Raw genomic sequence first — 113,615 nt, forward strand, 5'->3', positions numbered from 1 at the left:
GAATAGAACGCGACCGGGCGACCGTGTTTGTGCAGATAGCTTTCCAAAGCTTCAAAGTAGCTGAACGTGCTCTCTGACTTCACAAACCGCAGTTCCATGAGCGTGCTGGTCGCGTCATCGATGAACACAAGCAGGGTGCAAGGTGGTGCGCGGTCTTCAAACCAGCGATGGTCCGAGCCGTCGATCTGGATCAGCTCACCGAAGCATTCCCGGCGCAGGCGAGGTTGATGAAACTGGCGGCGCTGCTTGCGAGACAGCCAGATGCCATCTTCAACCATCCACTTGCGCACCGTCTCACGCGAGACCTTTAACCCATGATGTTCGGCCAACATCTCAGCCGCAAGCGTCGGCCCGAAGTCCGGATAATGTTCCTTGATGACGGTCAGCGCATAATCGCGTTTGGCTGAGTGGATTTGGTTGTTCGGCGCGCGCCCACGCGACTTATGCCGGATCGCTGAGGCGCCGTCCTGGCGGTATCGCTTTAAAAGCCGAAACACTTGCCGCCGTGTCAGATCCAACATGTTCGCCGCATTAGCTACCGTCAGCCGACCATCGTCGACCTGCGCCAAAACCTCAACGCGGTTCAACTCGCGCTCACTCATCGTCACCCATCCCATGTCCACTAATCCTCGCTACCGTATGCAAGGAGAGTGACACTTCTGCTTTGCCGATGGGTGACATTACTGCTTTGCGGTACAGAAAGCATTCGCATAACGCGTCTTATGTTAATTTCCAGACTCCGCCATCTTGTACCACCCGCGACTCAGACAACAGCTTCTCCAGATGCGCCGCAACGTTTCGTTCTGCGGCCATTGCGATATGTGGGTCGGTTTTCTGGTAGACGGAAGCGGCGATATTCTGGACCGAACCCGGGGTGTTTGAGAGGTGGGCGAGGATCTCCGCCTCGCGACGCATGCGGTTGGAAAGCAACCGTTTGACGTAAGGTTGCGGATCCCGGAGTATAGGTCCGTGCCCCGGACAGTAGATCCTATCGTCGCGCTCAATCAGCCGCTGTAGCTGCGCGCAGTAGTCGTGCATGTTTCCGTCAGGGGGGCTGACGATCGAACTGTTCCAGCTCATAACGTGGTCGCCCGTGAAGAGCACTCCGTCAGGTCTCGCGAAACAAAGGTGGTCGCTCGCGTGACCAGGTGTGTGCAGGACGGTAAGACCGGCAATGACCTGTCCGTCCTCCAGAAACCGGTCAGGTCGAAATGCATCGTCAGGGAATGCCCGTGAGGCATAAACAGGTGCGTCTGTCCGTGCTCGCAGGGCTGGGACGACTCCAAAATGATCAGAATGGTGGTGTGTGAGCAGAATCCCGGATGGTTTGGCCCCCAAATTTTCGATGATTGCCTCGAAATGTGTACTGTCTTCTGCTGGGCCGGGGTCGATTATGAACCGACCATCAGGCGTATCAATGATGTAGCTATTTGTCCCGTGGTAGGTCATCTTTCCGGGATTGTTCGCGACGATCCTCAGAATTCCAGGGGCCAATTCGACTCCCTTCGCGCGGCAAGGCTCCGGCTCTGAGAAAAACATGCTGCTTCTTTTCATTGTGTGCGACCAGTTATTGATTGCGAACAATCCGGTTCGCACAGTTTTGTGCGTTGCTCTCGCATGGCGCCGGAAACCTCAGGCTGGCGTCCGGTGCCTACCAAATCTGGCATCGGACCATTTCAACTTATATCGGACTAAGACCGTATGAGACTAAAACAGTCTGATACGGTCTTGGGCTGGCAGTCACACAGCGCGGCGATTATGGTAAGCAGAATACAGAACTACAGCAATTGTCGCCTTCGTCAGATCCCCGATCAGGAATGGGTAAAGCCCGGCGTTCAGCAATTCCTCGCCATAACCGACAAAGCCACCCAACCAGAACAGCCCTGCGCAATACATGAGTATCGAGCCCGAAAAGACCGCGACAGATGCTCTGAATGAAGGCCAAAGTCCTTGCAGTGCTTGAACAACCCAACCGGCAGCCGCCGCTGCAAGTGCGAAGCCTACCAGGTATCCGCCTGTGGGACCCGCGATATATGCCAGTCCTGCCGGAGCCGGAGGCGTGCCTGCGAAGACCGGCAGGCCAAGCAGACCTTCAAAAAGGTATGTCACAACAACAAGACTACTACGCACCGGCCCCAGGAAAAGACCCAGACCCAAGACAACCAAGGTCTGTGTAGACATAGGTACGGGGTAGAACGGCACCACGATTTTGGCGGATATTGTCAGAAGAATTGTGCCGACGAGTATTATCGAGATCTCTCGGGTCAGTCTTGCGACTGATCGGCTTTGAGTGGTTTCCAGATTCATCTTTTTCGTCCTTGTTTCTGTAGATTGTTACTTTTTTGGATAGTAAGCTCACATGCGCTTGGCGACTTCTTCCAACATGACTTCGCTCGCCCCGCCGCCGATGGCCTGCACACGGGCATCGCGTGACATGCGTTCCACCGGTGTTTCGCGCATATAGCCCATACCGCCATGAAACTGGACGCAGTCATAGAGCACGCTGTTCACCAGTTCGCCGCAATAGGCTTTGACCATCGAGACCTCTTTCACGCAGTCACGGCCCGCGGCATCCAAACCGGCGGCGTGATAGACCAGCTGACGCCCTGCCACGATCCGCGTCTGACAGTCGGCCAGTCGCTGGCGCACGGCCTGCTTGTCCCAAAGAGCGCCGCCAAAGGCCTTGCGCTGCTTGACGTAATCCACAGTTATGTCCAGCGCGGTTTGCGCCTCGGCACAGGCCATCGCACCCAGCACGATGCGTTCGTTCTGGAAGTTCTTCATTACCGAATAGAAGCCGTGGTTGACCTCGCCCAAAACGTTTTCGGTCGGGATGCGGACTTCTTCGAAGATCAGTTCGGCAGTGTCCGAGCACAGCCAGCCGGTCTTATTCAACGCCCGGCCCACCGAAAAGCCCGGCGTGCCCTTTCCGACCGCGAACATGGTGATCCCGCGCGACCCCTTGGCATCGGGATCGGTCTTGGCACCGACAAAGTAGAGATCGCCATGCACGCCGTTGGTGATGAACATCTTGGTGCCGTTCAGCACCCAGTCCGACCCGTCCCGCACCGCGCGGGTGCGCATGCCGGCCACGTCCGAGCCCGCGCCCGGTTCAGTCACAGCAACGGCGGTGATCATTTCGCCCGAGACGATCGACGGCATCCAGCGCGCCTTCTGTTCGGGCGTGCCGGCGTTTTCCAGATGCGGCGAGGCCATGTCGGTGTGGACCAGAACCGTGGCCGAGAACCCGCCGAAAGTGGATCGCCCGACCTCTTCGGCCAAAACCACGCTGGACATCACGTCCAGCCCCGCGCCGCCATACTGTTCGTCATAGCGCATCCCCAGCACGCCGAGATCACCCATCCGGCGCAGCACGTCGCGGGGTACCTTGCCCTCCTCCTCCCAAGGCTCGGCCTTGGCGATCACCTCGGCTTCAATGAACCGGCGCAACTGGTTGCGGATCAACTCGAGGTCTTCGTTGAACGGGCCGGTGACCTGAGTAATGCTGTCTTGTCTGGTCATGTGTTTTCCTCTGGATCGAGTTTGATAAGTGGGGCGTGCCCGGCGACCGTATCGCCGGGTGCACAATAGATTTCAGTCACCACGCCCGCGACCGGCGCGGGCAGGCTTTGCAACAGCTTCATGGCCTCAAGCACCACCAGGGTGTCACCGGCTTTGACGCGGTCGCCGAGTGCGACGCGCACCTCGGCCACGGCGCCGGGCATGGGTGCGGACAACAGGTCAGCGACGCCAGACCCGCCGGTGGCACGTTGCAGATGCTGGTCTTCCAGCGTACGCAGGTCTGTCGCGGTCATTCCAGCAGGGGTTTGCAGGTGCACTCGCCAGTGACTCGGCGCGCGCACGACGTAAGCGATGCGCGAAAACGGAACCCCATCGATGCGTCCGCTCAGTCGGCATCCTGTTAAAGCGGCACTCTCGACCGTGATGGTCTGGCCGTCCGGCTGAATGGCAGTCAACCCCGACCCGGAGCCGTTCATGCGGATCGGTTCGTCTTTGGTTGTGTCCCAATAGAAGGCCGCGCCGGACTGTCTCGCAGGGGCTGTGAGTCGCCATGACCCCAGGCTTTCCCAGGGCGACGCGCCCGCCGGCACGAGACGCAGATGCAGCGCCATCGCGGCAAAGGCCATGTCCCGGGGATCAGCGGACGGTTCAGTCCAGCCGCCTGGAAACATCTCGGGCAGGCCCGAGGTATGGTGACGGAACGCCTCAAAATCCGGGTGTGTCAGCAACGCGCGCTGATAGGCCAGGTTCAGACCGACGCCACCGACGGCAAAGGCATCCATTGCGACGACCGCCTGACGGATCGCACCGGCCCGGTCCGGCGCGTGGACGATCAGCTTGGCAATCATCGAATCGTAATGGTGGCTGACGACCGAGCCTGCCTCGACCCCGGTATCGAGCCGCACGCCGGCGGGCGGAGCCCAAAGGCTGATCTCGCCCGTTTCGGGGCGGAAATTCTCGGCCGGGTTTTCGGCGGCGATGCGGATTTCAATCGCGTGCCCGTCGAATTTCACATCCGATTGCGCCAGTGTCAGCGGCTCGCCCCGCGCGATGCGCAACTGCCATTCAACAAGGTCGATGCCGGTGATTGCCTCAGTCACGGGGTGTTCGACCTGCAAGCGGGTGTTCATTTCCAGAAAGTAGTATTCACCGCGCCCGGGGTCATAGAGGTATTCCACCGTCCCGGCGGAGCGATAGCCGATCGCCAGCGCCAACCGCACCGCTGCAGCACGCATGCGGTCGCGCACAGCCTCGGGAAGATCGGCGGCGGGGGCTTCTTCGATCAGCTTTTGGTGGTTGCGTTGCAGCGAACAATCGCGGTCGCCCAGATGCAGCACGGTGCCGTGAGTGTCGCCCAGAACCTGCACTTCGACGTGGCGGGCACGGGGCGCATAGCGTTCGAGGAACACCGCCGGATCGCCGAAGGCGCTCTGCGCTTCGGCCCGGGCAGATGCAATCGCTTCGGGTGCGTCGCCCAGATCGGAGACAAGCCGCATCCCGCGTCCGCCGCCGCCGGCGCTGGCCTTGACCAGAAAGGGGGTGCCAAGCGCCTCGGCCTCTTGCAGCAGGCGCGCGTCGGACTGATCCTCGCCGCGATAGCCGGGCAGGACGGGCACGCCTGCGGCTTCGGCGGCAGCCTTGGCCTCGATCTTGGAGCCCATCCGCGCGATAGCGTCGGGTTCCGGCCCGATGAACACAAGGCCCGCCGCCTCGACCGCCGCCGCGAAACCGGCATTCTCAGACAGAAAACCATAGCCCGGGTGTACCGCATCCGCGCCCGTCGCCCGCGCGGCCTCAAGGATGGCCGCGACGTTCAAATAGCTGTCCGACGGGGCGGCCCCGCCGATGCAGACGGCATGATCGGCCTCGGCCACGAAGGGCGCGTCGCGGTCCGCGTCCGAAAACACCGCTACGCTTTCCAGCCCCAGTTTGCGGCACCCGCGCTGGATGCGCCGGGCAATCTCGCCCCGGTTGGCGATCAGAACGCGGGTGAAGCTCATTTCACCCGCCATGACGGAACGCCCTTGTTGATGAAACTGTTGATGCCTTCGATACCTTCCTCCGTCTCCCACGCATCGGCCAGCCGGTCGGCGGTGTAGATCATGTTGGTCTCCAGATCGTGGGACGCGACATAGGCGATCAGCGCCTTGGTATCGGCCACCGCACCCGGCGCGGCCTGAAGGTGATCATGCACCACCCGGTTCACCGTGGCGTCCAGGTCGCCCGGCGCGACAACCTCGGTCAACAGACCGATCCGCTCGGCGCGGGCGGTGTCGAACAACGCCCCCGACAGCATGGTCTCACGCGAATGCACCTTGCCGATGCGGGCCACCACGTAAGGCGATATATTCGCGGGCAGAAGGCCCAGTTTGACCTCGGTCAGACCGAAGCGCGCGCCTTCGGCGCCGATGGTGTAGTCGCAGACGGAGATCATGCCGACACCGCCACCGTAAGCCGGGCCGTTGATCCTCCCGATCAAGGGTTTGGGCAGCGTGTCAAGACGGCGCAACAGCCGCGCCAGCGTGGCGCTTTGTGCGACCCTTTCACTACGGGTTTTCTCGACATTAGAGGCGAACCAGTTGAAATCGCCGCCCGCGCAGAAGCTCTTGCCCGCGCCGGTCAGGACCACAATACGCACATCGTCATCTGCAGCCAGCTTTTCGGCGGCATCGTATAGCTCTGCGATCAATTCGCCATTCAGCGCATTGTGTTTGTCGGGGCGGTTGAGCGTCAGCGTGGCGACGCCGCGCGCATCGGTTTCGACAAGGATCGTGTTGTAGGTATTGGTCAACTTGAAGCCTCACATTCTGAATACAGGCGTATGGCGACCGGCTTCGGGCACCGATGTCACGATGGCCAGGCACAGGCCAAGGATATCGCGGGTTTGCGCGGGTTCGATCAGCCCGTCATCCCAAAGCCGCGAGGTGGCATAATAGGGATCGGACTGTTCACCGTACTGGGCCCGAACCTGCTCCTCGATCAGCTTCATGTCGGCCTCCATCTTGCCCGGGTCGCCCCCTTTCTGGCGGCGCAGTTCCAGCATCACATTTGTGGCGATGTCGGCAGACATGGTGGCCAGTTCCGCAGTGGGCCAGGCAAAGAGAAAATTCGGGGCGAAGCCACGTCCGCACATGCCGTAGTTGCCCGCCCCGTAAGAGCCACCCAGCAGCACCGACAGGCGCGGCACCTTGGCCACCGACATGGCATAGACCAGCTTGGCGCTGTCCTTGGCTATGCCGCCGCGTTCAGCGTCGGTGCCAACCATGAAGCCCGAGATGTTGTGCAGGAACAAAAGCGGGATGTTGCGTTGATCGCACATCGACACGAATTGCGCGCCCTTCAGCGAACTTGCGGACAAAAGCGCACCGTTGTTGGCCAGAATGCCAACCCGGTATCCATGGATGCACGCTGTGCCACAGACCAGCGTCTCACCCCATCCGGGCTTGAATTCGCGGAATTCGCCGGCGTCGATCATGCGCAGCAGAACCTCGCGCATGTCATAGGGCTGTTTGCGATCGGCGCTGATGACGCCAAGCAGTTCCTGGGGATCATGCGCGGGCGGCTGTGGTACCTTGTCGGGCTGCATCGCGCGCGACTGGCCCAGCTCGGCCACGATGTCGCGCATGAGTGCCAATGCGTGGTACTCGTCCTCGGCCAGATGGTCGGACACCCCCGAAACACGCGAATGCATCTCGGCCCCGCCCAGCGTTTCGCCATCGACCTCTTCGTTGATCGCCACCTTGACGATCGACGGCCCGCCCAGATGGATGCGCGCGTTGCCGCGCACCATGATGACCTCGTCCGACAGGGCCGGGATATAGGCCCCACCGGCCGTGCAGCCTCCAAAGACCGCCGAGATCTGCGGCAGACCGCTCGCCGACATGTTGGTCTGGCGATAAAAGGAATTGCCGAAATGCCGGGCATCGGGGAAGACCCTGTCCTGCTCTGGCAGATAGGCACCGCCGCAATCCACCAGATAGAGGCAGGGCAGCCGGTTCTCGGCTGCGATTTCCTGGGCGCGGATGTGTTTCTGCACGGTTTCGTGATAGAAGGAACCACCCTTCACTGTCGCATCGTTGGCGATCACAACGCAGGGCAGCCCGTGGACGATCCCGATACCGGTCACGATCCCCGCACCGGGCACCTCGCCTCCATATTGACCGTAGGCGGCAAGCGACGACAACTCAAGAAATGCAGTGCCCGGATCCACCAGCAGGTCGATCCGTTCGCGGACCAGCAGCTTGCCGCGCTTGCGATGCCGCGCGACCATGTCGGGGCGGCCGCCAGCCGTTGCTTCGGCGATCCGCGCACGCAGCGTTTCGACGCGCTCGCTTTGTGCGGCGTGGTTGCGGGTGTAGGTCTCTGATGCGGTCAGCACCGCTGTTTCAAGACGTGCCATGTAGTCAGGTATCCTGTCTTTGGAGTATCCCGTTGAGGAACACATCGGCATAGGTGCGTGACAACGCATCGGCGCTACCGCGGTCCGGGTCGAACCAATCGAGCGTGGCGTTCAATGTACCGATCAGCATCAGGCGCAGGCGACGGATATCGACGTCTTGCTTCAGCGTGCCATCTTTCTTAAGCTGGGACAGAAGACTGTCCCACTCTGCCTCATAGGCCCTTCGCGTGGGCAAGTTGGCATCCCGGACGGATTGCGGCACCTGCCCGAAAATACGCACATTCGCCGATGTATAATCGCTCACATCAAGAAGCGCGCGCAGATGCGCCCGGATCGCGGCGCGCAGTACCGTTTCGCCGTCGGTATCGGCCCGCAGGTCGGTGATGGCGTCTCTCATGCTCGCGTGAACGACTCGAATCCCTGCATCAAGAACGGCCGCGACGATCTCGTCCTTGGAACCGAAATGATAGTATATGCTACCCGCCTTGATCCCGGCGGCCTCGGCAATTTTTCGGAGCGAAACGGACCCGTAGCCTTGTTCGCGGAAAAGCCGCGCGGCAATGTCCAGCACCCCGTCCCGTCCAACCGCGCTGCGCGATGTCTCGTTGGCTTTGATTGCCGTGTTCTGTGCCATAGACCTTCGTATCGCTCCAACGCCTAACTAACGCCTGTTAGGTTAACAACGCAAGTGAGTCAATCGTCGTGATCGTGCCAGACTAGAGTTTGCGGAAAATTCCGCATTGGCGACCGCCAAGAGGCCGTCCAGACATTAATGTGCTTGCCCGGACCCCGTCATCGGGTCCGGGCAAATGCCTTAGATCACGAAACCGCCACCGCAGATGACGTGCTGGCCTGAAATGAAGTTCGATTCCGGCGCACAGAACAGATAGACGGCACCGGCAGCTTCTTCCGGAGTGCCGACCCGGCCCAGCGGGATCATGCGCTCCATCTGGGACAGGAGATCGGGGTTCACGCCGACCTTGATCTCTTTTTCTTCGACCTTGATCGTGCTGTCGCCATCCGCGCTGCCTTCGGTCAGGCGGGTGCGGATCGGGCCGAAGGCGACGGCGTTGACGTTGACCTTGTAGCGGCCCCATTCCTTGGCCATCGTCCGGGTGACCCCTAGGATACCGGCCTTGGCGGCGGAATAGTTGATCTGGCCAGCATTGCCGCCGGTCCCTGCGATGGACGAGATGTTGACTACCTTGCGGAACACCTCTTGCCCGGCGGCGGCCTCTTCCTTGGCCTTGGCGCTGATCACCGGCTGGGCAGCGCGCAGGATCTTGAAAGGTGCCGTCAGGTGGACGTCGATGATCGCCTGCCACTGTTCGTCGGACATCTTCTGAACGACGCTATCCCAAGTGTAGCCTGCGTTGTTCACGATGATGTCTAACCCGCCAAAGCTGTCCACGCCGGTCTTGATGAACCGTTCGGCAAAACCGTCTTCGGTAACGCTGCCGGCACAGACCACGGCCTCAGCACCCATTGCGCGCACCGCCTCGGCGGTTTCATTGGCCGGATCGGCGTCCAGATCGTTGATCACCAGCCGGGCCCCTTCCGAGGCCAGTTTGAGAGCGATTTCGCGGCCAATGCCCCGGCCCGAGCCCGAGACCAGCGCCACGCGCCCGTCGAGTTTTCCAGTCATATTGATTCCTCCCGAAAGGCGCTATCAGGCTTTTTCATAAAGCGTGGTGACGCAGGCCCCGCCGAGGCCCAGATTGTGCTGAAGCGCCAGACGTGCGCCATCAACCTGGCGCGCATCTGCCTGGCCGCGAAGCTGCTGAACGAGCTCGGTACATTGCGCTAGGCCGGTCGCCCCAAGCGGATGGCCTTTGGACAAAAGACCGCCCGACGGGTTGGTCACGTATTTTCCGCCGTAGGTGTTGTCGCCATCATCAACGAATTTCGCCGCTTCGCCGCGACTGCAAAGGCCAAGCGCCTCATAGGTGATAAGCTCGTTGTGGGCGAAACAGTCGTGCAGTTCGACCACATCCACGTCCTCGGGCCCGATGCCCGCGTCCTCGTAAACCTGATCGGCGGCGCGCTTGGCCATCGAAAAGCCGACCACTTCGCGCATGTCATGGGCTTCGAAAGTTTCCGGGCCGTCCGTCGTCATGGCCTGCGCCGCGATCCGAACCGAACTGTCCAGTCCGTGCTTGTCGGCGAATTCCTTGGAACAAATGATCGCGGCGGCCGCGCCACAGGTTGGCGGACAGGCCATGAGCTTGGTCATGACGCCGGGCCAGACGACCTGGGCGGCCATGACGTCTTCCGCCGTCACCTCCTGCCGGAACAGGGCAACCGGATTCTTCGCAGCATGTCGGCTGGCCTTGGCGCGGATTTTTGCGAAGGTTTCCAGGGGGGTGCCGAACTCGTCCATATGCGCCTTGCCCGCACCGCCGAAGTACCGCAGCGCCAGCGGGATCTCGGCACTGCCAACCAGTTCGTCGGTTTCTCTGTCGAATGCCGCAAACGGGCTGACCCGGTCATGGAACATCGCACCGATTGCGCCGGGCTGCATCTGTTCGAACCCAAGTGCCAGAGCACATTCGACCGCGCCGCTTTCAACTGCCTGCCTGGCCAGGAACAGGGCGGACGATCCGGTCGAGCAGTTGTTGTTCACATTCAGAACCGGGATGCCTGTCATTCCGACATGGTACAGGGCGCGCTGACCGCAGGTGCTGTCGCCATAGACATAGCCAACATAGGCCTGTTGGACTTTATCATAATCCAACCCTGCGTCTGCCAGAGCGGACCGGGTCGCAGCGGTCGCCATCACATCGTAGCTTTCGGATTTTCCCGGCTTCTGGAACGGGACCATCCCAACGCCTGCAACATAGGCTTTGTCTGTCATTTCTCTCTCTCCCAAGTTCGGTCAGGCCACCCTAATCGGTCCGCCAGCCTATTTTCTACCATTTGTTAGATTTTAAATCCCAACCTTGGGAAGTGTCAATATTGCCAAGCTGTGACGTAGGGAGCTTGCGCTATTTTCTAACTTGTGTTTGTTTTCGGGCCACACGCCCTGATCGGCGGCACAATTGAGGGATTCTGGTCCCGGCGCAACCGCTGACAAGCGTTTAGCACTCAGCTTACGAAAGGTGGTCGGAATGGCATACTGTTATGAGTTCAAGGGTTTTATACCCGTCGTGCCCGAGGATACATATGTCCACCCCCAGGCCGTTCTGATCGGAAATGTCATCTTGGGTCATGGATGCTACATCGGCCCCGGAGCAAGCTTGCGGGGCGATTTCGGCAGGATCGTGATCGGGGATGGAGCCAATGTTCAGGACAATTGCATCATCCATTCCTTTCCCGGCCGCGACGCCGTGGTGGAAAGCGACGGCCACATCGGCCATGGCGCGATCCTGCACGGTTGCACAGTGGGCCGGAACGCTCTGGTCGGAATGAATTCCGTCATTATGGATGGTGTAGAGCTTGGGGCGGAATCGATTGTCGGCGCGCAGGCGTTTGTGCGTGGCGAAACCGTGATTCCGCCGCGTTCGATGGTGGTGGGATCGCCGGCAAAGGTGATCCGCGAGGTCAGCGAGAAAGAAGTCGCGTGGAAAACGCGCGGCACCGCGGAATACCAGCAACTTGCGCGCGACTGTCTGGCCGGATTGACGCCGGTCGAACCGCTGAAGGCGGTCGAGGCAGACCGGCCCGGCATGGCGGCCTCTGACGTCGTCTCCATTCAGGAGGCGCGGCGGACATCGTCCTGACCTGTCCGGGAACCGGACCGGTCAGGACTACTTCAGATTCCGAAAGCGCCAGATGGAAGCGCCTTGACGCGGAACGGCACTCCCCGACCCGGTGTGCCGTCCCTCAAGCCTTTACAGACGGAAGATCCCGTAGTGCGGATCGTCGATCGGTGCATTGAGCGAGGCAGAAATCGACATGCCAAGCGCGTTGCGTGTGTCCGCCGGATCGAGGATGCCGTCATCCCACAGTTCCGAGGTGGAGGTATAGGCTTCGACATCGCGCTTGTATTTTTCCAGCACCGGTTCGCGGATCGCGGCGATTTCTTCTTCGGTCAGCTCTTTGCCTTCGCGCTGAAGCTGCCGAATCTTGACGTCCGCCATGGTATTAGCGGCCTGATCCGCCCCCATCACGCCGATCTCGGCTTGCGGCCACATAAACAGCGTGCGCGCATCCCAGGCCCGCCCGCACATGCCGTAATTGCCTGCCCCGTACGAGGCATTGGCGATCACTGTGAACTTCGGCACGACCGAACCGCCCTGCGCCATCAGCATCTTGGCACCGTCCTTGGCGATGCCGCGTTCTTCGTATTCGCGGCCCACCATATAGCCAGTGATGTTCTGAAAGAAGACCAGAGGTGTGCGGTTCTGATTGCAAAGCTGCATGAAATGCGCCGCCTTCAGCGAGCTGTCGTTGAACAACACCCCGTTGTTGGCAAGGATGCCAACCTTGTAACCCCAGATATGGGCAAAGCCGCAAACCATCGTGGTGCCATAGTCGGGCTGGTATTCGTGAAAGCGCGAGCCATCGACGATCCGCGCCAGAACCTCGCGCATATCAAACTGGGTTTTCCGGTCCTTGGGGATGATCCCATAAAGCTCCTTGGGGTCGTAGTATGGCTCTTCAAAAGCGGCGGTTTCGATGATCGTTTTCGGGGTGCGCTTCCATTGGCTGACAATCTCGCGCGCCAGTGAAAAGGCGTGCTGTTCAGTGGCGGCTCGGTAGTCGCCGGTTCCCGAAACCGAGGTATGCATAACCGCCCCACCAAGTTCCTGAACACCGACCTCTTCGCCGGTGGCCGCCTTGACCAGCGGGGGACCGCCAAGGAAAATCGCGCCTGTGCCTTCGATGATGATGTTGTAGTCGCTCAGCGTCGGCACATAGGCACCGCCAGCCGTGCAGTGTCCGCCGACCACGGCAATCTGCGGGATATTGGCCTGGCTCAGCTTGACCTGGTTGCGGAACACCCGCCCGCCCAGATACCGGTCGGGAAACACCCCGTGCTGCAGCGGCAGGAAACCGCCCGCGCTGTCGCAGATATGGATGACCGGCAGGCGGTTTTCCAGCGCGACATCCAGAAGACGCACGACCTTTTTGACCGTATGTGGATACCAAGCCCCGCCCTTGACGCTAGCGTCGTTGGCGTGGATGGCGACCTCGCGACCCTGCACAATACCGATGCCCGTCACCACAGCGGCGCCAGGCACGGTGCCATCGTATTCGCGACAGGCGGCAAGTGTGGAAAACTCCAAAAACGGAGTGCCGGGGTCCAGCAGCAGTTTCAACCGCTCGCGCACGCCCAGTTTGTTCTGGCGGGCAAGGCGGTCGATATCGCGTTGCGGACGTTCGAAACGCGCCGCGTGCTGGCGGGCGTGGAATTCCTTCAGCCGTTCAGACATGGCGGCGAAATTTGCCTTGTAGTCGGCGGCATTGGTGTCGATCTGACTTTCAATCCTGCGCATTGTCACTCCTCCTCCGGGGCCAATTGGGCCAGGATGTCTTTCAGACCAAAACTGTCGCCTTCGGCGAATGGCATTTCGGCAACGACCCCGCCGCGCGGCGCCGTCAGTGTGGTTTCCAACTTCATGCTTTCGATCACCAGAAGCGGCTGGCCTTCTTCAACCGCATCGCCGGGTTTAACCGCAACCGACACCACGACACCCGGCATGGGCGCCACCAATCGGTCGTCGCTCGCGCCACCGTCGCTTCCGGCCAGGCGTTCGGCGGGATCAACCCGCCCGACTTCGTAGGTTCGCCCGTCCATGTGCACAAAAGTTGCTTCCGGCCCCACGGCCAGTCGCAATTCGCGCACAACACCCTTGGCCCGCAGCTTGTAACCGCCCGGCAGACCCGTCGGGTCCAATTGGCAGGTAACAGCGCCAGTGGGGGTATTGAGCACGAACCGGCTGCCATCATGACCCAACCAGCAATCAGTCTCTTCTCCGTCGATCTGAAAAATCCGTTGCATCAGTTTCTCCACCCGCCCATCTTGCGGTACATTTCCGGTATCTGCATTACGTCACTCACCAGGCGCTCGTCCGATAGGGCCGCCGCCGCTATCAGCAAGTCAGAGACATCTTCGCCCGGCGCGGTCAGCGTTTCGGATTGTTCAGCCAGGAAGCCAGTTGAAACGTCACCAGAGGCGAAATCCGGATGTGCAAGGATTGCATCCAGGTAACCAGTGTTGGTCGTTACCCCGAGAATCACATAGCTTTGCACCGCGCTCCGGGCACGGGCGATGGCCTGCGCGCGATCCGGGCCATGTACGATCAGCTTGGACAACATCGGGTCGAAGTCGGTTGTCACCTTGCCGCCATCCAGAATGCCGCTGTCCACGCGGATCCCCTCGCCCTGGGGTTCGTCCAGCAGCAGGATATCGCCGATCGCGGGCCGGAAATCGGCCGTCGCGTCCTCGGCGCAGATGCGCAGTTCGATCGAGTGTCCGGTTTGGGGAATATCCGCCTGCACGGCGCTCAGCCCGTCGCCCGCCGCGACACGCAGCTGCTCGGCAACCAGATCGAAGCCGGTCACCAGTTCGGTCACCGGATGTTCGACCTGAAGGCGGGTGTTCATTTCCAGGAAATAAAAGGCCCCGTCCTGCGCATAGATGAATTCAACGGTCCCTGCCCCGCGGTATTTGACGGCACGGGCAATTCCGGCAGCGGTCTCGCAGATCTCATCCCGTTGCTCGGGGGTCAGCGCCGGTGACGGCGTTTCCTCGATAATCTTCTGGAACCGGCGCTGGATCGAACATTCACGTTCCCAGAAATGGACCACGTTGCCCTGTCCGTCGCCCATCACCTGCACCTCGATATGGCGCGGGCGTTCGATATAGCGTTCGACGAAAAGCCGCCCGTCGCCGAAATATCGTTCGCCTTCGCGGCGCGCGGTTTCGATTTCGGTTTCCAGCGTGCTGTCCTCGCGCACAACGCGCATGCCCTTGCCGCCACCGCCGGCCGAGGGTTTGATCAGCAGCGGATAGCCCACGGCGCGGGCGCGTTCGACAAAGCTCGCCGGATCATCATCCTCGATCGCCGAGGGGGCGACGGGAAACCCGTGTTCCTCGACAAAGGCGCGGGCGCGGACCTTGTCCCCCATCAGGTCGATGACCTCGGACGTCGGGCCGACAAAGGTCACTCCGGCTTTTTCCAGCGCCGCGACAAAACCGGCATTCTCTGACAGAAAGCCATAGCCGGGATGCACCGCATCCGCGCCGATCTTTGTTGCCGCCGCGACGATCTGCGGAATATCGAGATAGGCGGCCACGGGCGTCGGGCCGTCGATCATCACGACCTCATCTGCGATCAGATGCGCCGGCCCCTCTTGCTCGGCGACATGACGCAACACGGCCGTCGCAAGCCCGCGGGCCTTGGCGGTGCGCAACACGCGCGCCGCGATCTCGCCCCGATTGGCGACCAGGAGTTTCGAAATGGTCATGGTGTCGTCCTCTTAGTTCCGGGCCGCGGCATTCAGTCCGTCACGTGCAGCCAGATCGGCTGGCACGGGAATTTCGATATCAAGCAGCATCTGCGCGAACCCTTTGCCCTGCGGGTCTATGCGAACCGAGGCGATGCCGCCACCGCCAAGCGATTCATGCAACAGGAAATTCAGCGAATGGCTTCCAGGCAAGTCGAACCGTTCTACCCTGCCGTCGCAGACATGGGCGAAATAGTCCTTCACCACCTCTTCGCTGAGAGCCGAGCGGATATATGGCAGGTAGTCCGGCTTGCGCGCGAGGATGCCGATATTGGCGATGTCCCCCTTGTCGCCCGAGCGGCCCCAGGCCAGATCGACGAGGCGGACCTTGACAGCGTCCGGGCCGGGCTCGCGGCTATCTGCGGGCGGTGCGGCAGGTGGATCAAGGTGGACTGGCGTAGTGGCCACGCTCACGGGCACATCCTTGCCGTCGACCTCGACCGCGACGGGGGTCTCGGCCTTGCTCTGAAGGAAGGAGAACAGGCGGACCACCGGTTGCACCTTGGGCCGTCCGGCGAAGAACCCGGTCAGACCCTGCGCGGTCGAAATCGCCATCGGTGCTATTTCGCCGGCAAAGATGTTCAGCGCGGCGCGATCGTCATGGACCGCGCCGATCTTGAGCACCACCTCGCGGGTTCGGGCGCGCGCATTTGCGCCATAGGCCGCCTCGGCCCCCAGCACCTCGACGCTGACCTGCCGAAAATCGCCCATGTTGCGGTCGCGGAAAATCCGGCGACAGCGGGTCAGGATCGCCTCGGCCACACGTTCGGCCTTGGCGGGTGCATCAATCGCGGCCAGTGTCAGGGTAGAGACCGCGCGCCAGCCATCGGCATGGGTCGCCGACACCTTGTAGCTGTCGGTGCGCCCAAGCCCCCTGCCGCCCTTGACCAGCACCTGATCGGGTCCGACCTGCTCCAGGGTGACCCCGGACCAGTCGCAGATCACGTCGGGCAACAGGTAGGCGCGCGGATCCCCGATTTCATAGAGCATCTGCTCTCCGACTGACCCGGGCACGACCAGCCCGCCGGTGTCAGGCGTCTTGGTCATGATGAAACTGCCGTCTTCGGACGCCTCGACGATGGGCATGCCCATATTGTCCCAACCCGGCACGTCCTGCCAGTCGGTGAAGTTGCCGCCGGTTCCCTGGGGGCCGCATTCGATCAGGTGGCCGGCCAGCGATCCCTGGCTGAGCTTGTCCCAGTCATCGTCGCCCCAGCCGTATTCATGCATCAGGGGACCAAGCGCGACCGCGCTGTCGGCGCAGCGTCCGGTGATCACGATGTCGGCCCCGGCATCCAGCGCGGCAGCGATGGGGCGGGCACCCAGATAGGCATTCATGCTCCAGATATCATCTGGAAATGCGACACCCGAGAACATTTCCGTCTGACCGTTTTTGCGAATTTCATCGGCCCTGGGCAACAGGTCATCGCCTAGCACGACTCCGATGGACAGATCGATCCCGGCCTGGGCGGCGGCTTTGGCAAGCGCATCGCTGCAGCCACGCGGGTTCACGCCCCCTGCATTGGCAACGACCTTGATCCCTTTTGCCTTGATATCCGGCAACCAGGGTGCCAGCGCCTTGACGAAGTCCGGCGCATAGCCCGTCTCGGGCGCTTTGGCGCGGGCCCGCGCCATCAGCGACATTGTCACCTCTGCCAGATAGTCAAACACCAGATAGTCGATCTCGCCCTTTGAGACCAGTTGACCGATCGCTTCCGGCGTATCGCCCCAGAAGCCCGACGCGCATCCGATGCGCAGCTTGCGTTCCGACATATTCCTCTCCTCCCCGTTTGATCAGCGGCCCGTCCATTCAGGTTTGCGCTTCGAGATGAAGGCATCAAAGCCTTCGCGCGCGTCTTCGGTCTGCGCCACACGCGGTAAAAGTGTTTCTGCAAACCGCATCTGCTGCGGATAGGTCATATCCTCCATCGCGTGACAGGCGTATTTTCCCAGCCGGATCGCGCTCGGCGACTGCGCGGCGATCTGGGCAACCAGTTCTGCAACCTTGTCGTCCAGCCCCGCGGCATCGGTCACATAGTTGACCAGATTGAACTGCAGGGCTTCCTCGGCCGTCAGAGGAACGCCGGTGATGAACATCTCCATCAGCCTCCGCCGGGGCAGCACGCGCATCATGGGTGGCACGATCGTCATGGGAAACAGACCCACCTTCACTTCCGGCGTTCCGACGCGGGCATGATCCGCCATCACAGCCAGATCGCAGGCACAGATGATGCCCGCTCCCGCCCCCATCGCGACGCCATTGATGCGCGCGATCGTTGGCTTTCGGCACGCCTGTATCGTCTCGAACAACCTTCCGGCAAAATGATCCGGGTCCGCCGGATCCTGAACAAACGGGCCGCCATCCGCCCCCGCCTTGATGTCGCCCCCGGCACAGAAGGCGCGCTCGCCCTCGCCGGTCAGAACGATCACGCGGCAATCGCTGTCCCTCTCGGCAGCACATATGGCGGCCATGATCCCGTCTGCGACCTCACGGTTGAGGGCATTTCGATTATCAGGACGTCGAATCGTGATACGCACTTCTTTGCCGAGCACCTGCGATTGAACAACGCTCTCAGTCATTTCCGAAGTTCCCCCCTGCATTCAGGACGCCGCGCTTTCTTACGTCAGGTCGTCAAAAGCTTGGCTTGATCTATTTTCTAACATGTGTTTGATTTTGGTCAACAACGCAAACAACATTTTTCGGGAGGACGATATGACCGCTCAAAGTGAGGCCATCTCGGCTGATCTGGAAGCCATCAGGGCGAACTATTCTTTGACTGATGAGCAACGCCAGATCGTCGATCACGTGGATCGGGTATCGCGCGAGGTGCTGCACCCGCTGCAGGCGCGCATGGATGACGAGGAATGGTGGCCCGATGATCTGTTCAAGCAGATGGGCGAGCTGGGCCTGCTGGGGATTACCGCGCCGGAGGAGCTGGGCGGATCGGGGCAGAACGAGTTCACCCAGGCGCTGGTGTCCGAGGTGATTTCGAAGTGGAATCCGGCTGTGGGCCTCTCGCACGGGGCGCATGACAACCTGTGCCTGAATAACCTGCTGCGCAATGGCTCCGAAGAGCAGGTGAAGAAATACGTGCCGGGCCTTTGCTCGGGCGAGCTCGTCGGTGCTTTGGGCCTGACCGAACCGGGTGCGGGATCCGATGCGCTCGGATCCATGGCCACCACTGCCCGCCGCGACGGTGATGATTATGTCATCAACGGCTCGAAGATTTACATCACCAACGGCCCCATTGCCGATGTGATCCTGCTTTATGCCAAAACCGACAAGTCGAAGGGCGCCAAGGGCATTTCTGCTTTCATCATCGAGACGGACAATCCCGGTTTCAAGGTGGCGCAAAAGCTTGACAAAATGGGCTTTCGCGGCTCGCCAACCGGAGAACTGGTGTTTGAGGATTGCCGCGTACCCGCATCCGCCATGGTTGGACCGGAAAACACCGGCGTTTCGGTGGTAATGAGCGGGTTGGATCTGGAGCGTGCTATGGTTGCCTCAGTCTGCGTTGGCATGGCCGAACGCGCCCTGGAACTGGGGCTGGAATACGCCAAGATTCGCGAACAGTTCGGCAAGCCGATTGCAAGTTTCCAGATGATGCAGTCGAAACTGGCCGAGATCTACACCGAGGTCGAAACCGCGCGCGCCTTCGGTTATCGCGCGCTGGCCGCCTGTACCGGGTTGCCGAAAGGGGCCGGGGGCCGCGGCGAAATCCACAAACTGACGGCGGCGGCCTGTCTTTACGCCGGCGAGGCATTCAACAAGGCGGTGACCGAAGCCTGCCATATTCATGGTGGCTCTGGCTACATGCAGGACACCGAGATCAACCGGCTGTTCCGCGCCAACAAGCTGCTGGAAATCGGCGCGGGTACAAGCGAAGTCCGCAAGATCATCATTGCCGAAGAACTTTTGCGCGCCTGAGGGGGACGAGACAATGAACAAGCAACTGCGCAACGACACCGCTCTGCCAACACATTTCATGACGGACGAACAGCAGGCCCTGGCCGATCAGGCCGGCAAGTTCTTCATGTCCGAATTCCACCATCTGAACGCGGAAATGGACGATACTGATGACCTGCCGCCTTCGGTTTTCCCCAAGCTGGGCGAGATGGGATATCTCGGCCTGAACGTGCCGCCGGAATTCGGCGGGGCCGGGCTCGACTTTACCTCGGCCTGTATCATCACCGAGGAAATGTCTAGGGCCTCGGCGGCCATCGGACTGACCCATGTGGCCCATGACAATTTGTGCGTCAACAACATCTATCGCAACGCCAATGACGAGTTGCGCCGAAAATACCTGCCGGGCCTGTGCAACGGCACGCTGGTGGGTGCTCTGGGCCTGACCGAACCCGGCGCGGGGTCCGATGCGCTTGGCTCGATGCGGACCACGGCCAAAAAGGATGGCGACGACTACATCCTGAACGGCGCCAAGATCTACATCACCAATGGGCCGATTGCCGATCTGGTGCTGGTCTATGCCAAGACATCGCCCGAAAAAGGGGCCAAGGGCATTTCCGCCTTTATCGTGGAAACCGACACGCCCGGTTTCAAGGTGGCGCAGAAGCTCAACAAGATGGGATTCCGCGGCTCGCCGACGGGCGAACTGGTATTCGAAGATTGCCGTGTTCCGGCCAGAAACATGGTCGGCAAGCTGGATGGCGGGGTTGCCGTTACCATGTCCGGACTTGATCTGGAACGTGCCATCGTCTGTTTCAACGCTCTGGGCATTGCGCAGCGGGCGCTGGATATTTCCATCGATTACGCCAAGACACGCCAGCAATTCGGCAAACCGATCGCCAGTTTCCAGATGGTTCAGGCGATGCTGGCCGACATGTATACGCAGATCGAGGCCGCGCGCAGCCTGTCCTTGCGCACCGCTGCCATGTGTGAAGGCCTCGAAGAGGGCGAAGGCGGGCGCGGCGAAATCCACAAGCTCACCGCTGCGGCGATCTACAAGGCCGCTGAGGCGACATCCTTCGTGCTGGACAAAGCTGTCCAGATTCACGGCGGCTCAGGCTACATGCGTGATACCGAAGTGAACCGGCTGTACCGGACCGGTCGCGTGCTTGAGGTCGGCGCGGGCACCCAGGAGGTTCGCAAACTCATCATCTCCGGCGAATTGCTGAAGAACTAAGGGGGCGGAACATGAGCGAAGCGAAATCAAGGCGTTACGCGTCGGATCTCATGGCGGGCCAGGTTGCCCTGGTCACGGGGTCTGGATCTGGAATGGGCCGGGCGACGGCGATCGAAATGGCCGCTTGCGGAGCCAGGCTTGCGCTGTTCGCGCGCCGGGAAGAGCCGCTGGAAGAGACCGCCGAAATGATCCGCGCGGCGGGGGGCGAGGCCTTCGTCGTGCCCGGAGACACCCGCGACGAAGACAGTATTGAAACTGCGATGGGGCGGATCAAGGACCACTATGGGCAGTTGGATGTCTTGGTGAACAATGCCGGCGGCCAGTATATCGCGGCCGCCCGCGATATCACCAACAAGGGCTTCGAAGCCGTGATCCGCAACAACCTGATCGGATCTTGGCAGATGACCCGGGCAGCGGCGGATCACTTCATGTACGACAATGGTGGATCGGTTGTGTTTGTCACCGCCATCTCTGCGCGCACCGCGCTTACCGGCTTTACACACACCGTCGCCGCCCGCGCCGGTGTGACGGGCATGATGAAAACGCTGGCCGCCGAATGGGGCGAGTACGGCATCCGGCTGAACTGTGTCGCGCCGGGCACGATCAAGACCGATGCGCTTGGCCGCTATCCGATTCCGCCGGAACAGTGGAAAAAGCTGAACCGCTCGGTGCTAAACCGGATGGGGGCGGCCGAGGACATCGCAGGCACGATCATTTTCCTGGCCTCGAAACTTGGCGGTTTCATCACCGGAGAAGACATTTATGTAGACGGCGGTGAGACCTTGCATATGGGTCATGACGCGCGGGACATGATCAACCCCGCGATGTTCGAAAAACGCGAACGGGGAGATGGCAAGAATGAATAAACAGCCCGTCCTTCTGGAGATTTCCGACAGGATCGCCACGGTTACGCTGAACGATCCCGAGCGGCGCAACCCGGTCACCGGAAACGACATGATCGCTGCCCTTCTGAAGACCTTCGCCAAGGTGCAGGCCGATCCTCAGGTCAGCGTGATGATCCTGACCGGCGCCGACCCGGCCTTTTGTGCCGGCGGCGACATCAAGGAAATGAACGATCCCGACAGCGTGTTCCGCAAGGAGCCGCTGGCGGCGGCGCAGAGCTATGTTGATGGGGTGCAGCGGCTGCCGCTTGCGCTCTACAACATGGATATTCCGACCATCGCCGCAGTCAACGGCCCGGCGGTGGGCGCGGGGTGCGACCTGACCATGATGTGCGACATGCGCATCGCGTCGGAAAAAGCAAGGTTCGGCGAGGTGTTTCTGAATCTCGGAATCATTCCGGGCGATGCGGGCAGCTGGTTCCTGTTGCGTCGTCTGGGCCACCAGAAGGCCGCCGATCTGACCTTCTCAGGGCGCATGGTCGAGGCCAAGGAAGCGCTGGAGCTTGGTATGGTGCTTGAACTTGTGCCTCATGAAAAATTGATGGAACGTGCCCGCGAACGGGCCGCTGTCATCGCCGCGAAACCGCCGCGTGCGGTGCGGGTCGCCAAGCGTCTGATGCGCAATGCCGAACGGATGGACCTGCCGGATTTCCTGAATTCCGCGGCGGCCTATCAGGCGCTCATGCATCAGACCGAAGACCACCACGAGGCGGTTGCTGCGTTCGTCGAAAAACGAAAACCCAATTTCACGGGGCGTTAAAGGAAAGATCGCATGTCAGACATCACCCAAAAGAAGATGGAGCAAATCGCGCAGATGTGGAATGCGCGCGGCAAGGGTCTGATAACGCATATGGCGCTTGAGATCGAAGAGGTCTCGACGGAAGGTGTTCGGGTTCGGATGCCGTTCAATCCGGACTTTTGCGTCGATGCGGAACAATCGCTGCTCCACGGTGGTATCCTGACGGCACTTCTGGACAGTGTCTTTGGACTGGCGAACTTTGTTGCCATCGAAGGCGTCAGTACCATGGCCACTCTTGACCTCAGAGTTGATTACCTGCGCCCGGCCCGTTCACGCGCGGATGTCATCGTTCAAGCGCATTGTTTTCGCAAGACCCGCCACATCGCCTTCAATTCCGGCAGCGTCTGGTTCGCGGGCCATGAGGATGCTGAAATAGCCAGGGGAACCGCCTCGTTTGCATTGACGCGCGGCGAAACCAGCCTGTTTGACGCAATGACAAAAGGAAAAACTTCGTGATGGACGTGCAAACTGTCAATGCCAATGTATCCCGGGTGCCGTTCTTCCGATTTCTCAACTTTGAGGTCAGAAGTCTAGACAGTCTCCATGCTGAGGCGGAAATGACCTTTGATGACCGCCATGTCGGTAACCCGATCATGGAGTACTACCATGGCGGCATAATCGCGAGTTTTATGGAGGCCACTGCCGCCATCGCGGTACAGCCCGATTTCGCCGACGTTCCGGCCAAGCCGATCAACCTGACCGTCGATTACCTCAGACCCGGTGTGAAGGGACCGCTTTTTGCGCGCGCTAACGTCACGCGCAAAGGCAAACGGATGGCAAGCGTCAGCGTGCTCAGCTGGCAGACGGATCGGGAAAAGGCGGTTGCCGAAGGGCTGTATCACTTCCTTCTGGTCTGACCGGGGCAACCGCTTTCAGGGCTACCTTGTCCTGTGGACGGGGTCGCTTCCCGGTTACAAATGCCTTCCAATAACAGATTGATGAGCATGCTGGAGAATTCAGGCAGTGATAGATATCCTTCCACTCCTGCCTTGTTCGGGTCGAACCATTCCACCGTCCAGTTTAAGGCACCCAACATCACCTGGCGCAAGGGGACGATCTTGATATCCGACCGTATGGCACCGTCGTCCTGAGCTTCACGGAGTATCCGATCCCAGAGTTTTCCATACTCACGGCGAATACCCCTGTGCCTCTCCCTGAAATGATTGGGGAGCATTCCATAGCTTCTGATATTCGCCGAGGTGAATTCGCTTGCCTTGAAGAGGAAATCCAGGTGCGCCCAGATTGCAGTCGCTATCCTGGCGTAATGATCGTACGGGGCATCGAATTTCCGAACGGCGGCTTCGACACCTGCTAGCAAGTCCCTCAGTCCGGCGTTTAGAACTTCGTCAACGATCGCTTCCTTGGAGTTGAAATGGTAATAGACGCTTCCCGCTTTCATGTCCGCTTCTTCCGCGATCTTTCTCAGCGTGGTCGCCTTGTAGCCATTGTCCCTCAGAACGCGCGCTGCGGCCTTTAGAATTTCTGCACGGGTCTTAGCCGCCTTGCCGTCGGGATCCGGGATCTTGGCGGGAGTGGCGGGGCACAGCTTCAAGCCTTCGGTACCCGCCTTGCGATGTGGACACATTCCGTCAAGTATCAGCTTACTCATTCGTACCGCGAGGATGCGCACCGGATACTTGTCGACATCGTACCATTCTACGGTCCAGTTCATGGCACTCAGGATGAACTGGCGGATCACAGCAGTGGATATGTCGCTTCGAAGGTGGCCGGCGCGTTTGGCGTCATTCAGGAATTTGCCCCAGGCCCCTGCATATGATGCACGCAATTCGCGATGCGGGGCGCGTGTTTCGTCCGACAACATCGGATAGTTCCGAATATTGGCTGACGTGAAGTCGCTGTCGGTCAAGAGATAGTTCAGATGTGTTTCAATCAGCAATTCGAAGGTCTTGCGAAAACCCTCCGAACTTGTCGGTGCCGACCGAACGATTTCACTGACCGCCTGATATAGTTGACGGACGCCAAGATCGAGAACTTCGCTCAGAATCTGGTCTTTGGATTGAAAATGATAATAAATGCTGCCGGCCTCAATGCCAGCTTCCTGCGCGATGTCGCGCATAGTCGTTGCGTGATAGCCTTCATACCGAAAAAGTCGCGCAGCCGCCGAAAGGATACCCTCACGTGTCCTCTCAGACTTGCTCAAGTCTTCGCTCAGTGTCCTGGGTGGGTCAGTCTTGTGTACCATTCCATTTCGATACTTGCGGGACACGAGACTGTCCATTGCATTAAATCTAACAAATGTTAGAATAACGCAAGGAACGTTCCGAATCAAGTTCTTTGCCAAGATGATAGCGGAAGAGGAGGACCTCCATATGCGAGGGTTGAGTGGAAAACGCGTGATCGTGACCGGCGGCGGCAGCGGCATCGGGCGCGCGGTGTGCGAACGGTTCGGCGAAGAAGGTGCCGAGATTGCGATCTTTGACATGAGCGAAGACGGGGCGAAGGAAACGGTTCGCCTGATCACCGAGGCCGGCGGCAAGGCGCAGGCCTTCAAGGTGGACATCACCGACCGTGCCCAGGTCGACAAGGCTGTAGCCGAGTTCGAGGCCGGGGGTCCGGTCGATGTGCTGGTGAACAATGCCGGCTGGGACGTGATCAAACCGTTCCTCGACACCGATCCCGACCTTTGGAAAAAGGTCATCGACATAAATCTTTACGGTCCGCTGAATATGCATCACGCGGTGCTTCCGGGCATGGTCAAGAACGGCGGCGGCCGTGTGGTCAACATCGCGTCCGACGCCGGACGCGTCGGATCATCCGGCGAAGCCGTGTATTCGGCCTGCAAGGGTGGCATCATCTCGTTCACCAAAACCGTAGCGCGCGAACTGGCGCGTAAAGGTATTCAATTGAATGCGGTCGCCCCCGGCCCGACCGATACGCCGCTGTTCGCTCAGGTTGCCGAGGGCGAGGCCGGTCAAAAGATCGCCGAAGGTCTCAAGCGGGCGATTCCGATGAAGCGTCTTGCGCAGCCGACGGATTACCCTGGCATCATCTGCTTCCTGTCGTCGGACGACGCAGGGTTCATTACCGGCCAGGTGATTTCGGTTTCGGGCGGCCTGTCCATGCACGGTTAAAACGCTGGCAGCAGCGCCGGACTCAAGGCGCTGCTGCCATACCGTGCCAAGAGTTACCTCCCCGACTGGCCGCGCCTTATGTGCGGCCCTTTTTCATTCTAGAAAGGTTGCGAATGTTTCAGCCAGGCTCTGACATCCAGCGGACAAGCACGCTGACCTCATTTCTGAAGGGCTGCGGCATTGACAGTTACGAGGAACTCGTCCGCCGTTCGAATGAAGACCCAGACTGGTTCTGGGGCCAGATCATTGACCATGCCGGGATACGGTTCGCGCGGCCCTACAGCCGGTTGCGAGATATCTCCGAAGGGCCCGAATCGATCCGGTGGGCCGTCGGGAGTACTTTGAATCTGACGGAAACCTGTCTTGACGCCCGAATTGCCGATGGCTTGGGCGACAAGGTCGCAATCGACTGGGTCGGCGAAGACGGAAGCCGCCGCCGCTGGACCTATTCCGACCTTACCGCCGAAGCCTCCCGCGTCGCCTCGGCCCTTGCCACGCGCGGTGTAAGGCCCGGTCAGGCGGTGGGCATCTATATGCCGATGATCCCCGAAATCGAGGCCGCGCTTCTGGGTATTGCCCGGCTGGGCGCGGTTGCGGTGCCGCTGTTTTCCGGTTTTGCGCCCCATGCCATCGTATCGCGCCTGAACGACGCGGATGCCGTGGCGGTGTTGACGGCGGATGCCACACCCCGGCGAGGCAAGCCGGTCTGGATGGAAGCGACCCTTGCCCAGGCTTTGACCGACGTACCATCGGTTCATACCGTGATCAGCCTGCGACGGTTCGGCGATGCGGTGGCCGATCCGGCCCGCGATCTGGACTGGACCGAAACAGTGGGCCGCGCCAGTCCGGAGTTTGCCGCCGTTCCCGTCAGTGCCGATGACACCTTTCTCATCGCCTATACATCGGGCACCACCGGGCGGCCCAAGGGTGTCGTGCATACCCATTTGGGCGTGCAGGCCAAGGCCACGGCCGATTTCCTGCTTTGCCTCGACATGAAACGGGATGACCGGCACCTCTGGATGACCGACATGGGGTGGGTCATGGGACCGCTCACCCTTTTATCGGTGCTCTTGTCCGGTTCGACTCTGGTGCTGGCCGAGGGCGCACCATCAATGCCCGGCGATCCCTTCAGGCTGCTGCGTCTTGCGTCCGAGATGGAGGTCACGCATCTCGGCGTGGCCCCGACCCTGGTACGGCAGTTCATGACGCAGGATACTGAATCTTTGTCGGGCTACGACTTGTCGTCCCTGCGCATCGTCGCCTCGACCGGCGAGCCCTGGACCGAGGATGCCTGGCTCTGGCAGCTCGATCATATCTGTCGCCGCCGCGCCGTGCCGCTGAACATCTCGGGCGGGACCGAGCTTTTTGGCGCGATCCTGACCTCGACCGTGCTGCACGAGCTCAAGCCCGGCGGATTTTCGGCCCAGGCCCTGGGTGTCGGGGCCAAGGTTCTGCGCCAGGACGGCAGCGAAGCCGCACCGGGCGAGGTCGGCGAACTGGTCGTGACCCAGCCGCCTCTGGGTCTGACCCCGGCCATCAGGGGGGACCGCGATCGCTACCTTGACACCTACTGGTCCACCTTCCCCGGCCTCTGGCGGCACGGCGACTGGGTGCGCTGCGATCCGGACGGGACATGGTATATCCTGGGCCGGTCGGACGACACGCTGAACATCGCCGGCAAACGCATCGGCCCGCCCGAGATCGAGGCGGCCCTGACCGAAACCGGAGAGGTGGTGGACGCCGCGGCCATCGCGGCACCTGATGACATCAAGGGCGTGGCTGTCGTCTGCGTCTGCGTGGCGGCACCAAATGTGTCGCCGGACGCGGAGCTCGTGAACCGGCTCAAGGATCGTGTCGGGGAGATCGTCTCGAAACCCTTCCGCCCGCGCGAGATCCACTTTGTCGAAGCGCTGCCCAAGACCCGCAGCATGAAAACCATGCGCCGTGTCGTGCGCGCCGCCTTTCTCGGTGAAGATCCAGGCGATCTGTCGTCGATCAGCAACCCGGAAACCATTCAGCCCATCGCAGACCTGCAAAAGGAAAAGTCATGATCACTGTTTTCGGAGCCACGGGCACGACTGGTGCGCCCCTCGTCGACACGCTTCTGGCAAAAGGCGCGACCGTGCGCGCTGTCACCAGCGACCTCTCAAAGTTAGACGCGCTAAAGGCCAAAGGATGCGAGGCGGTCGTCGCGGATTTCACGGACCCTGCCGCGCTGGCGCGGGCCTGTGACGGGGCAGAAAAGATATACCTGGTCACGCCTGCCCATCTGAACATGCGCCAGTGGAAGGCGAACGTGATCGAGGCGGCCAAGGCCGCGGGCGTGCGCCATATCGTTGTGGCCACGGGGCTTGGCGCGTCGCCCAAGGCGGGGCTGACCTTTGGAAAGTGGCATTCCGAAACCCAGGAGCTGCTGAAGCAAAGCGGCCTTGACTGGACCTTTGTCCAGCCGACCTATTTCATGCAGAACCTGCTGTGGCAGGCCGGTAACATTGCAAAGGACGCCGTGTACTATGACGATCTGGGCGGCCCCGTGGCCTGGATCGACGCCCGCGACATCGCGGATGTCGCCGCCGAGGCGCTGACCGCTCCGGGTTACGAAGGCAAGGCTCTTGGTCTGACCGGGCCCGAAGCTCTTACCGGAGAAGATATCGCCGCCCTCCTGTCCAGGGTGACCGGGCGCACTGTCACCTGCGCACCCCTGTCGGCCGAAAATGCCAAGGCGGGCATGGTGGCTGGCGGAATGCAGGACGAGGTCGCCAGAGCCATGGTCGAATTGGCTTCCATCGCGCCCAAGGGCTACCTTGCCGGCATCGAGACCACGGTCAGCGATGTGATGGGACGCCCGGCGCGCCGATTTGCCGATTTCGTCGCCGAGAACCGGGATGCTTTCGTCAAGTAACCTGATGGCGGCGCCGCTTTATCTCGAACTGGCGCCGCCTGAGGAAGCGGCCAAACAGATCGACCATTTGTTCGTGTTCCGCGATACCGGTGTGCTGAGCGGTGGTGGACGCGGGCGGTTCGCAACCGACCTCTTTACCCTTTCGGTAACGCGCGACGACAGCGGCGGCGGGCGCGTATCGCTGGCAGAACCGCGCCCCTATTTTTCGCCCCGCCCAAGGCCATTCCAGGGTGTCGTGGCCGGGCTGCGACTGTCGTCACGACCGCAGCGATTTCCCGACTCCAAAGGGCTGGACATGCTGGCCTCAGAACTGGCCCGGATTCAGACCGGGGACGATGACCTGCCTGCGCTCATCGCGGTGCTTGACGGCCTTGCGAGAGACCTGAGCTTTGCCGCACCAACCGGAGCTTACAGCGACCGGACCAAACGTCGAAAGGTGCGGGCGGAAACCGGCGTGTCGCGGCGGCGGCTTGCGACCTTGCGACGCTTTCGCCGGGCTCTCGGGCAGCTTGCGTCAAAGACCCTGCCGCTGAGCGATCTGGCGCTGGACGCCGGATATTACGATCAATCTCACTTGTCCGCCGCTTGCCGGATCTTCGCCGGCAAACCGCCCGGCGCGTTGCGCGCTCTGTCTATTCCGCGTCGTTTTGACCTTTCGCTACAAGATACGCGCCTCAAAGACCGCCTAAGATTGGTCATTGACGAATGAAATCGAAGAGGAAGACCCGCCATGACACAATTCAAACCGAAAAACCCCGACTATGACGCACGCGTGCGCAACAGTTTCGATCGCCAGAAGGTGATGAACACGTTGGGGATCAGCATTGCCGAGTTGTTACCCGGCCGCATCGTTCTGGAAATGGCACATCAGGTTGCACTGACCCAGCAGCATGGGTTTTTGCATGCCGGAATCGTGTCGACAGCGCTGGACAGCGCCTGCGGATACGCGGCCTTTTCGCTGATGCCAGCGGACGCGGCAGTGTTGACGGCCGAATTCAAGATCAACCTACTCAACCCGGCGGACGGCGAACGGTTTCGCTTCGTCGCTGACGTGGTGAAACCAGGCAGGACGCTGACCATATGCGAGGCGCGTGCCTATGCCGTGAAGGGCCAGGATGAAAAGCTCGTCGCAACGATGACCGGAACGCTCATGGCGCTGATCGGGCGGGCGGGGGTCGCGGACTGAGCGCAACCCGGCCGCAGCACATCCGATCCGGGCGGTCGGGCCGATTATTCAGACAGCTGGATCAGCTGTTCCAGCGGCTCGCGACCTCGGCCAACCGTTTCCCGTAGGCGCGCGCGGTATCCAGATCGCCGCCAGCAGGTTCAGACCTGTCAAGCGGTAATGTTAGCTTTTAGCAGTGCGGTCGCCGATTGTCCGTCGTCAGGGTTTTTCGGAGAGCTGAGACTGTATCGTAACGGAGGATCTGGTTCGGTTTCTGTTCAAGTTTATGCGGCAGCGGCCTGATGCTGCAACCGTAATTGGAACGGATGGACGCCCACGGTGCCGATGGGCTGCCGTCACGCCGGAGTTTCCAGTCAGGGCTGAGCTGGCGCACCATTCTGGCCAAGCGCGAGAACTTTCGTGCTGCCTTCGCCGGGTTCGACTTTCGGGGAGTTGCGAACTTTGACGACAACGACATTGAGCGCCTACTTGCCGATGAAGGAATTGTTCGCTATCGAGGCAAGATCGAAGCCGTGATCAACAACGCTCGCCGTACTTTCGAGGTCGTCCAAGAGGAAGGCTCCTTCGCCGCATTCATCGATCACGTCCCAATTGGTGGTGTAGCTCAAGGCTGGCCAGCTGGTTTTCGGCGCGCCGAGCTGGTCAGTCCGTCTGCGCGGCAGGCAGGCTGACGATGGGATCATCGCAGACGGGCCCAAGGTTTCCAGTGTCATGTAGCGAGAGCGCTGGACGGCCCATTCCTCAGTCTGCTCCATCAGGATCGCGCCGACGAGACGCCGGATCGAGGCTTCATTGGGAAAGATCCCGACGACATCGGTGCGCCGCTTGATCTCGCCGTTCAGACGTTCGATCGGATTGGTCGAGTGTAACTTCGCCCGGTGTTGCTGGGGGAAGGTCATGTAGGCCAGCACGTCCTCCTCGGCGCCATCCATGAGGGTCGCGAGCTTGGGCAGCTTGCCCCGCATCTGGTCGGCGACGTTTCGCCATTGGGTCTTGGCCGCCGCATGGTCCGGCTGGGCGAAGGCGGTGGCGATGAAGGCTGATATGACGCGACGGCTGCTCTTGCCGGCATGGGCGAGCGCATTTCGCTGGAAATGCACGCGGCAGCGCTGCCAGGTGGTGGACAGGACACGCGCCGTGGCAGCCTTGATCCCCTCGTGTGCGTCGCTGATCACCAGCTTCACCCCGTTCAGTCCGCGGCGCACCAGGTCGCGCAGGAAATCGGTCCAGAACGTCTCGGCCTCGGACGGCCCGATGGACATGCCCAGCACCTCGCGGCGCCCGTCCGTGTTGACGCCGACGGCAATGGTCACGGCGACGGAGACGATACGACCGCCCTGTCGGACCTTGAGATAGGTGGCGTCGATCCAGAGGTAGGGCCATTCGCCCTCGATCGGGCGGGTGAGAAAAGTATCGACGCGTTCGTCGATTTCCTCGCACAGGCGGCTGACCTGGCTCTTCGAGATGCCGGTCCCGCCCATCGCCTGGACCAGATCGTCCATGGATCGGGTCGAGACGCCGTGGACATAGGCCTCCTGAATGACCGCCGTCAGGGCCTTCTCGGTGGCCCGGCGCGGCTCGAGAAAGGACGGGAAATAGCTGCCGCTGCGCAGCTTTGGGATGCGCAACTCCACGTTCCCGGCCCGCGTCTGCCAGTCCCGATCTCGGTAACCGTTCCGCTGCACAAGCCGTGCCGGATTCTTCTCGCCATAGTCGGCGCCTGTCTTCGCGCCAACCTCGAGTTCCATCAGCCGCTCGGCGGCAAAACCGATCATATCTCGAAGAAGATCGGCGTCTGCGCTCTTCTCCACAAGCTCTCGCAGGTCCATCATGGGTTTGGTCATCGGGGTCTTCCTTCGGTTCAGGTTGGTTCAGCAACCCGACCCTACCGAAAATTTTCCGATGACCACCGCGCCCTTGATGCCGTCCTACAGCGCCTCATGCGGAACGCGGACGCCATCAAGGGCGCGACCCAGAGTTACACCTCTCCAAGGGACGTGACCCATTCATCTGGCTATATGAACCTGCCAAGGACGACGCACTGCCACAAATGCGGTCCAAATCACCAGCGTCCGAGACCCTTTCCAAAGACCTACGAAAGCTTGGCTTCAAATTCGTGGGACCGACCACCGTATATGCATTCATGCAGGCCATGGGATTTATCAACGATCACGCAGAAGTCTGTTGGATGCGAAAGGACGTCGAAACAGCCCGAAACACCCTTCGCACACCGACATAGGCAACTGTCGGCCAATTAACGTGAAAAAAAATTCAGGGCCACTTAGCGTGGAAAGTCACAGACAGGTTTCGCGTCAGTCGACCGAGACTTCAGAGCCTTGAGAGTAGCGTGGCCAATTGAGCGGCGTCTTTGGGTTTCAGCTTTGCGCCGATCCTTTCCGACAGAACCCGTTCATAGATCGGCCACATCGCCCTCCTGACAGATTTACCCTTTTCAGAGATAGAAATGTTTTGACCTCGCCCATCTTCCAAGCAGTCCTGTCGGTCCACCAGCCCTGCTTTCACCATACGGTTCAGCAACCGCGATGTACCGTATTGGGGTAACAAAATCCGGTCTTTGAGTTCGAATGGCCGGAGTCCGTCTGGGCCTGCCTTCTCGAGTTCCAGAAGCGCGTCATACCATGCAAGTGGCGGGTATCCTGCCGATTTCAGAGACGTTTCGACAGCCTCAAGCAAAACGCGGCTTTTAGTCATGAGGGCTGTCCAGGCGGCCTCAGTAGCATGGTCAATCTCGTTCATACCCAGCACCTATCATGTACATGTAAGTGCATCAACCTTGACGCGGCATATGACGCGGCATATATAGATGCCAATGCATCGACATATGGGATCATATCATGTCACAATCGCACCTCACAGAATTTGGGATATTCCTGCTCCGTATAGCACTCGGGATCATGTTCCTGGCGCACAGCCTGTTTCTCAAGCTCTTCATTTTCACACTTCCCGGAACGGCGCAGTTCTTCATTTCGATCGGGCTGCCCGGCTGGTTTGCTTATATGGTCTTTGCAGTCGAGGCGATTGCCGGTGCCCTTTTGGTCCTCGGCGTACAGGCTCGGTGGGTCGCATCGGCGACCGTGCCCATCCTGGCCGGTGCGACCTGGGCTCACTCCGGAAACGGCTGGATGTTCGGATACGAGAACGGCGGGTGGGAATACCCGGCCTATCTGACGCTGCTTGCCATCGTGCAAGGGCTTCTGGGCGACGGCCGTTTCGCCCTCAGCCCTTCCTTCGCGCCCGGTAACGTGCAGATGGCGGGAGAGACAACATGAGCCTCCACCTCATTAGCCATGCGCTCTGCCCATATGTGCAGCGCGCGGCGATCTCGCTCACTGAGAAAGGTGTCACGTTCGAGAGAACTGACATCGATCTTTCGAACAAGCCCGACTGGTTTCTTGCCATATCTCCGCTGGGCAAGACGCCTGTCCTGGTTGTGGACGGGACGCCGATTTTCGAATCTGCGGTTATCCTCGAATATCTTGAGGATACACAACCCCACGCGCTCCATCCGCACGACGCTCTCGATCGCGCCCGCCACCGTGCCTGGATTGAATTTGGATCTGCTGTCTTGAACGACATTGCGGGGTTCTACTCGGCGCCGAACGAGAAAGCGTTGGAAGAAAAAGTGGCGGCGCTCCGCTCAAAGTTCCTTCGGCTGGACGCGGAGCTTGGGGAGGGACCATGGTTCGATGGCCACCGGTTCAGCCTCGTCGATGTCGTATTCGGCCCGGTCTTCCGCTATTTCGACGTTTTTGACACCATCGGAGAGTTTGGCGTCTTCACAGGGCTTGCCCGTGTAAGGGCCTGGCGACATGAACTGGAGCGTCGGGTTTCTGTGAAGAATGCCGTCAGTGAAGATTACCCGACCCTTCTGCGTGACTTCATCAGACGGCGCAATTCTTACCTGTCCCAGATCATGCAGACAGGAGGGCCGAAGAAGACAGTTACACAGGTGCGATCGGCTGACCGCTGATCACTTGATATCGTTTTGTCGGGCCGCAGTACAGAACCGGACGTTTGAGGTCGCTTGGCGAATGTCCGCTTTGTCCCGCACATCGGATAGTCGCCGACTTTCCCTTGAAGGCCCGCAGCAGCGTCAACCGGCACTTGCCGGCATTCCATGCCCGTCCGTGCGAAGCGCCGGGTTACCTGCTGCTCCCACAGCGCAACCTGGAACAAACCACCGATCGCGCTGATTAATGGCTTAGGGATCGAAGAATCCTCCTGAGCTCAATCCCCCGGAATACCCGCAGCCCTGTGGTCCGACAGAGGGCAGCACATCAATCGCGGGTCAATCTATCCCAGTTGGTGGACCTCTTTCAGGGGGCTACTCCAAAGGGCGGGGATGAGAAGCTCATCGCAACGATGAAAGGAACGCTTATATCGCTAGTGGGGCGAACGGGCGTGGCGGGGTGACGATCGGGTCAGAGCGAAAATTAATCTGCGAGCCGGGCTTCGAGGATATGCCGCTGGACCTTTCCGCTGGTCGATCTGGGAAAGTCCTCGAACGCGATGAAGCGAATTTCGCGCGGTCGCTTATAGCCAGCCAGGCTTTCGCGGCACAAGTTCAGCAGCGCCTCGGCATCCGGCCCGTCATCGTCACAGGCGACAAAGGCCACCGGGCTTTCCCCCCATTTCGCGTCGAAGGCCCTGACCACGGCAGCATCGATCACATCGGGATGGGAAAGAAGCACACGTTCGATTTCCGCCGGATAGACGTTTTCACCTCCGGTCTTGATCAGGTATTTCGCCCGATCCACAAAGTCGACGGTGCCGTCCGCATTGCGCCGGAACAGATCGCCCATGTGGAAAAAGCCGTTGCGAAAGTCACGGGCATTGGTGTCGTCGGCGTTCCAGTACCCGGAAAACAGCGTCGAACCCCGAAGCGCCATTTCGCCCGGCGTTCCATCGGGGACTTCGCGGTCGTCGGGATCGACCAGTCGCACCTCGCAAAAGGCGCTGATGCGCTTGGACAGCCGGTCCGGGGTCACACCCGGCGCGATCAGATCGGCGGTTCCCGGCGGCAGGCCGGTTTCGGTCGCCCCGAAGGAATTCAGATAGGGCGTGTCCAGAAGACCGGTCAGTTCCGCGATCTGATGCGGCGGCACCAGATCAGCCATTGCGCCGCAAACCTTGATCCCCTTCAGCGGCAAAGGGTTGGCGTGCCGTTCGTTAATAAAAGCCTCCAGTGCCCCGGGCATCATCACGAACCAGCCGATCCTGTGGCGTGACAGCGCCTCGTTGATGACGGCGGGCTGCAGCCCGTCCACCATCACCACGGTCCCGCCCCGCAGGATCGTTGCCAGCGCATGATCGGTGGAGGCCATGTGGAACATCGGCGCCCAGGCGATGAACCCGTCGCCGGGATCCAGCGCCAGCTGGGCCGCAAAAACCATGGATCGGGCGATATGCGCGCGGTGGCTGATATGCGCCCCCTTGGGCAGGCCCGTGGTCCCCGAGGTATAGAGGATCGTCAGACCGGCCTCGGGGTCGTCAACCATGGTTCCGGTGCGCGGGTCCGGCTCGACCCCGGCAATGGCCGTTTCCAGGTCTGGCCCGACGGTTAGACAGGGTGTCGACGCGACGGCGCGGTAAGCTTCTGAAAGTTCCGGTTCGACAACCGCGAGAACCGGCTCGACCAGATCGATGCAGTGCCGCAGTTCATCGGGGGCAAGCCGCCAGTTCAGACAGGCGACGATCGCGCCGATTCCCGCTGCTGCAAGTTCGACCTCCAGGTATTCTGAGCGGTTATGCGACAGGATCGCGATCCTGTCTCCGGGCGCCACGCCTCGTGCCAGAAAGACAGCCGCCAGACGATCGACCCGCTCCAGCAGTTCTGCATAGGTCAGTTTCCTGCTGCCGTCCTCGATGGCGAGGGCGCGGGCGCAGTCATGTGCGCGGGTTCGAAAGATCGAATACAGATCAGCGCGCCCCGCGCGGATGACGTCGGTCAGCATAGTTTCCCCCTTGCCCGAGCCTCGGTTCAGAGATCCTGCGCCAGGCGCACGCCCTCATCAATGGCGCGCAGCGCATCCAGTTCGGCGGCCTCCTTTGCCCCGCCGATCATCGTAACCGGGACGCCGCGCGCTACAACCTCTTTGGCCAGGGCTCGTTCCGGTTCCTGACCGGTGCACAGCACAATTGTATCGGCTGCGATGACCGTCGGGTTTCCGTCCGCGACGATGTGCAGCCCCGCATCGTCGATATGTTCATAGGTCACCCCGCCCATTGCCTCGACCCCATGTTTGCGCAGCGCGTTGCGCAGGATCCACCCTGTCGAAACACCAAGCCCCGCGCCCGGTTTAGCGGTCTTGCGCTGCAGCATGACGACCTTGCGGCGCGACGGCTTCGGTGCCAGAGGGTCGCCCGCCAGGGCACCCGAGGAGACAAATTCGGGGTCCACACCCCAGGTTTCGCAAAAGACGTCGGAATTCGCGGTCTCGGCGGGTTTGGTCACTAGGAACTCGGCCACATCATGACCGATGCCCCCCGCCCCCATCACCACGACACGGTCGCCCGCCTCGCGGTCACCGGACAGAATTTCGGCGTAGGTCGCGACGCTGGGATGGTCGATACCCGGCAGGTCGGGAATGCGCGGCGTGACCCCGGTGGCGATGACCACATGGTCAAATCCCTCAAGATCGCTCGCCTCTGCCCGCTGTCCCAGACGCTGCGTGACCCCGTGTTTCTGCATCTGACCGGCATAATACCGCAGGGTTTCGTCGAATTCGTCCTTGCCTGGTGCGGCGCGGGCCAGATTCAGCTGACCGCCCAATTTGTCCTGCGCTTCGAACAGGGTGACATCGTGGCCCAGCCGCGCCGCCTCGGCGGCTGTGGCCATGCCCGCGGCACCACCGCCAACGACGGCCACTTTCTTTGGCGTGTCGGTTGGCGTATCCCGGAATTCCGTTTCACGCCCGGCCCTTGGATTGACCAGACATCCGACCGGCCGGTCCGAAAAAATGAAATCCAGGCAGGCCTGGTTGCAGGCAATGCAGGTGTTGATCTCGTCTGCGCGGCCCTCGCGCGTCTTTTTCACGAAATGCGGATCGGCCAGAAACGGGCGCGCCATCGAGATCATGTCCGCATCGCCAGAGGCAAGTATGTCTTCTGCAAGCTGGGGTGTGTTGATCCGGTTCGAGGCGACTACCGGGATCGACACCGCCGCTTTGACGTTGGCTGCCGCCTTGCGCCAGGCACCGCGCGGCACCGGGTAGGCGATCGTCGGCACGCGGGCCTCATGCCAGCCGATGCCGGTGTTCAGGATATCCGCACCCGCAGCCTCGATCTTGCGGGCCAGTGCGGCAATTTCATCGGCGGGCGCGCCGCCCTCGACCAGATCGGCCGCCGAAATCCGGTAGATGACCAGAAAGTCGGGGCCGCAACGTTCGCGCACCGCGCGCACGATCTCGACCGGGAATCGGTGGCGGTTCGCGGCGCTGCCGCCCCAGTCGTCTTGGCGCTTGTTGGTGTGGGTGACGGTGAATTCGTTGATCAGGTATCCTTCGGACCCCATGATCTCGACGCCATCAAAGCCTGCGGCCTGCGCATTGGCGGCCGCCACGGCAAAATCCTCGATGGTACGGAGAATGTCGGCTTCGGTCATTTCACGCGGGATGAAACGGTTGATCGGAGCGCGGATCGGCGACGGGGCCACACACCCTTCGATCTTGGCATAGCGCCCGGCGTGGAGGAGTTGTGCGCAGATCAGGCTGCCTTCGGCCTGCACCGCCTCGCAGATCGGGCGCAGGTCAAGCGCTTCTTCCGGGTCATCGATTCTCGGACCTTCTGGATCGAATATGCCCTCGGCATTGGGCGAAAACCCGCCGGTGACCAGAATCGCCGCCTCCCCCCGCGCACGCTCGGCGTAAAATGCGATCTGTTTGGCTATGCCGTCGGGCTCGGTTTCCAACCGCGTGTGCATCGACCCCATGATGACACGATTTCGCAACGTATGCTGGCCTGCGCGGATGGGCGAGAGCATGGTTTCAAAGCTTCCATCTGGTCTATTTTTCACTTTGGTTCTCCTCCTCAAAACTGCACTTGATCTACATTCTAACATTTGTTAGATTTTTTTGGAAAGAAGATTTTCGCTCATGGGGAGGAGCACCGATGCAATTCCAGCCTACAGACGATCAGAAGGCGTTTCGCGAGACCGCAAAGCGCTTCGCAACTGAAAGGCTTGCGCCCACATATCAAGAACGCGCCAGCGGCCATACATTCGACCGTGCGCTGATCAAGGAGATGGGCGCACTGGGGCTGATCGGGGCCGATCTGCCCGAGGAATTCGGGGGACTCGGCGAAAGCTCTGTCACGTCAGGGCTGATCGTCGAAGAGATCGCCTATGCCGATTTCAACGCAAGTTACGTGCAGCTTCTGGGCTCTCTCATGGGCGGAATGGTTGCCAAACATGCCTCCAAGAACATCGCGTCGGAATGGGTGCCCAAGGTTGTTTCGGGTGATGCCGTCATTGGTCTGGGCCTGACAGAGCCGCGTGGCGGTTCGGATGCGGCGAACCTGATTCTGAGGGCCGAGAAATCCGGCAACGGCTGGCGGCTGAACGGTGAAAAGACATCCATGAGTTTTGCCAGTCAGGCGGATGCGGCGGTCGTCTTTGCCCGTACCGGCGATCCTGACGGCGGCTCACGCGGGGTCAGCGCCTTTTTCGTCGATCTGAACCAGGAAGGCATCAAGCGCACCCATTTTGACGACATCGGCACCAAGCCTGTCGGGCGCGGCTCGGTTTTCTTTGACGATGTTTTCGTGCCGGCTGAAAACATGATGGCGGAACAGGACCGTGCTTTTGGCACGATCATGGCGGGCTTCGACTATTCCCGCGCACTGATCGGGCTGGAGTGCCTGGGGGCCGCGCAAGCGTCGGTGGATGAAACCTGGGCCTACGTTCAGGAGCGCGAGGCATTCGGAGCCCCGATCGTGCAGTATCAGGGTGTCAGCTTTCCCTTGGCCGAGGCCGAGACCCAACTGACCATGATGCGCCAGCTTTGCTATTACACGCTGGACCTGCGCGACTGTGGCCTGCCCCACACCTCTCAGGCTGCCATGTGCAAATGGTACCTGCCCAAAACCGCCTGCGAGATCCTGCACCAGTGCCTGATCCTGCACGGACATTACGGCTACACCACCGACCTGCCCCACCACCAGCGTTACAACGACGTTCTCGGCCTTCAGATCGGCGACGGCACCGCGCAGATTCAGAAGCTGGTGATCGCCCGCGAGAAGGTCGGTCGCATGGCGCTGCAGTATGACAAGAAGGCGAAGGGAGCCTCGAAATGAGCGACCCCATCCTCGTCACTTCCGAGGGCAACACCGGCATCATCGAACTGGCCCGCCCCGAGAAATTCAATTGCCTATCACTTGAGGTGCATGAGCGTATTTCTGTCGCGCGTGCGGAATTCGAGGCGAACCCCGCTATTCGGGCGATCCTCATCCGGGCGCAGGGCAAGCACTTTTGCACCGGTGCCGATCTGGTGGAAGTGAAAGGTAAATTGAACGATCCCGCCGCGCTGGACCATTTCATCGCCTTTGGCATGAACAACCTGCGTGCGCTTGAAACCTCCTCCCTCCCTGTCGTGGTGGCAGTGCAGGGGTTGTGTCTGGCCGGCGGGATCGAACTGATGCTGGCATGCGATGTGTGTTTCGCGGCCGAAAGCGCCCAGTTTGGCGATCAGCACGCGCAATTCGGGCTGATTCCCGGTTGGGGTGGCTCGCAGCGGTTGACACGGTTGATGGGGCAGCGCAGGGCGCTCGACCTGATGTTCTCGGCCCGCTGGCTCAAGTCGGACGAGGCCAAAGAGGCCGGATTGGTCAACTACATCGTGCCGGATGCGGACCTGCACAAGTCTGCGCTGGAATACTGCGAGAAAATCGCCACCCGTTCACGTCCCGGCATCGCCGAGATGAAGCGGTTGGCGCGCGAAGGCGCGGACCTTGGTATCGACCAGCAGATGCGGCTTGAGCGCGATGCCGCCGTGCGCGCACTGCCCAGCGATGACGTGGCGGAGGGCCTCGATGCATTCGAGAACCGGCGCGCCCCCGAATTCAAGGCTTGAGGACGAAACATGGATTTCATTTTGAACGACGAACAACGCCAGATTTACGACTATGGCGGCCAGCTGGCGCAGAAGTTCGACAACGATTACTGGCTGAGACACGCACGCAAGCACGAGTTTCCGCACGAAATGTTCCGCCAGATCGCCGATGACGGCTTCCTCGGCATCATGGTGCCCGAGGAATATGGCGGCGCGGGCCTTGGTATGACCGAAATGGCCCTGTTCATGGAGGGCACCGCCAATCACGGCATTCCGCTTTTGATGATGGTGGTCGGGCCGACCATGTCGCTGGCCCATATCGCCAGCCACGGAAGCGAGTTCCACAAGAAAGAACTGCTGCCGGCTGCCTGCCGCGGTGATATCCAGTTCTGTTTCGCGATCACTGAACCGGGGGCCGGGTCGAACACGATGAAGGCCACTACGCTGGCCAAGCGTCGAGGCAACCGGTTCAGCCTGTCGGGCGAAAAGACCTTCATCACCGGGGCCGAAGTGGCCGACTACTGCCTCGTGGTGGCGCGGACCAAACCGCATACCGAGGTCAGCCGCAAGACCGACGGCTTTACCCTGTTCGCCGTGGATCTGAAGAAAAAAGGCGTCGACAAGCAGCGGGTGAAGATCTCGATCCCCCTGCCCGAGGAGCAGTGGACACTGTTCTTCGACGATGTGGATCTCGGCCCCGAGGATGTGGTCGGCGAGGTGGACGAAGGGTTCTCGATCCTGTTCGACAGCCTCAACCCCGAGCGTATCATCCTGGCCGCCTTGTGCTGCGGCATCGGCCGGTTCGCCCTGAACAAGGGCGTGGCCTATGCCTCCGAGCGCAATGTGTTCGGCCAACCCATCGGTGCGCACCAGGGCGTGCAGCACCCGATGGCCAAGGCGCACACAGCGGTCGAGATGGCCAGCCTGATGACCCGGCGCGCGGCATGGGAGTTCGACAACAAGCTGCCTGCCGGTGCGTCGTCGAACATGGCGAAATATGCCGCCGCCGAAGCCGGGATCGAAGCGGTCGACGCGGCGCTTCAGGCGCATGGTGGATCGGGCTTTACCGAAGATACGGGGCTTTATGAGATGTACCCGCTGGTCCGCCTGCTGCGCACAGCGCCGGTGAACCGCGAACTGTGCCTGAGCTTTATCGGCGAAAAGGTCATGGGGCTGCCACGATCCTATTGATCGCCACGGCTTGGAACGGAGAACGACATGCAATTTGGAATGCGCTTCCGGCGGGAAGATGCCGCCGACAAGGTAAATGATCGCTTCTGGCACGCGATCGAGGGCACGCCGCTCGACGAGGTGCGCCGTATTCAGGAAGAGCGGCTGCGCGATCAGATGGCCTATCTCAAGGCAAACTCGACTTTCTATCAGGAGAAGTTCGCGAAAGCCGGTGTGGAATTCGACGATATCCGCACCATCGAAGACCTCCAGAAACTGCCCTATACCTACAAGACCGAGATCCGCGAAAGCCTGGCCGCCGAACCGCCGTTCGGCAAACACCGGGCCGCGCCGATGGCCGATATCATCCAGATGCAGGCCTCGTCCGGCACCACCGGAAGCCCGTCTTACGTGGCGCTGACCGAAGCCGATACCGAGATGTGGCACGAGATGACGGCGCGCTGTTTCTTTGCCAATGGCGTGCGGTCCGGCGATATGGTGCTGCATGCGTTTTCGCTGGCCAAGGGTTTTGTCGGCGGCATTCCGGTGATGCAGGGGTTGCAGTACATGGGCGCAATCGACGTGCCTGTGGGGGCGGATGGTGGCGTGGAACGGCTGCTGCGCGCCTGCGCCGACACGCGCCCGCGTTGCATCGTCGGCGCGCCGAATTTCGTGCTGCACCTGGCTGACAAAGCGCCCGAAGTGCTCGGCTGCAAAGCCAGTGAACTGGGCGTCGAACAGATCATCGTCGGTGGCGAACCCGGCGGCGGCATTCCCGCCATCCGGGCCAAGATCGAAGCGGCCTGGGGCGCGAAATGCTGTGAGATGCTGGGCGGCACCGATCTGGGTGTGACCTATTGGGCTGAATGCGATGCCCAGTCGGGGATGCATATGGTCAACATGGACTACATCATTACCGAATTGCTCGACCCCGAAAGCGGAGAAATCATCCCTTGGGAAAAGGGTGCCGAGGGCGAGATGATCTATACCGCGCTCGGCCGTCGGGCGAGCCCGCTCGTGCGATTCCGGTCGGGCGATTACATCGAGGTTCTCGACACCGACTGCACCTGCGGGCGCACCGGGCCCAAGATCCGCTGCACCGGCCGGACCGACGACATGCTGATCGTGCGCGGGGCCAATGTCTTTCCCTCGGCCATCAACAGCGTGATCACCGAGATGGTGCCGGAGACCAACGGCGTCATGCGCATCGTGGCCGATTTCGAGGGTCACACCACGCAGGGCGCGCTGACGGTGATCGTCGAACGCGGTCCCGACCGCGACGCCGCGGATGACCAGGCGCTCAAGAAGAAAATCGAGCAGCGCCTGCGCGATGCCCTTGTCTTCAAGGCCGACGTTCACCTTGTCGCGCCCGACACCTTTGAGAAACCCGGTGCCGCCAAGGTCGCCTTCGTTCTGAGAGAATATCCGGACCTGCCATGACAAGAATGAAATCCCTTCTCGACACCGGGTCCGACGACTTCCGCGCCAACGACGTGTCTTACCGCGAAAAGGTCGATGAACTACATGCCCTCCGGCTCAAACAGCGCGTCGGCGGCCCCGAAAAGGCGCGCAAACGTCATGTGGACAAAGGCAAAATCCTGCCGCGCGAAAGAATTGAAAGGCTGATCGACCCGGGTACACCATTCCTGGAACTCGGCGAGCTGGCCGGGTTGAACAAATATGAAGGCGTGCCACCGGGCGCGGGCATCATCACGGGCATCGGTGTGATCGAAGGCCGTCAGTGCATGATCATCGCCAATGATGCCACCGTAAAGGGCGGCACCTATTTCGGCATGACTTCCCGCAAGCATGTGCGCGCCCAGAAGATCGCATGGAAGAACCGTCTGCCCGTCATCACCCTCGTGGATTCCGGCGGTGCCTTCCTGCCGGATCAGGAAAACATCTTTCCTGACGAAGGCCAGTTCGGGTCCATCTTTCACCAACAGATCGGCATGTCGGGCGATGGTGTGCCGCAAATCGCCGTGGTCATGGGGCCCTGCACCGCGGGTGGCGCATATATTCCCGCGCTCTGTGACGAAGTGGTGATCGTGCGCGGTCAGGGCTTTATGTATCTGGGCGGACCGGAATTGACCTTTGCCGCAACCGGCGAAAAGGTCGAAGCCGAAGAACTGGGTGGCGGCAAGATGCATTCGTCGGTGTCGGGCGTGACCGACCATCTGGCCGAGGATGACGCCCACGCCCTGGCCATCACCCGCGAGATCGTCAGCCATCTGGGCGAAAAGCCCCGGCCCCGCAAGACGCCCGCCGCGCCGCGCCCGCCGGCCTATCCGGTCGAGGAAATCTACGGCATTGTCAGCCGCGATCCCAGGGTGCCGACAGACAACCGCGAGATCGTCGCGCGGCTGGTGGACGGCAGCGATTTTCACGAATTCAAGCCGCTTTATGGCGACACGATCATGACCGGCTGGGGGCGCATCCACGGCCACGAGGTCGGGATCATCGCCAATACAGGCGTGCTTTTCGTCGAAGCCGCGCTGAAGGCGACGCATTTCATCAATCTCTGCGTCCAGCGTGATATTCCGCTGCTGTTCCTGGCCGATGTGAACGGCTTCATGGTGGGCCGCGAGGTCGAGCAGATGGGCATTGCCAAGGCCGGTGCTAAAATGATCACGGCCATGTCTTCGGCCCGGGTGCCGAAATTCACAATCATCACCGGTGGCTCTTACGGCGCGGGATACCTGGCGATGCTGGGCCGCCCGTTCCAGCCGGACGCAATGTTCGCCTGGCCGACGGGACGGTCGGCAATCATGGGGCCGGAACAGGCCGCCAGCGTGCTGGCTCAGGTCCGCGCGCAGATCAACGAACGCGAAGGCAAAAGCTGGACCCCCGAGGAGGAGGAAGCCTTCAAGGCACCGATCCGCAAGGAATACGAAGATTTTCAGGGGGCCTATAATTTTGCTTCCAACCTTTGGATCGACAGCGTGATCGAGCCCTGTGAGACCCGTGACGTCATGGCGCTGATGCTGGATGTAACATCGCGCAGACCCAAGGTCGAAACCAACTTCGGCGTGTTCAGGATGTGAGGAGCGAACCGTGAAAATCAAGACGCTTCTGATCGCCAACCGCGGCGAAATTGCCTGCCGGATCGCGCGCACTGCGCGGGCAAGCGGTATCATTCCCGTCGGCGTGCATTCGCAGGCCGACGTCAATGCCCTGCATGTCCGCGAGATTGGCAAATCTGTCTGTATCGGCGCCGGACCTGCATCCCAGAGCTATCTGAAAATCGACGCGGTGATTGCCGCTGCGCAATCAGTGGGCGCGGATGCGATCCATCCCGGTTATGGCTTTCTGGCCGAAAACCCCGATTTTGCTCGTTCGGTCGAAGCCGCCGGCATGATCTTCATGGGGCCGACGCCGGAAACGCTTGAACGTTTCGGCGACAAGGCCAGCGCCAAAGAGGCCGCCGTGGCGGCCAGCGTCCCGGTGATTTCGGGCGCCGAAGGTGCGCGGTCCGATCCCGAGCAGATTGCCGAGGAGGTGCGCCAAATGGGCCTGCCGGTGCTGCTCAAGGCGGTCGGCGGCGGTGGTGGGCGCGGACAACGGCTCGTCACTGACGAGACCACGCTGGTCGAGGACATCGAAGGCGCGCTGCGCGAAGCAAAATCCACCTTCGGCTCCGAAGGGCTGCTGTTGGAGCGTTTCCTGCCCGAGGCGCGCCATGTTGAAGTGCAGATCGCAGGTGACGGCAAGGGCCATGTGGTGCATCTGTTCGAACGCGATTGCACGCTTCAGCGCCGCCACCAGAAGGTCATCGAGGAAGCCCCGGCCTGGGGTCTGCCCCGAACGCTTCTGGACGACATCGCACGCGACGCGGTGCGCTTGGGCGAAACGCTGGACTATCGCGGGCTGGGCACGGTCGAATTTCTGGTCGCGGGTGGCGAGTATTTCTTCCTTGAGGTGAACCCGCGCATTCAGGTGGAACATCCCGTCACCGAAGCGATCACCGGGCTGGACCTTGTCGCGCTTCACCTGCGGATTGCCGAAGGCGCGGGCCTTGGACTGGTGCAGGACGATCTGACGATCAACGGCCACGCGGTCGAGGCGCGGCTTTACGCCGAAGATCCGGCGATGCAATTCGCCCCGTCGACGGGCACGCTCTCCACGCTCAGCCTGCCATCGGGCCTGCGCATCGACAGCGGCGTCGAAGAAGGCGATGCCGTCACGCCCTACTACGACCCGATGATCGCCAAGCTGATCGTGCACGCGCCCGACCGGGAAACCGCATTGGCACGTCTAGCCACGGCGCTTGATCATGTCGCGGTCGAAGGTGTCGAAACCAATCGCGCCTTTCTGACGGCGCTGGCGCGAAACCATGAATTCGAACGGATGCAGGTGCATACCCGCTGGATCGACGGCAGGCTGGATGAGCTGACACAGGCACCCGGCCTGACCCGCCCAGATCTGTGGAAGGCGACCGCTGCCATTCTCTTCGTGACCCAGTCGCGCAGCGACACAGACGCCAATCCCTGGACCAACCGTGATGCCTTTACCGGCTGGCGGCTTGGACTGGGCGGCGATGCGATTGAAGCGGGGCAGCGCGTGACGCTTACCGATTCTGACGAGGTATCCGAAGAACTGCGCGTCAGTCCTGTCAAACCGGGTGCCAAGTACACCATCCGTTCGGAGAAAGGCGAGGCGCTGATACTGTCGGCACGTGAACTGACCCCGGGCCGTTGGCGTGTCGGCGAAGGCGACACCGTCCATCTGATCGACGCGCGCCTGCACGCGGGCGTGATCGAACTGGATACGCCCGAAGGCCGCCTGGTCTTTCGGCCCGCCGCGCCCCTTGCCTTTGCCGGCGGCGATGCCGCGGCGGATCGCGCCGTGACCTCTCCGCTGACCGGCATGATTGTCGAAATCAAGGTCTCCGACGGTCAGAGCGTGGCCGAAGGCGACGTGGTCGCGGTCATGGAATCCATGAAACTCGAAATCTCGATCCGGGCGGCCGCGGCCGGGATCGCCAGCAATATATCCGTCTCGAATGGGGACATGGTCGATCGCGGCCAGGTCATCGCCGAGATCCTGCCATCCGAGGAGTGATGAAATGAGCGACTTTCCCAAATTCGTAGAATTTCGTGAAGAAGGCCCGCGTGAGGGTTTTCAGATCGAAAAGAAGATTTACCCGATCGAAGAGCGGATCGAACTGATCGACATGCTCAGCGAAACCGGCTTGAAACGCATTCAGGTCGGCAGCTTTGTCAGCCCGAAATACGTTCCTCAGATGGCGGACACCGGCGAGTTGTTCCAGCGTATCAAGCGCAAACCGGGCGTGAACTACACATCGCTGTGGCTGAACGACAAAGGGTTTCGCAAGGCCCTGACCGCGCATGAGGTCGATATCGACCCGCGTCTGCTGTTCTATCCTTCCGAAGCATTCGCCCAATCGAACAACAATTGTTCCTCGGCCGAGATGCGGGAAAAACAACGTGACTGGGTCCGTCTTTACAAGGAAGAGGGATATACCGTCGACGCGGCCTATGTGATGACCGCTTTCGGCTGCAACCTCGAGGGCCCCATCCCCCAAGAACGCATCTTGGACGATTTCCGCTTTATCCTTCAGCTATGCGAAGAAGAGAACATCCCCGTGCCGATCCTCGTGGTCGCCGACACCATGGGTTGGGGAAACCCCGAGGCGGTCAAACGGATGATCGGCGCCCTGCGCGAATTGGCGCCCGAGGCGCGCATCGGTATGCACATCCATGACACACGTGGGCTGGGGATCGCCAACGTTTATGCGGCCCTGTCGATGGGCGTGGACATGTTCGAAAGCTCCGTCGCCGGTCTTGGCGGCTGTCCTTTCGCGGGCCACGGCCACGCGCGCGCCGCAGGAAATGTCTGCACCGAGGATGCAGTGTTCCTGTGTCACGAGCTCGGCATCGAAACCGGCATTGATCTGGACAAGCTGATCGCAGCGGCGGTCAAAGCAGAAGAGATCATCGGTGTGCCGCTCATGGGCCGGGTCATGCACACCGGCGGGTTGGACAAATACCGCAAGTCACGCTGAGGGAGCAAGAAGATGACAAAAGCACTTGACGGAAAGGTCGTTCTGGTCACCGGGGCCGGCGGTGGGATCGGGCGTGATATCGCCTTGATGGCAGCTACCGAAGGCGCCGCCGTGGTGGTCAATGATCTGGGCGCATCCCTGAAAGGCACCGGTCAGACAGAAACTGCGGCGCAGAAAGTCGTCGAAGAGATCAGGGCCGCTGGGGGCGATGCCATTGCCGATGGCGGCTCTGTCACCGATCCCGATGCCGCGCGCGCGATGATCGAAGCCGGGGTCAAGGAATTCGGTCGCATCGACGCGGTGGTAAACAACGCCGGCATTCTGCGCGACGGTTACTTCCACAAGATGACCTATGAGGATTTCGACGCGGTGGTGAAGGTCCATCTTTATGGTGCCTTCAATACCAGCCGCGCGGCCGCCGACTATTTCCGCGAACAGGAAAGCGGCGCGCTCGTGCACATGACCTCGACCTCGGGGCTGATCGGCAATCTGGCGCAGGCGAATTATTCGGCGGCAAAGCTGGGCATCGCGGCCTTCTCGAAATCGGTAGCGCTCGACCTGAAACGCTGGAACGTGCGGTCAAACTGCATCGCGCCCTTCGCCTGGAGCCGGATGATATCGTCGATCAAGACCGACACGGAGGAACAGAAGGCGCGGGTCGAGAAGGTCAAGAAGATGACCCCCGCCAAGGTCGCGCCGATGGCCTGTTACCTGATGAGCGACCGCGCGGCGGATGTGTCGGGGCAAATCTTTGCAGTGCGGATGAACGAGATATTCCTGTTCAACCAGCCCCGCCCGCTCCGGTCCGTCCACTCCGGTGACGGCTGGACCGCCGATGAAATCGCCGAGCGCGCCATTCCCGCGCTCAAATCGCAATTCACACCGCTCGAAGTTTCGGCGGATGTCTTTTCGTGGGATCCGGTCTAATGGGAAAACGCAAAGAAAAAATCAGCTCCGACATTGCCTGGAGCACCCCCGACAAGATCTGCGTGCGCGGGCTCGACTTGCCGAACGAAATCCTCGGCCACATGAACCTGGGCGATCTGGCCTTTCTGCAATTGACGGGCCGCAAGGCCACGCTCGAGGAAAGCCGCGTCTTCAACGCCATCATCATCACCCTTGTCGAACATGGCATCACGCCATCGGCCCTGGCGGCGCGGATGACCTATATGGGGGCGCCGGAATCGCTTCAGGCGGCTGTGGCGGCTGGCTTGTGTGGGCTGGGCACCGTCTTTGTCGGTTCTATGGAAGGTGCCTCGAAAATGCTTTACGAGGCACTGCCACAGGACAAGTTGGGCACCGGTGTCGATCTGGATGCGCTGGCCGTCGAGACGGTGGAAAAATTCCGCGCCCGCAAGATGATCGTGCCGGGGCTCGGACATCCGGTGCACAAGCCGGTCGATCCGCGCACACCTCGCCTGTTCCAGATCGCTGCCGAGAACGGCAAGTCCGGTGAATACATCGAGTTGATCCAGAAAATTCAGGCCGTTGCCGAAGAAAAATCGGGTAAGATGCTGCCGATTAACGCCACCGGGGCGATCGGAGCAATCTGCTGTGAATTTGGCTTCCCCTGGAAGATCGTGCGGGGCTTTGGCGTCATGGCACGCGCCATCGGTCTGGTCGGTCATATCCTCGAAGAGAGCGAAAACCCGATTTCCTATGAGCTTTGGCAGCGTGCCGAGCAGGAAATTCTTGAAACGTCGGGTTCAGGAGCGAAGTAACCGATGCAGACGTCAGCCCCAGACACTCACACCGATCTGCGCGACGCCTTGCGCGCACTTTGCGCGCAGTTTCCGCCAGAATATCATCGCAAGTTCGGCGAGGATGAAACCTACCCCGAGGAATTCGTCGATGCGCTGACCCGCGAGGGCTGGCTCGCCGCGATGATCCCAGAAGAATACGGCGGCTCGGGTCTGGGCCTGACGGAAGCCTCGATCATCATGGAGGAGGTGAACCGCTGCGGCGGCAACGCGGGCCATTGCCACGGGCAGATGTACAATATGGGCACGCTGCTGCGGCATGGTTCGGAGGAGCAGAAACAGAAATATCTGCCCGGCATCGCCAGCGGCGAATTGCGCCTGCAATCCATGGCCGTGACCGAACCGACCACCGGCACCGACACCACCAAACTGAAGACCACGGCGGTGAAAAAGGGCGACCGGTATGAGATCAATGGCCAGAAGGTCTGGATCAGCCGTATCCAGCATTCCGACCTGATGATCCTGCTGGCACGCACCACGCCGCTGGCCGAGGTCAAGAAGAAATCGCAGGGCCTGTCGATCTTCATGGTCGATCTGAAAGAGGCGATCGGCAACGGCATGGAGGTCCGCCCCATCGCCAATATGCCCGGCCACGAAACCAATGAAGTGTTTTTCGACAACCTGGAAATCCCCGCCGAGAACCTGATCGGGACCGAGGGGCGCGGATTTTACCATATTCTTGACGGGCTGAACGCCGAACGTACCCTGATTGCGGCGGAATGTATCGGTGATGGATACTGGTTCGTCGACAAGGCCCGCACCTATGCCGGCGACCGCATGGTCTTTGACCGCCCCATCGGCCAGAACCAGGGCGTGCAATTCCCTATCGCCAGGTCCTATGTGAACATCGAGGCCGCCAATCTGATGCGCTTTGAAGCCTGCAGGCGGTTCGATGCTGGGCTGGATTGCGGAGCACAGGCGAATATGGCCAAGCTGCTGGCTTCGGAGGCCAGCTGGGAAGCGGCCAATGCCTGCATCCAGACCCATGGCGGCTTCGGTTTCGCACGGGAATACGATGTCGAGCGCAAGTTCCGCGAGGCGCGCCTCTATCAGGTCGCCCCGATCTCGACCAACCTGATCCTGTCATATGTCGGAGAACATATCCTCGGCATGCCAAGATCGTTCTGAAGGCCAGGATTATGGGTGAGATCGACCTTGACGCGCTGGCGCCCTGGCTGGGACGCACCGAGACTAAAGAAGACGTTCTGACGGAGGGGCTGATCGACAAATTCCGCGCCACGCTCGGTCCGCATCTTTGGGACGGATCAGGCGATGTCCCGCTGGGAATTCATTGGTGCATTTCCCTTGATACCGTGCCAGCGACCGCCCTGTCAGAAGACGGCCATGCCGCAAGGGGTGGATTCCTACCCCCTGTCCCGCTGCCCGCCCGGATGTGGGCCGGCGGCGATGTTAAACATATCGCGCCGCTGAAAATCGGCGAAACCATCACCCGGCGCTCTTCGATCAGGGATATTGTGGCCAAGCAGGGCCGTAGTGGACCATTGGTGTTTGTGACCGTCGAACATGAGTATCTGAGTGGCAACCGGCTTTGTATCCGGGAGCAGCAAACGATCGTTTATCGTGAGATTTCCACCCCCCGCACGGGCGAGAGCGCAGCTGACGCGGGTGACCCCACCACGCTTAGATCGACGCTGACACCGGATCCTGTTCTTCTGTTTCGCTATTCGGCGCTGACGTTCAATGCCCATCGCATTCACTATGATTACGTCTACGCCACCGAAACCGAAGCCTATTCCGGGCTTGTTGTGCATGGCCCATTGCAGGCCACGCTGCTTCTGAATCTGGCGGCGGATGCGTTGAAAACATCGCCCCACCGGTTTTCGTTCCGCGGCCTCGCGCCACTCACCCTGCCCTGCGAATTGCAACTGCACAATGAAGAGACCGGCACCTCCGGGACAGTCTGGTGTCAGGATCAAAACGGTCTTCGAAGCTTTTCCGCAGAGTACGCGGCTGTCTGATCGGTTTCCTTTGGTAGCGGATTCAGTTGTTGACCAATTTTTCTAACATCTGTTAGGCTGCGCGGAGAGACTTGGTAAAATAGACCAGGCAAACCTCTGAATTAAGAGGTGGGAGGAGGAACGATGCGAGGAAAACTCGTAACCAACGGAAAACCGTGCGGTCAGGCTATGCGTGCCTCCATGAGGTGTTGGGGAAAAGCACGGGTTGTAACATGACCACGAATAACGGGCACGTATCGTCACCGCTTGCGGTGCGTGGCGCAACTTTGAAATTTGGCGGTGTGACCGCGCTCGACGATGTGAGCATCTCCGTGGCCGACGATGAATTGCTTGCAATTATCGGTCCGAATGGTGCCGGAAAAACATCACTTCTGAACGTGACTGCGGGCTTCTACCGTCCGCAGAAGGGCCGTGTCGAATTGTCCGGGCAGGACGTGACCGGCCTGCGTGTTGACCAGATCGCCCGGCGCGGTCTGGCGCGGACGTTTCAGGGCACCCATCTTTTTGCCGGGCAGACGGTGGTGGAAAACATTATGATCGGCCGCCACATGCTGATGAAATCGAATGTAGTCCAGGCCTTTTTCCAGTTCGGTCCCGTGATGCGCGAGGAATCGGAACATCGTGAAGCCGCAGAGGAGATCATCGATTTTCTCGAGATCGAGGCAATCCGCAACCGGCCCGTGGGCACGTTGGGGTATGGGTTGCGCAAGCGTGTCGATCTGGGCCGTGCATTGGCGCAGGAACCGTCGATCCTGCTGATGGATGAACCGATGGCCGGCATGAACTCGGAGGAAAAAGAAGACCTGGCGCGCTTCATTCTCGATGTGCGCGAGGCGCGCAAGATTCCGGTAGTTCTGGTGGAGCACGACATGGGCGTCGTGATGGACCTTGCCGACCGGATCGTGGTGCTGGATTTCGGGCGGGTCATCGCCGAAGGCACCCCGGAAGAAATCCAGAAGGACCCGGCTGTCATAAAGGCATATCTGGGGTAGCGGCATGGTCAAACAACGGACAGCAATGGTCTTTTCGGACCCAGCAGTGACACATAGCGAAACCCTGCCGCAGGTTTTGCTCGCGCGAGCGACATCCACACCGACCAACCTCGCCGAACGGCACAAGCGCCTGGGCATCTGGCGTGAATTCACCTGGGCCGATGTTCTTGACAGGGTTCGCGCCCTGGCTCTCGGGTTGGAGAACCTGGGCTTGTCGGCTGGCGAATCCGTCATGATGATTGGCGAAAACGAACCCGAACATTTCTGGGCTGAATACGCCGTCCAGTCGTTAGGCGGCAAAGTCCTGTCTGTCTATCCGGATCAAAACGCTGAAGAGATTCTGTATCTGGCCGAAGACTCGCAAACGCGGGTTTTTCTGGCGCAGGATCAGGAGCAGGTCGATAAATGCATCGAGATTGCGGGCAAGTACTCGGGCGCCCTGGCGGTCGTTTACTGGGACGATTCCGGTCTGTGGGGCTATGATCATCCCCTGTTGCATTCGTTTGAAAGTGTGAGCGCGGCAGGGCGTCAGATCCACGCCAAGGAACCCGCCAGATTTGAAGAACACGTAAAACGTGGACGGGCGGACGATACCGCCTTGCTGTCCTATACTTCGGGGACCACGGGAAAACCCAAGGGCGTTGTCATCAGCCATCGCTACCTGTTCGACAATTGCTCGCGGGTGATGGGGGCAATCGAAATCGCGCCGGGCACCGAATACCTGACCTACATTTCGCCTGCCTGGGTCACGGAACAGATTTTCGGCCTGTCGATCGGTTTGATCGCGCCCATGGTCGTCAATTTTCCCGAAGGCCCTGAAGACGTACTGACCAACATTCGCGAACTGGCGGTTGATGCACTGGTGTTCAGTCCGCGCCAGTGGGAAAACCTCGCCTCCATCGTTCAGGCCCGGATGCTGGGCGCGGGCAAGTTCCGCAATGCGATGTACAATTGGGGCATGAAGGTTGGCCGCAACGTTTACGTCGAGCGGCTGGAAGGGCGTAGCCCCAGCCTTGCCGCACGCCTGCAGCTTCCCTTTGCCGAAGCTCTGGTGCTGCATCACCTGCGCGACAATCTTGGCCTTGGTAAGGCCAAAAACGCAATGAGCGGCGGCGCCCTGATGGCACCTGACGTCTTTCGTATGTTCCACGCGATGGGGGTTAAGCTGCGCAACGTGTATGGCGCGACCGAAATCGGCCTTCTGACCGCGCATGTCGGCGAAAGCTATCAGCTGGAAACCAGCGGCAGCTGGATGCAAAGCAACACGAACTACGGCGAACCGCTGGAATACAGGGTCTCGGACGAAGGGGAGCTTCAGGTGCGTGGCGGATCGGGCTTCGGCGGCTATCACGGCAAGCCCGAAAAGACCGCAGAGGTGCTGACCGAAGACGGTTGGTACAAGACCGGTGATGCGGTCTCGATGACCGACGACGGCGAGCTATTGTTCTTTGACCGTGTCAAGGACATGCGCCGCCTGGCAAACGGTCACAGCTATCCGCCGCAGTTCATCGAAACGCGGTTGCGGTATAGCCCCTTCATCAAGGACCTCATGACATTGGGCGACGAACGCCGGAATTTCGTCAGCGCGCTTATCAATATCGATATGGAAGTTCTCGGGCGTTGGGCGGAAGAGAACAAGATCAGCTTTTCGACCTACACCGATCTGTCGCAGAAACCCGAAGTTCTGGACCTTATCAAAGGCGAAGTGGCGCGCATCAATGCGCTCCTGCCCGAAGGCTCGCGCGTGGCACGTTTTGCGAATTTTCCCAAGGAACTCGACCCGGATGAAGGCGAGTTGACCCGCAGCCGAAAGCTTCGCCGGGCCTTTCTGGAGGAACGGTATGCCAAGCTCGTCGAGGCGATCTATGCTGGCGATGACGAGACAGATCTCGAAATCGCTGTGACCTATCAGGACGGTCGTCAAGGCGTTCTCAAGACCACGGTTCGCGTGTCGGATGTTGAAAACGCATCGAAGGCTGCCAAGCGGCAGTCCAAATCTTAAAGGAGGTCGGCGACAATGGTCTATTTCATCAATGACATCATTACCGGGGCTTTGATCGGCCTTCTGTATTCGCTGGTGGCCATGGGCTTTGTTGTGATTTATCGCGCCAGCAAGGTGTTCAACTTCGCGCAGGGCGAGCTTGTGATCATCGGCGGGTTCATCGTCTGGTTCACAACGATGCAAGCGGGGCTTAGCCTTTGGTTGTCGATACCCCTTTCGCTGGTTCTGGCCGGGCTGGTCGGGTACGCAATCGAACGGATTTTCCTGACAAAGCTGATCGGTGAATCGGTTTTCTCGATGGTCATGGTCACCGTCGGTCTTCTGATCCTGCTGCGCGGTCTGGTGCTGCTTGTGTTCGGTCCCGCCGTGCGGCCCTTCCCGATCATTTTCCCGCTGAAACCCTTGTTCCTCGGCGACATGTTGATCCCGATGAACCTCCTGATAGGCGGGATCATCACCATTGTCGCCGCCGTCGGCCTGTCGTGGTTCTTCAACCGGACCCGGTCCGGCCTGCGGATGACCGCCGTGGCGGAAGACCACGTCGTGGCCTCCTCGATGGGCATTTCGGTGAAAGGCTCGATTGCCTTTGCCTGGGTTCTCGGGGCAATCCTGTCCACAATTGGTGCGATGATCTTTCTCAGCGGCAAATCGCTGACCTTCCTGGCCTCGGATATCGGGTTCGCGGCCCTGCCGGTGGCGCTGTTTGCCGGGCTGGAATCCATCGGCGGGCTGATCCTTGCGGGCGTGATTATCGGCATCGTCCAGAGCCTGACAACCAACTATCTTGACCCGCTGATCGGAGGGTCACTGGGCAGCGTTGTCCCCTATATCATCATGCTTGCCATTCTGCTGATCCGACCGACCGGCCTGTTCGGCTGGCGCACAATTGAACGGGTGTAATCCATGGACCCTTCCGGCGTATTCCCGACAAGCTATCGCAGTGACAGACGTTTGATCCGAACGCGCTGGCAGTTTCTGGCCCTCGTCGTATTCATGGCTCTACTGCTGTTGGCGCCTTACCTGGTGAGCAGCCGTATCATCGCTATCCTGAATATGATGATGATCAGCGCCGTCATCGCCGTCGGGCTTCAGATCTGCACCGGCTATGCGGGCCAGATCAACCTGGGTCAGGCGGCTTTCATGGGGGTCGGGGCCTATACGGCCTCGATACTGGCCTCGAAGACCGGCCTTACGTTTCTGCTGACCATTCCTCTGGCCGGGCTCTCGGCTGCGCTGTTCGGCTTTCTCTTTGGCTTGACCGCGGCGCGGATCAAGGGGTTCTATCTGGCACTGACCACGATTGCAGCTCAGTTCCTGTTCCACTTTGCCGTATTGAACCTGCCGTCTACCTGGCTGGGTGGATCGAACGGTATCACCGTGCCCCCGGCCGAGCTTTTCGGGCTGCGATTTGTCAGCGAATCTTCGCAGTTCTATCTGAATTTCGCGGTCACCGCGATCATGGTGGCGGGCGCGTTCGGGATCGTTCGGTCACGCTTCGGCCGTGCCTTCGTGGCGGTCAGGGATGATGACGTGGCCGCGGGTATAATGGGGATCAATGTCGCGGCCACAAAGGCAAATGCCTTCCTGATCGGCGCTTTCTATGCGGGCGTCGGCGGGGCGCTTTGGGCCTATCTGATCCGCTTCGTGGGGGTAGACCAGTTCACCCTGTTTCACTCGATCTTCTTCGTCGCGATGATCATCGTCGGCGGGATGGGTTCAATCGTGGGGGCCCTGATCGGCGTCTTCATTATCCGCATCATCCAGGAAATTATCGCGACGGTCGGCCCCAATATCGCCGACTCGGTATCATTCCTTGGCGGTGACATCGTGTTCGCTGGCATGAATGTCGTTCTTGGCGGCGTGATCGCATTGTTTATGATCCTCGAACCCAAGGGGCTGATGCACCGCTGGAACATCCTGAAGTCGTCATACCGTATCTGGCCGTTTCCTTACTGAGAAATAGAGCGGCTCTAAACCTGGGAGGAAGAATATGACTTACCAATCGAATCGAGGTCTTCGCGGCTTTCTGGCTGCGGCTGCCTTGGCGGCCGCGGCGACCATGCCTTTGAAGGCGCAGGCCGAAGAGACCTATAATCTGGCCCTGCTGTCGGACTTTTCCGGCCCTTATGCTGACATCATGCCCATTCTGGCCGGCGGACGTGAGGCTGTGTTCACCTGGTGGAATGAAACCCGCGGCAAGGAACTTGGCGTCACGCTGAACTACAAAAACTACGAAACCCGCTATGACGCGGCACAGGTGGCAAGTCTCTGGCCCGGGATCAAATCGGAACTGGACCCGATTGCGGTTGTCGGCCTCGGCGGGCCCGACGTCGCGGCCCTTTCCGAACGCCTGCCGGAAGACAAAATCCCGATGTTCATGGCCACAGCGGCCTACGGTTTTGCCTGGCAACCGGATGCCTGGATTTTCAACCCACGCCCGACCTATTCGCACGAAAGTGTCGGCTTTCTGAACTGGATGCGTGAACAGCGCGGCGGAGACGAACCGCTCAAGGTTGCGATCCTCGCCTCAGAAGCATCGCCTGCCTATGTCGACATGGCAAAGGGCATTGAACTCTATGCCGAAGAGCACCCCGAGGAGATCGACCTCGTCGAGGTCATCTATACCGAAGTTCAACCCACCGATCTGACGGGGCAAATGCGCCGCGTTGTACGAGCCGGGGCCGAGGTGCTGGTAATCCAAACGAACACCTCTATCGTGGTTGCCGCGAAACGTGGGCTGCAGGCCAACGGGGCGAACATCCCGATCATGATGAGTTCGCATAACGGGCTTCCAGCCTCGGGTAGCGCGCTTGGCGGGCTTGAGCAAATGGAGGGGGACTTTGAAGCCTACGGCATGGTGATTGCGGCCGATGAGGACACTCCCGCGCGACAATTCTACGAGACATTGGTTGCCGATTACGGACTCGAAGCACCTTGGAACGTCGTGACCGCAATGGGCGTATCTCAGGGTCTCTATACCGTGACCGTGATCGATCACGCGATCGAGGCGAACGGCGCCGAGGGCCTGACCGGAGAGATGGTACGTGAGGCGCTTTTTGCCAAACCGATCACCACCGAAGAAACCCATGGGTTCCTGCCGACCTTGTCCTTTACGCCAGAAGCACCGTTCCCATTGGAAGGCCTCAAAGTGAATGTGGGCACCGTCAAAGATGGGAAAATCACCATCGCGGCAACGGGTGTCGACGTTCCGCAAGTTGAGAAATGGTGAATTAATCCGGGCGCCGCAGTCGCGGCGCCCGTTCTGATCCTTAGCCCCGGGCAATATGACCATGCTGGAACTCAACAACGTAGAGGTGACATATTCCGACGTCATCCTGGCGCTCAAAGGCGTGTCCATGACAGTCCGTGCGGGACAATGTGTTGCTCTGCTCGGTGGCAATGGCGCAGGAAAAAGCACGACGCTTAAAGCCATCTCGGGAACGCTCAAATCCGAGGATGGAACCGTTTCGGCGGGGTCCATCGTTCTGGACGGAACTCCCATTCAGAACATGGAAGCCTCGGAAGTCGTGAAGAACGGTCTCATCCATGTGATGGAAGGGCGGCGCGTTTTGCGGCATCTGACGTCAGAGCAAAACCTGATCGTCGGCGGGCACATGGTGCCCAACTCCGCCGAGCTGAAAAAGCGCCTGGACCATGTTTACACCTTGATGCCCCGGCTTGCGGACCTGCGCAACCGCACCTCTGGCTTCATGTCTGGTGGCGAACAACAACTGCTGCTGATCGGCCGGGCCATGATGGCCAGCCCCAAGATCATCGCGATCGACGAACCGTCGTTGGGATTGGCCCCGATGATGGTCCGGGATGTTTATGAAGTGCTCAAGCAGCTCAAGTCAGAAGGCACGACCTTCTTCCTGGTCGAACAAAACAGCGCCGCGGCGCTATCGATCGCCGACTATGCCTATGTGATGGAGAACGGCCGGATCGTGATGGACGGCCCTGCCGACAAGCTCGCTGACAACGAGGACATCAAGGAATTCTATCTCGGCGTAACCGCATCGGGCGAGCGCAAAAGCTATCGAGATATCAAACACTATCGCCGCCGGAAGAGATGGCTGGGATAGAAAGGAGCGAAGATGAGTAACCTGCTTTCCATCAAAGGTCGTACCGCATTTGTAACCGGAGCGGGGCAAGGCGTTGGTCGGCAAGTCGCGCTTTATCTGGCGGAACACGGAGCCGGTGCCATCGTTGTCAACGATTTTCACGCCGAACGGGCCGAAAGCGTTGCCGCGGAAGTGGAGGCAGCGGGTGCAAAGGCTCTGCCGCTCGCCTTCGACGTCTCGGATTTCGACGCGGTTGGCGCGGCGTTTGCCGAAACGCAGACCACATTTGGCGGCGTGGATATTCTGGTCAACAATGCGGGCAACGCCGGGCCGACATCGCGGCTCGACGATCTGGTCCCTTTTTGGGAATCCGATCCCGATGAATGGCGCCGCTGGATGGCCACCAATTTCGATGGGGTGCTGAACTGCACCCGTCACGCCATGCCGTTGATGGTTAACAGTGGCTATGGGCGCATTGTGATCGTCATTTCCGACGCCGGCCGTGTCGGTGAACCGCATCTGGCGGTTTATTCCGGGGCCAAGGCCGGTGCGGCCGGCTTCATGCGGGCAATTGCAAAGGCCGGCGGCCGGTTCGGGATCACCGCGAATTGCGTCGCCTTGGGGGGCACAAGAACTCCGGCTGTCGCCGACCTGATCCCGGATGCAGAGACCGAGAAGCGGGCATTGTCGCAATACGTGATCCGCCGTCTGGGCGAGCCGGAAGACCCCGCCGGAATGATCCTGTTCCTCTGCTCGGATGCTGCCAGCTGGATCACCGGACAGACCTATCCAGTGAATGGTGGGTATTCGTTTGCCTGCTAGAGTAGACATCGACCAACCGCCGCCTCTAGGTGGCGTCGTCCGAAAAAACGCTGTCATTATCTGCCCCGAGTTCAGGGGGCAGATTCGGTGTTGCGGTTTCGAAGCCATCAAATTTCAACGGCTGGACAATAAAAGTCTCGGCCTTGCCGCCGTCATGCGTAATCTTGCGCAGCAGCTGGCGCGCACGCACATGGGGGTCGTCCAACGTTTCGACCAGGGAATTGACCGGACCCCATGGCACCCCCGCCTTATCCAGAAGGTCGCCCCATTCGGCGCGCGTCTTGCCAACCAGAATCGCCGCGATTTCTTCGCGCAGCGCGGCCTTGCGGGCGACACGGTCGCGGCCTGTCAACGGCGCAAGATCCGCCCTGTCGATCACATCGCAGAACGGTTTCCAGAACCAGTCCTCATGCGCGATGGACAAGGTCAAGAGCTTGCCGTCTTTGCAGGTGAACACGCCATAGCCCGGCTCGGCGATAAATTCGCCCAGCGGTGTTCCATTGGCGGCGGGAACGAGGAATGCGGTCAACATCGAAACCACCGCATCCGACATGGACACGTCCACGTAACGCCCCTGCCCTGTGCGCTGGCTCGACACCACCGCCGACAGGATTGCGATCGCCGCGAACAACGCCGCGCCAACATCCGCAAGGGGGATCGGCGGCACAGGGCCGGGCTGCTTTGCATCGGCCTGATCGGCCAGCAAACCGCCAACCCCTTCATAGCTCAGGTCATGGCCAGCCCTGTCACGATAGGGGCCGTCCTGCCCGTAACCCGAAATCGATACATAAACCAGCCGCGAGTTGACACTACGCATGTCCTCGAAACCGGCACCCAAGGCCGCAAGCTTGCCAGGGCGGAACCCTTCGACGATGACATCCGATTCCTTGGCCAGTTCGCGAAACCGTGCCAGCCCCTCGGCCGATTTCAGATCCAACGCAACGCTGCGCTTGCCTCGGTTCAGTGCCCGGAACAAGGGCGGAAATTGCCGGGCCGGATCACCGATGCCCGGGCGTTCAATCATGATCACCTCGGCTCCCATGTCGGACAACAGCATTGTGGCATAGGGACCGGGAAACTGTTCGGCAAGGCTGAGGATTTTCAGGCCGGCCAGGGGTGCAGTGCTCATATCAATCTCCAGTTCTTTTGTTTTCCACGTGCGGGTCCGCCCGAGTGCAGCGTAAATCGCCGCAAAAGACAAGGCGAAAAACCAATAATATGTATAATTATCAGGAGCTTAGCATGAGTGAGGCAAAGCAGACGCTATTCGTTGAGCGGGTCGCAAAAACTGAATGGATTACCTTCCAGCGCACCGAACAGCTCAACGCAATGTCAACGCAGATGCTGCGCGAGATGGCGGCAGCACTGGAATCGGCGCTGGCCGACGATGGGGTGCGTACAATTGTCCTGACCGGCTCTGGCCGGGCATTCTGCGCCGGTGCCGATCTGAAAGAAGTTGCTGGCGCCAAACATGCACCAGGCGAGCCGGATCTTCTGGATCTTGTCGATCACACGTTTGGGCTTATGCGACATGGCCCGAAACCGGTGATCGCCGCAGTGAACGGGCTGGCGATGGCGGGCGGTTTGGAAATGGTGATGGCCTGCGATCTGGTCTTTGCCGCCGAAAGCGCGCAACTGGGCGACGCACATTCCAACTTTGGCGTCTTTCCCGGGGCCGGCGGTGCGGCGATCCTGCCGCGTAGGATTGGCCTGAACCGCGCGAAATACCTGCTGTTCTCGGGCGAGAACGTTTCGGCACGGGACATGATGGACTGGGGACTGGTGAACAAGGTCGTCGCGGACGAAGACCTGCGACAAGCGGTGCAGGCCTTTACCGACAGGCTGGCAGAAAAAAGCCCGGCGGTCTTACGCCGCATGAAGACGGTTTCCAATCGGTCGCTGGACGTGGACGAAACCGCCGCGCTTTCCGAAGAGATGCTGAACCTGCGCGCGCACATGCGATCCTGGGACATGCACGAGGGTCTGTCGGCGTTCAATGAAAAACGAAAACCGCAGTTTCGCGGATACTAGGTCAGGAGGACAAACGATGCAGGACATTTACATCGTTGGCATCGGGATGACGCCGTTCGGAAAGTTCCGGGACAAAACCATCAAGGACATGACCGGCGAGGCCGTCGCCGCCGCGCTTTCCGATGCCCGAGTGACGGCAGATCGTATCGACGGCGCATTCTTCTCGAACGCGGTGCAGGGCCACATGGAGGGCCAGCACATGATCCGCGGCGAAATCGCGCTGCGTGAAATGGGCATTCAGGGCATTCCGGTGGTGAATGTCGAAAACGCCTGCGCCAGCGCCTCGACCGGGTTCAAACTGGCAGTCGATTTCCTCAAGGCCGGCAATGGCGACTGCTGTCTCGCCGTGGGCGCCGAAAAGATGTATTCTGACGACCGTGCGTTGATGTTTTCGGCCTTCGACAGCGGCTGGGACGTCAGCAACAGCGAAGAGGTCGCGCAACGGCTGGCCGATCTGGGTGCAGGGGTCGAGGAACCCGAAGGATCGAAATCGCCCAAGCCCTACAGCGTGTTCATGGATGTCTACGCAGGCTTCGCCCGGCTGCACATGAAGACCTTTGGCACAACTCAGGAACAGTTCGCCGCCGTCGCCGCCAAGAACCATGCGCATTCCGTGCATAATCCACTGGCGCAATACCGAGAAGCCATGAGCGTCGATCGGGTATTGGCCGCGCCGCCGATCACCTATCCGCTGACCCTGCCGATGTGCGCCCCGATCTCGGACGGGGCCGCTGCGGCCGTTTTATGCACCGGCGAGGGGATAAAACGTCTGGGCCTAGATCCCGCGCGCGCGATCAAGGTCAAGGCCGCGATCCTGCGCTCGGGCACCGATCGTCCGCCGGAAGATTACAAGAACCACCTGACCCGGCTTGCCGCGCTTGAGGCCTATGAACAGGCCGGGATCGGCCCCGAGGATATATCGGTGGCCGAAGTGCATGACGCCACGGCCGTGGGCGAAGTGATCCAGATCGAGAACCTCGGATTTGTCGAATTCGGCGAGGGCGGTCCCGCCAGTCTGCGCGGCGAGACAAAGATCGGTGGACGCATTCCGGTGAACCCCTCGGGCGGGTTGGAATCCAAGGGCCACCCGGTCGGTGCCACAGGGATAGGGCAGGTTTTCGAACTGGTCACGCAACTACGCGGCGAAGCTGGCGCGCGTCAGGTCGAAGGGGCAAAGAACGCCATCGCCGAAAACGGCGGGGGGTTGCACGGGGTAGAAGAAGCGGCCGCCTGCGTCACCATTCTGGGCCGTTGAAACAAGGAGACGAACCATGGAAAACGTGATCGCCGCCGCTCAGGCAATCTATACAGATGAGCAACGCATGTTGCTGGAAAACTTCCGCAAGATGGCCGAGGCAGAGTTCGCGCCGCTGGCCGAGAAATACGAGAACCTCGGCCACCCCCCCGATGCGAAAACCCTGAAGTCCCTGTTCGCCAAGGTCGAGGAATTCGGGCTGATCAGCGGCCTGATCCCCGAAGAGGACGGCGGTGCCGGAATCGACCGCATGACCTATGGCATCCTATACGAGGAACTGGCCCGGATATGGGCCGATCTGGCAATCGCGGTGCTGATTCAGGGTCATGCCGTGTTCGCGGTCAACCTCTTGGGAAATGTGGCGCAGAAAGAGGCCTATCTGAAGCCGCTCCTGCGCAGCGAACGGATCTGTGCCACCTGTATTTCCGAACCAGAGGTCGGTTCGAACGTACGCGAGGTCAAGACACGTGCGGACCGCGAGGGCGATAAGATTTTCGTCACTGGCCAGAAGCTCTGGATTTCCAATGGGGCCCAGTCGGATTTCGCCATCGTTGTCTGCAATCTGGACGACGGTATTTCCATGGTCATCGTCGACCGCGATACCGGCAACTACGAGAGCCGCGAATTGCGCAAGCTGGGGCTTGTCGGTGCATCGACCTGCGAATTGTTTTTCGACCGTGCCGAAACCAGCGCTGACCATGTTCTGGGTAATGCAGGCGGCGGCCTGTTCCAGACATTGAAACTGTTTGAGAGCGCTCGCGTGTTTGTCGGCCTGACGAGCATTGGCATAGCGCAGGCGGCGTTGGAATGTGCCGTCAAATATGCGCAGGATCGCCAACAACATGGTAAGCCGATCGGCGGGCACCAGTTGATTCAAGGCTACCTGGCCGACATGGCCACGCACCTGGATGCCGCGCGCCTGTTGTGCCAGCGCGGGCTGCAACTTCTGGACCTGGGCGTGCGCTGTGACACCCAGACCTCGATGGCGAAATGGTATGCAACCGAAATGGCCGTCGAAATCGCCGGCAAAGCGGTGCAGATCCACGGCGGCAACGGCATCACCAAAGAGTTCCCCGTTGAACGGCACTTCCGCAATGCAAAGGTCATGCCGATTCCCGATGGCACCACCGAAATCCAAAAACTGGTCATCGGGCGCAACCTGACCGGGCTTAACGCGTTCTGAAAAGGGCCTTGGCCGCCCCACCGTCGGCGCTCGTCAGCGTCGAGGGTGGGCACGACCCGGAGTGATCGCGATACGGGCGAAGAGTCAGTAGGACTTGGGCATCCCCAATGCCTTCTCGGCCACGTAGGAGAGGATCAACTCCTCGCTGACCGGCGCGATGAAGTTCAGTACGCTTTCGCGAAAGTAACGCTCGACGTGGTATTCCTGCGCGAAGCCAAAGCCGCCGTGGGTGCGCACCGCGCGGAATGCCGCTTCGTAGGCCGCCGAGCCGGCGAGGTTGCGCGCGGTATTGGCCTCCAGCCCGCAGGGCTTGCCCTGATCGTAAAGCGTGGCGGCTTTGTAGGTCATCAGTTCCGCCGCCTGAAGGCGCATCCACACCGAGGCCAGCGGATGCTGGATCGCCTGGTTCTGGCCGATTGGACGGTCGAAGACGACGCGTTCGCGCGCATAGGCGGCCGCCTTTTCCAGTACGTACATCCCAAACCCGACCGCAGCCGCGGCGACAATGATCCGCTCGGCATTCAGCCCGTGGAGCAGGACCTTGAAACCCTCACCTTCCGCGCCGATGCGGTCCTCTTCGGGCACCTCCAGCCCATCAATGAAGATAGCGTTGGAGTCGACCGCCTTGCGGCCCATCTTGGCAATTTCATGCACGTCGATCTTGCTGCGGTCGAAATCGGTGTAGAACACTGACATGCCGTCGGTCGGTCGCTCGCAGTCCTCGATGGGCGTGGTCCGGGTCACCAGCAGGATGTGATCTGCGCGCTGTGCGGTCGAGGTCCAGACCTTGCGCCCGTTGACCACATACCCACCGTCTTCGCGTCGGCGCGCAAAGGTCGAGATATGCGTGGTATCAAGGCCGGCGTCCGGTTCGGTTACGCCGAAGCAGGAGCGGTGCTCTCCGCGGATCAGAGGCGGCAGCATTCGAGCCTTCTGTTCGTCGGTGCCGAAGCCGACCACCGGTTGCAGCCCAAAGATATTGATATGCACCGCGGAACTGGCCGCCGCGCCGTAACGCCCGATCTCCTGCATGACCAGCGATGCCTCTGTGATACCCAGGCCCGATCCGCCATACTGCTCTTCCATCGTGACGCCATAGAAACCGCCCTTTGCGATCTCGGCCGCAAAATCTTCGGGGAAGGTCCCGGTTCGTTCGCGTTCCAGCCAGTAGGCATCGTCGAAACGCGAGCAGATCCTGGCCACCGCGTCGCGGATGGCCCGTTGCTCTTCGGTGAGATCGAAATCCATGCGATCACTCCTTCTTCTGACGTGGGTGTGGTTCGCCCGAATGCTCGGGCGGGGCGGGTTCCGCCATATGCGGGCGCCAGGAGCCGGGATCTCCTGTGGCGAGATTGCCGAACTGGCGCTCGGCGGAAAAGACGTCGCTGCGGATCTGCACGAGGTGAGCCATGACCGGGCGGCCTTCGGGATCGAACAAGCGCGAGACCACATGGGCCACCGGCTCGCTGAGGGTGATGCCCAACAGGTGCGCGGTGGCGATGTCGGCCCGAACGATGGTGATGATCTGGTCGCCCGACAGATCCGTCATGCCGGTGTGGTCGCGCAGCAGTTGCGAATATAGCTGCGTTTCGTCAGCGCCCTCGGGCAGCATCTCGAAATAGCGTTGCGGCAGCCACAGATCGACCAGCGAATACGGCTGCTGCCCGGCGTGATGGCGCTTGCGCACATGAACCAGCGGCGTTTCCATCCCCGTCAGGTCGCGGCCAAGATCGGGAAGCTCCTTACAGGGCGCACGCGACAATATATCTATACGCACCTGTGCCCCGAGCGTCAGCGGATCGTAGGCGGGCGCACGTGGCTCGCTCTCCTCGGCCGCCGCAGTCACGAAGGTGCCCAGTCCGCGCGTGCTGTCGATCATGCCCTCATTGCGCAGAACCCCAAGAGCCTGGCGGACGGTTTCGCGCGCCAGGCCGTATTCGTCGCGCAGGGCCGGAAGGGTTGGCAACTGGCTGTGTATGGGCCAATCGCCGCAGCGAATCTTTTCGCGAAATAGGCTTGCGAGCTTGAGATACAAGGGGATGCCGTCACGCTGCCGAAGCAGTTCCCTGGCCGAGCCTTCCTCCGGGCGGGGACAGTGGCCGACGCCGGTGGTCCGGGTGCCGCTCAAGGCTGGTCGCCGGACCGAGGCACCGCTCCTGTCAGACCGTCGTTTACCGACGAGTCCTGCTCGGGTTGCACAACGACACCGGCCTTTATCAGTTGAGCAACCCTTTCCGGTGAGAAGCCGAACTCTTCCAGGATCGCCGTGCCCTGTGCGCCAAGGGCAGGTGCCGGAAGATCGGGGCCCATCTCGACGCCGCGCATCGTATAAGGGCTTCGGACCCGGCGCATCGGCCCCTGCTGGGGATGGTCATAATCTTCTATCAGGCCAACGGCGCGGACATGCGGATCGTCGGGCAGGTCCTCCATCGCCATCACTGGGGCATTGGGAATATCGAGGGCATCGAACAGCGCCTGCCACTCTGCGGTGGTCCGCTGCGGCAGGATATGCGTTACAACAAGTTCATAGAGTTCGGGAAAATGCCGCTGTGCGGTCGCCGCGTCGGTCATCATGGGGCCGTCGGCCACGTCGTCGCGACCCACAGCACGCAGAAACCGCTGCCATTGATCGAATTTGTAGATCCCGTGCGCGATGAAACCGTCGCTGGTTTGCGCTGGTTTGCGGAATGGACTCATGACCCGCGCATAGCCGAACCCGCCTTCCGGAGGCCGGAAGGCCGCCCCGTTGAAATGCTGGCTCAACATCACCGATATCATCGTTTCGAACATCGGCGTTTCGATGTAGCACCCTTCGCCGGTGGTGCGCTGCCGGAACAGGCCGGCCAGCATCGCCTGACCCAGCGCCAGCCCGGTGATCTTGTCGGCGGCCACCATCGGCACAAAGGCGGGGGCACCTGCGTTGCGCCCGTTGGCCTCGGCCAGACCCGACCGGGCCTGAATCAGGTCATCGAAGGCGGGCAAGTCGGCATAGGGCCCGTCCTGCCCGAACCCGATCGCGGCGCAGTAGACGATGCGCGGATTGACCTCCCGCACGGCGTCATATCCAAGACCCAGCCGCTCGATCGCAGGCACTCGCATATTGTGAACCACGATGTCCGCCTGACTCAGCATCTCCAGCAGCGCCGCACGCCCTTCGGGGGATTTGAGATCAAGCGCAATGCTGCGTTTGTTCCGGTTCACCGCCATCCACTGAGCGGTCATACCCGGCACGCGCGAGGCGCCGAGGCGCCGATAATAGTCGCCTTCCGGCGCTTCGACCTTGATCACATCAGCGCCGAAATCGCCCAGGAACTGGGTGGCGTAGGGGGCCAGGAGAATATGGCCCAGCTCTACCACGCGCACCCCGTCGAGCATTTGAAACATGATTCCCCCCCCCGGCACCGGATCGGCTGCACCGACCGCACGCTACAAAAGACTAAAAGACTGTATTGCTAGTTTTTTTGCACGGGGAGCGTTGACATGCAAGGGGGCCTTGCTAAGTTTGGCGCCACAATGAGGCTAAGGCGGCTCGTTTCCGGCGTGGAAATCGCCGATGGAAATGGCCCGAAATAGCGCCAAAAAAAAGGGGGGGGTGGCCGCAATGGAACCGCCGAAGAAAAGGGGGGGCGCGCGCGGCCTGTTGGCCGTTTCGCGGGGGCTGGCCGTGCTAGAGACCGGGTTTGCGGCGCTGGCCTGTGTCGCACTGGCGGTGATCATGCTGATCGTGGTCGTGGATGTTGCGATGCGCTACGCGCTTTCGATGCCACTGGGCTGGTCCTACGACCTGATCGGTCTCTACCTTGTGGTCACGGTATTCTTCCTGATGCTGCCCGACACACTCCATCATCACGGGCACGTGGCAATCGATCTGTTCCAAAACATACTTCCGCGACGGGTTCGCCATCTGGGGCAGGCGGTGGGCTATGCTGCAGGGGCAGTTGTCATGGCGCTGATCGCGTTCGAGGCCTGGGGCCGCTTCCAGAGCGCCTATGCCGGGCAGGACCGGATCGCCGCGCTGGTCCCATGGCTGACCTGGCCGGCCTATCTGGTCGTCCTGATTGGCACCGCGCTGCTGACGCTGCGCCTGATCTACCGGGTGGTCGGGCACGCGTTTTCCATCTTCTCGCGCCACGATCTGGTTGAAATGCCGCCCCCGCCCGAGACCACCGCGCTCCAAGGGGAGGACGTCCTGTGACGGTGGCTCTGGTAATTGCGCTTCTGGCCGGGCTGCTTGTGATCGGGCTGCCGGTGGCCTTGGCAATGGCGATTTCGGGGTCTGTAGGGCTCTATCTGTTCGGCGGCATGGCGGTACTGGGCGGCATCCTGAAGACTGCACCCCTAAGTACCGCGAATTCCTACGAAATCATCACCATCCCGATGTTCATCCTGATGGCCGAATTCGTGATCATCTCGGGCGTGGCGCAAGATCTCTTTCGCGCTGCAACCATTTGGGTCGGCCGTCTCCGCGGCGGCCTGGCCATGGCTACCGCGGTAGCCGGGGCGGGCTTTGGCGCGATCTCGGGGTCGAGCACGGCAGCGGCGGCAACGCTGGCATCCACTTCGATCCCGGCGATGATCGACGAAGGCTACGACCCCAAGCTGGCCAGCGGCGTCGTGGCGATTTCGGGCACACTGGCGATGTTGATTCCGCCATCTGTGGCGCTGATTCTCTATGGGATCATTGCCGATGTCTCGGTCGGACAGCTGCTGGTGGCGGGGGTGATACCGGGGATTCTGGTCGCTCTGACCATCATGGCCACGGTCGCGGTTCTGGTGCGGATTGATCCCTCGGTCGCGCCTGCCGGCCAGCCTTACAGCTTTCGCGATAAATTTGCGTCGCTGTCGCGTGTCGGGCCAATGCTGCTGCTGTTCCTGGCCGTCACCGGCACGATCTACTCGGGCATTGCCACGCCGACCGAGGCATCGGGGATCGGCGCCTTCGGCGCGATGCTGCTGGCGCTGCACGAGCGCAAACTGGGATTCAGCCAAGCCTGGGGTTGCCTGAGACGGGCGGCGCAGACCACCTGCATGATCCTTTTCGTGATCCTCGGCGCGCATATCTTTGGCTATTTCTTCACCCTCACGCGGGTGACCAACGATTTGACCCAATGGATCGGCGGCCTTGGTATTTCGCCGATGGGGGTGATGGTGGTGATCCTGATCATCTACGTCTTTCTGGGTGCCTTCATGGACCAGATCGCCATCCTCATCCTGACGGTGCCGGTGCTTTTGCCGCTGGTCCTGTCGCTGGGCTTCGACCCGATCTGGTTCGGGGTGATCGTCGTGGTGACGGCCGAGGTCGGCATGGTCACTCCGCCGCTGGGCATGAATGTCTTTGTGGTGGCCCGATATACCCGGCGACCCTTGGGCGAAATCTTTCGCGGGACGTTTCCGCATGTTCTGGCGCATTTGCTGGTGATCGCGTTGCTCACTGCATTTCCCGTGCTGGTGCTGTGGCTGCCCTCGACAATGAACTGACGACGTCGGCCTGCGCAATAGCGCCAGTCCATAACCCTAAAAGACAGGAGGAGAATGAAATCATGACCAGAATATCCAAATTCCCATCGCCCTTACGGACAGCGGGCTGGGCCCTGAGCGTTGCCTTGCTACCGCTCGCCGTGCAGCCGGTTGCAGCGCAGGAGATCGAACTGCGCGCGGCCGACAGCCTGCCCACCGGCCATTACATTGCCCAGAGCCTGATCGAACCTTTCATGGAACGGGTGAGCGAGCGGACCGGGAAAACCGAGTTCGCGTACTTCCCGGCTCAGCAACTCGGCAAGGCCAAGGACCTGCTCTCGCTGACCCAGACCGGCGTGACCGATATCGGCTATGTCGGCCCCTCCTATGTCAGCGACAAGATGCCCCTTTCGGCGGTCGGGCAGTTGCCCGAGGCGTTTTCGACGTCGTGTGAGGGCACGATGGCCTATTGGGAGATCGCCAAGCCCGGCGGCGCGCTAGACCAGGCCGAATTCGCGCCGAACGGCGTGCGCCTGCTGATGGCGATGGTGCTGCCGCCCTACAACCTGCTGACGTCGAGCCGTGAGATCACCGGTTTGGACAGCATGGACGGCCTGAAGATCCGCAGCACTGGCGGCGCGCTTGACCTGACCGTCCAGAAAATCGGCGGCGTGCCGGTGCAGATGCCGGCGCCCGAAGTGCGCGAGGCGCTGTCGCGCGGGACGATCGACGCCGGGCTCTTCCCCTATCCCAGTGTCACCCCTTACGGAATGGAAACATTCCTTGACTGGGGTACGCAGGGGATGAACTTTGGTTCCTTTGTCGCGACCTACGTGATCAGGCAGGAAAAGTGGGACAGTCTGCCCGAAGACGTCCAGCAGGCGATCACCGAGATCGGCGAAGATTTGACTAGGGAAGGATGCGAAACTGCCGACCGCCAGAACCTTGAAGTCAAGCAGCAGATCGCCGAGGCGGGCGTGACCTTCGTTGACCTGCCCGCCGGAGATGTCGAAAAGCTGAACCAGATCCTGTCGACGGTTGGGTCCGAATGGGCCGAGCAACTCGATGCCCAAGGCAAGCCCGGAACCGAGATCCTGGAAGCCTTCCGGTCCGCGCTGAAAAGGAACTGATACCAGATCGTGGTCGGCCCGGCTCCTGTGTCGGGCCAGGCCACCAAAAACGCGCAGAAGTCAGCCGGTGGGTGCATCTGAATCCTGCCCTTCGACACTCAGCCTGGTCGTCCGTTATGCAGCTGAAGTCCGGGCGAGCCGTGCATACGTTCGGCCACATTGATCTGGCGTAGATGCGCCTCGCCGGTCCCGATCTCGGCGACGAGTTGATGCGCGAACGGCGCGGGCGAATTGGGTTTCGGCGATATGGCGCAGATGGGCGGCAGCGAGAGTGTCCGACCTTTTGTGTATGACTGATCCGGTCCATGCTTCATCGAAAGGACGCATGAATGACCATCTCGAAAGAAATCCTGGATGGATAACGTACAGGATCTTCCGCACATTTGATTCCGGCGATGGTTCCTTTCAGACTGGCTGACCCGGACGGTCAGAAGGATATACTTGGGACAACGATCATGCAGCGCCCGGCCCAACCGGAAGAAGTAGCCGGGGCGGTGCCGTTTCTGGCGTCCGACGAGGCATCCTATATGACCGGATCCGAAATGGTGGTCGATGGCGGCTATACCGCGCAGTAAAATGGGCGGAGCCGGAAGCTTGGGACAGGCGGGTCCGGTTGGCCGCGAACCGATCCTGGCCAGCCGGGCACCGGCTGCCCGCCTGGCCTGGTTCCGTCAGGCGTCGGCGCGCGGAAGGCGGATTTCGGACAGAACCTCCTCCGTGTGCTCGCCCAGCCGCGGTGGCAGCCGGCGCACCCGGCCGGGGCTGTCCGAGAACTGGACCGGTATCCGGAGCGTCACGACGGCGCCCTCTGTCGGGTGCTCGTGGCGCTCGAAATACCCGGTTTGAACCAGATAGGGATCAACCAGCAGATCCTCCAGGCTGTTGGCCGGTCCATTCGGCACGTCGGCCGCGTCGAACCGGCGGCGCCACTCGGCGGTTGTATTCCCCGCGATTGCCTCGGCGAGGAACCAATATAACTAGTCAATGTGATCGGTGCGCAACTCTGCTGTGGCAAATCGTGGATCGTCGCGCAGCTCGGGCCGGCCTATGGCGTCGAAGAGACGCAGCCACTGGTTGTCCATCGCCGCCATCACACAGATGTGCCCGTCCTGCGTTGGATAAGGCCGATGATGGGGCGAGAATACCCGGCTGTAACCCATGCCCAGATCGGGCCGGTCGAGCGTTGCGCCCCAGAGATGCTCGATCAGATTGAAGTTGACCATCGCATCCATCATCGGCACGTTTACCTGCTGCCCGTGGCCGGTGCGCTCGCGCCAGACGAAGGCCATCGCGATGGACGATGCCTGGATGTAACCGCATAGTTGTCGGCGATTACCGTGGGTAATAGCGCGGCTCATCGGTGGCCCGGGCCATCATCCCGGCTACGCCGCTGGCGCCCTGGATCACATCGTCGAAAGCAAGCCAGTCGCGGCGCTCACCATCCAGCCGGAAGCCAGAAGACGAGGCATGAATGATGCGGGAATTGACCGCGCGGATCGCCTCGTAGTCGACGCCCAGCCGTTCGGCGGCGCCGGGGCGTATCGAATGCACCAGCACGTCCGCGGAACGCACCAGATCAAGGAGCGCGGCCCGCGCGTCGGGTTTCTTCAGGTCGAGCACGACCGAGCGTTTGTTGCGGTTTGTATTGAGGAACAGTGCCCCCATCTTCGGGTTGCGCGACGGTCCCACCTGGCGTGTGTAGTTGCCGTCGGGTGACTCGATCTTGATGACGTCGGCCCCCATGTCGCCGAGGATCTGGATCGCCACCGGTCCAAGCACGTTGACCGAAAGATCAAGCACCCTGTAACCCGCAAGCGGTCCGTCCCCCTCGGCTGGCTGCTGCGGCTGACTGTCCATTTTCTTTTCCCTTTGCGGTATCGCACCCTTCGAGTCAGCAATGCGCGCCGTAGTCTGGCGGTCAGTCGACCCGCGACCCAAGGGCGCAGCGCCGCGAGCGAAGCTTGCGATCGCTGTATTGCTGTTCTGACGGCGTGCGTGGTCGTGGCGCTTCCGTGACGAACTTGTCCCATAGGGCCTCCTTCCATTCCTGCGAAAGGATCACACCATTAAACCGTGGGATCAAACACCTAAGCCGAAGAAATCGTGATGCCGGCGATCGTCGCCATGTCGGGAGCGATCGCCGTGACCGGACAGGATGCGCAAAAGGGGATCGCAGTTGCCCTTGAGCACATCAACGCCGATGGCGGCGTCGCCGGTCGGCCGCTGAAGATCCAACTTTACGACACACAGGGCAATCCCGGGGTGGTGCGCCAGGTGATGGAGCGGTTGACCCGCCTCGAGCGGGCTCCGGTCATCCTTGGCTGCGAGATCAGCGCAGGCACATCGGCTGCGGCGCAGTTCGCCGAGCAGGCGCGGGTTCCTCACCTGAACTCGCCGGCGGTGTCGGCCGAGCTCCTCGAGCGCGGTTACAAATGGTATTTCTCCGATCAGATCACAGCCGATACCGAGGCGGCCACGGTCGTGGAATTCTTCGAACACCTGATGACGCAAGGCGACGTCGTCCCGGCGTTGCTTTATGAAGACAGCCCGCGCGGCGCCGGAACCATCGAGCGGATCGAAGTTCTGCTGGAGGAGCGGGGCATCGAGATCGCCGCCAGCGCGCCGTATTCGCGCAGCGATCGCAACCTTCTGCCGCCGGTCAAGCGGGTGCAGACATCGAGTGCCAACATGGTGATCTGGGCCGGCTACACCGAAGATGTGGTGACCAAGCTCCAGGCAATGCAGCAGCATGACTTCAAGCCCTACATTGTCGGAATCAGTGGCGGTCCGGTTGATGTGCGCACCCCGCAACTGGTGGACAGGGGCTTCGTCGAGGACGTCAATCTCAGCACGGTGGACTACTTAAATCCCGACATGGACCGCGCCCAGCGTTTTGTGAAGGCTTACGAGTAACGGCACGGCATCGTGCCGTCAAGCTATGCGTCGATGTGCAACCGCGGTGTCTACACGCTGAAGGCCGTGCTGGAGAAGACGCTTGAGTCCGGCCAGAAACTGACGACCGAGAACCTTCGCGCCGCCATCCTTAAGATCGACATCCCCGGCGATCAGCTGATCTCGCCGTTCTCGCGGATCAAATTCGACGAACACGGCAGGAACGTCGGATCGCAGAACCTGATCGCGCAATGGAAGAACGGCGGCACGAAAAAGGTCACGATCTGGCCGCCAGAGGTGGCTGTGGAAGAGCCCAATCCTCTGAACTGATGCGAAAACTATAACCGGGGCCCAAGATGAAGCTGTCGATCGAGTCTCTCGTCTCCGGTTACGGTCTGCTCGACGCGCTCCACGGCGTCAGCATCGAGATCGGCCGAGGGCGAGGTCGTGGCTGTGATCGGACCGAACGGCGCGGGCAAATCCACCCTTCTGCGCACGATTTCGGGCCTTGTGGCCGCCCGTTCCAGAGCGATCCGCCACGATGGCAAGGAAATCGGCGGTTTTGCCGCCAGCGAGATTCCGCGCCTCGGCCTCGTCCATGTTCCTGAGGCGCGGCACGTCTTCGGGTCACTCACGGTCGAGCAAAATCTGATCGTGGGTGCGAGCGCCGCACTCGACGCGAAAGACCGAAAGGACGCCCTTTCCGATGCTGAGCCAGAAGGCCCGCGAACTTGCCGGAGGGCTCTCAGGCGGTCAGCAGCAGATGCTGGCGATCGGGCGCGCTTATGGCCCGGCCCAGCATGATCATGCTCGACGAGCCGTCGCTCGGCCCCGCGCCTCTGATGGTCGAGCAGATGTACGAGGCCCTCGACGGTCGGCGCCGCACCGGCCTGAGCATTCTTCTGGTGGAACAGGATGTCTACATGGCGCTGGATTTCGCCAGCCGCGCCTATGTTCTGGAAAACGGGACAATCGCCCTCGCCGCAGCCTCTGACGTCTTGCGCCACGACGATCACGTGCGCCGTTCGTATTTGGGAATCTGACCCGCCCTGTGCCCGCATTCCGCCTGCCATTCAGACCGGCAGCGGCGACAGACCGTGCGCAAACTGCGGACCGATCAGCCCCGTAGCGCCGAGATGCCCAGGGCCCCCTGTGCCAGAAGCAGCGCCTGAAGCTGGTTGGTGCCTTCAGCGATCGTGAGATGTCGCACATCGCGATAATAGCGCTCGACGGGGAAATCACGGGTGTATCCGGCCCCGCCGTGCACTTGCAGGGCAGTCTCGCAAACCCGCAGAGCCGTATCGGAGTTGTGACGCTTGGCCATGGAACAGGCCCGGCCGCGATCCGGTGCCCCGCGATCCAGCGCGTCAGCGGCCCGGCACGCCAGCAACCGCGAGGTTTCCACGCCAGTCAACATATCTGCGATCATCTGCTGGACCAGTTGAAACCCGCCGATCTTGCGTCCGAACTGTTCTCGCGCGCCCGCATATCGCAGCGCCGCCTCATAGGCGGCAATTGACAGGCCCAGGCAGGTGAAAGAAACGAAACAGCGCCCCACGTTCAGATAATGCTTGGCGATGGCGAACGCCTCGCCCTCGGCGCCGATCAGGTGGTCTGCGGGCAGCAATACGTCCTCAAACAGCAGCTCGCCTAGCGGGCATGAATTCATGCCCATGCTGCGGACCTCTCGGGTTGAAAACCCTGCTGTTCCCGCCTCGACCACGAAGGCCGATACCTCCGCGCGTTCGCCGTCGCCCGACCGCGCGAAAACCACCCCGAGATCGGCCCCGGTCCCGTTGGAGATATACAGTTTGCGTCCGTTCAGCCGCCAGCCATCACCGTCGCGCCGGGCCCGTGTTTCCACGTTGCTGGCGTCCGAGCCGACGTTCGGCTCGGTCAGCGCAAAAAAGGCTGTCTTGCGACCCGAAACCAGATCGCCCAGCCACCTTGCCTGTTGCTCCGGCGTTCCATGCTGCGCGACGATCATCAGGACAAGGTTCGACGTGCTGACGATGCTGCGCAGCGACGGCCATACCTGAGACAGCTCGCACAGCAGCGCGCAATATGTCAGATAATCAAGCCCGGCACCGCCTTGCGCCTCTGGCAAAAGACCGCCCAGCAGGCCGAACTCGCCCATCTTCTGCAACACTTCGGGCGGCGGCGGACGGTGGGCATCCTCGTGCGCCTCGACCAGGGGCGCCACCTCGGCGTCAAGGTATTTGCGGAAGCTGCGCCGCGCCGTTTCCTGCCAGTCGTCCAGCTCAAACTGCATCGGTCCTCACTCCAGCTTTTCGGCTTGGTCCAGAATTTCGGCCTGATGCTCGCCCACTGCCGGGACGTGGCCCGCCGGATCACTCATCCCAGCCATCGGCACCGGGAAGGCCATCACATGGGCCGCGCCGGCTGAGCGCACCATCCCGCGCGCCTTGAGCTGCGGGTCCCGGGCCAGATCCTCCAGCCCGTTGACCGGGGCGAAGGGAACATCCTCGGCCTCGAAGATCTCCGCCCAATGCGCATAGGGACGCGCGGCGATCAGCGGGGTCAGGGCGGCGCGGATATCATCCGTGCGGTCGGTGCGTGCGGCGAAGTCGTCAAGCGCAGGATCGTCGAAGCCCGTCATCCCGGTGGCACGGATCAGGCGGCGGAAGAAATGCGTCTCGATCGCGCCGATGGTGATGTATTTACCGTCGGCGGTCGCGAAGATACCATAGGCGGCGCGGCGCAGGATATCGGCCTTTGTGATCTCGCGCCCGGCCTGGCGTCCGGCGTCCCACACACCGTAGCGCGGGGCGACCCAGCTGGCCAGCGCGTCGGTGATCGCCACGTCCAGATACTGGCCCCGCCCCGTGGCGTCGCGTCCGTGCAACGCAGCAAGAATGGTGATGATGGCATACATGGCTGCCGAGAGATCCCCGATCGGCACGCCCGTCGTGTATTCAGGCGGTCCGTCGGGCGCGCCCGAGATCGCCACCGCGCCCGCCATCGCCGCGTAGTTCAGATCATGCCCCGGCCAGTCGCGCGCCGGCCCGGTCTGACCATAGCCGCTGACCGAACAGTAGACGAGGCCGGGATTGAGCGCCGAAAGCGTCTCATAGTCGATGCCCAGCCGCGCGGTCACGCCCGGGCGATAACCCTCGATCACGACGTCCGCCCGTTTGGCCAGCCGCAGGAAAGCCGCGCGGTCTGTGTCATCCTTTAGGTTCAGGGCGATGCTTTTCTTGCCGCGGTTCACGGCGGCAAAGAGGCCGGGGAACATGGCGCGCGCGGCGTCGCCCGCAGGACGTTCGACCTTGATGACCTCGGCCCCCATCTCGGCCAGTTGCTGCGTTGCATAGGGCCCAGGCAGAAGCTCGGTCAGATCGAGAACGCGAAGCCCCGAAAGCGGTGCAGTGCCGGTCATTTTTGCTCTCCTGTGCTGTCTGCGCGGTCCGGGTCGGCAATCCCGGCGCATTCCGCCGAGTCGTCCTGTTCCAGGATCATGTCCCAGATCTTCTGACCCTGCGGATTTTCGAGCTCTTCCATCAGATGCGCCAGAAGCCCGGCGGATCGGCCAATCAGGGCGAAGGCCCGCGCCCAGATCGGGGCAAGCCCCATGTCCGAAACGGTGGCCCCGACCGCGCCGGCGGCGTTGATGGGCAGCAGACGTCCATATTCCTCGCGGGCGGCGGCCTCGACGGCCGCCATGAAGCGCCAGTGCCGCCCGTCGAACCCATTCTCGCCGGCGATCCGGCGCAGGACCGGCGTGCGGGGGTCGCCGTCGACATGGATCGGATGACCGAGGCCTGGCACGATCCGGCGCGCCGCGCGAAAGGCGCGCACGGCCTCTTGCGCGCGGGCGGCATAGGCTGCGTCGTCGTCGCTGTCGGACAGCTCGCCGATCTCGTCGCGGGTAAAGGCCGCGGCGTTCTGCATGGTGCCGAGAAAATGGTTCCCCGCGCCCAGCAAGCCCGCGGCCACCGCACCCTGAAGCGATTCCGGCGCGCCGAGAATGGTCATCCGCGCGGCGATGGCGCTGGGGGTAAGGCCGTGATCGGTGGCGGTGACGATGATCGCGTTGGTCATCGCGCGGGTGCGGGCATCCGGCTCTTTCCCCGTGGCGGTGAAATAGATCATGTCGACGAAATCCATATTGCCCAGGATCTCATCGGCCAGATCGCGCCCGCGCACATAGATGCGGTCGCGGGTGGTGAAACCGATGTCCGTCTTTACCGTCATTGCCTTGCCTTTCCTTCTATCTCGGTCGGAGCGCGCAGGATCACCGCGTCAAGCACCGTCGCACCCGCCGGACCGGCGCGCACCGGATTGAGATCCATCTCCGCGATGTCGCCGCGCGCACCCAGGGCGGCCAGGATCACGAGAAGATCGGCCAGCGCGCCCAGATCGGCGCCGGGGCGGCCGCGCAGCGGACCCAGCAGTGCGCGTCCGCGGATCTCGTCGATCATCGCCAGCGCCTCGTCCCGCCCAAAGGGCGCGGCGCGGTGCGTGACGTCAGAAAGCGCCTCGACCATCACGCCGCCGAGGCCGAAGCTCACCACCGGGCCGAACACCGGATCGCGGTGCAGTCCCGCCATCACCTCGACGCCCGGCCCCTGTTCCATGCGCTCAACCAGAGCGCGCTCCAGCCTGTGCCCCTGTGCTGAAAGCGATGTCATCATCGCGCCCCAGGCCGCCGCCAGCGCCTGCTCATCCATCAGCCCGACGGCCACGGCCCCGGCTTCGGTCTTGTGCAGAAGACCGGGCACCAGCGCCTTGAGCACCACCGGAAAGCCGATCCCGCGCGCCGCCTCGCCTGCCTGTCTGGCACTGGTCACGACCCGTCCTTCGGGCACGGTCAGACCCAGGTCGGCCAGCACCGCCTTGGCGGCAGCCTCGTCAAGCTCGCCGGGCGGAAATGCGGGTAGAGCAAGCGTGGAGGTCCCCGAGGGGCTCCAGTCGCCGCGCCAGATCAGCCGCTTCAACGCCGTCACTGCCTTGCCGAGGCTGCGAAAAGGCGCCAGCCCTGCCGCGTTCAGCGTGGCATAGCCAGCGGCGCGATGCCCGCTCATCCAGACCGGCAGGAGCAGAGCCGGGCTGTCCGGCGCCAGCGCGACCATGTCGTCGGCGGACCGGTCGGTGATCGGGCCGTAGTCGGCGGGAATCGGCAGAAGCACAACATCGGTGGCCGGGTCCCGCGCCACCAGCGACAGGCAATCGCGGTTGAGCTTGTCTTGGGTGAAGACCTGGGTGGTCAGGTCCACCGGGTTATCGACCGCCGCATAAGACGGGGCCAGCGCACGCAACCCCGCGCGGGTGCCGGGGGCCAGTTCGGACAGGATCAGCCCGGCGCTGCCCACCATATCGGCGGCCAGCGCCGCTGTGCCACCCGAGAAGGAATAGACGCAGATCCCCCGCCGCGGGGCGATGCCGACGCGCTCGAACAGCGCCACCGTATCGATCAATTCGTCCAGATCCTCCACCTCGACGATGCCATGCTGGCGAAACAGTGCCGAGGTGACCGCCGCCGATCCGGCAAGCGCGGCGGTGTGCGAACGGGTGGCAGCAACGCCATAGTCCGACTTGCCCACCTTCATCGCCACCACCGGCTTGCCGGCGCGAGCAGCGGCGCGGGCAGCTGCCAGAAAGCGCGGCCCGTCGCGGAAGCCTTCGGCGAGAAGGGCGATTACCTTTATGTCGGGATCGCCCACCATGTGGTACACGACATCGGCCATGGTCAGGTCGGCTTCGTTGCCGGTAGAGCACCACAGGCCAACGCCGATACCCCGTTCGCTTGCCTGGATGAAGGCGCGGCCAAGTCCGCCGCCCTGGGTGACAAGCCCAATGCCGCCGCCCAGCGTGTCGTTCTTGAATACCGGTGAAAAGGTCAGCCCAAGGCGGCGGTTGATGTTGCTCAGCCCTGGCGAGTTCGGCCCGTAGATGCGCATCCCGCTTTGCCGGGCGATTTCAGCCATCTCGGCTTCGACGGCACGGCCCTCATCCCCGGTTTCGCCAAAGCCAGAGGTGAAGACCACCGCAAACCCCGTTCCTGCTGCCGCGCAATCGCGCAAGGCGCCCACCACCGCATCGGCTGGAAGGCACACCACCGCCACATCGACGGGGCCAGGCAAGGCCGACATTGCAGAATAGGCGCGCAAACCATGCACCCTTTCACGCCCGGGGTTGACCGGAAAGATCTGCCCATCGAAGTCGGAATGCTCGGCAAGGTTCAGCAAGGTGTCGCTGCCCACGCTACGGGGCCTTTCACTGGCGCCCAGGATCGCCACGCTGCGTGGCGACAAGAGCCGCGAAAGATCGGGAAAGTCGCGGGCGACCACCGGCTCAGCCACCTTGCGGCGCCCGCCGGACGAGCAGTTTCCAGACCCCTTCCACCACGGTTTCGCCACGCTGGTTGATGACCTCGCGCCGGAACGACAGGATGCCGCGTTCGGGTTTCGAAGTCTCGCGCTTCTCGGCTACGGTAACGCGCACGCCAATCGTGTCGCCGATGAAGGTGGGGTTGGGAAAGCTGCACTGCATGTCGAGCAACCCCAGAAGCGAGGGTTCCAGGAACGTGTTCATCAGCATCCGCGTGGTCAGCCCGGACATCACCGACACCACCAGAAGCCCGTGCGCGATACGCTGGCCAAAGGCCGAATCGGCGGCATATTCGGCATCGACGTGCAGCCGGTTGAAGTCGCCTGACAGGCAGGCGAAATTAGCCACGTCGGCCTCGGTGATGGTACGGGTGGGGCTATCGAACTGGTCGCCTTCGTTCAGGTCCTCCCAGTAGAGTTGCTGGCCCTTGAGGGCCGAAAGATCGGGCCGTGTCATTGGGTTTCCTCCTCTGGCAGCGCTAGCACTGCCTCTTTCAGTTCAGCCTTGAGAACGCGGCCGGTCAGGTTGCGCGGCACCGCCGTCATAAAGACCACGCGCCGCGGGCGCTTGTATCGGTCAAGCCGGGTTTCGGCATGGGCGATCACATCGGCCGCTGTCAGCTGCGCGCCCGGCGCGGGCACGATCACTGCGCAGATCGCCTCGGTCCAGTGCGGATCGGGCAGGCCGATGCAATGCGCCTCGGCAATCGCCGGGTGGCCGGCCAGCGCCTCCTCGATCTCGGGGGCGTAGACATTGATGCCGCCGCTCTTGATGATGTCGCGCTTGCGACCCGTGAACCAGAGCAGCCCTTCGTCGTCGATCCGGCCCAGATCGCCCACGGTCAGATAGTCGCCGCGCCGGGTTTCAGCGGTCAGCGCCTCATCCTTGTAATACCCGTCGTAGCGGCTTTCGCTGCGGGTGCAGATCTCGCCGACCTCGCCCTGCGGCACCTCGTTTCCATCGTCGTCCAGCAGTTTGAGTTCCACCCCGAAGAAGGGGCGGCCGACGCAGTTGCCCGCAAGGTTGCGGCGCAGATCCCGAGCGGTCAGGTTGGCATAGGGTCCTGCTTCGCTGGAGGCGGCATAGATCATCAGCGCATCGCCGAACTTGTCGAGCGCGGCACGCTTGAGGTCGAGATACATCTCGCCGCCGCCAGATTGCAAAGTCCCCAGCGACGACAGATCGGCGCTCGCGAACCCCTCGGCCTCGACCATCCGCTGGAGCATGGCGGGCAGCAGCATGGTGGCGGTCAGCCGCTCGTCTTCGATCAGCCGTAGCGCGGCGGCCCCGTCGAAGCGGCGCATCAGATAGACGCTGGCACCCAGATAAAGCGGCAGCAGCGTATAGGTGCAGCCGGCCGACAGGCAGATCGGCAGCGCCGACAGCGCCCGGTCGTCGGGGCGGAAACGCTGCTCGATGGCGCGTTCCTCCATGCCGAAGAGACTGCGCAGCGCGCCCTTGGGCTTGCCGGTGGTCCCCGACGTGTGCAGCATGATCGTGGTGCCGTCCTGCCCTTGCGGCGGATCGGGCGGTGTGTCTGCCAGAAGGTCCGACAGGCGCGGCAGTCCTTGCGGGGCCCCGTCGCCGATGGTGACGATGTCGTCCACCACGGTCCGGAACAGATCGGCATGATCCAGCGCCGCATCGCCCAGCAGCAGGGTTTTGCTGTCCGAGCGGGCAACCACATCGGCCATGACTTCGGGCGCGATGCGATAGTTGATCGGTGCGGGAATTGCGCCTAGCCCCGTCACCGCCACATAGGCGGCAAGGAAATCGGGATGATTTTCCGAGATCACCGCCACCTTGTCGCCCGGTCCGATGCCGCGCCGCGCCAGCACCGTCATCATCCGTTCCACCCGGTCAAGGAAATCCGTATAGGTCTGGCTCCTCCCCTCGAACACCACCGAGGGTTTCGTGGGGAACCGCCGCGCGTTCAACCTCAGGGCCTGGAGAAAGGTCATCGGCATGGCCGCCTCCTCAGGTGAAGGCCGAGATCCCGAGAACCTCGCGCCCTATGATCAATGTCTGGATTTCCGATGTGCCTTCGGGGATCAGCCCGCCGCGCGTGTCGCGGAACAACCGTTCGACGGGGTAGTCGGTCGAATAGCCCAGCCCGCCGTGCGCCTGCAGCGCCATCGAGGCCACCTCATGCGCCGCCTCGCTGGCATAGAGCTTGGCAATCGAGCATTCCTTGCGCCCAGGCAGACCCGCGTCCAGCGCTTGGGCGGCACGGTCAGTCAACGCGCGCGCCGCTTCGGTGCGGATGGTCATGTCGACGATCAGCTTCTGCACCAGCTGATAGCTTCCGATCACGTTGCCGAACTGCTTGCGCGTCTTGACGTAATCGGTGGACAGGTCCAACGACCGCTGCGCCGCGCCCACCGCGCCCGCCGCCACGTTGAGCCGGCCATAATTCAACCCCGTAAGGATCGCCTTGAGGCCCTTTCCCGCAGGACCCAACAGGTTTTCCTTTGGCACCTTTGCGTCTTGAAAGGCCAGCTGCGATGTCGCGGTGGCCTTGATGAACATCGTGCCCACCCGCGAAGCTTCGAAATCGGTCTCCTCGAGGTCCACGATGAACAGACTCAGATCGCCATCACAGCCTTCCGTGAATGTCCGTGCCACCAGGATTCCGACCCGGCCGTTGACGCCGTTCGTCGTCCACAGCTTGCCGCCATTGATCAGCCAGTGGTCGCCCTTGTCCTCGGCGCGGGTCTGCACCGAGGCAACATCAGAGCCGTGGTCGGGTTCGGTGATCCCCACCCAGACCGGCATCTGGCCAGCCATGACGGGTTTCAGCCACTTTTCCTTCTGGCGCGCATCGCCCAGGTGGTGGAACAGTGCGATCACGATGTTCACGGTGTTGAGCAGAACCCGGAGTGAAAGCCAGCGGTATCCTGCTTCCTCCATCATCATCGCCCAGGTGCGATAGCTGAGGCCGTAGCCACCGGCCTCTTCCGAGAGAAGCCCGCCAAGATAGCCGAACTGGCGTAGCTCGCCCATTATCGCCCAGGGCAGATCGCCCGTCGCCTCGCATTGCGAGATGCGCTCTTCGGTCAGCTCGCGCGCCATGAAGCCCCGGATGCTGTCTCGCAGCATCCGCGTCTCTTGATCCTCGACACAGGCGGAGGCCGGGACATGTTTAGCCATATCGCCCCCCGGTGATGTGAAGCGTCTCGCCCGAGATGTATTCCGCCGCATCCGAGGCGAGGAACACCACGCCGTTGGCGATGTCGCGTTCGTTGCCAAGGCGCTGCACGGTATTCATTGCCAGAGCGCGCGACTTTATCCGGTCGTAGTTTGGAAGCGCCTCGATCATCTCGGTGGCGATGAACCCCGGCGCGATGGCATTTACGGTGACATTGAAGCGCCCCTGTTCCATCCCCAGCGCCCGGGTGAAGCCGATGATGCCGGCCTTGGCGGCGGCATAGTTGGTCTGTCCCGGATTGCCGAGATAGGCGCGAGAGGAGATGTTGATCACCCGGCCCCACTTCTGTTCCATGAAGTACGGCACCACGGCGCGCGAGCAGGTATAGGCACCCTTCAGGATCACGCCCACAACAGCGTCCCAGTCCTGTTCGGGCATCTTGGTGATGTAGTTGTCGCGCGGAAATCCGGCATTGTTGACCAGGATGTGGACGGCGCCAAATGCTTCGATCGTGCGCGAGACGAGGGCTTCGACCTGTGCCTCGTTCGTGACATCGCAGACCACGCCGATCGCGTCGTATCCGTCGGCCTCAAGAGCGGCGCGGGTGGCTTCTGTGGTTTCGGGGTCGATATCGGTGATCACCACCTTCGCCCCCTCTTCGGCCAGCGCGCGGGCGGTCACTGCGCCGATCCCGCGACCCGATCCGGTGACGATAGCCACCTTGTCCTTTAGTCCCAGTTCCAAGTTACGCTCCTTCAGGTTGTCAGTATTCGCCCGAGAACACGGTTACGATCTCGGGAAAGAATGCGATCAGGGCCAAGACCGCGAACTCGGCCAGCACGAAAGGCAGCACCCCGACAAAGACCCGTTTAAGAGGTACGCCGGTGATCGAGCTGGCGACGAAAACGTTCATTCCGATTGGGGGGGTAATCAGCCCGATTTCGACCGTTTTGGTCACCAGGATGCCGAACCAGATCGGCGAATAGCCAAGCTCCATGACCATTGGAAAGACGATCGGCATGGTCAGGATCAGGATCGCCAGCTGATCCATCACGCAGCCCAGCAGGATGTAGATCAGGATCAGGATTAAAATCACCACGCCCGGCCCGATCTCAAGCCCTTGCACGTACGAAACCAGCGCCTGCGGTGCCATGGTCAGGGTGACAAAATAGCCGAAAATGTGCGCCCCGATAATAATGGTGAAGATCATTGCAGTCGGGCGCGTTGTACGTTCGAGCGCCCCCATGAATTCGCGCCAGCCCATACGTCTGAGCAACACGGCGGCAATCATGATCGCGCCAAAGCAGCCGACCGCGGCGGCTTCGGTCACGGTGACAGCGCCAGAATAAATCCCGGCCACGACAAAGACGAACAGCAGAACCACCGGCCAGATGTCGCGCAGTGACGCGAAGCGCTCACGCCACCCATGGCTTTGCACTGGTGGCGCCAGATCGCGGTTCAGCGTCGCCCAGACCATCGTGATCCCGGCAAAGCTGAGCGCGGTAATGAGACCCGGCAGAATGCCGGCAATGAACAGCCCGCCGATCGAGGTTTCGGTGATGATACCGTAAACCATCAGCACAACCGAAGGCGGGATCATGATCGACAACGTCCCGGCGGCCGCAACCGTGCCTACGATCATGCCGCGGTCATAGCCATATTTCTCAGCCTCGGGCGCGACGGTGCGCGCCATCGTGGCCGTCGCCGCGGTGGACGAGCCCGAAACCGCCCCGAAGCCTGCGCTGGTAAAGACCGTGGCCACGGCCAGTCCGCCGGGCAAATGGCCCACCCACCTGTTGGCGGCGCGGAACATGTCCGACGAAATCCGACTGGCCGACAGGATCTCGGCCATCAAGATGAACAAGGGAATGGCGGTCAACAGCCAAGAGGCGGTGTTGCGATACGGGGCCACCGACAGGATGCCGAGCGCCAGATTGAGCCCGCCGATCAGATACAGGCCGACGGTGCCGGCGATGCCCATCGCGAAGCCTATCGGCATCCCGACGACGAGAAGCCCCGCCAGCAATAGCGACACAGGTGCAAGAAATTCCATACTCAGCCAATCCGATCCGAAGCGCCGCGAAGGTGCTGAACGTCACCCGCCGCATTTACGAGAAGGCGCAGAACGATCAGCACGCAGCCAATCGGCGCAATCACAAGCGTGGTGACGAGAGGCGCGTCGATGTCGCCGGATGTGCGATATCCGAAGTCCCACGCCTTAAGCGCCTCGCGCGAGGCACCGTAACAGATCAGCGCAAAAAACGCGGCCGCTGCCAATCGCAAGACGACATTGAAACCGGCCCGCAGCCCTTCGGGCAGAGCATCAAACACTATCCCCACTCGCACGTGGCCATCATACATTTCCAGATAGCTCAGGCTTCCGAACACGATGATGGGCATCAGATATAGCTCTGTAGCGCCAATGACCCCTTCGATCGGGTCATTCAGGATATAGCGCGTAAAGACCTGTATGAGGATCAGCACCAGCATGACCATCATCGCAGCGCGCGACAGCCAGTTCATCCCGGTATCCACCCGGTCCATCGCTCGGCCCAGAGGACCGTGCAATCCAACTCTCGGCGACGGCACGGCGTCCTCTCGGGGATCAAGATCGTGACGGGACACGGTTGCGCGCCTTACTGCGTCTGGTGCTTTTCGATGTTCGCACGAAACATCTCCAGCACTTCGCCCGCAGGCAGTCCGCGCTCTTGCAGACCAGAGACCCAGGCATCGAACACCGGCGCTGTGGCCGATTTGACCTTTTCGCGCTGCGCTTCATCCAGAACGATGACCTCGATACCGCTGTCCCGCATCTTGTCCTCAAGCTCGGCGGCCGATCGGTCGGTTTCTTCGGCAACTCGCTGCATCGCCTCCTGCGACGCCTGTTGAATGGCCTGTTGATGCTCTGGCGACAGATCCTGCCAGACCTCCTCGCGGATCGCGTAGGGCGCCCAATACACAAAAACATCCAGACCCAGAACGGCGGTATCGATTACCTCGTCCAGCTTGTAGGAATAGATGCTGGTGGTGGGAAAGATCGTGCCGTCGACGGTGCCGGTGCGGATGGCCTGATAGGTTTCCGGGCTGGGAATATCAACCGGCGCGCCCCCTAGGGCCTTGACCGACTCCGCCATGTTCCCGGCAATGGTTTTCAGTTTCAGCCCTTTGATGTCATCAATGCCGCTAACATCCTGGTCGCGGGTGAACAGGTTGTAGGTCGAGGTCATTACACCCCAGACTGGGCGCATCCCGTTGGCCAGGAAGTCGTTTTGCAGGATCGGATCCGACGTCACCGTTTCAAAAAAAGCGGGCGTCCCGACAACGCTCTGCGAGAAAAGGCCAGGAAGCGTGTGCACGCCCGCCAGCGGCATCGTGCCCCCGTTATAGGCCGGCGGAACATAGCCGATGTCCACCACGCCTGTCTGCACCATCGAGAACATATCGCGCAGCGAACCCAACTGACCGGCACCGAAATACTGAAACTTGACCTCGCCATCGGTCAGCTCGGTTACGCGGTCCATCCAGTAGGTGGTGCCGGTCTCGACGATGTAGTGGCCGGGCGGAAAGGTATCTGCAACCTTGAGTGTCACTTCGGCCGCCGCAATTTGCGGCATCGTTCCGACCGCGATCACCAGCGCCGCCCCTGCGGCAAACCGATCGAGTTTTGTGTTTCTTGTCATGGCAGTCTTCCTCCCTGTGGCGTTGTCGATCAGCGCACCATGGTGCGGTGAACCGGTCAATGTTTATGGGTGGCCGGGAGCGCAACTGTCGCGAGATCACACATATATGCGAATACGCGAACTGAATCCGCGGCGACGCAACAGAGAAGATCGAACGCCAATCGTGGGTGGGAATCTCCAGCGCTTTCACGGCCGAAAGAAAGGATTCCGTGGCCTGCCGATCAACAGTAAGCGGCGGCTGCGCCCCACGTTGTAGATGAGCTCCGGCACTGCGAGGTGATATCCATCTCATGATGGGGAGTGTGTTTCGCAATGTGCGCGACAAATTCGTTTCTCAGATCTCTGGGCGTCGAGATCTACGGGTCAGGTCATCGGCGCTGGCCGGACGACGTGAAGGCTCGCGCTGTGGCAGAGACTTTGGAGCCGGGAGCGACCGTGAATGCGATTGCCGAGCGATATGACATCCGCCCAAACCAGCTCTCGGCTTGGCGGCGTCTGGCAAAGCAGGGCCAGCTGGTTCTTCCTCCGGCGGAACTCGGAGAGCCGGTCTTCGCGCCTCTGGTCATTTGCGATCCGACTGAGACGCCCGAGCTTTCCGACGCGAAGCCCCAGCAGGTGATCCGGATCGTCAAGGGAACAACCCGGATCGAGCTGTCTTCTGACACGTCGGCAGGTCAGATCGCCGCGATCGTGCGCACTCTGGAAGCGCCTGCATGCTGATGCCGTCTCAAGGGGTCCGCATCCTGGTGGCGACGAAGCCGGTAGACTTCCGCAAGGGGCATGATGGACTGGCAGCCTTGGTGCAGTCGACCTTGACCGAAGATCCGTTCACCGGGACGGTCTTTATCTTTCGGGCGAAGCGCGCAGACCGGATGAAGATCCTGTTCTGGGACGGCAGCGGTCTCGTCATGGCCTACAAACGGCTGGAGGAGAGCACCTTCACCTGGCCCGCGATCCGGGATGGTGCGATGACCCTGAATCGCGCCCAGTTCGAGGCGCTGTTCGCCGGGCTGGACTGGCGGCGGGTGCGGTCTCTGGAGACGCGCGCCCCCGCTGTGGCAGAGTGACTCAGGGCGGGGAAAGCCGGCCTGACAAACGCAGGAGCGGGATATGATGCCGCCATGTCCAGCGCCCTATCCCTCGACCTGTCGGCCATTCCGGAAGACCAGCGTGACGCTGTTCTGGCCGTCCTGCGCGAGCGTGATGCACTCAGGGAAGCCAACAAGCGCCTCGAGCACCTCGTCGCCGAACTGAACCAGGTCGTGCATGGCAAAAGGTCCGAGAAACTGAGTGAGGACGAGCGGCAGCTGGCCTTCGAAGATCTGGAAACTGCCGTCGTCGAGGCAGAGGCCCAGCAGGATGAAGACGCCACGGCCTCGTCCGGTCCGCGGCGATCCAAGGTCGCCCGCCGCAATCGGGGCAATCTGCCTGAGAGCCTCCCCCGGATCGAGCAGATGATCGAGCCGGCCAGCCTGGAGTGTCCCTGCGGCTGCGGCACGATGCACCGGATCGGCGAGGACCGCAGCGAGCGGCTGGACATCGTGCCGGCCCAGCTCCGCGTCATCGTGACGGTTCGACCCAAGTATGCCTGCCGTGCCTACGCCGAAGGGGTCACCCAGGCGCCAGCCCCTGCCTTCCTGATCGAGGGCGGGCTGCCGACCGAGGGCGCCATTGCGTATGTGCTCGTCGCCAAGTTCGCCGACCATTTGCCTCTCTATCGCCAGAGCCAGATCCTCGCGCGTTCCGGGATCGACCTTCGGCGCAGCACGCCCGCCGATTGGGTCGGCACCGCGGCCTTCCACCTTGCCCCGGTGGTCGACCGGCTCGCCGAGCACCTGAAGGGCTCGGGCAAACTCTTCATGGACGAAACGACGGCGCCGGTTCTGGAGCCCGGGCGAGGCAGGACGAAGACTGGCTTCCTCTGGGCGCTGGCCCGAGATGATCGGGGCTGGGGCGGCGATGACCCGCCCGGCGTGGTCTTCACTTACCGCCCGAGCCGCGCCGGCGTGAACGCGGAGCAGATCCTGCAGGGCTTCGACGGCATCCTGCAGCTGGACGGCTATCCCGGCTACGATCGGCTGACGCGCCCCTCGCGCAAGGGCGGCGCGCCGATCACGGTTGCGCACTGCTGGGCACATGCCCGCCGGAAGCTGAAGGAAGTCTTCGACCGTGATGGATCGGAGATCGCCGCCGAGGGGCTGCGCCGGATCGCCGAGTTCTACCGGATCGAAACCGAGATCCGCGGCATGGGACCGGGACAGCGCCTGTCGGCGAGACAGACACGCACCGCGCCGCTGGTGGCCCAGTTCGGCGAATGGTTGCAGAGCCAGCGCCGCCGGATCTCCGCCAAGTCCCGCCTCGGAGAGAAACTCGCCTATATCCACCGGCAGTGGGACGGGCTACAGACCTTCCTGCAGGACGGACGCGTCGAGATCGACTCCAATGCCGTGGAGAATCTCATCAGGCCGATCGCCCTGACGCGGAAGAACGCACTCTTCGCCGGCCACGACGAAGGTGGTCGGACCTGGGGCCGCATCGCCTCGCTCATCGCCACAGCAAAGATCAACGAAATCGTACCCTTTGTCTATCTCAAGGCGACGCTCGAGGCGATCGCGGCAGGGCATCCCGCGAACCGGATCGACGAGTTGCTACCCTGGAACTTCAAGCCGTCGAGCTGAACTCCGGTGGGGCGTAGACGCCGCTTACGATCAACACGATGATGGTCGGCCTCTTTCGCGGCGCCTCTCTTCAAGCCGGTATTCTTGGGGCGGGCCGAAACCGTGGTCGCACTGCTCTGGGCAGCGCATCCTACACCGCCCGGCCTTCGGGGATGCCGGTGCTAACGACGCCCCGCCGGTCAGGCTCAACCTTGAGCCTGACGCGAAGAGGCTATTTCCGCCGCCTGAAAACGGACCCTGACATTGGCAAGTGGCGCGTTTCGTCCGCGCCCCCCAAGTCCCGTCTTCGTCAAGCCGGGCCATTTTTTACGGCGCTGGCTGATCCAGGCGGTCAGGCGGTCAGGGACTGTTGACCCATCTTCTTCAGATTTCGAACGATTTCTTCGTGCATGATCCCTACGATCTCTTTTTCGGATCTCAAGATAACATCAGTTGGAGCGCCAACCCCGACAGCGAAAAGCCGCGAGTTCAGATGGTTAGGAAACGGCATGGAAATCAAGCCGCTCCCTTGAACCACCTGATCGGTTGAGAGGTAATAGCCCTTGGCACGGGTTTCTGCCAACGAGGCCACGAAAGCTTTCACATCCACTGCCGGTTTGTCGGGCGCGCGATAGGCGTTGATCCTGCGGAACAGACTGCGCACTTCGTCGTCACTGAAACGACTCATCAGAACGCGCCCGACACCTGAGTTACCCAGCGGACGACGTGTCCCGAGCGATATGTGGTGGATCGGCGAATCTTTCGGGCGGACAACTTGCACGTACTCGGCTTCGTCCCCATTCTTGGTTGCCAGAACCACCACATGCCGTGTGCGTTCCGAAATTGCCTTGAGCAGCCGGTGGATGGTGCCTTCGCCGAACAGATCTGGATTCATCCACGACCCTAAAAGCGGAACGCGCTCGGTGGGAAAATAACTCTTCTTTCGGGCATCGTGGGTCAGAAATCCAAGCTTCACCAAGCTTTTGAGCAGCGCCGAGGTACTTGACTGCGGGTACCCCAGTTCCTTGGACACTTCCACGACCGAAAGCGGTCGCTGAACTTCATCGAAATACACCAAAGTCTGACAGGTGCGCGCCACCGATTTCACAATTTGATCGCCGCCTGTTCTTGCTGAAGTCTGATGCGCGGTTTCCATGATCTCCTCCCTTCGTGTGCAGTTATATGCACAGCGTTCCATACGGAAGGATGGCCGCGCTTGTAAATTCTGTCAACTGTTAGAAAACTGCCGGGGGCACGCCGCAAGCGGCTTGGGGATCAGGAAAGATTTCGGGTTCGGTTGTCAGTGGCCTCCTCGATTGGCGGGTATGATCACACCGTCAGCGGCGACGGCTCCCTGCCCGCTTGCTCCGACGATCAATGGATTGACATCAATGGTCTCAAGCGCGGCCCCGTGATGGGCGGCAAAAGCAGACAGTCGGGCAAGGGCGCCGGCGAGGGCGTCGATGTCGCGTTCGGGCGCGCCCCGGAATGCGTCCAGCAGTTTGCGGCTGCGGATTTCGTCAATCATACGGCGCGCTTCGACAGGTCCGAATGGTGCGACGCGGAAAGACACGTCTTCGAGGGCCTCGACAAACACCCCGCCCAGACCGAACATGACCACCGGGCCGAAAGCCGGGTCCTGGGTCACGCCGAGTATAGCCTCCAGTCCAGGTGCTGCCTGTTCCGCCACGACCAGCCCGTCGATCCGCGCACCGGGCATCTTCTCGGACGCCAATTCCAAGATTCGTGCCCCGGCAGAGCGGACATCTTCGGCCGAACGCAGATCAAGCGCGACGCCCCCGATGTCGGATTTGTGCAAGATGTCGGGCGAGGCAATCTTCAGCACGACCGGGAATCCCATTTCTTGCGCTGCCTGAGCTGCCGCTTCGGGGGTGGTGGCCAGGGTTTCGCGCACGATCCCGATTCCGGCCTCTGCAAGCAGGGCCTTGGCCTCGATCTCGTTCACAATTCCGTCCGGCAACGGCGACAGGTTGGAGAGTTCGGGTATCGGGTCCTTTTCGCCTGCCCGCGCGAAGGAACGGGCAAAATAGCGCAATGCGGCCATCGCCCGGACTGCACGGGTCGGTTCCTCGAACACGATGAACCCCGACTTTTCGTACGCGGCGCGCCCCTCTGGCTCTGTCAGCGAACAGAACAGCATTGGCCGATCGGGATATTTCTCGCGAATGCGCTCCAGTCCGCGCCGAATGGCTTCGTTCAGGTCGGCGACAAGTCCGACCGTCGACATGAAGATGATGGCCCCATCGATCTCGCCGTCACCAAACAACACATCCATGTTGGTTTCCAGAAGATCGATCTGGTTGACCAGCTGCGCCGTCACATCGACCGGGTTTCGGACACCGGCAAATGGCAGCACCTCTTTCAGCTTTTTCTGTGCATGATCGGGAAGCGCAGGCACGTCCAGTTTCAGCTTTTCGGCTTCGTCGGCCATCAGCACCCCGACCCCGCCCGAGACTGTCACAAGGCCCAGCCGGTCGCCCTGCATCATCGACGCGGATTCGGCACAGGCATAAGTCACATCGAACATTTCATCGACCGATTGCGCCCGGTAAACGCCGTACTGCCGGAACGCCGCGTCATAAACCGCGTCTGCCCCAGCCAATGAGGCGGTATGCGACTGCGCGGCCTCTGCTCCGACCGCGCTGCGCCCGACCTTCATCATGACCACCGGCTTTCCCCGGGCCCGCGCCAGCTCAAGTGCCTCGACCAGCCTGTCGCGATCGGTTGCCCCTTCGAGATATCCCATGATGACGCGGGTATCGTCATCCTGCGCGCAATAGGCCACGGCATCGGCAAAATCGACATCGCAGGAATTGCCCGTCGTCGCCCAGATATTGACCCCAAGTCCGCGCATTCGAACGAGCGTCATGCAATACGAGCCGAACGCGCCGCTTTGACTGACGATCGACACGCCGCCGGGTTTTGGCAGGTGTTTTTCGACCCCGGGCGTGAATGTCGCATAGAGGTTGTGGCGCACATTCGCGATGCCAAGGCAGTTCGGCCCCACAAGCCGCATGCCGCCCTCGCGCGCGATGTCGACCATGCGCGCCTGAAGGGCGGCCCCGTCGGCATCGACCTCCGAGAACCCCGAACTGAAGATCACCGCCCCCCGCACACCTTGGGCCGCGCACTGTTCGACCGCCTGAACGGCCAGCGGCGCGGGCAGCGCGATCACGGCCAGGTCCGGTGTCGTGGGTGCCTCCGAGATCGACGGATACGCCGTCAGGCCCTGCACCTCTGGCGATTTCGGGTTGATAGGCAGGATCGGGCCGTCGAAACCGTGCCGCTTGAGAAAATCCACCGGCCTTCCGCCGATGCGCTTGGGATCGCTTGAGGCGCCAATCACCGCTACCGAGCGAGGGTTGAAAATGGCATCCATTCCATGAATTCGCATGGGACTTCCTTTGATGTTCGTAACTAGTAGGATTTTGGCAGGCCGAGGGCATGTTCCGCGATAAACGAAAGCACCAGCTGCGGGGTGACCGGCGCGATGCGGAACAGGATGGCCTCGCGAACAAGACGCTCGACATGGTATTCCTTGGCGTATCCGAACCCCCCGAAGGTCAGCTGCGCGGTCTGTGTCGCCTTCACCGCCGCTTCGGCGGCCAGATATTTTCCTGCGTTGGCTTCATTTCCGCAGGGCTTGCCCGCGTCGTAGAGCGCGCCGGCGTGCATCGCCATCAGGTTGGCCGCCTCCAGTTCCGCCCAGCTGGCGGCCAGGGGGTGCTGTACACCCTGATTCTGACCGATTGGTCTGCCAAAAACGACGCGCTCATTGGCGTAATCCGCGGCGCGCCGAAGCGCATTCCGCCCGATTCCGACTGCTTCAGCGGCAATTAGAACCCGTTCGGGGTTCAGCCCGTGCAGGATCTGACGAAAGCCCTGGCCTTCTTCGCCGATCAGATCCCCGGCGGGGATCGGAAGCCCGTCGATGAACAGTTCGTTCGAGTCGACACATTTGCGGCCCATCTTTTCGATCTCGCGCACGGTGACGAAAGATCGGTCCAGATCGGTGTAAAAAAGGCTTAATCCTTCTGTCGGTTTCTTGACGTCCTCAAGCGGGGTCGTGCGCGCCAGCAACAGGATCTTGTCGGCCTCCTGGGCGGTTGAAATCCAGACCTTCTGGCCGTGCACCACATATCGGTCACCCTGTCGCACGGCGCGTGTTTTCAGTTTGGTGGTGTCCAGACCGGTTGTCGGCTCGGTCACCCCGAAACACGCACGTTCATCGCCTGCCACCAAAGGCGGAAGGTATTTCTTTTTCTGGTCATCGGTGCCGAATTTCACGACTGGGTTCAGACCGAAGATATTCATGTGAATCGCCGATGCGGCGCTGTTGCCGCCGCCGGATTCCGCAATGGCCTGCATCATGATCGCGGCATCGACGATGCCAAGACCGGCACCTCCGTACTCTTCGGGGATTGCAATCCCCAGCCAGCCATCGCGGGCCAGCTTTTGATGCAGCTCTCGCGGGAAACCGCCTACGCGATCGCGTGTCAGCCAGAATTCGTCGTCGAATTCTTCGCAGATCCGCAGGATCGCATCGCGGATTCCCTGCTGTTCGGATGTCATCTGATAGGTCATGATTTTCTCCTCACGTCTTGCAGACCCGGCTCAGCGGCCCGGTTCGGCCACAGTGCCTTGTTCGATTAGGGTGTCGATTTGCCCGGTGTCGTACGCGAGCTCTTGTAAAATCGCCCGGGTGTCAGCACCCAGTTCGCGGCGCCCAAGCCAGCGCAGCCGTCCCGGCGTCTTGTCCAGCTTTGGCACGGGTCCGACGACCTTGGTGTCGTCGCCCTCCACCCCAACAATGTCCCTTCGCGCGGCGATCTGCGGATCGGCCAGGATGTCATCGACGTCATAGACCATCGCAGCCACGGCATCGTGGGCCTGGAAGATGTCAATCGCCTTCTGCGCGTCATGCTGTGCCACAAATGCGCCGAGACGGTCCACAATCTCGTCCATGTGCTCCGCGAAGCCATCGAGGCTTTGGAATTGCGGCTGTTCCGCCCATTCCTTTCCGCCCGCGGCTTCCAGAAGCCGCCGCCCGGTCGCGGCACTGCCTGCGCTGATTGTGACCCATTTCCCGTCGCGGGCGCGAAACACCCCCGCCGGGGCGTAGGAATTGGGCGCCTGGAGCCCGTTTCGGTCAACCGGCAGCCCCGCGCCGGTTCGCGTCGGAACGTGATAGTCGATCAGGCGCAACAGCGGCTCGAAAATAGCCAGGTCCACCACTTGCCCCCGGGCGCGGCCGTTCTGCACCGCATGCAGCGCCATCATCGCGCCGTAGGCCGCCATCAGGCCTGTGGTCGAATCCGCAGCGGGAAAGCCGGGGTGCATCGGCGCGTTGTCGGCAAAGCCGGTGATGTGCGCCAGTCCGCTCATGGCCTCGCCGGCCCGACCGAAACCCGGCCACGAGGCGCGCGGCCCCGTCTGGCCATAGCCCGAGATCCGCACGATCACCAGATCGGGGTTCCACTCATGCAGGACCTCTGGGGCCAACCCTGCCCGTTCCAGAACACCGGGTCGAAAGTTCTCGATAAGCACATGGGCGTTTTCGACCAGCCGGCGCAGAATGGCGCGGCCGTCTTCACTCTTCCAATCCAGCGCCATCAGACGCTTGTTTCGTGCCAGGGTCTTCCACCAGGCGCCAACGCCATCACTGGCCCGCGCGCTCAGTACCCGCAGCATGTCACCCTGCCCCGGACGCTCGATCTTGACCACGTCGGCGCCAAAATCGGACAGCAATGCGCCGCACATCGGTGCTGCGATCACATGCCCCAGTTCAATCACCCTGACATCGCTCAGTGGCCCATTTTCCATTTTCACGTGTCTGCCTCGTTCTGCGAATTTTCCGACGTCAAGCCCTAGTTTGCGGCTCTGAAAGCCTCATTCTGCTCGGAACTAGAATCCATTGCGAGAACAATCGAACAACCGTTAGATCGCCGAAACGAGCCGATGTTTTTTCACTTGACGGAGGAAAGAATGGCAGAGCCAAACACGAATCGAATGACGGCATGCCGGCCCACGGTAGCCGACGCACTGGACGGGTTGTTCGACCCTCGCACCATTGCGGTGGTCGGCGCGTCCCGCACCAAGGGCAAGTTGGGGCAGGCCGTCATGGCCCTGCTGAAGAGCAACGGTTACAGCGGCACGATTATCCCCGTGAACCCTTCGGGCGGCGAGATCGAAGGCCTTCCGGCTGTGCGCAGTCTGGACGAGATTGACAGCCCGATCGACGTGGTTGTGCTGGCAACGCCGGTCGGGGTCGCGCTGGACGCTCTGGAGACCTGCACCAGGCTCGATGTAAAGGTCGTGGTCGGGGTCACCTCGGGCTTTTCCGAAGCCGGGGAAGAAGGGCATGACAACGAAGAGCGCTTGCGCCGGATCATGCAAGACGCGCCCTTCAGACTGGTCGGACCGAACTGCGAAGGCGTGGTGCGCCCCGCGGCGGACCTGCAACTGACCTTCAGCCCGATGTTCAACGATCTTCGGCCTGGTCCCGTGGCCATGATTTCCCAGTCCGGCGCGCTTGCGGGCCTTATGGCGTTGCGCCTGGGCGAACGCGGCGTGGGCATCAACGCCATCGTTTCCAGCGGCAACGAAACCGACCTGACCGCAGCGGACCTGCTGGATTATCTGGGCAACGACCCCCAGACGCGGGTGGTTCTTTGCTACGTCGAGGAACTGCGCGACGGACGCCGTTTTTCCGAAGCGGCCCAGCGGCTGACACAGGCGGGGAAGCATATTGTCGCGGTCAAGGGTGGGCGCAGCCGCGCCGGGTCACGCGCGGTCCAGTCGCATACCGGCGCCATGGCCGGGGACGACCGGGTGATCAGCGCGGTCTTTCGCGAAACCGGTGTCATCCGCGCCCGTGAATCCGTCGCCGCCGTCGATGCCGTGACGGCGCTCGCCGCGGGTCGACGACCTGCCGGAAACAGGGTCGGGATCATTTCTGTCACCGGCGGGCTTGGCGTCGAAATGACCGACTTGGCCGAAAGCGCCGGCTTCGAGGTTCCGGTGCTGGATGAAACGACGCAGACGGCGCTGTCGCGCTATGTGCCCTTTTATGGGTCGGTGACAAACCCGGTCGATCTGACCGGTGTGGTTTTGGCGAATCCCACATATGTCGGACGCTGTCTGGAGGCCGTTGCCGCCGATCCGGGCGTGGATATTGCCATCGCAATTATCACATTTGTGCCAGATCAGCAGTTCATCGAGGCCTTGGCCGAGGCGTTCGACAGCACAGACAAGCCGATTCTGATCGTCTGGACCGGTTCGGCACGCAGCAATGCCTCGGGCGAGGCGCTGCGCGAACGAGCCGTTCCTGTCTATGATTCGCCCGCTCGGGCGGCATCGGGCCTCGCCGCACTCGCGGTCGCGACAGGAGAAGTGGCATGACCCAAAGAGAAACGCTGGAAAACTGGCAGCGTGCCGGGCGCACGGTTATCCACGAGGCCGATGCGAAGGATCTGCTGCAACGGATTGGAATCCCGGTGCCCCGACGTGACCCCGACCACGGGCGCTGTGTCGCCAAGCTGTGTCACGATGACTATCCGCATAAGTCCGATCACGGGCTCGTCCGTTTGGGTCTTTCCCCCGACGAGGCGAAACAGGCCGCCGCGGAAATGGCGGAACGTTTTGCGGGCGGCACGGCGCTGATCGAGGAAATGGAAGAAGGGTCCGTGGCCGAATGGATTATCGGCTGCAAACGCGACGACACCTTTGGTCCGATCGTTCTGGCCGGTCCTGGCGGCATCCTTGTAGAACTGATTGATGCCGCCGAAATCAGGCTTGCGCCCGCCACCCCGCAAACTGCCGCGGCCATGCTGCGATCGGGTCCGGGGGCGCGGTTGCTGACTGGACTACGCGGCGCAGAACCGGCCGACAAAGATGCCCTGGCAGACCTGATTTCACGCATATCTGTTTTCTTTGCCGAGAACGCCGATCTGATCTCGGAAATTGAAATCAACCCTGTGATGGTTCGGGCCGACGGGAAGGGATTGGTCGCCGCCGATGCCTTGATCGTTTTGTCATCAAAGGCGGACGGACAGGAGAAATCAACGTGATACGTCACCCTTTTGGAGAGTTGTCACTTGGCCAGACCGGCATTTCGAGCGGTCGGACGATGACCGAAACCGATGTCGTCAATTTCTGCATGTTGACCGGGAACTGGCTGGAACTTCACTCCAACGTCGAGCACGCCAAATCGTCTCTGTATGGCCAGCGCCTCGTGCAGGGCAGCCTCGTGTTCTCGATCGTCAATGCGATGATCCCCTTCGACAGTTCCGTGCTGGCCGCTTTCTATGGCTGTGACAAGCTACGCTTTTTGCGGCCCACTTTTATCAACGACACCCTTTGGGCCCGCACCGAAATCATCGACCTGAAGGACCATGACGAAAGGCACGGCGTCGTGACCAGCAAACTGGAAGGCATCAACCAGCGGGACGAAACGGTCCTGCGCTGCGAGTTCAGCCTGCTGATCCGCAAGTCGCGTCTGGATCGCCCCGGAGAACCGGCCAAAATCCGTGCGGCGCACGACAAGACACAAGGACAGAGCGCATGAACTTTCTGACACCCGAGCAAGAGATGTGGCGCGCCACCGTCGAGCGTTTCGTCGACGAAGAGATCGGCCGCGATTATATCCGCAATTGCGACCGCGAGCGCAAATACCCCTACGAAGCCTATGAAAAAGTGGCCAAGCAGGGCTGGCTCGGCATCCTGTTTTCAGAAGAGAGCGGCGGTCTTGGCGGTGACATCATGGATTATGCCCTGATGTGCGAAGGGTTGGCCAAATACGGCTTTGACTTCTCGACCGGGTTGATGGTGGCGACGTTCACCGCGATGAATGTCGAGAAATTCGGCACGCCCGAGCAAAAAGAGCGGTACATCCAGCCCTTCCTCAATGGCGACATCCGCTTTTCGATCTCGATTTCCGAACCGGGCGCGGGGTCGGATGCGGCATCGACAAAGACCCGCGCGCGGCGCGACGGCAACGGCTGGGTCGTCAACGGGCAGAAACTGTGGTGCTCGGGCGCTGCGGCCGATAACGCAATCCTTGCAATGCTGACCCGGACCGACCCCGACGCGCCCAAACACAAGGGGCTGTCGGTTTTCCTGATCCCCAATGACACCGAAGGTCTGGACATCCGCAAGCTGCCGACCATGGCGCGCCGCGCAACCGGCACCACCGAGATTTTCGTGGACGACGTGAAACTGCCGGCCGATGCGCTGCTGGGCACGGAAAACGATGGCTGGAAGATCATCACCGACCATCTGGAACTGGAACGCGTGGCCGTGGCCGCCGCCTATGTGGGCAATGCCCAGACAGCCGTAGACGATGCTCTGCGCTACGCCCACGAACGGATTCAGTTCGACAAGCCGATCTTCGACTTTCAGGTGATCCGCCACATGCTGGCCGACATGCAGACCCAGGTCGATGCCGCCCGGCTGTTGGTTTATCGCGCCGCCAGCCTGGCCGCAGCCAAGACGCCCTGCACGCGAGAGGTCTCGATGGCAAAGCTCTATGCCTCCGAGACGCTGCAGACGGTGACGCGCAACGGAATGCAGATCCTGGGTGGCCACTCGATGCTGCCCGAAGCAGATATGGAGCGGTATTTCCGCGAAGGGATGCAAAGCACCATCGGCGGCGGAACCTCGCAGATTCAGCGTACGCTCATCGCCAAGACCATGCGCCCGGGCTAACAGTTCGGGGCGCACCGGGACAGCCCGACAAGAAGGAGAAAGAGCATATGAAGAACGGACGAGAACCGGTGGTCGTCGGCATCGCCGACGCGCCGCTGAAGGACGGCAAGTTCGTCACCAAGGCTTCGGTCCTTGGTCATGCCGCATTTGTGGCAAAAGCCGCCGTCGAAGAAGCAGGACTGAAGTTGAGCGATGTCGACGGTCTTCTGACGGCCGGCATGTGGGGGGTCCCCGGCCCCGGCCAACTGGCCACGGTGACGCTGGGCGAATATCTGGGCATCATGCCGACATTCGTCGATGGCACGAATATTGGCGGTTCGGCATTCGAGGCCCATATCGCACATGCCGCCATGGCTCTTCGCGAAGGCTATTGCGAGGTTGCGCTGATTGTCTACAGCTCGGACCAGAAATCCCTGCGCAGCCGCAATCTAGGGGGTCGGCCTTCAGTCCTGTCCATGCAGCATGAAACGCCTTACGGAATGCCCACGCCTGTGGGCGGCTATGCGATGGCCGCACAGCGCCATATGCATGAATTTGGCACCACGTCCGAGAATCTGGCCGAAATCGCCGTCGCGACGCGGAAATGGGCACAGTTGAACCCCGAGGCGACGCGTCGCGATCCGCTGTCCATTGACGACGTGCTGTCCAGCACGATGATCTCGGAGCCGCTGCATCTGCTCGATTGCTGTCTCGTCACCGACGGGGCCGGCGCCCTCGTCATGACCACCGCCGAGCGGGCCAAGGACCTCAACACCCGTCCCGTCGCGGTCAAGGGCTATGGCGAGGCGCATACCCACTGGGCCATCGGCGAAATGCCGGACCTCGCCCGCCTGCTTCCCGCGCAAAAGGCCGGGGAACGCGCAATAAAAATGGCCGGGGTGAGCCATTCGGATATCGACCTGGTCGAGATCTATGACAGCTTTACCATCACCGTGCTGCTCTCGCTCGAGGCTCTCGGCTTCTGCAAGATCGGCGAAGGCGGGGATTTCGTGTCGGGCCAGCGCACGGCACCAGGCGGGGCGTTCCCAATGAACACCAGCGGCGGCGGCCTCTCGGCGCTGCATCCGGGCATGTTCGGAATGTTCCTGCTGATCGAGGCCGTCCGGCAGCTTCGCGGCGAAGGCGGCGAGCGCCAGGTCAAGGGCGCCGAGACCGCTCTGGTGCATGGTACCGGGGGTACGCTTTCCTCAGGTGCGACCGTGATTTTGCAGAAGGGCTAAGACGATGAGCATTGAAAAACCGCTTCCGGTGATCGACCATGACAGTGCCCCCTATTGGGAGGCCACGCGCGAGGGCCGCCTCGACATCCCGCTTTGCGGCGATTGCGGCAAACATCATTTCTATCCCCGCTCTATTTGCCCGTATTGCCATTCCGACAATCTGCGCTTCAACACCGTGAGCGGACGCGGCAAGGTGCATACCTTCACCATCGCGCGCCGTCCGGCAGGGCCGACTTTCGCGGATGACGTGCCATATGTCGTGGCATTGATCGAGCTGGAGGAAGGCCCCCGGATGATGAGCCGGATCCAGACCGGCGACCCCGAGAAGGTTCATATCGGGGCCAAGGTGGAAGTGACGTTCGTCAAGGCAACCGACGAAGTGACTTTTCCCTACTTCAAAATGACCTGAGGCCAGAGGCACCGCCACTTCGGGGCCGAATGTGGAAGAGCCGTCGCAGAGGTTGTCTGCGGTGGCTCTTCGCTTTTCGGAGGTCACCCGGCGCGGCCGGGCTGCGGTGCTCCGCGCAAAAACCGCCACGCCAAGAGCCCGGCCAGCGCCAGCCCACCAACGATGTCGGCCGCAGGCGCGGCGTAAAACAGCAAGCCGGCAGCCGACAGGAACAGCAACCGGCCGATGACCGGCACCTTTCCACGAAACCAGCCGCTTGTGCCGACGCTGACGGCAAAAACCGCGGCGCAGGCCACGCCCATATCCAGTAGGATTTGCACTGTGCCGCCCTGGGCCAGTATGCCCGGCCGGAACACAAAGAGAAACGGCACCACATAGATCGCTCCGGCCAACATCAGCGCGCGACCCGCCACCCGCCAGAAATTGGCCCCTGCCAGGGCGGCGGCGGCATAGACACTGGCGCAGACCGGTGGCGTGATGGCCGACAGGATCGCATAGTAGAAGACAAAAAGATGAGCCGTCAGTTCGGGTAGGCCAAGCCGCACGAGACTGGGCGCGGCGATTGCCGCCGCCAGCACATAGGAGGCCGTCGTCGGCACGTCCATACCCAGCAAGATCGCCAGCACCGCCGCCAGCAACAGGGCCACGATCAACCCCTGACCGGACACAGAGAACAACAGGTTCGAGACTTTGACCCCGGCACCCGTCGCCGTCAGAACCTTGACGACGATGGCGGCGCAGGCTAGCAGCGCGGCGATCATCACCAACGCCCGCCCTGCTTCGATCATCCCCTCATAGAGGTCGCGCGCCAGCTTGGCCCAAGAGGCCAGCACGCCCTGCTCTCTTCCGTCACGCGCGAACGGGCGCACCACCACACAGGCCAAAACCAGTATGATAACAGCACCGGCACCTGCAAAGCTCGGCGTGTAGCCGTTGAACAGGAAGTAGACCATCGCCGCGATGGGAAGAAACAAGGGAATTGACTTGTCCGGTGCGAGGAATTCCGCCGGTTCGGGCATTTCGCTCCTCGGTGTCGGTTGCAACCCTGTGCGACGCGCATAGAGATCCACCCCGAGCCATACCGCCAGGTAGTAGAGAAATGCCGGACCGATCGCCGCAACGACAATGTCGGTATAGGGAATGTTCAGGAACTCAGCCATGATGAAGGCCGCTGCCCCCATCACCGGCGGCGTAAGCTGGCCGGCGGAGGAGGCAACGGCCTCGACCGCCCCGGCAAAGGCCGGTGGATAGCGCAGCCGCTTCATCGTGGGAATGGTGATCGAGCCGGTCGCCATGACGTTGGCCACTGCCGAACCGGTCACCGTCCCGAACATCGCCGAAGACAGGGCACAGACCTTTGCCGGGCCGCCATACGTTCGACCGGCGATCCACGTTGCCATTTTCATGAAAGCATCCGTTGCCCCGGTCGACAGCAGGAGCGCCCCCAGAAGCACATAGATCACGATGACCCGTGCCCCGATATCCGCAAGGTAGCCGAACAGGCCGGTGGTCGAGCTGTAAAATGTCTCGACAGCGGTACGTGCCGAAACGCGCGGCGGGCGCCAGGCGCCGTCGATCAGGTCATAGCCGAAATAGAAATAGATCACGGTGCAAAGGGCCAGCAGCGGCAGGAACCATCCGATCACCCGGCGCGCGGCCTCGAGGGTCAGCAGAACAGCTATCAGACCTGCCGCCTTGTCGATCGGCCCATAGCGCACCATGATATCCGAAAAGCGATCCCGGTTCAGGATCACGTAGAGGCAAACCGCGAACGCCAGTAGTCCCAGCATGATGTCCACAGCCCGTTCAATCCCGCTTCGCGCACCGGTCCGCGAGGCGCGTGCCGCATAAAGAAAGAACGCGCCGCCGATACCGAAACCGATAAAGATCGGCCGCTGAACCAGCGGTTCGAACTGCCCGAATAAGGCATTGTAGAAATGCAGAGCGACGAATGCCGCCAACAATACTCCAAGCGCCTGCCCTCCGCGCCGTTCCCAATTGGGTATTGCGGTCGATGTCTGCGTCATGTTCTCTCCGAGAGCGGTAACGGCGGGGTGCCCGCAGCACCCCGTCTGGATCAGCCTATGGCCGCCGTCGTGACGGCCCGCGATTCCGGTCAGCTTCCGGCCGCCTCTCTCCAATAACGTTCCGCACCTGGATGATAGGGTATACCGGTCTCGATTGTGGCGACGGCATCGGCGGCGATGTCGTAATCCGCAAGCTGCGGCCAGGCTTCGACCAGCAGGTCCATGTTCTGGTGGATGCTGCGAGCGATGTCATAGGCGCTCTGGTCATCCATGACGCCGGTGCGGGTCAGGAAGAAGACGTTGAGCTTGGGTACCCGCATTTCCTCGGATCCCGGAATAAGCCCTGCGGGAAGAGTCGTGAAACCGACGCCCTCCATGGCTTCTGTCGCCGCTTTCTCCTGCTCTTCGGTGAAGCCGATCAACCGCATCTTGGTGCTTGTCATCAACTCTTGCAGGGTTGCATCGACAGAGTTTGCGGCCCCGTATTTGCTATAACCGATGATCTGGCGGTTCTTGATGCCTTCCACCGCGTCGCCAACGGCGCCATGCACCAGGTCCGCGTTGATATCGAACATGGACAGGACACCGGTCGTCAACGTCTCGGCCGCCGATCCGCGGATGCCGGGATTGAACTTCTTTCCGTCCAGTTCGTCCAGCGTCGTCACACCAGACTCTTCGGTGACCGCGATCAGCAGGATCGAGGCGCTGTAAGGATAAAGCGCAACCGTATCTGGGATTGCGTTACCTTCGAACTTGCCGGTCCCGTTTCTGGCGGAGATCAGAATGTCGGTGGTGGCAAGCCCAAGGTCGATCTCGTCGCGCGCCAGCCGCAGCACATTGTCCACGCTGGCCCCGGTTTCGATCACGCTGACATTGGTGCCTTCCATGCCGGTCTCGATCGCCTTGCTCATCGCAACCGAAATGGTGAAATGGCTCGACGTCGGGCTGGTCGTGCCCATCGTGAGATCCTTGGCAGATGCCGCGCCGCCAAGGGCTATCGCGCCCATGGCCGCGATAGCACCCACCGCCGCCCGGTATCCGGTCAACTTGCGTTGGATCATTTTATCCTCCCGTTTTTGCCTTTAAAGTAACGTCAGCCCGGTCGCTTAAGCACGCAGGGCCCCCGATGTATCGATCCGCTCTCTCAGAACGCGCAATTCTTCCTCCGTTGGTGGCCGCGTTTGCGGCACCTCGCCTCTGATCGCCAGATCGAACCCCGTATGACGCTGGACCTCTTCGGGCGTATTTCCCGCATGCACCGATTTCAGTCGCATTCGCAGCGTCGTCTTGTCGAAATCCATAACCGCTCGCGGTGTCACCACCAGGCGCGGTCCTTCATTGACCAGCCCGGCGTCGCGTTTCGCGGCAGGCCCGGACAGATGTCCGGGTATTGTGATGAAATCGACCGTTTCCACAAAGTTTCGCGCCGTATGCACGGTGGGGCAAATGTAATACCGCGACGAGGTGTGGCAGTATGACAGGTTTGCTGCCCCCGGCCCGCGCATCTTTGGTGCGTGCAGCGTGCCGCCGACGTGGTGCAGGTTGATGTTGCCGTACACATCGTGCTGCAAGCCACTGTGAAAGAAAAAATCCAGCCCGTGATGGCTGTGGCCGAACAACTCGATAAAGGTCTCGGCGGCCTCGCAGCGGCCGAGCGCACGATCGTCCAGCATCGACGGATACAAACGCCCCGGCTCGGGGTTGAAGAACATCTCGCCGCCGACCGTCAGGTTCGGTGCATGCAGCTCGCGGGCTAGCGCAATGGCCGCCATCGGCACCAACGCGGCTGCACCCGCCGCACCCAGTTCTCCGTCGGCCAGATCGCGGGCCAACACGACGACCATCTGTTCAATTGGGGAAACCGCTGCACTCATTCGTTCCGTGCCTCGGCTTCGAGCACGGCGAAATACCCGGCTCCCCCGACCGCTTCGATGTAGTCGCTCTGGTTTTTCGGTCCGGTCACATGGCGGGCGATATAGGTGTCCAGCCCCGTGCTGTCGCCGGTCCGGGCGGCATCCCCCAGATCGGCGTAGGCGTCGATATGGTCCTCGTCCATCGCATAGTTGGGAAAGCTCGCGGTTGGGTGCGCGCCATAGGGCACCTCGACCACGGCATCGACATAATAAGACGGCACGGTAACCCGCGAGGGATCGTCCAGAACGACCTCGTCCGGCACGATCCGGTCCACGCTGGCAATGACCATGTCAGACGCGCGTGCCATCAGCTGATCGGCGTAGACCATCGTGCTGAGATGGCGCAGGTTTCCCCAACGGTCGGCTTCCTGCGCGTGCAAGAACGTCACTCTGGGGCGGATCGGCCCGACGGCGTGAATACGGCGGCCGGAGAACGGGCAGTCGATTTCGTGCAAAAGCGGGTTGTGCTTCAGAACGTCCGATCCGCGCAGCGCGTCGATTGGCTGGAACGGCACGCCATGAGCCGACGCCATCAGCCCGCCCACCACGGTCAGCGCATCCAGCGCGTGCGCGGTCACCTGCCCTGCCTCGACCGCGCGGCGGAAATTGGGGCAAAGCCGGTTTTCCAGCGTAACGCCGGGAATAAAGACCTGTGCGACCGCGCCTGCCGCAATCATCAGGTCGACATCATACCCCGCGCCCGGCGAGGAATACACATGCAGACCATCTGCGCCCGCGGCCAGCAACGCGCGCACCAGTGCGACAGGGCGGCTTTGCTTGAACAGACCACCGAGACAAAGCTCGGGGCGTTCTTCCAAAGCGCCTCGTGCCAGCCGGGCTGCGTCTTGCAGGCCTGTGACCTTGCTGCGACGTGTGGGTTTCGCTTGGCCTTCCATCGTTGGGCGTGCCACTCCGATAGTGATTGCGCTGACCCATCCTAGTTGACGCTATGGGGTCCATCACCTTCCGACTAGCGCAAAGCCTGATCGAACACATATGTGGAAATGCTTGCGCCCGGTTCCTGACAGGCAATTGAGACCGGTCAGAACCACCCTGCCGCGACACCGCCGCCAACGATGAGCGTGATGAGGAGGATGCTCGCAACACCGAAGATCCCGTTCCACCGCAAGCCGATGGTCAGCGGCCGCTCGCCCACGATGGAGGAGGCGTAGACCACCGCCGTGATGGCCGGTCCCATGCAGATGATGCTGCTCCAGCCACCAGCCAGTGCAAGGCCCAGAGCAAGCGGCGACAAACCTTCCACGCCGACGCGGTTGACCACCTCTGCCAGCAGGACCACCGAGATCATCGGATGCACGCCCAGCAGCCCCGTCAGAAACACCGTCATGATCAACAGCACGACGGTCAGCACAGGCCGCGTTGCGATCCAGCCAAGATGGTCGGCAATCCATTCGACCGGAACGACCTCCAGCGCGACGAGGCCGATGAACCCCGCCGACGCGATGACGCTCATTTCGGTCGCGAAACCCGGTGCCTGGGTCACAAACCGGCGCGATATACCGGCAAGGCTGCCACTGCCGCTGCGCATAACCGACCAGAGCAGCGCATAGATCGGCACGATGGTGATCAGGACGGTCTGGAAACTGTACTGGGTCAACCGGTCCAGCGTGACCACGGCGGCGCCCAAAAAAAGCACATGCCCGGACACGATCAGGACGGCCCAGGGGCTCCAGTCCGGCAAGTCACCGCTCAGGGCCGGTGCCCGGCCGCGCGCCGAGGGCGGGCGCCACCATTCCACCGTGTCGAACAGCCATCCCAGAAGAAACAGAATCCCGGCCAGAGCAATCCCGTAAGGCGCCAGGGTCGTCCATTCGAGCCCCGGTATTGTGAGAATCATCAGATTGAGAGCGATTCCGAACGGCGTCCAGAACGCGATCGAGGAAAACCCCCGCATACAGGCGCTCACCATCCTGCGCTTGCGAGCCTGGAACACGAATTCGTCCATCTCGTGCCGATGCGCCGCCAGCCCTTTCATTATGATCTCCAGCATCACCCCAAGCCCGCCGAGATTTAGAAGCACCCCGAACAGATGCCCGCCCGCACCCAGAGAGGCGTAGCGACGGGTCGGCGGCTGCAGTGTCAGGAATTCACCGGCAACCTCGACAATCGGGTCTTGGGTGGCCGCGATGCGCAGGAAGGCGACAGCCGTCAGCAGAGCGGACAGGAACACGACGCGCCCCGCCGCCTGGACGAAGATGCCGGGGTCGATTCCATTGGCCAGCGCCAGAAGGGCGATCGCGAGCGAGAAGAAAAGCAGCACCCATCCGACACGGGCGATGTAGCGGGACGAAATGGCAAGATAGATGCAGAAAAACGGCGCGGCAGCGATGGACGCGACGGCGGAGGGCAAGACACCCTGAATGATGGCAGCGCCAAGACAAATCAGCAGACAAATGGCCGTAAACCTGTTGCGCTTGCCGGAACGTTTCAGGCGCTCGACAGGCGACATCTGCCCCCCCTTTTCCGAAGGCGCTCGTTGTGTCTGTGACGCAACGGCAGATGCGGTCTTTCATGGCACGACGGCGGAAATGCGATGCCGACAATTTCCCATTCACAGGCAAGGACACACAAGGTGCTCATCTTGTCGGCGCAGGGCGGACTAGCCCGGATTTGTGGTGGCACTGACCGCCTTGGTTCCGGGCCTCCGAGGATACATCGTCTGGCGGTCAATGACACAACGATGCCTCGAAATGTCTCTCCGCACATGCGTGCTTGTCTGCCCGACTTTTCACGCCGATACCCTCAACCACGTCTGTTCTTCTTTCCGAAGTTCTACGGTCACGTCCAACGCCCGATCCTGCACGGAAACAGAGGAAGGATGAGCACCCAGAATATCCAACGGCAGCAAGGATCACAACGCAAGCATCCCGCTCCAACACATATGTGCGAAAGAGTGGGGCCGAGAGTTGATAGCGCCCGCCTTGATGAGGCAATATGCAGTGTCAGAGAAAGAAGTGGATGATCAGCGATTTCACCATCCGTTTGTCGCGGTTCGTCGCCGCGCCGCACCGGCTGAGCGTTGCAGACGCCGAGCAGGCCGCGCTTTGCGTTGAGGATACCATAGCCGCCATCTATGGCGGGTGGCATGAACCGGTGGTTCGCCGGCTGGCGGCGCTTGACGCGGGCGGACCGGCAGTCCCGGCAGGAGCTGCTGAAGGTGGCAGTCCCGAACAGGCCGCGTTCCTGAACGCGGTTGCCGGTCATGCGCTCGATTTCGACGATGTCCATACGGTCAGCGTCACCCATCCCAGTGTTGTAATCGTGTCGGCGCTGCTGGCCACCGTGGATGTCCGGCCGGACACGGCCGGCCGCATTGCCCCCGCGCTTGCGGTCGGAACAGCCGTCAATGTCGCGCTCGGTCAGATCCTGGGTTTTGGCCACTACAACAAGGGCTGGCACGCAACGTCGACCATCGGGGTTCTGGCATCGGCGGCAGCGGTCGCGCATCAGCTTGGGCTCGACGACGACGCAGTCCGCAACGCCCTGTCCCTGGCCGCGTCGCTGGCCGGGGGAATGCAGATCAATTTCGGCGCCATGGCGAAACCGATCCAGGCCGGAAACGCCGCCCTTGTCGGATTGCGGGCCACCCGGATGGCCGAGGCCGGCATCACGGGCGCCCCGGACATCTTCGCGGCGCGCGGCTTCTTCGACCTTTATGCCGGCCCGGACGGGATTGCGGCCGACCCCGCAGCGGTGGAACCGCGGATCGATCTGGGCACGGTGTCCCGCAAGCTGTATCCCTGCTGCTACCTCACCCACAGGATGATCGCCGCCGGGCGGCACCTTCACGCCGAACGCGGCGGCGAGGCGGTGCCCGAAGGATCGGTGATTGAAATGACAGTGCCCGAAAGCGTCATGGTCCCGTTGCATGTCACCGACCCCAAAGATGGAATGCAGGCCAAGTTCTGTGCCGCCTATACGCTCGCCGTGGCCCTGCAGCAGGGCCAGGTCGGGCTGGTGGATTTCGAAGGGGACAGCCCCCATCGCCCCGCGGTGCGCCGGCTTATGGACATGGTGCATATCCAAACCATGCCGGAAGCGGGGCGGGATCACGCTGGCGTGGACCATGGGACGGTCCATGTCCGCCTGCGCAAAGGGAACGTAACCCTGGCCGAAACCTCGGTCGCGGCGCACCCCGGCTCTCCCTCGGATCCGGCAACCCCTGCCGCGATCGGCGACAAAATCGCCGATTGCCTCGGAAAATATCGCAGGGACGGGGGCGCGGCGCCCTCTGCCAGTGCGTTCCGCCGGGATCTGCGCACGCGGCTGCATCTGCCGCCACTGCGAGAGGCGTCGGCCCCCGACGGGCAAAAAAACCATGCGCGGCAGGACAAGCCCGTGAAGGAAATGTCCAGCGCCGATCAAACACCGTCTGAAAGGACCGTCTGATGGAATCGATGATTCATGACATGGCAGAGCGACTGTTCCGCGACCATGTCACCCACCGCATGCGCGAAGACGCCGCCTCGGGACAATGCCCCGAGGCGCTCTGGACGCAGATCGAGGAGGCAGGGTTAACCATGGCGCTGGTGCCAGAGGACGCAGGCGGTTTCGGCGTGCCACCGGCCGAGGCGCTCGGTCTTGTGCGTATTGTCGGGGCGCATGGCCTGCCCTTGCCTCTGGCTGAAACCCTGATCGCAAACGCCGTTCTGGCGGCCGCGAATATGGCCCTTCCCGGTGGCAGGCTGACCATCGCCGAAGGCGAAGCGCTGCGGTTGGAACGGCGCGGCAAGAAGATCCATGCGAGCGGGCATCTGACACTGGTGCCCTTTGCCCGCTGGGCGAACCGGATCGTGACCATTGGCGTCCTGGACGGTGTCGATCACGTCCTGTCCCTGCCGGTGAAGGATCTGATCGTTGACCCGGCGCAGGATTTTGCCGGGATGCCACGCGACGACATCGAACTCGATTATACCCTGACAGAGACCGATGTCACCCCCTTGCCACGACCCGTGGGAGGGATGCGCGGGCTTGGTGCACTTATCCGCAGTCTTGCCACCACCGGGGCGATGGAGACCATCCTGAAGATGAGCGTTCAATACGCCAACGACCGGGTGCAGTTCGGACGGCCAATCGGCAGGTTCCAGGCGATCCAGCACAATCTTGCGACAATGGCCGGAGAAACCGCAGCCTCGCGCACGGCCGCCGAGATGGCGGCCGGCAGCTATGACACACCGGCCTTTGCGCTGGCCGTTGCCGCCGCCAAGGCCCGCGCCGGAGAAGCGGCCGAGAAGGTCGGGGCCCTGGCCCACCAGATTCACGGGGCCATCGGTTATACCCAGGAACACGCGCTTCACCATTTCACCAAACGGATTTGGGGCTGGCGTGACGAGTTCGGCACCGAGCTTGACTGGACCAGGGAACTTGGGCGGGCCGCCCTGTCGAGCCCCCACGACACCTTCTGGCATTTCATCACAGACAGCGCTGCAAAAGGGACCCAGGCATGACCCTCACCGCTTTTTCTCCCCCCCCGCCCGGCGCCGACTATGACGACCTCCGGCAAGAGGTCCGCGCGTTCCTGGCCGACGAACTGGCCGATTTCCCGCCCATAAAACGCGCGCAGTCGTGGAATGGGTTCAGCCGTGATTTTTCACGAAAGCTGGCGCAGCGCGGCTGGGTCGGCATGACCTTCCCAAAGGAATACGGCGGCCATGCGCGCAGCGCGCTTGAGCGGTATGTCGTGTCCGAAGAGCTACTGGCCGCCGGTGCCCCGGTGATTTCGCACTGGATCGCAGATCGGCAGAGCGGTCCGCTCATACTTGCCAAGGGCACCGACGATCAGAAACGCCGGATCGTGCCGCGCATCGCCGCGGGCGAACTGTGTTTCTGCATCGGGATGAGCGAGCCGGATTCCGGCTCGGACCTGGCGGCGACGCGCACGATGGCCACCGAGGTCGACGGGGGGTTCCGGATCAACGGCACGAAGGTCTGGACGACCTATGCGCATGTCGCCGATTACATGATCCTGTTCTGCCGCACCGGCAAGAGCGACGACCGCCACGGCGGGATGAGCCAATTTCTGGTCGATCTCAAGGCCACCGACAACATTCAGATCACCCCGATCATCGACTTGGGCGGTGAGCATCATTTCAACCAGGTGGTATTCGACGATACCTTTTTGCCCTCCGATGCGCTGCTGGGCGAAAAGGGCGAGGGCTGGTCGCAGGTCATGAGCGAACTGGCGTTCGAGCGCAGCGGCCCCGAGCGGTTCCTGTCGTCGTTTGCCCTGATCGAGGAACTGATCCGATTGCTGCGCGACGACGCAACCGAAGCGCAGCAGGCCGAGATTGGCCGTTTGTCCGCGCATCTGATGGTGCTGCGGCAGATGTCACGATCGGTGGCCGGAATGTTGAACGAAGGAGAGAACCCGTCACTTCAGGCTGCCATTGTCAAGGATCTGGGAGCGCTTTTCGAACAGGACATTCCGCGCCTGGCCCGAAGTCTTGTGTCGCGCCCGGCGGTGCCTGGCGGGAGCGATAGCTATGCGGCTGTTCTGGCGTATACCGAACTCGCCGTTCCGTCGTTTTCGTTGCGCGGCGGCACACGCGAAATTCTTCGCGGTATCATTGCGCGGGGACTCGGACTGAGATGATCCCGCCTGCGGAATGACAACAACGGCGGGCGGCACACGTCTAGTGCCGGCCGGTTTCCCCAACCTCCGAACGATAGCCGAGTGCTCGGGAGAGCTGTTCAGCGGCCGTTTTGGCAGCGGCAACATATCGCTTCTTGTTACGCTTGGCGCGCTCCAGAGGAGCACCAATCACCAATGCTCCTGCCAAGTGTCCGTCGGCGCGAAAGACCGGAACCCCGAACCCCGCTGCATCTACATGCGCGGTTCCAGCTGTACTGGAATACCCGGTTTTGCGAATCTCCGAAATTAACCCGCGCAGTTCATTTTCATCGGTGATCGAATTAGGCGTCAGCGGCTTTAATTCAGTGCGCCGAAAATAATCGTCCAGTTCCTGCTGCGTGTCAAAGGCCAGCATGACCAGCCCCGATGCCGAACAGAACAATGGCCGGTTGATCCCCTGTTGGGCGACATACCGAACGGGCTGGGGGCTTTCGATGACCGACGAATAAATGACTTTCTCGCCGTCCCGGACAGCAAACAGGATGGTTTCACCGGTCTGGTTAACCACATCATTCATCACCCCGCGCAGGACCGATTCGAACGGGTGGTTGGTCAGAATTGACTGGGCGAACTGAAAAATCCTCGGACCCAGAAAGTAATTGTCTTCCTCGCGCATCAGATACCCCTTCTCGGTGAGGGGCCGAAGCAGCACCAGCAAACTGCTCTTGGGGCAATCAATCGCGATGCTGAGTTCCGAAAGAGACATGTGACGTTTGCAGCGCGCCAAAAGATCGAACAACGCAAGGATACGCGTCAAGGACCGGGGCCCTTCCGATGTGCGCCCGGCGGCTTCGGCTGGGCCAGATTGCGCGGTTTTCATAGTCATGTCTCCAGTGCCGCTATCCGGAACAGGCCTATGCCTTTCCTGGCTCTTTATCCGTCATGCGGGCCTTGATCATCCGCAACGGCGTATACTCCAATACCTGTTCTCCGGTTTGCTTGAACACCTTGTTTCGCGTCCGCACCAATCCGCGGTTCGGACGGCTCTTCGACCGGCGCGATTCTGTTACCTCGACCTCACAATGGATGGTGTCCCCGGCAAATGTGGGCCCCATGACCTTCAGTTCCATGTCCAGAAAGGCAAAGCCGGTATGTTGCATTGTGGATTGGGTCAAGAGCCCTTCCATAAAGGTATAGACCAGCGCACCGGGCGCGGCGAAACCGGGGATATTGGATTCCTTCTCTCGGAAGTCACGATTGATGAACAAGACCTCAAGCATGCCGGTAACACTTACAAAATTCGTGATATCGGTTTCGGTGACGGTGCGGCCAATGGTCCGAAACCTGCGCCCCACTGGCAAATCTTCATAACAAAACCCGAGTCCTACAGTTTCCATTTCGCACAATTCCCTTGATCAGTTCCATTTTCTGAGAGGGTTCGGCCACATCTGTCCTGCGCCCGGAACACGCCCCGGTTCCTTCACGTTAGGCGGCAAGCTCCGCAGCAATCAATCGACTGCCTCGTTTTTGCGGCTTTCACGTCGATTGAGCACATTCTTGATGAATCGCATTCTTCGCTCCAGTGGCCCCTTTTTCCACGCCACAGCACATATGTGGTTTTACGCGGCTGGTGCCGGATAGCGTTTGGGACATACCGAACGCGTACCTTACCTTTTTGTGAACAGGCGCCAAATGCCATGACCCGAAGAGGACCAGCATGAATTTCGGCTTTTCCGACGAACACGATGCCATACGCGACACGCTGGCACGAATGCTGAGCGATCACGCCACTCTCGCGGTGGCGCATGACTGTCTTGAGGCTGCCGACGGGTTCGATTCCGCAACCTGGACCGCCTTGGCGGACGGCGGATGGCTGGGCCTTGCAATTGCCGAAGACTACGGGGGGGCGGCGATGGGGGCGATCGAACTGGCCATTGTCGCCGAAGAGATCGGCCGTAGCCTGGCCGCCATACCTTTTGGCCCGGTTCTTGGCCTGGCGATCCCCGCGATTCAGGACTTGGGCACGCAAAGCCAAAGGGAAAATCTGCTTCCCCGGATCGCCGAAGGCCGCATGATCGTTACCGTCGCGCTTGCCGAGGATGGAGGGTCTGCACCGGAACGGGTCTCGGCAAAAGTGCTGCAGGATCGCCTTTCGGGACGGAAATCGCCAGTTTCGTTCGCATCCGATGCGTCATTCGCGATCGTCGCCGCCCTGGACGAAGGCGGCACCGCGCGCCTTTATCTGGCGGATCTTTCGGACCCCTCGGTGTCGATCAGCGCGCTGGATGCGATCGACCGCACCCGTCCGACGTCCGAGATCGTCTTTCACGACACGCCGGTTGAACTGCTTCCCGGGTCCGATCCCGCAGCGATCCGGACTCTTCTGGACGGCGCCGCAGTGTTGGCCGCCTTCGAACAGATCGGCCTGGCCGAGCGGGCGCTTTTCCTGACCAGAGACTATGCCTGCGAGCGGCAGGCGTTCGGACGCCAGATCGGCAGTTTTCAGGCGGTCAAGCACCGGCTCGCGGACATGTTCGCCAAGATCGAGCTGGCACGGTCCAATGCTTTTTTCGGCGCCTGGGCGCTGGCGAGCGGGGATGAACGGCTGTCCGAAGCGGCGGCGGTAGCACGCCTCGCGGCTCTCGATGCAGTGCAATTCACCACTGAGGAATCGGTGCAGCTTCACGGTGGGATCGGGTTCACCTGGGCGGCCGACCCGCATTTGTTTCTGCGGCGAGGATGGCAGTTGAAGGCCGAACTCGGCCTGGCCGATTTGTGGCGCGAGCGGCTGCTTTGCAATCTGGCGGACGGCCAAAGGGCCGCGAACTGACAAGGACAAAGTGCAGATGGATTTCAGCGACAGCCCGGAAGAAGCCGCGTTCCGCGCCAAGGCGCGCGACTGGCTTGATGCCACCGCGACCCGCCGCAATGGAAGCGAAAAGGCCCAGGACCATTTCATGGCCCGCGACGCCGACGAAGTTGCCCGTGCGCGCGACTGGCAGGCACGAAAGGCCGACGCAGGCTGGGCGGGGCTGACATGGCCCCGTGCTTTCGGTGGGCGTGACGCCACTCCGATCGAGCAAGTGATCTGGAATCAAGAGGAAGGGCGCTACGCCGTCCCGCCCAACGTCTTTCTGATCGGGATCGGGCTGGTCGGGCCTACGGTCATGATCCACGGCACCGAAGACCAGAAAACAAGATTCCTGCCCCGGGCTCTCACGGGCGAAGACATCTGGTGCCAACTTTTTTCCGAACCCGCCGCCGGGTCCGATTTGGCCGGTATCCGCACCCGTGCACGCCGCGAAGACGACGAATGGGTGATCTCCGGTCAGAAGGTTTGGACCTCGGGGGCGCATTATTCCACTCACGGCATCCTGCTGGCGCGCACCGATCCACAGGTGCCCAAGCACAAGGGAATGACCATGTTCCTTGTGGACATGTCCGACCCGGCCATCGAAACCCGTCCTATTCGCCAGATTTCGGGCAGCTCCAGTTTCAACGAAGTGTTCATCGACAACCTGCGCGTGCCAGACAGCGCCCGCTTGGGCGGTGTATCCGAAGGGTGGAAAGTGGCGCTGACCACACTCATGAACGAACGGTTCAGTATTTCCGTCGGCCGGGCCAGTGGCGGTGCGCGGGCCGAGGAATTGATTGATCTGGCTACCCGTGTC

At 61.5% G+C, this 113,615-nt stretch carries 104 protein-coding genes and 3 pseudogenes (1 of these 107 running past the window's edge); 59 read left to right on the forward strand and 48 right to left on the reverse strand.

The genetic code is table 11. The features are described 5' to 3' along the window. The 10 genes from ACGYLQ_RS12690 to ACGYLQ_RS12735 form a co-directional block, all read right to left on the reverse strand. Positions 1-617 (reverse strand): ISNCY family transposase (locus tag ACGYLQ_RS12690; RefSeq protein ID WP_394443339.1); only part of this gene is annotated, 617 nt, incomplete at its 3' end. A 103-nt stretch (positions 618-720) separates the two neighbouring features. Then, positions 721-1,539 carry an MBL fold metallo-hydrolase gene (locus ACGYLQ_RS12695; protein ID WP_028093934.1) on the reverse strand — a complete coding sequence of 273 codons (819 nt, stop codon included), beginning with the start codon at positions 1,537-1,539 and terminating at the stop codon, positions 721-723. Positions 1,540-1,740: 201 nt separating this feature from the next. Then, positions 1,741-2,307, reverse strand: coding sequence for a biotin transporter BioY (locus tag ACGYLQ_RS12700; RefSeq protein ID WP_035366645.1), 567 nt, complete (start codon positions 2,305-2,307; stop codon positions 1,741-1,743). Between the two features lie 48 nt (positions 2,308-2,355). After that, on the reverse strand, positions 2,356-3,522 hold the full coding sequence (locus tag ACGYLQ_RS12705) for an acyl-CoA dehydrogenase family protein (protein WP_394443341.1): 1,167 nt from the start codon (positions 3,520-3,522) through the stop codon (positions 2,356-2,358). Beyond that, positions 3,519-5,534 carry an acetyl/propionyl/methylcrotonyl-CoA carboxylase subunit alpha gene (locus ACGYLQ_RS12710; RefSeq protein WP_394443343.1) on the reverse strand — a complete coding sequence of 672 codons (2,016 nt, stop codon included), beginning with the start codon at positions 5,532-5,534 and terminating at the stop codon, positions 3,519-3,521. Before ACGYLQ_RS12710 ends, ACGYLQ_RS12705 begins: the two co-directional genes overlap by 4 nt. Further along, positions 5,519-6,313: a crotonase/enoyl-CoA hydratase family protein gene (locus tag ACGYLQ_RS12715; protein ID WP_009803479.1), complete on the reverse strand. Its 795-nt coding sequence runs from the start codon at positions 6,311-6,313 to the stop codon at positions 5,519-5,521. Before ACGYLQ_RS12715 ends, ACGYLQ_RS12710 begins: the two co-directional genes overlap by 16 nt. Positions 6,314-6,322: 9 nt before the next feature. Further along, on the reverse strand, positions 6,323-7,921 hold the full coding sequence (locus ACGYLQ_RS12720) for an acyl-CoA carboxylase subunit beta (protein ID WP_027264431.1): 1,599 nt from the start codon (positions 7,919-7,921) through the stop codon (positions 6,323-6,325). 4 nt (positions 7,922-7,925) lie between these two features. Continuing rightward, complete coding sequence (locus ACGYLQ_RS12725; RefSeq protein ID WP_036051609.1) at positions 7,926-8,555, reverse strand: TetR/AcrR family transcriptional regulator; 630 nt, start codon at positions 8,553-8,555, stop codon at positions 7,926-7,928. 180 nt (positions 8,556-8,735) lie between these two features. Continuing rightward, complete coding sequence (locus ACGYLQ_RS12730; protein WP_027264429.1) at positions 8,736-9,566, reverse strand: SDR family NAD(P)-dependent oxidoreductase; 831 nt, start codon at positions 9,564-9,566, stop codon at positions 8,736-8,738. A gap of 24 nt (positions 9,567-9,590) precedes the next feature. Continuing rightward, positions 9,591-10,775 (reverse strand): lipid-transfer protein, encoded by a 1,185-nt coding sequence (locus tag ACGYLQ_RS12735; RefSeq protein ID WP_027264428.1) that lies wholly within the window; start codon positions 10,773-10,775, stop codon positions 9,591-9,593. A gap of 253 nt (positions 10,776-11,028) precedes the next feature. Here ACGYLQ_RS12735 and ACGYLQ_RS12740 point away from each other — a divergent pair, with 253 nt between their 5' ends. Continuing rightward, positions 11,029-11,640, forward strand: coding sequence for a transferase hexapeptide repeat family protein (locus tag ACGYLQ_RS12740; protein WP_027264427.1), 612 nt, complete (start codon positions 11,029-11,031; stop codon positions 11,638-11,640). Between the two features lie 111 nt (positions 11,641-11,751). Here the strand turns inward: ACGYLQ_RS12740 and ACGYLQ_RS12745 are convergent, their stop codons facing one another. The 5 genes from ACGYLQ_RS12745 to ACGYLQ_RS12765 are packed head-to-tail and all read right to left on the reverse strand — an operon-like array spanning position 11,752 to position 17,953. After that, positions 11,752-13,359 (reverse strand): acyl-CoA carboxylase subunit beta, encoded by a 1,608-nt coding sequence (locus tag ACGYLQ_RS12745; RefSeq protein WP_027264426.1) that lies wholly within the window; start codon positions 13,357-13,359, stop codon positions 11,752-11,754. 2 nt (positions 13,360-13,361) lie between these two features. Beyond that, a complete protein-coding gene (locus tag ACGYLQ_RS12750; protein ID WP_027264425.1) occupies positions 13,362-13,877 on the reverse strand; it encodes an acetyl-CoA carboxylase biotin carboxyl carrier protein subunit in 516 nt (171 codons plus the stop codon). Further along, positions 13,865-15,334, reverse strand: coding sequence for an acetyl/propionyl/methylcrotonyl-CoA carboxylase subunit alpha (locus ACGYLQ_RS12755; protein WP_027264424.1), 1,470 nt, complete (start codon positions 15,332-15,334; stop codon positions 13,865-13,867). The genes ACGYLQ_RS12750 and ACGYLQ_RS12755 overlap by 13 nt, the downstream gene beginning before the upstream one ends. A gap of 12 nt (positions 15,335-15,346) precedes the next feature. Beyond that, positions 15,347-17,146, reverse strand: a complete 1,800-nt coding sequence (locus ACGYLQ_RS12760) for an acyclic terpene utilization AtuA family protein (RefSeq protein ID WP_027264423.1) — start codon at positions 17,144-17,146, stop codon at positions 15,347-15,349. A gap of 21 nt (positions 17,147-17,167) precedes the next feature. Next, positions 17,168-17,953, reverse strand: a complete 786-nt coding sequence (locus tag ACGYLQ_RS12765) for an enoyl-CoA hydratase-related protein (RefSeq protein WP_027264422.1) — start codon at positions 17,951-17,953, stop codon at positions 17,168-17,170. A 94-nt stretch (positions 17,954-18,047) separates the two neighbouring features. On the opposite strand from ACGYLQ_RS12765, the gene ACGYLQ_RS12770 reads away from it, so the two are divergent. From ACGYLQ_RS12770 to ACGYLQ_RS12795, 6 genes are read left to right on the forward strand one after another with little or no spacing between them, the layout of a single operon-like run. Continuing rightward, the gene (locus tag ACGYLQ_RS12770) at positions 18,048-19,301 is read left to right on the forward strand and encodes an acyl-CoA dehydrogenase family protein (RefSeq protein ID WP_243613895.1); all 1,254 of its coding nucleotides are present in this window, start codon (positions 18,048-18,050) and stop codon (positions 19,299-19,301) included. Between the two features lie 13 nt (positions 19,302-19,314). Continuing rightward, the gene (locus tag ACGYLQ_RS12775) at positions 19,315-20,514 is read left to right on the forward strand and encodes an acyl-CoA dehydrogenase family protein (protein ID WP_027264420.1); all 1,200 of its coding nucleotides are present in this window, start codon (positions 19,315-19,317) and stop codon (positions 20,512-20,514) included. Positions 20,515-20,564: 50 nt separating this feature from the next. Then, positions 20,565-21,380, forward strand: coding sequence for an SDR family NAD(P)-dependent oxidoreductase (locus ACGYLQ_RS12780; RefSeq protein WP_394443381.1), 816 nt, complete (start codon positions 20,565-20,567; stop codon positions 21,378-21,380). Next, positions 21,373-22,176, forward strand: coding sequence for an enoyl-CoA hydratase-related protein (locus tag ACGYLQ_RS12785; RefSeq protein WP_027264418.1), 804 nt, complete (start codon positions 21,373-21,375; stop codon positions 22,174-22,176). The genes ACGYLQ_RS12780 and ACGYLQ_RS12785 overlap by 8 nt, the downstream gene beginning before the upstream one ends. A 12-nt stretch (positions 22,177-22,188) precedes the next feature. After that, the gene (locus ACGYLQ_RS12790; protein WP_027264417.1) at positions 22,189-22,671 is read left to right on the forward strand and encodes a PaaI family thioesterase; all 483 of its coding nucleotides are present in this window, start codon (positions 22,189-22,191) and stop codon (positions 22,669-22,671) included. Next, complete coding sequence (locus ACGYLQ_RS12795; RefSeq protein WP_027264416.1) at positions 22,671-23,072, forward strand: PaaI family thioesterase; 402 nt, start codon at positions 22,671-22,673, stop codon at positions 23,070-23,072. The genes ACGYLQ_RS12790 and ACGYLQ_RS12795 overlap by 1 nt, the downstream gene beginning before the upstream one ends. Here ACGYLQ_RS12795 and ACGYLQ_RS12800 read toward each other — a convergent pair. Next, positions 23,054-24,454 (reverse strand): TetR/AcrR family transcriptional regulator, encoded by a 1,401-nt coding sequence (locus ACGYLQ_RS12800; RefSeq protein WP_272490802.1) that lies wholly within the window; start codon positions 24,452-24,454, stop codon positions 23,054-23,056. The two genes, ACGYLQ_RS12795 and ACGYLQ_RS12800, sit on opposite strands and share 19 nt — an antisense overlap. A 91-nt stretch (positions 24,455-24,545) precedes the next feature. Between ACGYLQ_RS12800 and ACGYLQ_RS12805 the strand changes: the two genes are divergently transcribed. The 6 genes and pseudogenes from ACGYLQ_RS12805 to ACGYLQ_RS12830 all read left to right on the forward strand — a co-directional run. Then, positions 24,546-25,307: a glucose 1-dehydrogenase gene (locus ACGYLQ_RS12805; RefSeq protein ID WP_027264415.1), complete on the forward strand. Its 762-nt coding sequence runs from the start codon at positions 24,546-24,548 to the stop codon at positions 25,305-25,307. Between the two features lie 113 nt (positions 25,308-25,420). Beyond that, positions 25,421-27,358, forward strand: coding sequence for an AMP-binding protein (locus tag ACGYLQ_RS12810; protein WP_027264414.1), 1,938 nt, complete (start codon positions 25,421-25,423; stop codon positions 27,356-27,358). Then, on the forward strand, positions 27,355-28,209 hold the full coding sequence (locus ACGYLQ_RS12815; protein ID WP_027264413.1) for an SDR family oxidoreductase: 855 nt from the start codon (positions 27,355-27,357) through the stop codon (positions 28,207-28,209). The genes ACGYLQ_RS12810 and ACGYLQ_RS12815 overlap by 4 nt, the downstream gene beginning before the upstream one ends. Before the next feature lie 4 nt (positions 28,210-28,213). Next, the gene (locus ACGYLQ_RS12820) at positions 28,214-28,918 is read left to right on the forward strand and encodes an AraC family transcriptional regulator (RefSeq protein WP_223228098.1); all 705 of its coding nucleotides are present in this window, start codon (positions 28,214-28,216) and stop codon (positions 28,916-28,918) included. A 21-nt stretch (positions 28,919-28,939) separates the two neighbouring features. Beyond that, the gene (locus tag ACGYLQ_RS12825) at positions 28,940-29,395 is read left to right on the forward strand and encodes a PaaI family thioesterase (protein WP_027264411.1); all 456 of its coding nucleotides are present in this window, start codon (positions 28,940-28,942) and stop codon (positions 29,393-29,395) included. A gap of 305 nt (positions 29,396-29,700) precedes the next feature. After that, positions 29,701-29,970, forward strand: a pseudogene (locus ACGYLQ_RS12830) (DNA-3-methyladenine glycosylase I); the annotation flags it as partial. Between the two features lie 67 nt (positions 29,971-30,037). Here the strand turns inward: ACGYLQ_RS12830 and ACGYLQ_RS12835 are convergent. Further along, positions 30,038-31,239: pseudogene (locus tag ACGYLQ_RS12835) on the reverse strand (IS256 family transposase). Between the two features lie 197 nt (positions 31,240-31,436). Between ACGYLQ_RS12835 and ACGYLQ_RS12840 the strand changes: the two are divergent. Continuing rightward, positions 31,437-31,634: a DNA-3-methyladenine glycosylase I gene (locus ACGYLQ_RS12840; protein WP_258095275.1), complete on the forward strand. Its 198-nt coding sequence runs from the start codon at positions 31,437-31,439 to the stop codon at positions 31,632-31,634. A gap of 89 nt (positions 31,635-31,723) precedes the next feature. On the opposite strand, the gene ACGYLQ_RS12845 is transcribed toward ACGYLQ_RS12840, so the two are convergent. Next, entirely contained in the window at positions 31,724-32,152 is a 429-nt protein-coding gene (locus ACGYLQ_RS12845; protein ID WP_036051603.1) for a MarR family winged helix-turn-helix transcriptional regulator, read from the reverse strand. Between the two features lie 98 nt (positions 32,153-32,250). Here ACGYLQ_RS12845 and ACGYLQ_RS12850 point away from each other — a divergent pair, with 98 nt between their 5' ends. Continuing rightward, the gene (locus tag ACGYLQ_RS12850; RefSeq protein WP_036051600.1) at positions 32,251-32,685 is read left to right on the forward strand and encodes a DoxX family protein; all 435 of its coding nucleotides are present in this window, start codon (positions 32,251-32,253) and stop codon (positions 32,683-32,685) included. Beyond that, complete coding sequence (locus tag ACGYLQ_RS12855) at positions 32,682-33,386, forward strand: glutathione S-transferase family protein (RefSeq protein ID WP_027264407.1); 705 nt, start codon at positions 32,682-32,684, stop codon at positions 33,384-33,386. The genes ACGYLQ_RS12850 and ACGYLQ_RS12855 overlap by 4 nt, the downstream gene beginning before the upstream one ends. Positions 33,387-33,849: 463 nt before the next feature. Here ACGYLQ_RS12855 and ACGYLQ_RS12860 read toward each other — a convergent pair whose 3' ends face one another. Together ACGYLQ_RS12860 and ACGYLQ_RS12865 are read right to left on the reverse strand one after the other, a co-directional pair. Continuing rightward, complete coding sequence (locus tag ACGYLQ_RS12860) at positions 33,850-35,370, reverse strand: class I adenylate-forming enzyme family protein (RefSeq protein ID WP_027264406.1); 1,521 nt, start codon at positions 35,368-35,370, stop codon at positions 33,850-33,852. A 26-nt stretch (positions 35,371-35,396) separates the two neighbouring features. Then, positions 35,397-37,397, reverse strand: coding sequence for an NADPH-dependent 2,4-dienoyl-CoA reductase (locus ACGYLQ_RS12865; protein ID WP_036051597.1), 2,001 nt, complete (start codon positions 37,395-37,397; stop codon positions 35,397-35,399). Positions 37,398-37,525: 128 nt separating this feature from the next. On the opposite strand from ACGYLQ_RS12865, the gene ACGYLQ_RS12870 reads away from it, so the two are divergent. From ACGYLQ_RS12870 to ACGYLQ_RS12955, 18 genes are all read left to right on the forward strand, one after another. After that, complete coding sequence (locus ACGYLQ_RS12870) at positions 37,526-38,707, forward strand: acyl-CoA dehydrogenase family protein (protein WP_027264404.1); 1,182 nt, start codon at positions 37,526-37,528, stop codon at positions 38,705-38,707. Beyond that, positions 38,704-39,483 (forward strand): enoyl-CoA hydratase/isomerase family protein, encoded by a 780-nt coding sequence (locus ACGYLQ_RS12875; RefSeq protein ID WP_027264403.1) that lies wholly within the window; start codon positions 38,704-38,706, stop codon positions 39,481-39,483. Before ACGYLQ_RS12870 ends, ACGYLQ_RS12875 begins: the two co-directional genes overlap by 4 nt. Before the next feature lie 9 nt (positions 39,484-39,492). Continuing rightward, on the forward strand, positions 39,493-40,653 hold the full coding sequence (locus tag ACGYLQ_RS12880) for an acyl-CoA dehydrogenase family protein (protein WP_027264402.1): 1,161 nt from the start codon (positions 39,493-39,495) through the stop codon (positions 40,651-40,653). Between the two features lie 27 nt (positions 40,654-40,680). Beyond that, positions 40,681-42,072, forward strand: a complete 1,392-nt coding sequence (locus tag ACGYLQ_RS12885; RefSeq protein ID WP_027264401.1) for a phenylacetate--CoA ligase family protein — start codon at positions 40,681-40,683, stop codon at positions 42,070-42,072. After that, entirely contained in the window at positions 42,069-43,676 is a 1,608-nt protein-coding gene (locus tag ACGYLQ_RS12890) for an acyl-CoA carboxylase subunit beta (RefSeq protein WP_027264400.1), read from the forward strand. Before ACGYLQ_RS12885 ends, ACGYLQ_RS12890 begins: the two co-directional genes overlap by 4 nt. Positions 43,677-43,686: 10 nt before the next feature. Then, on the forward strand, positions 43,687-45,693 hold the full coding sequence (locus ACGYLQ_RS12895; RefSeq protein WP_027264399.1) for a biotin carboxylase N-terminal domain-containing protein: 2,007 nt from the start codon (positions 43,687-43,689) through the stop codon (positions 45,691-45,693). A gap of 4 nt (positions 45,694-45,697) precedes the next feature. After that, entirely contained in the window at positions 45,698-46,657 is a 960-nt protein-coding gene (locus ACGYLQ_RS12900; RefSeq protein ID WP_027264398.1) for a hydroxymethylglutaryl-CoA lyase, read from the forward strand. 12 nt (positions 46,658-46,669) lie between these two features. Continuing rightward, positions 46,670-47,584, forward strand: a complete 915-nt coding sequence (locus ACGYLQ_RS12905; protein WP_027264397.1) for an SDR family NAD(P)-dependent oxidoreductase — start codon at positions 46,670-46,672, stop codon at positions 47,582-47,584. Further along, positions 47,584-48,378: a citryl-CoA lyase gene (locus ACGYLQ_RS12910; RefSeq protein WP_027264396.1), complete on the forward strand. Its 795-nt coding sequence runs from the start codon at positions 47,584-47,586 to the stop codon at positions 48,376-48,378. Before ACGYLQ_RS12905 ends, ACGYLQ_RS12910 begins: the two co-directional genes overlap by 1 nt. A gap of 3 nt (positions 48,379-48,381) precedes the next feature. Further along, on the forward strand, positions 48,382-49,545 hold the full coding sequence (locus tag ACGYLQ_RS12915; RefSeq protein WP_027264395.1) for an acyl-CoA dehydrogenase family protein: 1,164 nt from the start codon (positions 48,382-48,384) through the stop codon (positions 49,543-49,545). 11 nt (positions 49,546-49,556) lie between these two features. Further along, positions 49,557-50,396 carry a MaoC family dehydratase N-terminal domain-containing protein gene (locus ACGYLQ_RS12920; protein WP_027264394.1) on the forward strand — a complete coding sequence of 280 codons (840 nt, stop codon included), beginning with the start codon at positions 49,557-49,559 and terminating at the stop codon, positions 50,394-50,396. Positions 50,397-50,608: 212 nt separating this feature from the next. Further along, a complete protein-coding gene (locus tag ACGYLQ_RS12925; RefSeq protein WP_028288584.1) occupies positions 50,609-51,388 on the forward strand; it encodes an ABC transporter ATP-binding protein in 780 nt (259 codons plus the stop codon). A 46-nt stretch (positions 51,389-51,434) separates the two neighbouring features. Further along, a complete protein-coding gene (locus ACGYLQ_RS12930) occupies positions 51,435-53,390 on the forward strand; it encodes an AMP-binding protein (RefSeq protein ID WP_245601550.1) in 1,956 nt (651 codons plus the stop codon). Positions 53,391-53,405: 15 nt separating this feature from the next. Further along, positions 53,406-54,290 (forward strand): branched-chain amino acid ABC transporter permease, encoded by an 885-nt coding sequence (locus ACGYLQ_RS12935; protein WP_027264391.1) that lies wholly within the window; start codon positions 53,406-53,408, stop codon positions 54,288-54,290. A gap of 3 nt (positions 54,291-54,293) precedes the next feature. After that, positions 54,294-55,346, forward strand: a complete 1,053-nt coding sequence (locus ACGYLQ_RS12940; protein WP_027264390.1) for a branched-chain amino acid ABC transporter permease — start codon at positions 54,294-54,296, stop codon at positions 55,344-55,346. Positions 55,347-55,380: 34 nt separating this feature from the next. Beyond that, positions 55,381-56,619: an ABC transporter substrate-binding protein gene (locus tag ACGYLQ_RS12945; protein ID WP_027264389.1), complete on the forward strand. Its 1,239-nt coding sequence runs from the start codon at positions 55,381-55,383 to the stop codon at positions 56,617-56,619. Between the two features lie 61 nt (positions 56,620-56,680). Further along, positions 56,681-57,472 (forward strand): ABC transporter ATP-binding protein, encoded by a 792-nt coding sequence (locus ACGYLQ_RS12950; protein ID WP_027264388.1) that lies wholly within the window; start codon positions 56,681-56,683, stop codon positions 57,470-57,472. Between the two features lie 12 nt (positions 57,473-57,484). Then, a complete protein-coding gene (locus ACGYLQ_RS12955) occupies positions 57,485-58,273 on the forward strand; it encodes an SDR family NAD(P)-dependent oxidoreductase (protein WP_394443353.1) in 789 nt (262 codons plus the stop codon). A gap of 25 nt (positions 58,274-58,298) precedes the next feature. On the opposite strand, the gene ACGYLQ_RS12960 is transcribed toward ACGYLQ_RS12955, so the two are convergent. After that, positions 58,299-59,474, reverse strand: a complete 1,176-nt coding sequence (locus tag ACGYLQ_RS12960) for a CaiB/BaiF CoA-transferase family protein (protein WP_246032508.1) — start codon at positions 59,472-59,474, stop codon at positions 58,299-58,301. A 41-nt stretch (positions 59,475-59,515) separates the two neighbouring features. On the opposite strand from ACGYLQ_RS12960, the gene ACGYLQ_RS12965 reads away from it, so the two are divergent. From ACGYLQ_RS12965 to ACGYLQ_RS12975, 3 genes are read left to right on the forward strand one after another with little or no spacing between them, the layout of a single operon-like run. Beyond that, entirely contained in the window at positions 59,516-60,304 is a 789-nt protein-coding gene (locus ACGYLQ_RS12965; RefSeq protein WP_027264385.1) for an enoyl-CoA hydratase/isomerase family protein, read from the forward strand. Positions 60,305-60,320: 16 nt separating this feature from the next. After that, positions 60,321-61,559: a thiolase family protein gene (locus ACGYLQ_RS12970; RefSeq protein ID WP_027264384.1), complete on the forward strand. Its 1,239-nt coding sequence runs from the start codon at positions 60,321-60,323 to the stop codon at positions 61,557-61,559. A gap of 16 nt (positions 61,560-61,575) precedes the next feature. Further along, a complete protein-coding gene (locus ACGYLQ_RS12975) occupies positions 61,576-62,742 on the forward strand; it encodes an acyl-CoA dehydrogenase family protein (protein ID WP_036051588.1) in 1,167 nt (388 codons plus the stop codon). Between the two features lie 84 nt (positions 62,743-62,826). Here the strand turns inward: ACGYLQ_RS12975 and ACGYLQ_RS12980 are convergent, their stop codons facing one another. From ACGYLQ_RS12980 to ACGYLQ_RS12990, 3 genes are read right to left on the reverse strand one after another with little or no spacing between them, the layout of a single operon-like run. After that, complete coding sequence (locus tag ACGYLQ_RS12980) at positions 62,827-63,990, reverse strand: acyl-CoA dehydrogenase family protein (protein WP_027264382.1); 1,164 nt, start codon at positions 63,988-63,990, stop codon at positions 62,827-62,829. Between the two features lie 4 nt (positions 63,991-63,994). Beyond that, positions 63,995-64,870, reverse strand: a complete 876-nt coding sequence (locus ACGYLQ_RS12985) for a GntR family transcriptional regulator (protein WP_027264381.1) — start codon at positions 64,868-64,870, stop codon at positions 63,995-63,997. Continuing rightward, a complete protein-coding gene (locus tag ACGYLQ_RS12990) occupies positions 64,867-66,126 on the reverse strand; it encodes a CaiB/BaiF CoA-transferase family protein (protein ID WP_071974357.1) in 1,260 nt (419 codons plus the stop codon). The genes ACGYLQ_RS12985 and ACGYLQ_RS12990 overlap by 4 nt, the downstream gene beginning before the upstream one ends. A gap of 169 nt (positions 66,127-66,295) precedes the next feature. Between ACGYLQ_RS12990 and ACGYLQ_RS12995 the strand changes: the two genes are divergently transcribed. From ACGYLQ_RS12995 to ACGYLQ_RS13010, 4 genes are all read left to right on the forward strand, one after another. Beyond that, complete coding sequence (locus ACGYLQ_RS12995; RefSeq protein ID WP_394418236.1) at positions 66,296-66,937, forward strand: TRAP transporter small permease; 642 nt, start codon at positions 66,296-66,298, stop codon at positions 66,935-66,937. A gap of 2 nt (positions 66,938-66,939) precedes the next feature. Then, the gene (locus ACGYLQ_RS13000) at positions 66,940-68,220 is read left to right on the forward strand and encodes a TRAP transporter large permease (RefSeq protein WP_223228101.1); all 1,281 of its coding nucleotides are present in this window, start codon (positions 66,940-66,942) and stop codon (positions 68,218-68,220) included. Between the two features lie 62 nt (positions 68,221-68,282). After that, on the forward strand, positions 68,283-69,329 hold the full coding sequence (dctP, locus tag ACGYLQ_RS13005; protein WP_036051585.1) for a TRAP transporter substrate-binding protein DctP: 1,047 nt from the start codon (positions 68,283-68,285) through the stop codon (positions 69,327-69,329). 395 nt (positions 69,330-69,724) lie between these two features. Next, the gene (locus tag ACGYLQ_RS13010; protein ID WP_027264377.1) at positions 69,725-69,904 is read left to right on the forward strand and encodes an SDR family oxidoreductase; all 180 of its coding nucleotides are present in this window, start codon (positions 69,725-69,727) and stop codon (positions 69,902-69,904) included. 96 nt (positions 69,905-70,000) lie between these two features. Here the strand turns inward: ACGYLQ_RS13010 and ACGYLQ_RS13015 are convergent. Next, a pseudogene (locus ACGYLQ_RS13015) lies at positions 70,001-70,687 on the reverse strand (CoA transferase). After that, positions 70,662-71,186, reverse strand: a complete 525-nt coding sequence (locus ACGYLQ_RS13020) for a CoA transferase (RefSeq protein ID WP_250637868.1) — start codon at positions 71,184-71,186, stop codon at positions 70,662-70,664. The pseudogene ACGYLQ_RS13015 and the gene ACGYLQ_RS13020 overlap by 26 nt, the downstream one beginning before the upstream one ends. Positions 71,187-71,435: 249 nt before the next feature. Between ACGYLQ_RS13020 and ACGYLQ_RS13025 the strand changes: the two genes are divergently transcribed. The 4 genes from ACGYLQ_RS13025 to ACGYLQ_RS13040 all read left to right on the forward strand — a co-directional run bounded on the left by ACGYLQ_RS13025 (position 71,436) and on the right by ACGYLQ_RS13040 (position 73,264). Next, positions 71,436-72,242, forward strand: coding sequence for an ABC transporter substrate-binding protein (locus ACGYLQ_RS13025; RefSeq protein WP_071974356.1), 807 nt, complete (start codon positions 71,436-71,438; stop codon positions 72,240-72,242). 12 nt (positions 72,243-72,254) lie between these two features. After that, positions 72,255-72,551: a hypothetical protein gene (locus tag ACGYLQ_RS13030; RefSeq protein ID WP_133119767.1), complete on the forward strand. Its 297-nt coding sequence runs from the start codon at positions 72,255-72,257 to the stop codon at positions 72,549-72,551. A 117-nt stretch (positions 72,552-72,668) separates the two neighbouring features. Beyond that, positions 72,669-73,025, forward strand: coding sequence for an ATP-binding cassette domain-containing protein (locus ACGYLQ_RS13035; RefSeq protein WP_198952313.1), 357 nt, complete (start codon positions 72,669-72,671; stop codon positions 73,023-73,025). Then, the gene (locus ACGYLQ_RS13040) at positions 73,007-73,264 is read left to right on the forward strand and encodes a hypothetical protein (protein ID WP_051372688.1); all 258 of its coding nucleotides are present in this window, start codon (positions 73,007-73,009) and stop codon (positions 73,262-73,264) included. Before ACGYLQ_RS13035 ends, ACGYLQ_RS13040 begins: the two co-directional genes overlap by 19 nt. A gap of 74 nt (positions 73,265-73,338) precedes the next feature. Here the strand turns inward: ACGYLQ_RS13040 and ACGYLQ_RS13045 are convergent, their stop codons facing one another. The 11 genes from ACGYLQ_RS13045 to dctP (ACGYLQ_RS13095) form a co-directional block, all read right to left on the reverse strand. Continuing rightward, the gene (locus ACGYLQ_RS13045) at positions 73,339-74,493 is read right to left on the reverse strand and encodes an acyl-CoA dehydrogenase family protein (RefSeq protein ID WP_027264374.1); all 1,155 of its coding nucleotides are present in this window, start codon (positions 74,491-74,493) and stop codon (positions 73,339-73,341) included. Positions 74,494-74,499: 6 nt separating this feature from the next. Then, the gene (locus ACGYLQ_RS13050; RefSeq protein WP_394443356.1) at positions 74,500-75,621 is read right to left on the reverse strand and encodes a CaiB/BaiF CoA transferase family protein; all 1,122 of its coding nucleotides are present in this window, start codon (positions 75,619-75,621) and stop codon (positions 74,500-74,502) included. Then, complete coding sequence (locus tag ACGYLQ_RS13055) at positions 75,618-76,436, reverse strand: citryl-CoA lyase (protein WP_238367124.1); 819 nt, start codon at positions 76,434-76,436, stop codon at positions 75,618-75,620. The genes ACGYLQ_RS13050 and ACGYLQ_RS13055 overlap by 4 nt, the downstream gene beginning before the upstream one ends. After that, positions 76,433-78,544 (reverse strand): acetate--CoA ligase family protein, encoded by a 2,112-nt coding sequence (locus ACGYLQ_RS13060; protein WP_198952314.1) that lies wholly within the window; start codon positions 78,542-78,544, stop codon positions 76,433-76,435. The genes ACGYLQ_RS13055 and ACGYLQ_RS13060 overlap by 4 nt, the downstream gene beginning before the upstream one ends. Then, positions 78,537-79,028 (reverse strand): MaoC/PaaZ C-terminal domain-containing protein, encoded by a 492-nt coding sequence (locus ACGYLQ_RS13065; RefSeq protein WP_027264371.1) that lies wholly within the window; start codon positions 79,026-79,028, stop codon positions 78,537-78,539. Before ACGYLQ_RS13065 ends, ACGYLQ_RS13060 begins: the two co-directional genes overlap by 8 nt. Next, entirely contained in the window at positions 79,025-80,539 is a 1,515-nt protein-coding gene (locus ACGYLQ_RS13070) for a class I adenylate-forming enzyme family protein (protein WP_027264370.1), read from the reverse strand. The genes ACGYLQ_RS13065 and ACGYLQ_RS13070 overlap by 4 nt, the downstream gene beginning before the upstream one ends. Before the next feature lie 10 nt (positions 80,540-80,549). Next, the gene (locus ACGYLQ_RS13075) at positions 80,550-81,722 is read right to left on the reverse strand and encodes an acyl-CoA dehydrogenase family protein (protein WP_048534161.1); all 1,173 of its coding nucleotides are present in this window, start codon (positions 81,720-81,722) and stop codon (positions 80,550-80,552) included. After that, the gene (locus tag ACGYLQ_RS13080; protein ID WP_027264368.1) at positions 81,715-82,464 is read right to left on the reverse strand and encodes an SDR family NAD(P)-dependent oxidoreductase; all 750 of its coding nucleotides are present in this window, start codon (positions 82,462-82,464) and stop codon (positions 81,715-81,717) included. Before ACGYLQ_RS13080 ends, ACGYLQ_RS13075 begins: the two co-directional genes overlap by 8 nt. Before the next feature lie 19 nt (positions 82,465-82,483). Next, positions 82,484-83,773 (reverse strand): TRAP transporter large permease, encoded by a 1,290-nt coding sequence (locus ACGYLQ_RS13085; RefSeq protein WP_027264367.1) that lies wholly within the window; start codon positions 83,771-83,773, stop codon positions 82,484-82,486. 2 nt (positions 83,774-83,775) lie between these two features. Then, complete coding sequence (locus ACGYLQ_RS13090) at positions 83,776-84,243, reverse strand: TRAP transporter small permease (protein WP_157815108.1); 468 nt, start codon at positions 84,241-84,243, stop codon at positions 83,776-83,778. Positions 84,244-84,356: 113 nt separating this feature from the next. Next, on the reverse strand, positions 84,357-85,400 hold the full coding sequence (dctP, locus tag ACGYLQ_RS13095; RefSeq protein ID WP_027264365.1) for a TRAP transporter substrate-binding protein DctP: 1,044 nt from the start codon (positions 85,398-85,400) through the stop codon (positions 84,357-84,359). A 312-nt stretch (positions 85,401-85,712) separates the two neighbouring features. On the opposite strand from dctP (ACGYLQ_RS13095), the gene tnpA reads away from it, so the two are divergent. From tnpA to tnpC, 3 genes are read left to right on the forward strand one after another with little or no spacing between them, the layout of a single operon-like run. Beyond that, positions 85,713-86,120 carry an IS66-like element accessory protein TnpA gene (tnpA, locus tag ACGYLQ_RS13100; protein WP_027264364.1) on the forward strand — a complete coding sequence of 136 codons (408 nt, stop codon included), beginning with the start codon at positions 85,713-85,715 and terminating at the stop codon, positions 86,118-86,120. Then, the gene (tnpB, locus tag ACGYLQ_RS13105) at positions 86,114-86,467 is read left to right on the forward strand and encodes an IS66 family insertion sequence element accessory protein TnpB (protein ID WP_027264363.1); all 354 of its coding nucleotides are present in this window, start codon (positions 86,114-86,116) and stop codon (positions 86,465-86,467) included. Before tnpA ends, tnpB begins: the two co-directional genes overlap by 7 nt. 54 nt (positions 86,468-86,521) lie before the next feature. After that, positions 86,522-88,078, forward strand: a complete 1,557-nt coding sequence (gene tnpC / locus ACGYLQ_RS13110) for an IS66 family transposase (protein WP_027264362.1) — start codon at positions 86,522-86,524, stop codon at positions 88,076-88,078. Positions 88,079-88,409: 331 nt separating this feature from the next. Here the strand turns inward: tnpC and ACGYLQ_RS13115 are convergent, their stop codons facing one another. From ACGYLQ_RS13115 to ACGYLQ_RS13130, 4 genes are all read right to left on the reverse strand, one after another. Beyond that, positions 88,410-89,213 (reverse strand): IclR family transcriptional regulator, encoded by an 804-nt coding sequence (locus ACGYLQ_RS13115; protein WP_027264361.1) that lies wholly within the window; start codon positions 89,211-89,213, stop codon positions 88,410-88,412. Between the two features lie 144 nt (positions 89,214-89,357). Further along, positions 89,358-91,472, reverse strand: coding sequence for an acetate--CoA ligase family protein (locus tag ACGYLQ_RS13120; RefSeq protein WP_027264360.1), 2,115 nt, complete (start codon positions 91,470-91,472; stop codon positions 89,358-89,360). Positions 91,473-91,495: 23 nt separating this feature from the next. Continuing rightward, the gene (locus tag ACGYLQ_RS13125; RefSeq protein WP_027264359.1) at positions 91,496-92,662 is read right to left on the reverse strand and encodes an acyl-CoA dehydrogenase family protein; all 1,167 of its coding nucleotides are present in this window, start codon (positions 92,660-92,662) and stop codon (positions 91,496-91,498) included. 30 nt (positions 92,663-92,692) lie between these two features. Beyond that, positions 92,693-93,901 carry a CaiB/BaiF CoA-transferase family protein gene (locus ACGYLQ_RS13130; RefSeq protein ID WP_027264358.1) on the reverse strand — a complete coding sequence of 403 codons (1,209 nt, stop codon included), beginning with the start codon at positions 93,899-93,901 and terminating at the stop codon, positions 92,693-92,695. A 162-nt stretch (positions 93,902-94,063) separates the two neighbouring features. Here ACGYLQ_RS13130 and ACGYLQ_RS13135 point away from each other — a divergent pair, with 162 nt between their 5' ends. The 6 genes from ACGYLQ_RS13135 to ACGYLQ_RS13160 are packed head-to-tail and all read left to right on the forward strand — an operon-like array spanning position 94,064 to position 99,412. Next, positions 94,064-95,479: an acetate--CoA ligase family protein gene (locus ACGYLQ_RS13135; protein WP_223228102.1), complete on the forward strand. Its 1,416-nt coding sequence runs from the start codon at positions 94,064-94,066 to the stop codon at positions 95,477-95,479. After that, complete coding sequence (locus ACGYLQ_RS13140) at positions 95,476-96,147, forward strand: acetate--CoA ligase family protein (protein ID WP_027264356.1); 672 nt, start codon at positions 95,476-95,478, stop codon at positions 96,145-96,147. The genes ACGYLQ_RS13135 and ACGYLQ_RS13140 overlap by 4 nt, the downstream gene beginning before the upstream one ends. Before the next feature lie 59 nt (positions 96,148-96,206). After that, positions 96,207-96,644, forward strand: a complete 438-nt coding sequence (locus tag ACGYLQ_RS13145; protein WP_051372686.1) for a MaoC/PaaZ C-terminal domain-containing protein — start codon at positions 96,207-96,209, stop codon at positions 96,642-96,644. Then, on the forward strand, positions 96,641-97,783 hold the full coding sequence (locus tag ACGYLQ_RS13150; RefSeq protein WP_027264354.1) for an acyl-CoA dehydrogenase family protein: 1,143 nt from the start codon (positions 96,641-96,643) through the stop codon (positions 97,781-97,783). Before ACGYLQ_RS13145 ends, ACGYLQ_RS13150 begins: the two co-directional genes overlap by 4 nt. A gap of 47 nt (positions 97,784-97,830) precedes the next feature. Next, positions 97,831-99,003 (forward strand): acetyl-CoA acetyltransferase, encoded by a 1,173-nt coding sequence (locus ACGYLQ_RS13155; protein WP_027264353.1) that lies wholly within the window; start codon positions 97,831-97,833, stop codon positions 99,001-99,003. Between the two features lie 4 nt (positions 99,004-99,007). Then, on the forward strand, positions 99,008-99,412 hold the full coding sequence (locus ACGYLQ_RS13160; RefSeq protein WP_027264352.1) for a Zn-ribbon domain-containing OB-fold protein: 405 nt from the start codon (positions 99,008-99,010) through the stop codon (positions 99,410-99,412). Between the two features lie 83 nt (positions 99,413-99,495). Here the strand turns inward: ACGYLQ_RS13160 and ACGYLQ_RS13165 are convergent, their stop codons facing one another. The 5 genes from ACGYLQ_RS13165 to ACGYLQ_RS13185 all read right to left on the reverse strand — a co-directional run bounded on the left by ACGYLQ_RS13165 (position 99,496) and on the right by ACGYLQ_RS13185 (position 105,822). Beyond that, the gene (locus ACGYLQ_RS13165; RefSeq protein WP_223228103.1) at positions 99,496-101,439 is read right to left on the reverse strand and encodes a TRAP transporter fused permease subunit; all 1,944 of its coding nucleotides are present in this window, start codon (positions 101,437-101,439) and stop codon (positions 99,496-99,498) included. Between the two features lie 89 nt (positions 101,440-101,528). Then, entirely contained in the window at positions 101,529-102,500 is a 972-nt protein-coding gene (locus ACGYLQ_RS13170) for a TAXI family TRAP transporter solute-binding subunit (RefSeq protein ID WP_027264350.1), read from the reverse strand. A 45-nt stretch (positions 102,501-102,545) separates the two neighbouring features. After that, complete coding sequence (locus ACGYLQ_RS13175) at positions 102,546-103,313, reverse strand: CoA-transferase (protein WP_027264349.1); 768 nt, start codon at positions 103,311-103,313, stop codon at positions 102,546-102,548. Beyond that, positions 103,310-104,263: a CoA transferase subunit A gene (locus ACGYLQ_RS13180; RefSeq protein WP_394418264.1), complete on the reverse strand. Its 954-nt coding sequence runs from the start codon at positions 104,261-104,263 to the stop codon at positions 103,310-103,312. Before ACGYLQ_RS13180 ends, ACGYLQ_RS13175 begins: the two co-directional genes overlap by 4 nt. Positions 104,264-104,394: 131 nt before the next feature. Beyond that, positions 104,395-105,822: a hypothetical protein gene (locus ACGYLQ_RS13185; RefSeq protein WP_027264347.1), complete on the reverse strand. Its 1,428-nt coding sequence runs from the start codon at positions 105,820-105,822 to the stop codon at positions 104,395-104,397. Positions 105,823-106,331: 509 nt separating this feature from the next. Here ACGYLQ_RS13185 and ACGYLQ_RS13190 point away from each other — a divergent pair. From ACGYLQ_RS13190 to ACGYLQ_RS13200, 3 genes are read left to right on the forward strand one after another with little or no spacing between them, the layout of a single operon-like run. Continuing rightward, the gene (locus ACGYLQ_RS13190; RefSeq protein ID WP_027264346.1) at positions 106,332-107,762 is read left to right on the forward strand and encodes an MmgE/PrpD family protein; all 1,431 of its coding nucleotides are present in this window, start codon (positions 106,332-106,334) and stop codon (positions 107,760-107,762) included. Beyond that, positions 107,762-108,820 carry an acyl-CoA dehydrogenase family protein gene (locus tag ACGYLQ_RS13195; protein WP_027264345.1) on the forward strand — a complete coding sequence of 353 codons (1,059 nt, stop codon included), beginning with the start codon at positions 107,762-107,764 and terminating at the stop codon, positions 108,818-108,820. Before ACGYLQ_RS13190 ends, ACGYLQ_RS13195 begins: the two co-directional genes overlap by 1 nt. Continuing rightward, entirely contained in the window at positions 108,817-109,965 is a 1,149-nt protein-coding gene (locus ACGYLQ_RS13200; RefSeq protein WP_027264344.1) for an acyl-CoA dehydrogenase family protein, read from the forward strand. The genes ACGYLQ_RS13195 and ACGYLQ_RS13200 overlap by 4 nt, the downstream gene beginning before the upstream one ends. Positions 109,966-110,005: 40 nt before the next feature. Here the strand turns inward: ACGYLQ_RS13200 and ACGYLQ_RS13205 are convergent, their stop codons facing one another. Together ACGYLQ_RS13205 and ACGYLQ_RS13210 are read right to left on the reverse strand one after the other, a co-directional pair. Then, entirely contained in the window at positions 110,006-110,761 is a 756-nt protein-coding gene (locus ACGYLQ_RS13205) for an IclR family transcriptional regulator (RefSeq protein WP_237267661.1), read from the reverse strand. Positions 110,762-110,858: 97 nt separating this feature from the next. Further along, positions 110,859-111,341 (reverse strand): MaoC family dehydratase, encoded by a 483-nt coding sequence (locus tag ACGYLQ_RS13210; protein WP_036051571.1) that lies wholly within the window; start codon positions 111,339-111,341, stop codon positions 110,859-110,861. Between the two features lie 320 nt (positions 111,342-111,661). On the opposite strand from ACGYLQ_RS13210, the gene ACGYLQ_RS13215 reads away from it, so the two are divergent. Both ACGYLQ_RS13215 and ACGYLQ_RS13220 read left to right on the forward strand, forming a co-directional pair. Next, positions 111,662-112,774, forward strand: coding sequence for an acyl-CoA dehydrogenase family protein (locus tag ACGYLQ_RS13215; protein WP_027264341.1), 1,113 nt, complete (start codon positions 111,662-111,664; stop codon positions 112,772-112,774). A gap of 16 nt (positions 112,775-112,790) precedes the next feature. Next, a protein-coding gene (locus ACGYLQ_RS13220; protein ID WP_027264340.1) for an acyl-CoA dehydrogenase family protein crosses the window boundary here: on the forward strand, positions 112,791-113,615 show its 5' portion. It continues 402 nt past the right edge of the window; 825 of the gene's 1,227 nt are visible here — the first part of the coding sequence; the start codon lies at positions 112,791-112,793; its stop codon lies beyond the right edge, outside the window.

Origin of the sequence: Sulfitobacter sp. 1A12779 (assembly GCF_043557315.1) — a bacterium.
In the GTDB taxonomy this organism is placed as follows: Bacteria; Pseudomonadota; Alphaproteobacteria; order Rhodobacterales; family Rhodobacteraceae; genus Sulfitobacter; species Sulfitobacter faviae.

Excerpts from the sequence above, each read along its gene's own strand:
- ACGYLQ_RS12695 (WP_028093934.1), bottom strand. The coding sequence starts at position 1,539 with ATGTTTTTCTCAGAGCCGGAGCCTTGCCGCGCGAAGGGAGTCGAATTG.
- ACGYLQ_RS12700 (WP_035366645.1), bottom strand. The coding sequence starts at position 2,307 with ATGAATCTGGAAACCACTCAAAGCCGATCAGTCGCAAGACTGACCCGA.
- ACGYLQ_RS12705 (WP_394443341.1), bottom strand. The coding sequence starts at position 3,522 with ATGACCAGACAAGACAGCATTACTCAGGTCACCGGCCCGTTCAACGAA.
- ACGYLQ_RS12710 (WP_394443343.1), bottom strand. The coding sequence starts at position 5,534 with ATGGCGGGTGAAATGAGCTTCACCCGCGTTCTGATCGCCAACCGGGGC.
- ACGYLQ_RS12720 (WP_027264431.1), bottom strand. The coding sequence starts at position 7,921 with ATGGCACGTCTTGAAACAGCGGTGCTGACCGCATCAGAGACCTACACC.
- ACGYLQ_RS12725 (WP_036051609.1), bottom strand. The coding sequence starts at position 8,555 with ATGGCACAGAACACGGCAATCAAAGCCAACGAGACATCGCGCAGCGCG.
- ACGYLQ_RS12730 (WP_027264429.1), bottom strand. The coding sequence starts at position 9,566 with ATGACTGGAAAACTCGACGGGCGCGTGGCGCTGGTCTCGGGCTCGGGC.
- ACGYLQ_RS12735 (WP_027264428.1), bottom strand. The coding sequence starts at position 10,775 with ATGACAGACAAAGCCTATGTTGCAGGCGTTGGGATGGTCCCGTTCCAG.
- ACGYLQ_RS12740 (WP_027264427.1), top strand. The coding sequence starts at position 11,029 with ATGGCATACTGTTATGAGTTCAAGGGTTTTATACCCGTCGTGCCCGAG.
- ACGYLQ_RS12745 (WP_027264426.1), bottom strand. The coding sequence starts at position 13,359 with ATGCGCAGGATTGAAAGTCAGATCGACACCAATGCCGCCGACTACAAG.
- ACGYLQ_RS12755 (WP_027264424.1), bottom strand. The coding sequence starts at position 15,334 with ATGACCATTTCGAAACTCCTGGTCGCCAATCGGGGCGAGATCGCGGCG.
- ACGYLQ_RS12760 (WP_027264423.1), bottom strand. The coding sequence starts at position 17,146 with ATGTCGGAACGCAAGCTGCGCATCGGATGCGCGTCGGGCTTCTGGGGC.
- ACGYLQ_RS12765 (WP_027264422.1), bottom strand. The coding sequence starts at position 17,953 with ATGACTGAGAGCGTTGTTCAATCGCAGGTGCTCGGCAAAGAAGTGCGT.
- ACGYLQ_RS12775 (WP_027264420.1), top strand. The coding sequence starts at position 19,315 with ATGAACAAGCAACTGCGCAACGACACCGCTCTGCCAACACATTTCATG.
- ACGYLQ_RS12780 (WP_394443381.1), top strand. The coding sequence starts at position 20,565 with ATGGCGGGCCAGGTTGCCCTGGTCACGGGGTCTGGATCTGGAATGGGC.
- ACGYLQ_RS12785 (WP_027264418.1), top strand. The coding sequence starts at position 21,373 with ATGAATAAACAGCCCGTCCTTCTGGAGATTTCCGACAGGATCGCCACG.
- ACGYLQ_RS12790 (WP_027264417.1), top strand. The coding sequence starts at position 22,189 with ATGTCAGACATCACCCAAAAGAAGATGGAGCAAATCGCGCAGATGTGG.
- ACGYLQ_RS12795 (WP_027264416.1), top strand. The coding sequence starts at position 22,671 with ATGGACGTGCAAACTGTCAATGCCAATGTATCCCGGGTGCCGTTCTTC.
- ACGYLQ_RS12800 (WP_272490802.1), bottom strand. The coding sequence starts at position 24,454 with ATGGACAGTCTCGTGTCCCGCAAGTATCGAAATGGAATGGTACACAAG.
- ACGYLQ_RS12805 (WP_027264415.1), top strand. The coding sequence starts at position 24,546 with ATGCGAGGGTTGAGTGGAAAACGCGTGATCGTGACCGGCGGCGGCAGC.
- ACGYLQ_RS12810 (WP_027264414.1), top strand. The coding sequence starts at position 25,421 with ATGTTTCAGCCAGGCTCTGACATCCAGCGGACAAGCACGCTGACCTCA.
- ACGYLQ_RS12815 (WP_027264413.1), top strand. The coding sequence starts at position 27,355 with ATGATCACTGTTTTCGGAGCCACGGGCACGACTGGTGCGCCCCTCGTC.
- ACGYLQ_RS12820 (WP_223228098.1), top strand. The coding sequence starts at position 28,214 with ATGGCGGCGCCGCTTTATCTCGAACTGGCGCCGCCTGAGGAAGCGGCC.
- ACGYLQ_RS12825 (WP_027264411.1), top strand. The coding sequence starts at position 28,940 with ATGACACAATTCAAACCGAAAAACCCCGACTATGACGCACGCGTGCGC.
- ACGYLQ_RS12845 (WP_036051603.1), bottom strand. The coding sequence starts at position 32,152 with ATGAACGAGATTGACCATGCTACTGAGGCCGCCTGGACAGCCCTCATG.
- ACGYLQ_RS12850 (WP_036051600.1), top strand. The coding sequence starts at position 32,251 with ATGTCACAATCGCACCTCACAGAATTTGGGATATTCCTGCTCCGTATA.
- ACGYLQ_RS12855 (WP_027264407.1), top strand. The coding sequence starts at position 32,682 with ATGAGCCTCCACCTCATTAGCCATGCGCTCTGCCCATATGTGCAGCGC.
- ACGYLQ_RS12860 (WP_027264406.1), bottom strand. The coding sequence starts at position 35,370 with ATGCTGACCGACGTCATCCGCGCGGGGCGCGCTGATCTGTATTCGATC.
- ACGYLQ_RS12865 (WP_036051597.1), bottom strand. The coding sequence starts at position 37,397 with ATGCTCTCGCCCATCCGCGCAGGCCAGCATACGTTGCGAAATCGTGTC.
- ACGYLQ_RS12870 (WP_027264404.1), top strand. The coding sequence starts at position 37,526 with ATGCAATTCCAGCCTACAGACGATCAGAAGGCGTTTCGCGAGACCGCA.
- ACGYLQ_RS12875 (WP_027264403.1), top strand. The coding sequence starts at position 38,704 with ATGAGCGACCCCATCCTCGTCACTTCCGAGGGCAACACCGGCATCATC.
- ACGYLQ_RS12880 (WP_027264402.1), top strand. The coding sequence starts at position 39,493 with ATGGATTTCATTTTGAACGACGAACAACGCCAGATTTACGACTATGGC.
- ACGYLQ_RS12885 (WP_027264401.1), top strand. The coding sequence starts at position 40,681 with ATGCAATTTGGAATGCGCTTCCGGCGGGAAGATGCCGCCGACAAGGTA.
- ACGYLQ_RS12890 (WP_027264400.1), top strand. The coding sequence starts at position 42,069 with ATGACAAGAATGAAATCCCTTCTCGACACCGGGTCCGACGACTTCCGC.
- ACGYLQ_RS12900 (WP_027264398.1), top strand. The coding sequence starts at position 45,698 with ATGAGCGACTTTCCCAAATTCGTAGAATTTCGTGAAGAAGGCCCGCGT.
- ACGYLQ_RS12905 (WP_027264397.1), top strand. The coding sequence starts at position 46,670 with ATGACAAAAGCACTTGACGGAAAGGTCGTTCTGGTCACCGGGGCCGGC.
- ACGYLQ_RS12910 (WP_027264396.1), top strand. The coding sequence starts at position 47,584 with ATGGGAAAACGCAAAGAAAAAATCAGCTCCGACATTGCCTGGAGCACC.
- ACGYLQ_RS12915 (WP_027264395.1), top strand. The coding sequence starts at position 48,382 with ATGCAGACGTCAGCCCCAGACACTCACACCGATCTGCGCGACGCCTTG.
- ACGYLQ_RS12920 (WP_027264394.1), top strand. The coding sequence starts at position 49,557 with ATGGGTGAGATCGACCTTGACGCGCTGGCGCCCTGGCTGGGACGCACC.
- ACGYLQ_RS12925 (WP_028288584.1), top strand. The coding sequence starts at position 50,609 with ATGACCACGAATAACGGGCACGTATCGTCACCGCTTGCGGTGCGTGGC.
- ACGYLQ_RS12935 (WP_027264391.1), top strand. The coding sequence starts at position 53,406 with ATGGTCTATTTCATCAATGACATCATTACCGGGGCTTTGATCGGCCTT.
- ACGYLQ_RS12940 (WP_027264390.1), top strand. The coding sequence starts at position 54,294 with ATGGACCCTTCCGGCGTATTCCCGACAAGCTATCGCAGTGACAGACGT.
- ACGYLQ_RS12945 (WP_027264389.1), top strand. The coding sequence starts at position 55,381 with ATGACTTACCAATCGAATCGAGGTCTTCGCGGCTTTCTGGCTGCGGCT.
- ACGYLQ_RS12950 (WP_027264388.1), top strand. The coding sequence starts at position 56,681 with ATGCTGGAACTCAACAACGTAGAGGTGACATATTCCGACGTCATCCTG.
- ACGYLQ_RS12955 (WP_394443353.1), top strand. The coding sequence starts at position 57,485 with ATGAGTAACCTGCTTTCCATCAAAGGTCGTACCGCATTTGTAACCGGA.
- ACGYLQ_RS12965 (WP_027264385.1), top strand. The coding sequence starts at position 59,516 with ATGAGTGAGGCAAAGCAGACGCTATTCGTTGAGCGGGTCGCAAAAACT.
- ACGYLQ_RS12970 (WP_027264384.1), top strand. The coding sequence starts at position 60,321 with ATGCAGGACATTTACATCGTTGGCATCGGGATGACGCCGTTCGGAAAG.
- ACGYLQ_RS12975 (WP_036051588.1), top strand. The coding sequence starts at position 61,576 with ATGGAAAACGTGATCGCCGCCGCTCAGGCAATCTATACAGATGAGCAA.
- ACGYLQ_RS12980 (WP_027264382.1), bottom strand. The coding sequence starts at position 63,990 with ATGGATTTCGATCTCACCGAAGAGCAACGGGCCATCCGCGACGCGGTG.
- ACGYLQ_RS12990 (WP_071974357.1), bottom strand. The coding sequence starts at position 66,126 with ATGTTTCAAATGCTCGACGGGGTGCGCGTGGTAGAGCTGGGCCATATT.
- ACGYLQ_RS12995 (WP_394418236.1), top strand. The coding sequence starts at position 66,296 with ATGGAAATGGCCCGAAATAGCGCCAAAAAAAAGGGGGGGGTGGCCGCA.
- dctP (WP_036051585.1), top strand. The coding sequence starts at position 68,283 with ATGACCAGAATATCCAAATTCCCATCGCCCTTACGGACAGCGGGCTGG.
- ACGYLQ_RS13010 (WP_027264377.1), top strand. The coding sequence starts at position 69,725 with ATGGTTCCTTTCAGACTGGCTGACCCGGACGGTCAGAAGGATATACTT.
- ACGYLQ_RS13020 (WP_250637868.1), bottom strand. The coding sequence starts at position 71,186 with ATGGACAGTCAGCCGCAGCAGCCAGCCGAGGGGGACGGACCGCTTGCG.
- ACGYLQ_RS13025 (WP_071974356.1), top strand. The coding sequence starts at position 71,436 with ATGCCGGCGATCGTCGCCATGTCGGGAGCGATCGCCGTGACCGGACAG.
- ACGYLQ_RS13040 (WP_051372688.1), top strand. The coding sequence starts at position 73,007 with ATGGCCCGGCCCAGCATGATCATGCTCGACGAGCCGTCGCTCGGCCCC.
- ACGYLQ_RS13045 (WP_027264374.1), bottom strand. The coding sequence starts at position 74,493 with ATGCAGTTTGAGCTGGACGACTGGCAGGAAACGGCGCGGCGCAGCTTC.
- ACGYLQ_RS13050 (WP_394443356.1), bottom strand. The coding sequence starts at position 75,621 with ATGACCGGCACTGCACCGCTTTCGGGGCTTCGCGTTCTCGATCTGACC.
- ACGYLQ_RS13055 (WP_238367124.1), bottom strand. The coding sequence starts at position 76,436 with ATGACGGTAAAGACGGACATCGGTTTCACCACCCGCGACCGCATCTAT.
- ACGYLQ_RS13065 (WP_027264371.1), bottom strand. The coding sequence starts at position 79,028 with ATGACACGGCCCGATCTTTCGGCCCTCAAGGGCCAGCAACTCTACTGG.
- ACGYLQ_RS13070 (WP_027264370.1), bottom strand. The coding sequence starts at position 80,539 with ATGCCGATGACCTTTCTCCAGGCCCTGAGGTTGAACGCGCGGCGGTTC.
- ACGYLQ_RS13075 (WP_048534161.1), bottom strand. The coding sequence starts at position 81,722 with ATGGCTAAACATGTCCCGGCCTCCGCCTGTGTCGAGGATCAAGAGACG.
- ACGYLQ_RS13085 (WP_027264367.1), bottom strand. The coding sequence starts at position 83,773 with ATGGAATTTCTTGCACCTGTGTCGCTATTGCTGGCGGGGCTTCTCGTC.
- ACGYLQ_RS13090 (WP_157815108.1), bottom strand. The coding sequence starts at position 84,243 with ATGAACTGGCTGTCGCGCGCTGCGATGATGGTCATGCTGGTGCTGATC.
- dctP (WP_027264365.1), bottom strand. The coding sequence starts at position 85,400 with ATGACAAGAAACACAAAACTCGATCGGTTTGCCGCAGGGGCGGCGCTG.
- tnpA (WP_027264364.1), top strand. The coding sequence starts at position 85,713 with ATGTGCGCGACAAATTCGTTTCTCAGATCTCTGGGCGTCGAGATCTAC.
- tnpB (WP_027264363.1), top strand. The coding sequence starts at position 86,114 with ATGCTGATGCCGTCTCAAGGGGTCCGCATCCTGGTGGCGACGAAGCCG.
- tnpC (WP_027264362.1), top strand. The coding sequence starts at position 86,522 with ATGTCCAGCGCCCTATCCCTCGACCTGTCGGCCATTCCGGAAGACCAG.
- ACGYLQ_RS13115 (WP_027264361.1), bottom strand. The coding sequence starts at position 89,213 with ATGGAAACCGCGCATCAGACTTCAGCAAGAACAGGCGGCGATCAAATT.
- ACGYLQ_RS13120 (WP_027264360.1), bottom strand. The coding sequence starts at position 91,472 with ATGCGAATTCATGGAATGGATGCCATTTTCAACCCTCGCTCGGTAGCG.
- ACGYLQ_RS13125 (WP_027264359.1), bottom strand. The coding sequence starts at position 92,662 with ATGACCTATCAGATGACATCCGAACAGCAGGGAATCCGCGATGCGATC.
- ACGYLQ_RS13130 (WP_027264358.1), bottom strand. The coding sequence starts at position 93,901 with ATGGAAAATGGGCCACTGAGCGATGTCAGGGTGATTGAACTGGGGCAT.
- ACGYLQ_RS13135 (WP_223228102.1), top strand. The coding sequence starts at position 94,064 with ATGGCAGAGCCAAACACGAATCGAATGACGGCATGCCGGCCCACGGTA.
- ACGYLQ_RS13140 (WP_027264356.1), top strand. The coding sequence starts at position 95,476 with ATGACCCAAAGAGAAACGCTGGAAAACTGGCAGCGTGCCGGGCGCACG.
- ACGYLQ_RS13145 (WP_051372686.1), top strand. The coding sequence starts at position 96,207 with ATGACCGAAACCGATGTCGTCAATTTCTGCATGTTGACCGGGAACTGG.
- ACGYLQ_RS13150 (WP_027264354.1), top strand. The coding sequence starts at position 96,641 with ATGAACTTTCTGACACCCGAGCAAGAGATGTGGCGCGCCACCGTCGAG.
- ACGYLQ_RS13155 (WP_027264353.1), top strand. The coding sequence starts at position 97,831 with ATGAAGAACGGACGAGAACCGGTGGTCGTCGGCATCGCCGACGCGCCG.
- ACGYLQ_RS13160 (WP_027264352.1), top strand. The coding sequence starts at position 99,008 with ATGAGCATTGAAAAACCGCTTCCGGTGATCGACCATGACAGTGCCCCC.
- ACGYLQ_RS13165 (WP_223228103.1), bottom strand. The coding sequence starts at position 101,439 with ATGACGCAGACATCGACCGCAATACCCAATTGGGAACGGCGCGGAGGG.
- ACGYLQ_RS13170 (WP_027264350.1), bottom strand. The coding sequence starts at position 102,500 with ATGATCCAACGCAAGTTGACCGGATACCGGGCGGCGGTGGGTGCTATC.
- ACGYLQ_RS13175 (WP_027264349.1), bottom strand. The coding sequence starts at position 103,313 with ATGAGTGCAGCGGTTTCCCCAATTGAACAGATGGTCGTCGTGTTGGCC.
- ACGYLQ_RS13185 (WP_027264347.1), bottom strand. The coding sequence starts at position 105,822 with ATGTCGCCTGTCGAGCGCCTGAAACGTTCCGGCAAGCGCAACAGGTTT.
- ACGYLQ_RS13190 (WP_027264346.1), top strand. The coding sequence starts at position 106,332 with ATGATCAGCGATTTCACCATCCGTTTGTCGCGGTTCGTCGCCGCGCCG.
- ACGYLQ_RS13195 (WP_027264345.1), top strand. The coding sequence starts at position 107,762 with ATGGAATCGATGATTCATGACATGGCAGAGCGACTGTTCCGCGACCAT.
- ACGYLQ_RS13200 (WP_027264344.1), top strand. The coding sequence starts at position 108,817 with ATGACCCTCACCGCTTTTTCTCCCCCCCCGCCCGGCGCCGACTATGAC.
- ACGYLQ_RS13210 (WP_036051571.1), bottom strand. The coding sequence starts at position 111,341 with ATGGAAACTGTAGGACTCGGGTTTTGTTATGAAGATTTGCCAGTGGGG.
- ACGYLQ_RS13215 (WP_027264341.1), top strand. The coding sequence starts at position 111,662 with ATGAATTTCGGCTTTTCCGACGAACACGATGCCATACGCGACACGCTG.